We start from the raw sequence: 112,534 nt of genomic DNA on the forward strand, positions 1-112,534 counted from the left end.
CATCGGTTCACTTTCAGGGTGATTGATGTTATTTGGAATAATAGCTCTTCCGGCAGCAATCTCCTCTCTTACAAACTCGGGAGTGATCTTACTTTTCGGAGTATTAGCTCCAAAACTGTTTCCAATATGCTGGCACGCCATTTCTTTTGGAACAGACTGCAATTGTTCTATTCTTTGGTTCTCTCTGATGGCAATATATTCCATTTCCGGAGTAATAATGCCTTGTTTTGCATAATAAAGCTGAGTAAGTTCTTTTCCTTCCTGAGCCACTTTAGGCTTATGGTCGTATGAAAAGCGTAATGCATCAAGTTTAGGATCAGCCAAACGTGCTTTTCCGTATTCTGAGGTGATTCCATCAAGTATAACAACATCTTCTCTATCCAGAATCCATTGTTCTCTTATTCTCGGAAGCCCTTTCTGAATATCGATTACAGCATTTTCATCTGTGTAAGGCCCCGAAGTATCATAGATTGTTACCGGAGCATTTTCTTCAAAATTTCCATTAGTCAGCTTAGTAGGACTAAGCTGTATTTCACGCATTGCTACATTGATAGGATGAATTTTTCCTTCAATATAAATTTTCTTTGAGTTCGGAAATGGCGAACATGTAATTGAATGAGCCATAAATATGGGTATTAAGTATGAGAATTATCCGCCCTGAGTGGCAGTAATGATTAAAATTGAATCCAGGTTGTTAAGGGAAGTTTCCGCCCAGGCAGACAGCGGAACTATGCGATTGTTAAGGGCTACAGCAATACCTTTCTTTTTTCCGGGTAATTCCATAGCCAGTAATGCTTCCAGGTTTTCAGGAAGTATATCAAATGTTTTTCGGGTGTGGTTGATTATAAGTTCCATTCCTAATAATTTAAATATACTTTAGGAATGGCTATTATTGTACAATAGAATGTACAGCAAAAGTCATCTACTTTTCCCTACGCTGGTATAATCCAGATCAGGTTCAAAGGGTAAAGTCTCAGTCTGTAAGAACAGACACCCCTAAAGTGTGGGACGAAGTTAGTTATTTTTTCAGAATGGGCAAAATTGAATTTTCCAGAAACAAAAAATCCCACTTAACAGCAGGATTTTCTTCTTTTATTCTTCACAAGCTCTCCAGATCGCATCATTCTGCGGAACAGGGGCTATAATTTCAATTTTCTCCTTAGTAACAGGATGAATAAATTCCAGTTTCCTTGCATGAAGGTTGATTCCTCCATCCGGATTGGAACGTGGAGAACCATATTTTAAATCTCCTTTAATCGGAACTCCAGTTTTAGATAGCTGAGCTCTAATCTGGTGGTGCCTTCCGGTTTCAAGATCTATTTCAAGAAGCAGATAATTATCTAAAGTTTTGATAACATTGTAGGTTAAAATCGCTTCCTTCGCTCCTTCTGTAACTTTTGGAAAGACAATCGCCTTATTATTCTTTTCGTTTTTCTTTAAATAATGAACCAGGCGCTGACTTTGTGGAATCATTTCTTTGCCCACTACCGCCCAATAAGTCTTTTTAACCTCCCGGTTTTTCACCATCTGAGTGAGACGGGAAAGTGCTTTCGAGGTTTTAGCATAAATTACAAGCCCGGAAGTAGGACGATCTATACGATGAACCAAGCCAAGAAAAACATTTCCCGGCTTAGCATCTCTTATTTTTATAAAATTCTTGATGGATTCCAATAGTGATTCATCACCGGTTTTATCGCCCTGTACAAGCTGACCGACTTTTTTATTCACTACCAGAAGATGGTTATCTTCATATACAATCTGCTCCTTCATCCAGTTTATCTGTTTCTGTTTCTATTTGACATTGAAAGAATAATCCCAGCCAAAAGACCAATTGTTTTAAGCCCTGAAATCATTGAACTATCTGGCAATAAAGCTCCAACCACACAAACTGCTGCTGCTGCATACATAGCATACATGAAGTTTTTATTGGTCAGCATCGGTGCCTGAATAAAGAAACTTGCCCCTATCAGCACATAGAAAACTTTTCTTGAAAGTAAATGATTGATCTCAGGTGAAAATAAATTGAACCAGCCTACAGCAAGACAGATTAATGCTGCAATAGATAAAATCCCCTGAATAGATTGTTGTTGATTTTGCATGAATTAATAACTTTCGTTTTGGTTAGGGAACTCTACGTTCTTTACATCTTTTACATATTGAGATACAGCTCCAGTAATTTCTGTGTAAAGATCAAGGTATCTTCTTAAAAATTTTGGACTGAAACCTTTGTTCATTCCAACCATATCATGGTACACCAAAACCTGACCGTCACAGTCTGCTCCGGCACCAATTCCAATCGTTGGGATAGAAATGCTCTCAGTAACTTTTTTAGCTAAGTCAGCAGGAATTTTTTCCAATACTACAGAAAAACATCCTAACTCTTCTAAAAGTTGAGCATCAGCAATCAGCTTTTCTGCTTCTGCCTCTTCTTTTGCTCTTACTTTATATGTTCCGAATTTATAAATAGACTGTGGCGTTAATCCTAAGTGTCCCATTACAGGAATTCCTGCATTGATGATTTTTTTAATAGATTTTGAAATTTCTTTTCCTCCTTCAATCTTCACAGCATGAGCACCACCTTCTTTCATCATTCTTACCGCAGACTCTAATGCTTTTTCAGGATTACTCTGATACGTTCCGAATGGCAAATCTGCCACCACTAAAGCCCTGTCAGTTCCTCTTACCACACTTTGTGCATGGTAGATCATTTGGTCTAATGTAATAGGTAAAGTAGTTTCAAAACCTGCCATTACATTGGCTGCAGAGTCTCCAATCAAAATAGCATCTACTCCGCCTGCATCTACCATCTTTGCCGTGGTAAAATCGTAGGCAGTAAGCATTGTTATTTTTTCCTTGTCGAATTTCATTTTACGCAAGGTTTCAGTCGTAACTTTTTTAATTTCAGAGTGAACAGACATAATTTATCTATTTTTTAAAAGTTAAAAAGTCGGCTATTTAGCCGACTTAAGTTTTTATGATTTTTATAAAACTACGTGACCGAGTTTCATGAGTTTATCGTGATTCAGAATCTTGATGTTTCGTCCATCAACTTCAATCAGATTATCCTGTTTGAATTCTGAGATAAGACGAATGGCACTTTCAGTAGCAGTACCAATAATGTTGGCAATTTCTTCTCTGGTTAAAGAGATTTTAATGAAACCTTCCGGATCTACCCCTAATTTTTGTTCCAAAAGCAGCAATATTTCAGCCAGCCTTTCTCTTACCGTTTTCTGGGCAAGGAACGTTATGGTATTGGAAGATTCTCCTAATTCGTAAGAAATTTTCTGAAGCATTACGAAAGACAGTTGCGGATCTACTTCCAGAAGATACATAAAGATATCTGCTGGTAAGAAGACACATTCAATGTCTGTCATGGCTTCTGCTTTGGCCTGGAAATTTTCCCCGCAAAGCAAAGAACGATAGCCGATAATATCCCCTTCTTTGATAAATCTTAAAATCTGATCTTTCCCAAATGCTCCGGATTTTGAAAGTTTAGCGGCTCCTTTTTCAAGCACAAACACTCCTTTCGGAGTCTCTCCATCCTCGAAAATAGTATCGTGTTTCTGAAAACTCAATCTTTTTTTACCGTTAATATATTTTTCAAAATCTGCGCTAGAAAGTCTTTCCTTAAAAGATTTATCATTAAAAACTCTGGCGAACCTCTCTTCAATTGCTATCTGTTGTTCCTGCGGCATTTTATATGATATTTATCACAAAAATAGAACTTTTTAACTCGATAAACAAAAAAAATTGTTATAATTTTGTAGTTCAATAATTTAGGGAGGTGAGCGAGAACTGTTTTCATTGTGGTCAAGGGATAGAAAAAGAGAGAATTTTGTTTGATGAAAGGACTTTCTGTTGCAATGGCTGTAAGTCTGTTTATGAAATTCTGAATACGAATAATTTAAGTAATTTCTATGAACTTAATAAAGGGGCAGGAATTCGTCCGAGTGATGAAAGTTCTACCCAATTCGCTTATTTAGACACTCCTGAAATTTTTGATAAAATTACCGATTTTTCTGAAGGAAATACCAGTCTTGTTACCTTCAAAATCCCTGTAATTCACTGTTCTTCCTGTATCTGGCTACTAGAGAGTCTTCATACCCTGAATCCTTATATTAAATATTCTCAGGTTAACTTTACAAGGAAGACCTTACAGATCTCATTCAACCATAATGATCTAAAATTAAGCAAACTAGCTAATTTCTTAACGAATTTAGGATATAAACCTGTTATCAGCCTAGAAACCGCTGAAAAAAACGTTGACCATCTTGACAAATCACTTCTTGTAAAATTTGCCATCGCAGGTTTTGCTTTCGGAAACGGGATGTTTTTGGCATTCCCGGAATATGTAGGGGGTGAAGATTACTGGATGGAACATTATAAAGGGCTTTTCAGGGTTCTTATGTTCTTATTAGCCTGCCCGGTTGTATTTTATTCCGCTTCAGATTATTATAAGTCTGCCTGGTATGGACTAAAAAATAAAATTATCAACATTGATGTTCCTATTGTACTAGGAATATTAGTTCTCTTTGGAAGAAGTATTTACGAAATTGCAACAGGATATGGTCCCGGATATTTTGACACCCTTTGTGGACTTCTTTTCTTCATGCTAATGGGTAAACTGTTCCAGAAAAGAACTTACAGTGCACTTTCTTATGACAGAGATTACAAATCATTCTATCCTATTGCTGTAACAAAAGTAGATTTTGAAGGAAAGCAGGAAAATATTCTTCTTTCTGAAATAAAAGTTGGAGACAGAATTTTAGTTAGAAACCAGGAAATCATTCCGGTAGACGCTATTTTAATTAACGGGGAAGGAAACATTGACAACAGTTTTATTACCGGAGAAAGTGAAAGTATCAGTAAACAACCGGGAGACAAAATTTTTGCCGGAGGAAAACAGATAGGATCTTCTCTTGAGCTGGAAGTCATCAAAGATGTAGATCAGAGTTACCTTACCCAGCTTTGGAATAAAGAAGCTTTTAAGAAACATGAGACCGGTCTTGACACATTGACCAACAACATCAGTAAATATTTCACCTTCATTATTTTAGGTATTGCATTGATTTCCGGAATTTACTGGGCATTCATCGATTTGGAGAAAATGTTCCAGGTAATTTCAGCAATTCTGATTATTGCATGCCCATGTGCGCTTGCATTGTCTGCACCGTTCACTTTCGGACACATTATGAGGATCTTAGGCCGAAATAAGTTTTACGTAAAAGATACTTTAACGATTGAAAAAATTGCAAAATTAGATACCATCGTTTTTGACAAAACAGGAACCATTACCCACAGAAAAAAATCCAACATCAAGTATGAAGGATCTGAGATGAATGAATTCGATCAACTTAACATCAAAACGTTATTAAAGAATTCCAACCACCCTCTTTCTAAATCTCTCTATGAATTTATAGAGCTGAATGATAATTATTTCCCTGTTGAAGATTTCCAGGAAATTTCAGGAAAAGGCTATGTAGCCAATGTAAGAGGAAACGTTTATAAAATTGGTTCTGCGCGTTACAACAATCAGGAACCAAAAAATCTGGAAACCGCTGTTTATATCAGCAAAAATGACGAATTCTTAGGAAAATTCATCTTTAAGAACGAGTACAGACCAAAACTTAAAGACCTGTTTAAAAAACTCACCAACTACAAAATATTTATTCTGAGTGGAGATAATTCTTCAGAAGAAAACCAACTTAAAGAACTTATTCCAAATTACAAAGGAATGGCTTTCAACCAAAGCCCTGAAGACAAATTAAATTACATTAAAAACCTTCAGGATCAGCACATGAAAGTAGCCATGCTTGGGGATGGACTGAATGATGCAGGAGCGCTAAAACAGAGTAATGTAGGAATTGCTATTGCTGATGATACCAACAGCTTTACACCATCTTCTGATGTGATTATGAACGGTGAAAAAGTAGTTACTTTAGACAACTACCTGAATGTCTGTAAAGGCTCGATTACTATTGTGAAAATGACATTTATAATCAGTTTTCTTTATAACATTGTTGGGTTAAGTTACGCAGTTACAGGCCACATGCATCCGCTTTTTGCAGCAATTATCATGCCTGTAAGTTCCATTACCGTAGTTACCTTTACTACAGTTTCAACTTGGATACTAGGTCGAAAATACTTCAAAAACCGGGCTTAAACCCGCTTATTTAGACTGATTTTAAATTAGCTGAAATCGGCATTTCGTGATGAATGTCATTATTTTTCACTAAATTTGAACCCCGAAAATAGGTTAATTTTGTTGTCCAATGGATATTCTATATTTAATGATCGTCTGCAGTGTTTCTTTAGCTGCGATCTTCCTGGTCGTATTTATAGTGTATGCCAAAAAAGGGCAGTTTGAAGATGATGAATCTCCGGCTGTCAGAATCCTTTTCGATGACGAAGTCAAAGAAAAAAAGGAAAATGGCGACAAAGATAAAGACGATAAAGAAATAGGAGAAAATAATAAAAATTGAGAAAAATAGTGAATAGTTGATATGGAAACACAAAAGTTTAGTTATGACAATAGTATTGTCCGTGCGTTCCTCTATGCAACCATAATCTTTGGTTTCATAGGATTTACGTTCGGGCTTACGGCGGCATTAATGCTTTTCTACCCTGAATTACCAGAATTCTTATTCGGTACAGATGATACAACCATTAAAAGTTTAGCATCGGGTAACATTCAAGGGTTAATAAACACTCATGGAGCGTTTGGTTTTGGTAGAATCAGGATGTTGCACACCAATACCGTGATCTTTGCGTTCGTGTGTAATATTGTTTATGTAGGGGTATACTACTCTACGCAAAGATTATTGAAGACAAGAATGTACAGTGATACATTATCTTGGATTCACTTCTGGACATGGCAATTTATGATTGTTGCTACGTTCATTACGTTCTTTATGGGTATTAATACTTCAAAAGAATATGCTGAACATGAGTGGCCAATCGATATTCTGATTGCATTCTCATGGATCATTTTTGGAGCAAACATGATTCTCACTATTTCAAAGAGAAGAGTAAGACACCTTTATGTTGCTATTTGGTTCTATCTTGGAACTTGGGTAGCAGTAGCAATGCTTCACATCTTCAACAACCTTGAAGTTCCATTATCTTTCTCTGGCTGGAAGTCTTATTCTGCATATGCAGGAGCAAAAGATGCCATCGTACAATGGTGGTATGGTCACAATGCGGTAGCATTCGTATTGACGACTCCGGTTCTAGGTTTAATGTATTACTTCTTACCAAAAGCAGCAGACAGACCTGTATTCTCATATAAACTGTCTATTATTCACTTTTGGTCACTAATCTTCGTATATATCTGGGCTGGTCCTCACCACCTTCAGTATACCGCTCTACCAGCATGGGCACAAGCAGTAGGAACTGGTTTCTCTATCATGCTTATTGCGCCATCTTGGGGAGGAATGTTAAATGGTCTTCTTACGTTAAGAGGAGCTTGGGATAAAGTAAGAGAAAATCCTATCCTTAAGTTCTTCGTAGTTGCAGTTACTTGTTATGGTATGGCAACGTTTGAAGGACCGCTTTTAGCAACTAAAAACATCAACAAAATTGGTCACTTTACAGACTGGGTTATCGGTCACGTACACTTAGGAGCTCTTGGATGGAATGGTTTCATGGCATTCGGGGTTATCTATTACCTGGTACCAATTATGTGGAGAACAAAAATTTGGTCTGTAAAATTAGCTAACTGGCATTTCTGGTTAGGGACATTAGGAATCATTTTCTATGCAGTACCAATGTATATTTCTGGATTCACACAAGGATTAATGTGGAAACAATTCAACCCGGACGGAACATTATTATGGAAAAACTGGTTGGATACAGTAACTGCGATTATTCCTTACTTTAAAATGAGATTCTTAGGAGGTTTATTCTATATTTCTGGAGCTATCCTAATGATCGTTAACGTAATTGCTACAGTAAGAAAAGGATCATTCCAAAAAGAAGTTCCTGCTGAAGCACCTGCATTAGCAAACATCGGAAACAAACGTAAAGAAGGAGAAGGATTCCACCTTTGGTTAGAAAGAATGCCATTACTTTTAACAGTATTGTCATTGTGTACTATTTCCATCGGAAGTATGGTAGAAATCATCCCTACTCTATCTCTTAAGAAAAGTGTACCTACTATTTCAGCAGTGAAACCTTATTCTCCGCTTGAACTTGAAGGTAGAGATATTTATATCCGTGAAGGATGTAATGCTTGTCACTCTCAGATGATCAGACCGTTCAGAGATGAGATTACAAGATTTAACGGTAAAAACGGACAGTACTCTAAAGCTGGGGAATTCGTATACGACAGACCTTTCCTTTGGGGATCTAAAAGAACAGGACCGGATTTACATAGAGAAGGTGGTAAAAACCCAAGTTCTTGGCACTACAAGCACATGTATAACCCAAGATCTACATCTGCAGGTTCTATCATGCCTCGTTACCCTTGGTTAATTGCTACTGACTTAGACAGATCTAAAATGGTAGACAAAATTAAGCTGATGAAGAATACATTTGATGTACCTTATACAAAAGCTCAAATTGACTCTGCTAATACATGGGCAGATAACCAGGCTAAGAAAATTGTAAAAGATATCTTCTCTGAAGCAAATGACTTGAAAGAGGCTTATGCTAAGAAACCTCAGGGAGAATTAGAGAAAAAAGAAATTGTAGCTCTTATTTCTTACCTACAGAGATTAGGGACAGATATCAAAACAACTGAAATTAAAACAGCAAGTAATAACTAAAAACATTAAAAGGTTAGTATGATTCCTCAGAACTTTAAAGATATATTATCCAATACAGAAAATGCTGGCTTCTACCAGACACTGGCTCTGATTTTCTTTATGCTGTTCTTCGTAGCTCTGGTAATCTATGTTTTTAGCAAGCCTAAGAAATATTACAAAGAGGAAGAAGAAGCTCCCCTTGGAGAGGATGAAGACGACGATTTTAATTTAAAAAATTAAACTATTTTTTATGAAACAAAGAACACCTGTTGTTGTAAACATCTTGATAATAATCGGACTTTTAATAGTTTTTTATTATTTGTTTGTGCAGAGCTACGCGTTCCTAGCTTCGCCTTACTTCTGGGGAACTGTTGTTATTGGTAGTATCCTTGCCTTTATCCACAGTGCTATTGGAGATTTGATTGAAAACAACAAATTCAAAAAATTATCTCCGGAAGAGAAAGCAGCTTATTTAGCAGAAAAGAAAGTTCCTTTCTTCAAAAGAATGTATGCAGCTGCCTTTAAAAAGCAATCTGATACAGAAGAAAAAGATATCCTTATTGACCACGGTTTCGACGGAATCATGGAGTTGGATAACCAATTACCAAAATGGTGGGTAGGTTTATTCTATTTTGGGACTGCTTTTTGTATTGTATATATTGCAGCGTATTCATTTACAGATTTCGCTCACCCGTTAAGCGAGTATGAAAAAGAATACAAAGAGCAATTGGCAAGCATTGCAGCTTATGAAGCAAGCCAGCCTCCTGTAACAATTGAAACAGCTAAGTATTCAGCTGATAATATTGCAGAAGGTAAAGAATTATTCAAAACAAACTGTGCATCTTGTCACAAAGAAGACGGTAGTGGAGGTATCGGTCCAAACTTAACAGATAACCACTGGATTAACATGCCAGAGAAAACGTTATTCAAAAACGTATTCCACATGGACTGGAATGGTTCTCCTACTAACCCTGCGATGAGAGCATTTGGTAAAAATGGAGAAGTTTCTGGAGCTGAAATTGAAAAAATTGCAGCGTATGTATATCACATCAACCAGGAATTACCACCAGTAACTCCAGCTCAAGGAGGAGCAGCTCCTCAAGGAACTGAAGCACACTGGGAAAAAGAATAATCTAAAAAATTAGAAACATATGAAAAAAACATAATTTGTTATTACCTTAAAAATAGTAACGAATTATGTTTTTTCTTTTTTAAACACATTACAATATGTCAGACATAGAAGAAATAGAAGTACGAGGCGGACAGGGACAGGTTCTGGACCCTGAAACTTACAGAGATTCTATAGGGACAATGGAGCAATCCGGTAAAAGAAGATGGGTATTTCCTAGAAAGCCAAAAGGGAAATATACCAACTATAGAAACATTGTAAGTTATCTACTATTAATTATTTATTTTTCATTACCGTTCATCAAAATCAATGGTAACCCATTGCTGATGTTCAATGTGATAGACAGAGAATTTTTCATCCTTGGACAGCCTTTCTATCCACAAGATTTCTTTATCCTTACTTTAGGTGCTATCGCATCCTTAATCTTTATTATCGTTTTTACGATTGCATTCGGAAGAATTTTCTGCGGGTGGATTTGCCCTCAGACAATTTTTATGGAATCTATCTTCCGTAAAATCGAGTATCTGATTGAAGGTGACCGAAACAAGCAAATGAAGCTGGACAGACAGGAGTGGAACAGTGAAAAGATCTGGAAAAGAAGTCTGAAATGGTCTGTTTACGTTGTTATTTCACTTATCATTACTCACTTCATGTTCATGTATATTGTTGGGTATGAACAAGTATTCAAAATTGTTTCCGAAGGGCCATTTACCCATCCTACCAACTTTATTGTAATGATTCTTCTTACTGCTGCATTTTACTTTGTATTTGCATGGTTCAGAGAACAGGTATGTACATTGGTTTGTCCATATGGTAGACTTCAGGGTGTATTGATTGATAAAGATACCATCAATGTTTTCTATGACTTCAAAAGAGGGGAAGGAAGATCAAAATGGAGAAAAGGAGAAGACAGAAAAGCTGCTGGTAAAGGAGACTGTATCGATTGCCAACAATGTGTGGTAGTATGTCCTACCGGAATTGACATCAGAGACGGGCAACAGCTGGAATGTATCAACTGTACAGCATGTATTGATGCCTGCGATGAAGTAATGGAAAAAGTAGGCCTTCCAAAAGGATTGGTAAGATATGCTTCTGAAAATGAAATTGAGAAAGAAACTCAGTTCAAATTCACAGGAAGAATGAAAGGATTCAGTATTTTCTTATTCCTTCTGGTAGGATTCTTAGGATACCTTCTTTACAGCCGTGGAGAAATGGAAGCTAAATTCATTAAACCTGCGGGCAGTACATTCTTTGTGAAAGAAGGAAAAATTATCAATACTTATAATTATACCTTCCTGAACAAGACCAATGAGAAGAAAATGGTTACCATCAAGGTCATTGCACCTGCTCATGGTGAGATCACTTACAGTGCATCAAGCAAAATTCCTGTAGACAGGGATAAAATTTCTAAAGGAACAATCAATATCAGCTTCCCTGAAGATGAAATGAAACTTTCCAAACAGAACATTACAATCGGAGTTTACGATATGAAGGGTAAACTTATCGATTCTTATCAAACTTATTTTGAAGGACCATTCAAACTGCAATTTTAAAAAGAAAAAATGAAGAACTTTACTTGGGGACACGGTGTTGTAATTGCATTATTAGCATTTATCGTTTTTATATTATCCATGATGTTTCTTTTCCCGAACGGGCAAAAGAACTCTGAAATGGTAACCGATAATTATTATGAAGAAGAATTACAGTATCAGGATGTAATTGATTCTAAAAAAAGAGCGGATGAGCTGCAGGAAAAGCCTGTATACAGCCAGGATGTTCAAGGGATTAAAATCACTTTTCCAAAAGAATATAATCATTCAAACACTACGGTAAAATTTGTTTTAAACAGAACCGATGACCAGAATTTAGACATAAAAAAATCTGTAGATCTTGATGCCAATAAGTCATTTATAATACCTGCTCAGGTATTAAAAGTAGGAAACTATACTTTGAGACTAAGCTGGACAAAAGACAAAACAGACTATAGAATGGACTATGATGTGATATGGAAATAGGACTTATTGTATCGGCTATTGCTTTAGGCTTTGCTTCCGGTTTTCACTGTATCGGAATGTGTGGCCCTATTGCTCTATCGATGGGATTAACCAAAAAACAGGCAGCCAATTTTTATCTTCAGAATCTTACCTATCAGTTCGGAAGAATTTTCACCTATTCATTATTAGGTGCTCTTCTTGGAATTATAGGACAGGGATTTGAAATGGCTGGGTTTCAGAAATACCTGACAATTACTGCCGGCGTTCTGCTTATCATTATGGCTGTATTTTCATTTGGTGGAAAAGATTTTGCTTCAAAGATTCCTTTTCTGTCCAAGTTTTTATATTCTGTAAAATCTAATTTAGGACGTTTACTTCAAAAGGCAGATTACCGTTCAAGATTTACTACCGGAATTCTGAATGGTTTCTTACCATGCGGAATGGTATATATGGCTCTTACGGCAAGTCTTGCAGGAGGTGGAATATGGCAGGGAGCTTTATATATGGCCTTATTTGGTTTGGGAACCCTTCCGTTCATGTTTGCCATTGTTTTGGCCGGAAATCTCATGAATCAGGCCTTCAGAACAAAGGTTTTAAAGGCAGTTCCCATCATTATGATTATTTTGGGTGGACTTTTCATTCTTAGAGGCTTAGAACTTGGAATTCCTTATGTCTCTCCAAAAGCAGAATCTATGACTATTTCTAAAGACCCGAATGAAGCTGTTAACTGCCATTAATTAGAATTTACTATATATCATGAAGAAAACAATCGTCTTATTCTTAATAAGTCTGTTTACTCTACAATCTTGCAGCATCAATACTGAGGTAGTCTATCATAAAGATTCGGCTACATCTATGATTACTGATGTGGATACCCGGGAATTTATGGCAGAAATGCAAGCGATGACACCAGATTCATTAAAACAAGATAAGTTTAAAGAATTGGACAGGTTTCCAACAGCTTGGACAAGCATGTATGATCTTCTAAAAAAAGAAGGAAAACTGAAAACAGAAAATCAGGACACGATCAGGATCATAAAAAAGATTTTTGTAAAGTCAACAAAAGAAGACAATAAATCTGCCCCTATCGGATTTTCCTTTAAATTAGATCACATCACACCAAATGATTATGAAGTTGTTAAGAATTTCAATAAAGACGAAAAATTACCCTTTGATCAAAATATTCTCAATATCTGGGATGGAAAAACGTTAACCATTAACACGGATTTTTTCAATGTTAAAAATATTGAAGAAGTGCTTAAATCTCAAGGATCAAAAGAAGAAACGGAAAAAATGGATGGTATGATGATGATGTTTCTCAAAAATATAGGAACTACTTTAAAATTTGAAACCAAAATAAAATCCATCACCGGCAAACATGACTGGCTAAAACAGGTTGATGACTATTCCGTTAGAATAGAATACGATCTAAAAGCGATAAATGACAAGGATTCAAAATTGAAGAATGCTGATAAGAAAATCATCATTGTTACTGAATAAAATAACAAAACCCACCGGAGTCCGGTGGGTTTTTATTTAAAACTAAATTAATTAGTTAATTGTATCAAATCTCGCATATTCAGCAATCTTCTTAGGAAGCTTAATACCATCTGCTGTCTGATTGTTCTCCAATAATGCAGCCATAATTCTTGGCAATGCCATTGCAGATCCGTTCAATGTGTGAACTAACTGAGACTTACCGTCCGCTTTGTAACGACACTTCAGTCTGTTAGCCTGGAATGTTTCAAAATTGGACACAGAACTTACTTCTAACCACATTTCCTGAGCAGCGCTCCACACTTCAAAGTCATACGTCATTGCAGATGCAAAACCTGTATCTCCACCGCAAAGTCTTAAAACTCTGAATGGAAGTTCAAGATCTGTAAGGATCTCTTTAATATGCTCTACCATTTCTTCCAGAACGGCATAAGAATTTTCTGGTTTTTCAATTCTTACGATCTCAACTTTTTCAAATTGGTGAAGACGGTTTAATCCTCTTACGTGAGCACCGTAACTTCCTGCTTCTCTTCTATAGCACTGTGAGAAAGCTGTATTTTTAATCGGAAGATCTTTTTCGTCCAATAAAACATCACGATAAAGGTTTGTTACAGGGACTTCTGCAGTAGGAATCAGATATAAATTATCTTCGTTAATATAATACATCTGCCCTTCTTTATCAGGTAACTGTCCTGTTCCATACCCTGAAGCTTCATTCACAACGTGAGGCGGATTTACTTCTGTATACCCTTTTTCAACGTTCTTATCAAGGAAATACTGAACTAAAGCTCTTTGTAATCTTGCTCCTTTTCCTAAATAAACAGGAAAACCTGCCCCAGCGATTTTTACCCCTAGTTCAAAATCAATAAGGTTATATTTTTTAGCCAGTTCCCAGTGAGGAATAGCTCCTTCACCAAGACCTTCTACCGTATGAGACTGAAAAATATTTTCATTATCATCAGCAGAAGCACCGCTTTTTACCAATTCATTTGGAATGTTTGGAAGTTGGTACAAAATATTTAATAATTCTGTTTCTTTTACTTCCAGCTGAGATTTCAATTCTGAACTCGACTCTTTGTACTGTGCTGTTTTAGATTTTGCCGATTCCGCTTCTTCTTTCTTTCCTTCCTTCATTAAAAGTCCAATTTCCTTGGAAATTTTATTGATCTCGGAAAGCTGGGAATCTAATTCAAACTGGATTCTTTTTCTTTCGTCGTCAGTAGCAATAGCTTCGTCTACCAACCCAAGATTCTTGAATTGTCTTTTTTGAAGACCTTCTAAAACGCGTTCTTTATTGTCGCGTAAAAAATTGACTTGTAACATTTTATTTAGATGTTAAATATTAAATTTAGCCTAATATAAGCTAACCATTTTACAAATTTAAACTATTTTACGATAGTTACATTATTTATCGAATTGGGAGCTCCCAATTCTTTTGTAAATACCGATTTTGTATTATATAAAACCTCAGAAACCTGAAATAATTCCGGTGTCTTTTTATAATGGATTTCCAGAATATCCGTAACCGACTGCGTAGTATTATTAACAGTCTTGTTTAAAGTAAGTGCCATCCTGGAGTAATAATTGATGCCCGCAGAATCAAACTTCTTTCTTTTAGCCCCTGCAATATACTCTATATAAAAAACAGAATCCTGTCTCATTCTTAGAGAAATACTGGTAACAGGCGAGTTGTCTTTGTCTCCCAACATATCATTCACAGAAAAACTGGTAAAAGATCCGCTTTTTTTAGCATTCAATAGATCCGGACTGGTATCCGACTTCATATATATATTCATGATCTGATCAATTCTTTGCAAAGAATCGTCATCACTTCCACAACTGATAACCACACAGCTTAACAGTAAGATATAAAGAAAGATATTTTTCATTCTAACAAAGATAAAAAGATTTTATCATTAAGGCAGTTTCCTTAAGTAGGAAAAGAAAAAAAACAGAAATCCCAAACCAGAAGCAAGCAGTGTTGCCGTCATTGCAATTCCCATTCCAATGGCTCCATAAGCAGGAACCAATAGATAAGCAAGCACAGCCAGAAATATAAGTGATCCTGTACCTATCCATGCATTTATTTCTACTTTTCCTACTGCCGGTAAAAGGTTTCCGTAAAGGTTTCGGGTCAACATTCCCAATGTGAAACCTATTGATAAAATCATAAATAATGTGGTGTTTTCCACATAGCTCTCCCCAAAGAAGACAATGATAATATATTTTTTAAATACATAAAAGAAAATCAGGATTCCCAGACAGATCGGAATGAAAAATTTATTAAAATTCACCACATAAGACTGCAGGAAATTTTTATCCTTATAATTTTTTGAAAGTACCGGAAAGTCACTCTGCAGAAAACTGGTCGCCAGAAAAATAACATTAGAAGGAATCAGAATAGCAGTTCTGTAGTTGGCAACTGCATTTTCATTCATCATAAATCCAAGCAAAAGTATATCCAATGAGTATAAAGCATCTGAAGTAAGAGAGGTTAACGCTGTAAAAATCCCATATCGCCACATTTCTTTATAATTTCCGGGTCTTACTGTACGATGAGCATATATCTCTTTATTTAAGCAGAATAATGATAAATAAGGAGCAATACTTATGGCGATAAGATATCCATAAAATTTAAAAAAGTAGGTAAGCACCAAAACAAGTAACAACCCACCAATATTCACTACATTATTAATTCTCGCAAATGTCTGATTTTTACCGGTTATCCTATAAAAAACCTGAATGTGATTCAAAAAATAAAAACCTCCGAGTCTTACAGCACAGGCTATAAAAATAATAAAGATGTCTTCATACTTATGAAAATAAAAAACAGAAGTGCATAAAAACAAAAGGATAAGGATCAGTTCAAACAGAATTCCTTTGAAAAAAAAGTAAGATGAGATTTTTAATTTCTCTTCTTTATCCAATGACATGGAGCCAAACCTCATTAAGCTCTGGCTGCTCCCAAATCCTGTAAACGGAATAAAAATGGTTAAAACAGAAAGAACAATGCTTAAAATTCCAAACTCATTTTCCGGTAGCAATCTGATAATCAGCAAAGATCCCAGAAAACTGCTTATTTTGGCAATAAGGAATGAGAAGAAAACATGATGCCCACTATTGCTAAAAAAACTTCTTAAAAAATCTTTCAGACTTTTCACAAGATTCTATTTTTAGAAAGAACTTCGTCATACACTTTCACAAACTGCTGAGAAATAGCCTTTCGGGAATATCCTTCCACAGCAAAGTTCCTGATCTCGGATTCACTTTTAAAAGTATATTCCTTTCTGCATATTTTTTCCAACGTTTTATACAGTTGATCTGTATTATCTTTTTCAATTCCAATACCCAATCCATCTATAATAAACTCTGCAGCCCCGCCAACCTTTGTTGATATCACAGGTTTTCCACATGCATAAGACTCCAGAATTACACAACCCTGAGTTTCATTTTCACTGAATAGGATAAAATAGTCTGAGTTCTGCATTTTTTCAGCAACTTCAGCGTAACTTATGGCATCAAAAACGTTTATATACTCTTCAGCAGATAAGTTTTTAACCAAATCCATCAATGATTCAGAATCTCCATCTCCCCCTATTTCCAGTCTAACATGATATCCCTTTTCGTGTAACTGGTGCACTGCATTAATGATATCTTTAGGTCTTTTACGGGGAATGAGGCTTGATACATGAAGAAATTTCACATGTTCTGATGATTCCATTTTAGGTTTAACAGTAAAAACATCGGTATCTACAACATTGGAAATGACTTTCATTGGCGTTGTGATTCCTAACTCTTTCAGACTTTCTTTCAGGTTATAGCTTACAGGCAGGATATATCCGGCATGTTTTGCAATATATCTGGCAATACGTTTAATATTACCCGGTGTTTTGGATAAATTCTGTTTTTGTAAAACCGTCCAGTGTTCTGTAACTACAAATGGAATTTTATATTTTTTCTTCAGATAAACAGCAAAAAGCATATTGTTATGCAGAACATTAGCATGAACAAGATCTGGTCTGTTCAGTTTTTCAAACCCTTTTAAATAGGCTCTCATCCTTCTTAAGAAGTTATGAGCCGGATTTTTTGAGTTTTTATAATAAATGATTAAAGTTCTGATACCGTTTATGATTCTGTCATCATAGACATATAATTCCTTCTGTTCAAAATTACCAATAGCATGCAGTATTTCAACATCACAAGATAATGAAACGGCTTCCGCATGTCTTTGCACAAAATTACCGTTAGTAGGTTCTAACTGATTAGGAAACCATGATGAGATGAAGAGTATCTTTTTTCTTTTCAAAATGTTATTGAGTTGTATCTGTGTTTGAGCCTTTGTGCAAACCACACTGCAGCAAACAATGGATAAAGGTAATAAATTTCCATCTTTTATCCGAGCTCTTATGGGATTTCAGAGTTTCCAGATTTTTAAACACAAAAAAAGGACGATATACATCATCCTTACATTATTGCTGATCCAAAATACTTAGCTGATACCTGCCGCCCAGCTTTTCTCCAAAGGAAGAAGAAAGTGGCTTAAAAAGTCCAGATAGGTATTTTTAGAAAAATCAAAGACTTCAATGTCTCTTGATAGTTCTCCGTTTCTTAATTTGGTTTTGAAATCAAGAAGTTTTAATGTTTTCACTTCTCCATTTTCTACAAAACTTGCTTTCATTCTGTCAAATAATCCCAACTGATACTCTGCATCAATCTCTCTCATGACCTTACCTAAAGCATCAATACTGCAACCAGAAGCCATTTCTTTCTCTTCATCTACACATATGATGATGAATTGATTTTTTTCAATCTTAAATGACGATGAAAGTGGTTTTCCGTGTGCTGCCCAGGTTGCCAGGAAATCAAAAAGTTTTTCAGTGATTACCTTTGCCTCTTTGGTCTCAAATGGTCTTGATGCCGGATATATAATGACTCTGTAGTCGTTTGTTTCTACAACGTTTGATTCTTCAATTTTCATATCTAATCAATTTAGAGGATAAAATTACGATTTTTTCTTCAGACAGAATGTGACTTATATCCTGTAAAAATATTCTTCTTCACAAGAGGTATTCAAATACAGCATGATAAGAATTCTCATTTCAACTCAATACTGTTGTCTGGGAATAGCTTTATAAGCGAATAAACAGGTCAGCTCTTCTTCACTGTGGTCTGAGTACTTTAATACTATATTGTTTATTTCTATGATGATATAACCCAATAACATTCATATATAAAATTATACAATTTTAGAACTTTTAATATGGTTATATTTTTGACTCAATGCCAAAAGTATCATGATAAAAAGTGGAAAAATAAACGGAAAGAAAAGTCTTAGGTCCCCCGACTGTGGAAAGAAAAAGAATTTGATATAGACATTCACAAAGAAAAGAGCGGCAATCATTCTTATCCAGGTATCTTTCGATATCCAAAAAATCAATCCTGTCATAATAGAAACTGCCAGAGTTACTTTTTTAAAAGCTATTATTTTTGTGTAAATAATCTGTAAATAGATATCTAGGCTCACATGAGCCGGCTGCGATGAAATAATGGGTCTTCTATAAATAAATGAGTCATAAAAAAGATCCGTCCAACCAGGATAATTATACAGTTTCATGATAGATGCATATATGGATAACATTACAATGCCCTGTACTATAAGAATAATTTCCATTTTCTTTTCTGCAAAGTAGCTGTATAAAAAAATGGCACCTAAATAAGTTAAAGCAAATGTAATATAATCCGGACGTATAAAGATCATAACCAGAAGAAGTAAGAATATACTCCATTTGCTCCAGCTTTTTATGAGCCCTATCACAAAAATTAAGAGGAAAAGAAAAATAAACATATCCGGAGTAGACTCTCCTGACATATAAGTCATTGTTGGCATAAGCATAATCCCAGCTGTTAAAAGAGCAGCAAGTATATACTTTTCCGGAAACAGGATCTTAATCGTATAAAACAGTAATAATCCTGAAATAAAATAAGAAATAAGCCCCGTAAATAATACAGACATTGGTGGTGAAAGGCCAAGTTTACAAAAAAGAGTAATCACCAAGACATACCCTATTTTTATCTGAAAATAAGGTAGCTGTTCTGTAAAAGACTGTGTATTTTTCGCAAAGTATTGCCTCGTTGGAGCCCAGGGTTTCACCCCTATAAGATTGTTATATTGATCTGCAGAGGCTTCTTTTTTTATGGATGAGAATGTAAGTTCACGAACTTTCTCCGGTGAATCAGGAAATTCAGTTGTGAACATACTCCCCAGGTATCCTGGCATATCCCAATCATATGTTCTGTTGTTATAATTCCAATAGGTTAGAAACGTAAGAATGGATATTATAAACAAAAGGGAAATGCCCCATTTAACCTTCATACAGCAATATTACAGTCTGTGTGACCGGTAAGATTATAAATCGTCTGCTTCAGCAAGAAGCTCAACGATATCTTTTACTGCAACTTCAGTATTTTTATTGAAGTGTTTTACACCGTCTGTCATCATCGTATTACAGAATGGACATCCGGTTGCAATTACTTTAGGTTCAAAAGATAAAGCTTCTTCTGTTCTTTCGATATTGATGTCTTTATTTCCTTTTTCAGGCTCTTTAAACATCTGTGCACCACCAGCTCCACAACAAAGTCCGTTTGTTCTGCAACGCTTCATTTCTACAAGCTCTGCATCAAGCTTTTCCAATAATATTCTTGGTGCTTCATATTCATCGTTCGCACGTCCAAGGTAACAAGGATCGTGGAAAGTAATTTTTTTCCCTTTGAATGCTCCACCTTCAATTTTCAGTCTTCCTTCTTCCATTAAGGTTTTAAGGAATTGTGTGTGATGAACTACTTCAAAGTGCCCGCCAAGACTTGGATATTCATTTTTAAGGGTATTGAAACAGTGTGGACAAGCTGTTACAATTTTCTTTACTTCGTAAGCATTAAGAACTTCAATATTGGTAAGGGCCATCATCTGGAAAACAAATTCATTCCCAGCTCTTTTCGCAGGATCTCCGGTACAGCTTTCTTCCTGTCCTAAGACTGCAAATTCAACCCCTATTTTATTTAATATCTTGCAAAATGCTTTTGTAATTTTTTTGGCGCGGTCGTCAAAACTTCCTGCACATCCAACCCAAAATAAAACTTCCGGTGATTTTCCTTCGGCAGCATATTCTGCCATTGTTTTTATATTGAAATCCATTTCTTTTTCAATTTGAAAAGGTGAGGATTTGGAAATTTGAAAGTGAACTAGCGTTAATCAATTTTCAAATTTTCAAATCGATTAGTTTTTAATTTTCTGAAGCCCAGTTCAGACGGTCAGCCTGGTTATACTGCCAAGGAGCAGCGTTGTTTTCTACGTTCGTCATCATCAGATTCAATTCCTGTGGAGCAGCGGACTGTTCCATTACCAGGAATCTTCTCATTTCGAAGATAATAGAAAGTGGATCTAACAATACTGGACAGGCATCTGTACATGCATTACATGTAGTACAAGCCCAAAGTTCTTCCTTAGTGATATAGTCATTCAACAGCTTTTTGCCGTCGTCTACAAATTTTCCGTTTTTATCAATATTTTTTCCAACTTCCTCCAACCTGTCTCTTGTTTTCATTAAGATCAGTCTCGGAGATAGTTTTTTACCTGTAATGTTGGCAGGGCAAACAGAAGTACAACGTCCGCATTCTGTACAAGAATAAGCATTCAGTAGTTGTACCTGGTTAAGGTCAAATATATCTTCAGCTCCAAATTTAGAAGGAACATCTGCTTCAGCTCCTTCTGCCGGTGCAGCATAAGGATCTGCATTAGGATCCATCATCAATTTGATCTCTTTTGTTACAGAATCAAGGTTGTTGAATTTTCCTTTTTTATCAAGATTAGCATACCAAGTACTTGGGAACGCTAAAATAATGTGTAAATGCTTTGAATAATACAAGTAATTCATGAAGAACAGAATCCCTACAAAGTGGAACCACCAAGCTCCTTTTTCTGTAAAGTGTAGGAAACCGTCACCGAAATTGCTAAAAATAGGTCCCAGAATAGTAGAACTAATCGGGAAACTTCCCAGTGCAGGCATTACTCCTCTTTGTTGCAGTACCCAATCAGCTGCGTTCATTTTAAAGAAAGCCATCATTAAGGCAAACTCAATGATAAGAATCCAGTTGGCATCCTGTTTTGGCCATCCGAAAAGTTCTTTCATGGTTAATCTCTTAACTCCATAAAAGTTTCTTCTGATAAAGAATACCACCACTCCTATTACAACAAGAAGAGCAAGAATCTCCAATGTTGCTGTAAAGAAACTATAGAATCCATTTCCAAAAACTGAAGCTAGAAAACGGTGTGTTCCGAACAGTCCATCAACAATAATTTCAATAAGTTCTATATTGATAATCACAAAACCTACGTACACGAAAAGGTGTAAAATCCCGGCAACAGGACGTTTCACCATCTTGCTCTGTCCCATAGCCACTCTTGCCATGGTACTCCAGCGTTCAGATTTTCTGTCGTTTCTGTTGATCTCGTGACCAAGTCTGATATTTCTATAGATCTTCAGCAGGCTTTTGGCAAACAGTCCAAATCCGGCCACTAATAGAATCAGGAAAATAATGTTATCGATGTACTGCATAAGGCGTATTAGTCTTTATTGTTTTTACCGAAAACTGAGAAATTGATGTATCTCTTAGGGTTCGCTTTCATATCTTCAATCAATGAATTCAAATTAGAAGATGCTGAATTCAGGTTGTTGTATAATTTATCATCCTTCATCAGCTTACCTAAGCTTCCCTCTCCTTTATCTATTCCGCCAATCACCTGATTCAGTTTTCCTACGGTGGCATCCAGATTTGCAATAGTTGCATTTAACTGCTTGGTATCAATGCTTTGTGCAAGATTTCCGTATTTATCTAATGTTGTCTTTCCACTTTGCATTGTAAGACTTGCATCATCCAATACTTTCTGTAATTTAGGATCATTATGACCTACAAGGCTGTTTACACTTCCTGCAGTGGTTTCCAATGCTCCCACTGTCTTATTAAGGTTGGATAATAACGCTTTAATTTCTGCTCTGTTCTGAGCATCTACAAGCTGATTGGCATTCGCCATTAGAGAGTCTACTCTATGTAAAACAACCTGTAATTGATCTTTTACCGGGCCTACCTGAGAAGAAAGACTTCCCATCATTCCCAATTTGAAGGCTCCTTTCAAGGTATCTCCATCTTTTGCTGTAGCTCCGCCATATGCCAGATTTACTCTCATTTCCTTACCGGACATTAATCCCGGTTCAAAAATTTCCAGTGATGAGTTTTTTGAAAATTCAAATTTGTTATCAACTGTAATTTTTACAACAAAACTGATTTTACCATCCTTTCCTGTCTGAGGAATGATCTTATCTACCTGGCCTACTTTAAGACCATTAATAGAGACTGCTGAAGACTGCGCAAGGCCTTCTACATTGTCATATTTTGCGTAAAAGATATTGTCGGTAGTAAAAAGGCTCTTCCCTTTCATAAATTGAAACAACACCACAAAGCCTACGATAGCTAGAAGTGCAATCACACCAGCTTTTAATTCTTTACTGAACTTCACTTGCTAATTTTTTTCTAATAAGCAAATATAGTACATTTTAAATAAATCTTTTCCTTTATTGTTCTGCCATAAATACAAAAAAAGCGACAAAAAAATTGTCGCTTTTATATTGATAGATGTAAATCTTTTATTGTTGCTGATTTCCCAGCTTGTTCCAGATCTCGATTCTGTAGTCCTGGATATCTGCGTTATCCTGAAGACTCTTTAACCAAGCCTGTCCGAACATTCCTGCATTTCTCTGAGAAATAGACTCAGTAAATTGCTTAATATCACCAGGTTGTTTGTTTACTGTCTCTGATTTTTTAATCAATACATAAACACCTGTTCCACCTTCAACCGGCTTAGAAAGTTTACCTTTTGCAACTCCGAATGCTGCACCGGCAACTTTAGGTTCCATTGCTCCATTTACTGAAGGGTTCAATAGATTCACCTGAGCCGCTTGTTTTGTAGTAGCAAATAATGCAGCAATCTGATCTAAACCTGAAGCTTTTGCTCCTGCAATTTTATCAGAGATTTGTTTTGCAGCTAATTTATTCTTAACAATTACCTCAATCTGATCTCTTACAGATTCAGGATCAGCAAGACCAGCTTCTTGTTTTCCGTTTAAGTATACAACAATTTTGTCTCCTGTTCCGTCTACATTGAATAATTCTGTATCTCCTTTAGATCTTTTCTTATCAAAAGCCCAAGCAAGGATATCACCGTCTTTCTCAGTACCTAAGCCCTGAAGCTGTCCTTCGAATCTCTTCGCAGCTTTAGAATTAGTATACTGGAAGTTTCCTTTCTTAGCAATATTCACGAAATCGTTGAAAGACTTCCCTTGAACCTGCTGAATGAATTTTCTGGAATTTTTATCTGTTTCTGCTTCTGTAGCATCTGAAGGTTTGATCTCTTTTACAAGATTAGCCACCTTATACCCCATTGAACCAGATTTTTTATCTTCAATATTGATGATGTGGTACCCAAACTGAGTTTCTACAACACCTGTTGCTCCTTTAGGATTGTTTGCAAGATAAGTTAGGAACTCAGGAACAAAAGGTGTTTCCGGAGTTGTCCAACCAAGGCTACCACCTTGTGCAGCAGAACTTGGATCATTTGAAAGTTTAAGGAACTCAGTAAATTTAGCTGGTGTAGCTTTTACAATAGCTCCAATAGAGTCTGCTAATTTCTTAGCCTGCTCTTTAGATCTTGTTACTCCATCTCCTGCAGGGCTTCCTTTGAAAGCGATCAGGATATGTCTTGATAATGTAGAATCTGAAGTTTTCTTACCTACAAGTTTAGAAACTACATAGAAATTCTGTTCTTTGTACGGACCAAAAGTCTGTCCAACCGCAGCTGTTGCGATCTGACCTTGTATAGTAGCAGGCAATTGTGTAGGCTTCACATACTGAGGATTGAAAGGTGAATCTGAGTTTGCCATTACAAACATAGAGTCATTCTTTGTATTCTGGAAGTTTTCAGTTCCTCCGCTAGCATCTGTTCCTCCTGAGTATAATTTTGTAATTTCCTTTAAAGCGGCTGCATCATCTGCTGCACTTGGCTTAGAAGGGAAAAATACAATACCTAAGTTTCTGCTAGGTTCAGCTTTGAACATCACCGGGTGCTGCTTGATGTAGTTGGCAAGATCTTCTGTAGTAACATTGATCTTTGTTTTCTGAAGATAAGCTGCATAGTCTACCTTCACAAAGTCGATGTCAGCAAGCTGATCTCTTTCTTTCATCAATTCTTCAGCTTCTTTTTTACCAGTAGTAATTCCTGCTGAAATATTGGTAAACACCTGTCTCGCCATCAGTCTGTACTCAATTGATTTTCTGGTTTTCAACCATTGAGCATACCCCTGAGGGTTAGTGTTCTGTAATGTTTCAATTTCTTTTTTAAGCTCTTGAGTTTTAAAGTTCCCTTTCTCATCAAAGAACTGTTGATTTTGAGCGAACATCTGATCATACTGGATCTGATTCCAGAAATAATCATCAGTCATTTCAAAGCCCAATTTCTCAAACTGCTGCTTGATAAGCTTAGATTGAACAAGTAACTGCCAAGCCTGCTCTTCAAGTCCGTTTTTTGGACGACCTTGTTGTTCAGCCTGTTGCTGCAGCACGAAAAGCTGATCATTGAACTCTTCGCGGGTGATTTTCTCACCGTTTACTTTTCCTAAAACGTCAGGATTCTTACCAAAAACCTTGTCGATACTGTCTGGGTTCACCAAGAACGCCAAAAGCGCTAAGGCTATTACTCCCATTAAAAGCCAAGGCTTACTCCTAATCTGTCCTAAAATTGCCATTTTATAAATTATAGTTTTTTATCAGTTTGCGAAAATACACATTTTTAAGAAATTAGAGAAGCAGAAGTTCTTTATTTTAATTTTAAATGCTAAAGATTATCTAAAAAAGGAAATTTTGACCATATTTTTTAGCAAAAAACAAATGGCATAAGTATTGTGCAATCTAACACATTATAATATAGCACACGTTTTCAGGGCATATTATAAAAAATCCCTTTAACGACTAAAAACGAAAATGACAATTTGTCATTCGATCTATTATGACAGAGTTTGAAGATATAAGTTTAGAAGAAATGATCAGCGATGGTTTTGATATTGTCACTGAAGAAATCAATCTTTCCGATTTTGGAGAGACTGAAAAAATTCCGAACAGAAAATATTCCCAATACTTCCTGTAAGAAATATGGTTATGTTTCCAAATGTGGTAATCCCTATTACAGCTGGAAGAAAAACATCCATACAACTTCTTGAGGAAGCGCAAAAAAACGGAGATTTTATCGGAATTGTAAGCCAGAAGAATTCTGACCTTGAGCAACCTACCGAAAAGGACATCTATACAACCGGTACTTTAGCGAAGATTATTAAGATTATAAAACTTCCTGAAGGCAATATTACTGCAATTACCAAAGGTTTCCACAGATTTAAAATCAAAAAATCGTTGATAACCAACCTTATTTTAAAGCTGAAATAACCAAACTAAAGGATACTAAGCCTAAAAATCAGGAAGAATATGAAGCTTTACTGGAAAACATTAAAGATCTTGCTTTAAAAATTATTGAGCTGGATCCTAATATTCCTAATGCTGCCAATTTTGCGATCAAAAACATCAACAATAATGATGATTTACTGAACTTCATCTGCACTAATGCAAGCTTCCCATCTGTAGAAAAGCAAAAATTGCTTGAGGAAAAAAGCACCATGGAAAGAGCTAACAAATGCTATGAAATGATGCATGAAGATTTCAGAAAGCTGGAACTGAGAAATCAGATCCATCAGAAGACTTCAAAAGACCTTGATAAGCAACAAAGAGAATATTTCCTTAACCAACAGATCAGAACGATCCAGGAAGAATTGGGTGGTGGACCTGAAAGTGATGTGGCAGACCTTATTGCTAAAGCAAAAACAAAGAAATGGAGCCAGGAAGTTGAAGATCACTTCCAAAAAGAAATAGGAAGATTACAGAGACAGAATCCAAATTCTCCGGACTATAACGTACAAAGAAATTATCTGGATTTCTTTACAGATCTACCTTGGGAAACTTACACCAAAGATATTTTTGATATTGCAAAGGCTGAAAAAGTTTTAGACAAGGCTCATTTCGGACTTGAAGATATCAAGAAAAGAATTTTGGAACATATGGCTGTTTTGAAATTAAAAAATAATATGAAGTCTCCTATTCTATTGTTGGTAGGACCTCCGGGAGTGGGTAAAACTTCATTAGGAAAGTCTATTGCTGATGCTTTAGGCAGAAAATATGTAAGATTATCTTTGGGCGGACTTCACGACGAAAGTGAAATCCGTGGACACAGAAAGACTTATATTGGTGCAATGGCTGGAAGAATTCTTCAATCTATCAAAAAATCAGGAACTTCAAATCCTGTAATTGTTCTGGATGAGATTGATAAAATTGGACAGGGACTTCACGGAGATCCAAGCTCTGCACTTTTAGAAGTTCTTGATCCTGAACAAAATAAATCATTCTATGACAACTTCCTTGAAATGGGTTATGATTTGTCTAAAGTAATGTTTATTGCTACAGCGAATTCTCTTTCAACCATTCAGACTCCGCTATTGGACAGAACGGAAATTATTCAGATTGCAGGATATACTCTTGAAGAAAAGATTGAGATCGCTAAACGTCACTTAATCAAAAAGCAGCAGGAAGAAAATGGTTTGGATACGAAATCATTCAAGCTTGGAAATCCTGAACTTAAACATATTATTGAGGCTCACACTTCTGAAAGTGGGGTAAGAACATTAGAAAAAAGAATTGCTTCAGTTGCAAGATGGGTAGCTTTACAAACAGCTTTGGCAAAAGAATACGATCCAAAAATCTCTCTTGAAAAAGTAGATGAAATCCTTGGTGTTCCAAGACCAAAAAGTTTATCTGAAATTACAGATGCTCCCGGTGTGGTAACAGGTCTTGCATGGACCAGTGTAGGTGGAGACATTTTATATATTGAAAGCATTCTGAGCAATGGAAAAGGTGCTTTAACGATGACCGGAAATCTGGGAACCGTAATGAAAGAATCTGCTACTATTGCGTTGGAATACATTAAAGCTAAACATGATGAACTGGGAATTGCTCAGGAAGATTTGGATAAGAAAAATATCCACGTTCACGTTCCTGAAGGGGCTACTCCTAAAGATGGACCTTCTGCAGGTATTGCAATGCTGACTTCAATGGTTTCTTCTTTCAAAAACAAAAAGATTAAACCTCACCTTGCGATGACAGGGGAAATTACGTTAAGAGGAAAAGTTCTTCCTGTAGGTGGAATTAAAGAGAAGCTTCTTGCGGCTACCAGAGCTGGAGTAAAAGAGGTTATTCTTTGCGAAGCTAACAGAAAAGATGTAGAAGAAATTAAGAAAGATTATTTAAAGAATCTGAAAGTACACTATGTCAACAGAATGGAAGAAGTCATAGACATCGCCATTGATAAATAAAAAACAACTTATTTACATATTAACTTCTCAATAAGAAACACGTTCTGAATTTCAGAGCGTGTTTCTGCTTTTACAGAAGGTTTTAGGAATGGATTTTGATATGCAGAGAGAAAAATTCACACTGTTTGAATAAAAAATTCTTCAGTTCGATGGGTTTTTCTTATTTTTATTCCACACTGCATATTTTTAGATTATGAACTTTCTCAGACTTCCTTTTCTGGTTAAATTAACCCTTGTTGTTATTTCGGTTATTGGAATCGGATATCTTTTGGCATTGGGGCAAACTATTTTAGCACCTTTTTTCTTTGCATTCCTGATGGCCATGCTGTTTTTACCAGCCGCTACTTTTATGGAAAGAACACTAAGATTTCCGAGATCTGTATCAACAATGACTTCCGTGTTCATTATGCTGATGATTTTGGCAGGAATCATCTATTTCTTCACCAATCAGTTATCAGATTTCAGCAAGGATCTTCCCCACCTGAGAGAGCAGTTTACTACTGTTTTTAATAATGCTCAGCACTGGGTTTCCAAAACCTTCAATGTTAAGGTAGATGAGCAGGTAGATTATATCAACCAGGGATTGAATAAACTTCTATCTTCTTCCGGAGCTATTTTAGGATTTACATTTGGGATTTTTTCAACCGGATTTGGGTTTATCATATTCTTCACCCTGTTTTTCATCTTTATTTTAAATTATAGAAGGCTCTTAAACAACTTTATTGTTACTGTTTTCAAAGAAAGACATAAATCAAGTGTTCAAGCTGCGGTGAATGAAATTCGTGTAATGACCAAGAAGTACATCTTCGGACTTTGTCTTCAGGTTATCATCGTATCAATTCTAACCTCTATTGTTCTTACTGTTTTAGGAGTAAAATATGCTATTCTTTTAGCAGTGTTAACAGGATTATTAAATGTAATTCCTTATCTGGGTATTTTCATTTCACTTCTTATCTCCTGTTTTATTGCATTTGCTACTGGAAGTCCTTCAATCTGTATCTATGTGGCGATCGGTTATATCGGTATTCATGCTGTAGACGGAAATATTGTACTTCCATTTGTTGTAGGCTCCAGAGTAAAGATTAATGCTTTGTTTTCTTTTATAGGAATCCTTTTGGGTGAACATCTATGGGGAATTGCCGGAATGTTTCTTTGTATTCCTGCCATTGCCATTATTAAAATCATCTGTGAAAAAGTGGACGATTTAAAACCTTGGGGAAAATTGCTTGGAGAAGAAGAAAGACCAAACAAAAAGAAGAAAAGTTATAAGATCTCAAAGAATATTACGTTGAAAGAAATGGACTAAGCATCATTAGTAATAAATGATAAGTAATGAATAATAAATAAGGCTGCTTTAAAAAGCAGCCTTATTTTTATTTGTATACCCTTATACACTTGCAGCACAATAGGGGTGCATTCCATTTGGACAGGTTTCTGTACAAAGAATATTAGCCTGTATATCTGGACAGTATCCATAATCAGGTCCACCTCCACCACCAGGGCCTCCTAAACAAGGATCACCAGGTGGAATTTTACATGGACACCCTACAGGTCCGATATCACATTTCCCAATACCTGCTCCTCCCTGGATTTCTCTTAAGTTTGTTCGATTTAGTTTTTTAAGATTTTTCAACATAAAATTATTAGTTTAGTTTGTACTCAAATATAAATAATAAAATGAGGCAAAACACAACTTTAACTCATCATTAACATAGCCAATGTTTTATTTTATTAATAAAATCACAATATACTTATGTTTTTATTTTACATTTGATATAAAATATTTATTATGAAAATCATTAAACTCATCATCTGCATCTTATTCGGAGTTATGTTTATTAATGCAGGATTAGACAAATTCTTTCATTACAACCCGGTTCCCCCACTTACTGATGCGCAAATGAAACTGTATGCAGCATTTGGAGAAATAGGATGGTTATTACCATTGGTAGGAGCTGTAGAAGTAATTGGTGGTCTATTATTTATTTTTCCAAAAACAAGAGCTCTGGGCGCCATTATCATCCTACCGGTTTTAACAGGAATTTTGATCCATAATGTTTACAGAGATCCTTCAACAACAGGGATCTGTATTTCCGGAATACTATTTCTGATTAATCTCTGGATATTAATCGACAACAGAGAAAAGTATAAAAATCTGGTTGGATAATTCCTGAAAACTAATAGATAACTGAATCCAATCCGTTATCTTTCATTATATAAAAGCACTGAACCCCGTAATCGATCGTCCTACGATGAGCGAGTTAATTTCTTTTGTGCCTTCATAAGAATAAATAGCTTCAGCATCTGCTACGAAACGGGCAACATCATATTCAAGAAGAATACCATTTCCCCCCATCACTTCTCTTGCTCTGGACACAATATCCCGGGTTCTTAATGTACAGAAAACTTTAGCTAGTGAAGCATGTTCATCTTTTAAAATTCCTTCATCCTGCATTTCAGACAATCTGAAAACCATAGTCTGCATCGCGGTAAGATTGGATAACATTTCCACCAAGTGCCCCTGAATCATCTGAAAGGAAGCAATCGGTTTTCCGAACTGCTCTCTTGTTCTGGTATATGCTAAAGCACTTTCGTAAGCTCCTCTTGCACATCCTGTTGCCATCCAGGCCACTCCTGCTCTCGTCATTCTCAGAACTTTCCCTGTATCTTTGAATGAATTGGCATTCTGCAGACGATTTTCTTCTGCTACCAGGCAGTCTTTAAGAGTAATTAATCCATTCTGAACGATTCGTAAGGCCATTTTACCTTTGATTTTCTCCACAGAATATCCGGGATTATCTTTTTCAACAATAAATCCTTTCACTTCTCCGCTATCCAAATCTCTTGCCCAGATAATTACAAGATCTGCAAAAGTTGCGTTTCCTATCCATTTTTTCTGCCCATTTAAAATCCAGCCTTCCTCTGTTTTCTTACAAGTAACCGTAAGTCCGCCAGCTGCTCCGGAACCTACTTCCGGTTCTGTAAGCCCAAAAGCACCTATTTTCTCAAACTTCTGCATCTGCGGAAGCCATTTCTGTTTTTGTTCTTCTGAACCACAGATATAGATAGAACCCATTGCCAACCCAGACTGCACCCCAAAAAGGTAGCAATAGAAGCATCTATTCTTGCCATTTCCATAGCGATAACGCCTTCCATCAGAAAAGGCATTCCCGGGCAGCCATATCCTTCATAGGTTACTCCGCAGATATCCAGTTTTTGAAATTTTGGAATCAGTTCGAAAGGAAATTCGTCTCTAAGCCAGTAATGGTTTACCAAAGGCTTCACTTCTTTTTCCATAAAATCTCTTACTTTAAGCTGAATTTCCCGTTGTTCAGGGGTTAGAGTATGGTAGATATCGTAAAAATCACCATCAATGGGAGGAAGTTCTTTCTTTTTCTTATCGGGATCCAACATTTTCATAAGTCCCGAAAGCTGTTTATCATCCAACTTTGAAAAATTATGCATCAGTTTGGGAAGATCTACTTTTTGAGAAATAGCACTCAGCTGCTCAAAATCTATAGATGTAAATAGCCCAATGGCATTTCTGATTTTAGAAAAGGTATTTGACATAATGATATATTGTGATTTTGGTTTGTAAAAAGATAAGCAAAAATTACTCCGAAAACAAACTCCAAACTCACTTATCATTTACAAAACACTAATAATCAAAACATTAAAATACAATTTTCTCTTTACAAGTTTTTTGCTTCTCATTTTCAAACATTACAAAGAATCCTGACTGAACTTTGACTCAAGCAAAATCTCAAAAATCTTACGCTATGAAAACGAATTATATTACACTATCATTATCAACCCTTCTTTTACTGGGTATCTATTCATGTAAAAAGGGTGAAGCCACCAGCGGTGAACTTAAAAGTTATGAAGCTACAACGGATTCTGCAGCAGTTGTAGCAGACAGTGTTTCATCTGTTGCAAGTATGGAAGTAAAAGACAAACAGTTCATCAAGACTGCAGATGTGAATATGGAAGTGAAAGATGTTTACAATGCTACTATTTCTATTGAAAAGTCTGTTCAGGATCTTGGAGGTTTTGTTACCAAAAGCAATCTGCAAAGCAATGTAGCTTATGAAGACACTTACAACACTTCTGACACGGAAGCCATGCTCATCAAAAAATACAAGACTGAAAACACAATGCAGGTAAGAGTACCTACTGAAAAATTGGGAGAGCTTCTAACAGCGATCAACACCAGCAAATTATTTTTAAATTCAAGAACAATTAATGCAGAAGATGTTACAGCCAATATCAAATATTCGGAACTGGAAGCAAAAAGAAACCAGAAGACTTCAGAAAATATTGAGAAGATAAAAAACAATAAAGACAAAGTAACCCTGGATGACAATAACATGTCTGAAGGAAACCTTCAAAAACTGAATACCTTGAATATGGCCGACAACCTGAAATACAGCACTGTTGACATCTACATCAAAGAACCCAAACTACGCATTGCAGAAATTGCAGTTACCAATACAGACAGCATTGATAATAAATACAAATACAATTTTATCCATGATGCTAAAGATGGTTTCGTCTATGGATTTTATCTGATTCAAAGAATTATTGTTGGTCTTATCAACATCTGGCCCATCGTATTAATTGCAGGCGGACTGTTTTATTTCCTAAGAAAAAGAAAAGTAAAAAGATCTGAACTTTCTAAACCTTCAGAACAGAGCTCCTAACCTATAGGTTATCATCATAATTTTAGATTTTACAACCTCCTGTTTTCAGGAGGTTTTTATTTTTTTTAAAAAAATCTGTAACGATTGTAATACCCCTCTTACCTACTGTTTAAAAGAATAGAAAATCAAAAAAATATATACTATGAAAAATTTAATGAAACTTGGATTCGCTGCATTACTGTCAATACATTTCACTACAGCTACTGCACAGAATAAGAATACAGAAAATGAGAACAGCCTTTTATGGGAAATATCCGGAAACGGACTTTCTAAGCCTTCTTACATTGCCGGAACATTTCATATCTTATGCAACAAAGATTTTGAGATAAAACCTAAAACCTGGAACGCCCTTAATCAAGCTGAAAACTTTGTAATGGAAATTAATTACACGGATCAAAATGAAATGGCTGCCATGCAGAAAATGATGGCTGCAGATAAAAAGATTTCTGAGCAACTGACTCCTGAGGAAGCAAAGGAGCTGGATAAAATACTGGCTGATTACGGAACCAACCTGAAAAATGTTGATAATCAAAGCCCGCAAGCTCTTTATTCTCTTGTTGCTACAAAAGCCATCCCATGTCCCCCAAATGAAGTGAAGATGTATGAAATTGAATTGCTAAAAGCTGCCTTAAAAAATAAGAAAAACATCAGTGGACTGGAAAAGGTTGACGACCAAGTTAATGCCATTGGCCAATCATATGATCTGAAAGAGGTAATATCTCAGCTAAAATTAAGTAATGAATATACTATTGCTTCACAAAAAATGACGGAAGCATTTAAAATGAAAATTTAAAAAGCTTGGATCAGCTCATTAAAAACCCAAAATTCATGAATAAAAACAGGAAAAATTCATGCTGACCGACCGAAATGTAAAATGGGCAGAGAAAATGCCTGAAATAATGAAAAAACAAAGCTCTTTCTTTGCTGTAGGCGGTGGACATTTATGGGGTAATAACGGGCTCATCAACCTTCTTAAAGCAAAAGGATATACAGTAAAGCCTGTATCCAACTTATAATAATAACCAACCATGAAACTATTGTGAGTACTCCCACTGAAACAGCCTTTTTAAAGCTTGTCAATCAGCACAAAGGCATTTTATACAAAGCTTCCCGGATCTATGCAGATTCCATAGAAGACCGGGAAGATCTTCAGCAGGAAATCCTTATCCAGCTGTGGAAATCTTATCAAAACTTCAAAGGAAACAGTGAATTTTCTACCTGGATGTATCGGGTTGCCATCAACACTGCCATTACTTTTTTAAAGAAAGAAAAACAGAGAGCAAAAAATCATACAGACTCACCCCATCATTTTGAAGTACAACAGGAAGATTACAATCCTACAAAAGATAAACAGCTGGAGATTTTCTACCATGCCGTGCAGGAACTGAATTCTCTGGAAAAGGCTGTCATCTTCTATTTCATGGAAGGAATGTCACATAAAGAAATTGGAAGCAACCTCGGGCTTAGCGAAGGAAATGCCCGTGTAAAACTCAACAGAACAAAAGAAAAAATACAGCAAATCATAAAAAAATCAGGTTATGAATTTTGATCAATTAAAAGAACAGTGGAATAATGAAGACAGCAATGTTCATATTCCGGAAACTATAGAACAGTTAAAAGAGAGCAAACATCCTATTGAAAAAGTTCAGAAGAGCATGAAAAAAGAATTTCCGGCACAGGTAATAGCTATCATTCTTATAGGATTCTTTCCTTTACAGTTTAAATTCCCATCTTCTCAGTACCTTATTTATTATATATCCTATGTGATGATGGTCGTTATTTCAACCTATTACCTTTACGGATTCTATAAATTTTACAAGCAAACTGAGCTCTATACAGGAAACACTAAAAACAGTCTTTGGAAAATTTATCATGAACTTAAGCTGAATATGGAGAGATACCAGTCCTTTGGATTTTTACTGTTACCTCATTTCCTGCTTACTCTTGGCTTAGTAATCTACAATACTTTGGAAGAAAAAGGAAAAACATTATCTGAAATTACCAACACGAGTCAGACAGCTTTAATTGTAACGGTTTTATTGGGAACTATTTTTGTGGTGGCCAGTATTATTCTCTGGACAAAATACATCTACGGACGCCCTGCCAAACAATTGGAAAACATACTGAATGAAATAGAGGAATAATATTTTAAACCTCATAAAAAGACAACCTCAGATCATTTCTGAGGTTGTCTTTTTTAAAAAATCGTTATTTATCATCTTCAAATTTATTTGAGGTTTTATTTTTCCTTAAATTTGCAAATCAGAAATAAATCGTTATGGATTTCTACAAATCTTGATCCGGCGTATTATTTTTCTGAACTATAAATTCTCAACAATATGCTATCAAAAATAAATCCTATACAAACCAACAGCTGGAAAGCCCTTGATGAACATTTTGCATCCAACGATCTTGAACTAAGAAGTCTTTTTCAGTACAATCCGAATCGTTTTACAGAATTCTCTCTGCAAAAGGAGAACTATCTTTTTGATTATTCTAAAAATCTGATTGATTCAAGAACAAAAGAACTTTTACTAGACCTGGCAGAAGAATGTCAGTTAAAAGATGCTATTTCTAAAATGTTCTCCGGAGATAAAATCAATGAAACGGAAGGAAGAGCAGTTTTACATACTGCTTTGAGAGATTTTTCCGATCGTGAAATCCTTGTTGACGGTGAAAACATTAAACCACAGATCAAAAGAGTACTGAACCACATGAAAGCGTTTTCTGAAAAAATCATTTCAGGAGAACATAAAGGGTTCAGTGGAAAAGAGATCACAGATGTGGTAAATATCGGAATCGGAGGTTCAGATTTGGGGCCTGTAATGGTTTGTTCGGCTTTAAAGCACTTTAAAACAAGGCTGGACGTTCACTTTGTGTCCAATGTAGACGGAAATCATATTGCAGAGGTTGTTAAAAACCTGAATCCGGAAACTACTCTATTCATCATTGCTTCTAAGACATTTACCACTCAGGAAACAATGACGAATGCCAACTCAGCAAAAGACTGGTTCCTTAAGGCAGGGAAACAGGAAGATGTAGCAAAACATTTCGTGGCTTTATCTACTAATATTGAAGCTGTTAAACAGTTCGGAATTGCAGAAGAGAACATTTTCGAATTCTGGGATTGGGTAGGTGGAAGATACTCCCTTTGGAGTGCTATCGGATTAAGTATTGTATTGGCGGTTGGCTATGAAAACTTTGAGCAGCTTTTAAAAGGTGCTTTTGATACGGACCAACATTTCCAAACCGAAGATTTCGCAGAAAATGTTCCTGTATTAATGGGGCTTTTAGGAATCTGGTACCGTAATTTCTATGCAGCAACAAGCTATGCTATTCTTCCATATTCACAATATCTGGACAGATTTGCAGCTTATCTTCAGCAGGGAGATATGGAAAGTAACGGAAAATGTGTAGACAGAAATGGAGAATTCGTAGAATATGAAACAGGACCAATTATTTGGGGAGAACCTGGAACAAACGGACAACATGCATTCTATCAACTGATTCACCAAGGTACAGAATTAATTCCGGCAGACTTTATTGCTTATGCTAAGAGCTCTAATAAGGTTTCTGACCATCAGGATAAATTATTAGCAAACTTTTTCGCTCAGACTGAAGCACTTGCCTTCGGAAAAACGGAAGAAGAAGTAGAAGAAGAGCTTAGAAATGCGGGGAAATCCGATGAAGAAATTGATAAACTGTTAAACTTTAAGGTTTTCCACGGAAACACTCCAACTAACTCAATATTATTCAAGGAATTAACTCCATTTACACTAGGTCAGTTAATCGCTATGTACGAACATAAAATCTTCGTTCAGGGTGTTATATGGAATATTTTCAGTTTCGATCAGTTTGGAGTAGAACTAGGTAAAGTACTTGCTAACAAAATCTTACCAGAGCTTGAAAGCAAGGAGACCGTAACGTCACATGACAGTTCTACAAATGGTTTGATCAACTATTATAAAGAATTTAAGTAAAAAAGGAAAGTAAAAATAAATCTAAATAAAAGTAAAAAGTAAAAATGGCAGAAATTCTTGACGGACTTAAAGTATCCAAGGAAATCAAAGCAGAGATCAAAGCTGAAGTGGAAAAAATCCTTGCAAGCAAAAGAAGGGCCCCTCATTTGGTCGCAATTCTTGTAGGAAACAACGGAGCAAGCAAGGCTTATGTAAATGCAAAAGTAAAAGACTGTGAAGAAGTAGGATTTCAATCCAGCTTAATCAAATTCCCAAGCACAGTTTCAGAATCTGAATTATTGGAAACAATTGACGAACTTAATAAATCTAAAGCAGTTGACGGTTTCATTGTTCAGTTACCTTTACCGGATCAGGTTGATCAGGAAAAAATCATCAATGCTATTGATCCAAGAAAAGATGTGGACGGATTCCACCCTGAAAACTTCGGAAAAATGGCTCTTGAAATGGACACATTCTTACCGGCAACTCCTTTCGGGATCTTAACATTACTGGAAAGATATAATATTGAGACTAAAGGGAAAGACTGTGTAATCATCGGAAGAAGTAAAATTGTAGGAAGACCAATGAGTATCTTGATGGGAAGAAAAGATTTCCCTGGAAATTCAACCGTTACCCTTACACACTCATACACAAAAGACATTGAAGAATATACTAAGAAGGCAGACATCGTTATTACAGCTTTGGGAGATCCTCATTTCTTAAAAGGAGAAATGATTAAGCAAGGTGCCGTAATTGTTGACGTAGGTATCACAAGAGTAGACGATGATTCTCCAAAAGGATATTACCTTGCCGGTGATGTAGATTTTGACAGCTGTGCAGCAAAGGCAAGCTGGATTACACCGGTTCCTGGAGGAGTAGGCCCTATGACAAGAGCAATGTTGATGAAAAACACCATCATTGCTTATAAAACTTCGGTCTATAACGACTAATTTTAAAATGAATAAAGAACAAGATATTTTATTAAAAGAAGGTAAAATGCTCCCTGTAATGGAGCATTTTTACACTTTACAGGGAGAAGGAGCACACACCGGAAAAGCCGCTTATTTCATCAGATTAGGGGGTTGCGATGTGGGTTGCCACTGGTGTGATGTAAAGGAAAGCTGGGATCCGGAGCTTCATCCGTTGATGGATGCTGTGGAAATTGCAGAAACAGCCGCAAAACATTGTAAAACCATCGTTCTTACAGGAGGTGAACCTCTTACCTGGAATCTGGAAATTCTGACTTCCAAATTAAAGGAACTTGGATGCACTATTCACATTGAAACTTCAGGAGCATATCCTATGAGTGGACATTTGGATTGGATTACCCTATCCCCGAAGAAAACTGGATTACCCAAAGAAGAGATCTATCAAAAAGCCCATGAGCTTAAAGTTATCGTTTTCAACAATCATGACTTTGCATTTGCAGAGGAACAGGCAGCCAAAGTTTCTGAAAACTGTAAGCTTTATCTTCAGAGCGAATGGAGCAAGAGAGATGATATGTATCCTAAGATTACAGATTTTATTCTGGAACATCCGGAATGGCAGGCTTCAGTTCAGACCCATAAATATCTGAATATACCTTAAAAATACGTACATTAGCTGGCCCTTCCTGTTATAATACCGATAGATGCAGAGAATTCGATACTCTAGATACCTGAAATCGATCATTATTTTGCTTGACCTTATGGTTATTGCATCTATCTTCATATTCTTTTTTATAAGCAGAAACGAAAACCTGAAATATCATAAGGAAACCTGGTACCAGAACGCTTTTTCTCTGGTTTTGTTATTTTTGTTCTGGGTGCTTCTCAGCGGTAGGACAAAAATATACAATATACCAAGGAACCTTACGTATACGCTCTTTCTGGAAAGGCTTTTGATTCATTTCATATCCTTTATACTGGGTGTTCTGCTTATTGGGAAGGTCAGTAATAATGTATTCTTCAGCTCAGATATTTACTGGCTGTCATTTTATCTGCTCATATTTATCTTTTTAGCAAAATCACTCATCTATTTTTCTATTAAGTACCTGCGATCTTTAGGAGCTAACTATCGAAATATCATGTTTTTAGGAAACAGTGATTCTACGGAGATCCTGAAAAACATTTTTAAAGAACGTAAAGATTACGGATACAGGATATTTGAACATGAAAATGCAGATGCCAGTGCTGCTCAATTGGTAAGTTTCTGGAAAAAAAATGGGATCCATACCCTATTTCTTGCTACAGAAAATTCTTACAGTGAAAATGCTGAATCTGAAATATTCAGACTGGCTGAGGAAAATAAAGTTCATATTTCATTGATACCAAGTATCACTCAAAGTGATTTTTTCCTGTATGATCTGGCTTATATTCAAACCCAGCCCGTACTTAGCCAGGCAAGGTATCCATTAGATTATTATTCCAATTTTCTGATGAAAAGAACGTTTGATATTTTCTTTTCCATATTTGTTCTGGCTTTCATCTGTACATGGCTATTCCCAATCATTGCTATTTTAATAAGAACAAGCTCTAAAGGTCCTGTTTTTTTCTTGCAGAAAAGGTATGGGTTCCATGAGGAAGTGTTCAGTTGTATAAAATTCAGGACTATGGTGGTTAATGATGAGTCTACAACCAGTACAACCAAAGAAAATGACACAAGAATCACCAGGGTGGGTAAATTTTTGAGAAAAACCAGTCTTGATGAACTACCCCAGTTTATCAATGTATTAAAAGGTGAGATGTCTGTAGTAGGCCCTCGCCCTCATATGTTAGCCGTTGATAACTATTACAAACCAAAAATCGGAAGATATAGTTTAAGAAGTATGGTAAGCCCTGGTATTACAGGACTTGCACAGGTAAGCGGACTCCGTGGTGACTTTGGAGATGTGGAGGTAGAAATGAAAAAAAGAGTTCTTGCAGATGCCTTCTATGTAAGAAACTGGAGTTTTGTTCTGGATCTGGTTATTATATTAAAAACTATTTTGCTGGTTATTGGAGGGGATAAAAACGCAAAATAAAACAATTGCTAAGGTTAGGATAATTTTAACATTTTCCGGACTTCTGTCTTCATTTCAACCTTAGCCTAATTCAATAAAAAAGTCTAATTTAGCAGTATGTTAAAAAAGTTTTTCACAGCAGTAGGGGAATATATTATCCTTCTAGGAAAATCCCTGCAGAAACCCCAGAAAATGAGGGTTTTTTGGAAGCTGTTCATGAGAGAAATTAATGATTTGGGAGTAAATTCTTTCGGACTTGTAATCTTCACATCAATATTTGTGGGAGCTGTAGTGGCTATTCAAATGTTCAACAACTTTGATGCCTCTTCTTTCCCTATTCCACCTGCATTCGTAGGATATGCAACAAAAGCGGTACTTATTTTGGAGTTTGCTCCTACCATTATCAGTTTAATTTTAGCAGGTAAAGTAGGGTCATACATTGCATCCAGTATTGGTACAATGAGGGTTTCCGAACAGATTGATGCATTGGATATTATGGGAGTAAATTCACCCAACTTCTTGATATTTCCAAAAATCATCGCCTGTATGCTTTTTAACCCTCTTCTGATTGCCATCAGTATTGTATTTGGTATTGGGGGTGGTTATATTGCCGGGCTGTTAACAGGAAACTGGACACCAAACGACTATATCACTGGTATTCAAATGTATATGCCTAATTTATTTATCTATTATGCATTTACAAAAACCACTGTTTTTGCATTTATTATTGCAACAGTTCCTTCTTATTTCGGATACAATGTAAAAGGAGGATCTTTGGAAGTGGGTAGAGCCAGTACGCAGGCTGTGGTATGGACAATGGTATTCATTATCATCTCTGAATTAATTTTAACCCAATTAATATTAAGCTAATGATTGAGGTAAAAGATCTTAAGAAAAGTTTTGGCGATGTTGAAGTACTTAAGGGAATTTCGACTTCATTTGATAAAGGAAAGGTAAATCTTATCATTGGGCAAAGTGGTTCCGGAAAAACAGTTTTTCTGAAAAGTCTATTGAATGTTTATATGCCGTCATCAGGAGAAATATTATTTGATGGCCGGGATGTAAACACCATGAACCGGGAAGAAAAGCAGCATCTTCGTTCAGAAATTGGAACAGTATTCCAAGGGAGTGCTTTATTTGATTCCCTAACTGTAGAAGAAAATATTATGTTTCCTCTGGATATGTTTACGAACCTTACGTATAAAGAGAAAAAGAAAAGGGTTTTTGAAGTAATAGGAAGAGTACATCTTGATAAAGCTGATAAAAAATATCCTTCAGAAATCTCCGGAGGGATGCAGAAAAGAGTTGCCATTGCAAGAGCTATTGTGAACAATCCGAAGTATTTATTCTGTGATGAACCTAACTCGGGGCTGGATCCATATACATCAAAAATTATTGATGATCTTCTGTATGAAATCACGAAGGAATATAATACAACAACCATCATCAATACCCATGATATGAACTCTGTAATGACGATTGGCGAGAAAATTGTATACCTAAGACTTGGAATCAAGGAGTGGGAAGGGAATAAAGATATCCTGATTACAGCAGGCAATAAAAATCTGATCGACTTCGTTTATTCTTCAGAACTGTTTAAAGAACTGAGAGGATATTTACTTGAGAATAACAAAACAATTGAGAATACAAAATTAGACGATAATGAAAAAGGTACTTAGTATAGCGTTAATAGGGTTTTCAATGTGGGCTTCTGCACAGATCTCACTGGCGGCTAAAGCCAATTTAATATTTCCTACAGGCTCACCATCATGGTCCAACATTAAAGGAACAGTGAATGATGCCATAGAAGGAACAGGAAAAAACAATGTAGGTTTCAACGCGGGACTTTCATTAAAAGTAGCATTACCTACTTCACTTTTCTTAATGCCGGAGATATATTACACTCACTTTAAGAATGAATTTACAACAGAGAATACTACATTTGATGTAAAGAGCAACCGTATTGATGTTCCGGTTCTTTTAGGATATAACGTTTTAGGGAATATGCTGGGTGTTTTTGTAGGTCCGGTAGGAAGCTTTAACCTAAGCAAAGACAATACTTACAACGATTTTAAAGAAAATGCAAAAAATAACTTTACAGTAGGCTACCAGTTCGGAGCACAGCTTGAAATTAAAAAGCTTATTGTAAATGCAAAATACGAAGGAGCTTTCAGTAAAGATGAAAGAAATTTCATCAACAAAGTTTCCGGTTCGGAGATCAGATATGATAACAGGCCTAACCTGTTTATGCTTGGTTTAGGATATAAATTTTAATCCACAATCGAAAATAACAACTTTAAATCCTCAAATTTTAAATTTGAGGATTTTTATTTTGGGCTTCAAGCTCAGCCTGGCGCTTTGCAATTTCTGCTGCCTGCTTTTCTAAGTCTTCTTTTTCTTTCTGAAGCTGCTTGAATTCTTTTTTCTTCTGTTCAGCCTTTATAGCACTTCCTTTACTCAGATATCCAACCATTCCACCAATGATAAGCCCAATTCCTACCCCAGCCATGATACCCATGATGTGAGAAATTTTAATCTGCTCAACGGCAAAATCAGTGGTAAGATAAAATAGTAAGGCAGAAACTGCTAAGAGGATAAGTCCGGTAATTGATAAACTCTTCATAATATTGTGTTTAAGTAATTATGTTATAAAAGCTATACCAAATTTACTAAAAATTTAATAAGCTTTTATACAGGAATAGTATTTTATATGGTCTTTCCAATAATGAATACTACCATAATTATTCCAAATGATGTGAAAAGAAAAAGTATTATCAAATAAAAACCGGACTCATTTTAAAATAAGTCCGGTTTTTATAATAAGTGAATAGATTACATTTTTCCACCTGCTGCTTTATAATACTCTAAAGCTTTCGGTAAGTCTTTGTTAATATCTGAAATTCTTGTTTCCGGACTCGGGTGAGTAGATAAGAATTCCGGCTGTCTTGCTCCTGAAGAAGCGGCTTCCATTCTATTCCAGAAAGGAATGGCTGCTCTTGGATCATATCCAGCCATAGACATCAGATAAAGCCCCATTTCATCAGCTTCAGATTCTTGGCCTCTACCGTACTTTAATAAGGCTACTTGTGACCCAATTGGATATGCTTTCTCGAAAACACTTGCCCATTGCGCATTTGAAATAGCTCCGCCAAGAATAGCTCCACCATACTGAGCCATCATCGCCTGAGAAATTCTTTCATTTCCATGGCCTGCCAATGCGTGAGAAACTTCATGTCCCATTACTACTGCAAGTCCATTATCGTCTTTAGTTACCGGTAAAATTCCTGTATAAACGGCTACTTTACCTCCCGGCATACACCATGCATTCAGTTCATTACTTTGCAGAAGAGCAAACTCCCAACTATAATTGGCAAGATCTGCTGATCTTCCTATACTCTGATAATATCTCTCTGCTGCATTTTTGATTCTGTTTCCTACATTTACCACTCTCTTTGCATCTGCTGTTCCGGTAATAAGCTTACCTTTAGACAATGTCGTTTTGTATTCCTGTGCAGACATTGTTAAAATTTCTGAATTATTGGCCAGCTGTAAAGATGACCTTCCTGTAATTGGATTTGTAGTACAGGCAGCGACCAACAGAGCGAATGCTCCCATTCCTAATAGATGTGTAACTTTCATAGTTTGAGTGTTAATAATTCAACCTTAACAATTTTTATTCCAAAATATTTTGGATATAAATTTTTTGCATACATTTTGCTGTTTAAATTTAATAATTATCTCTATCATGAAAAAGTATATTTCTATTCTGATGATCTTTGGTTTCTTATTCGGCTTTCAAAGCTGTGCTTCACAGGGTTCATCAGATCCAGCAATAGTAAATGCGTTAGTAGATTCACAGGAATTTACTTTCTACGCACAGAGGGCTAATCCTACCAATTATGATGTTATTAATGTTATGAACTCCATGCCTAATTCTACTTCAAGCAGAATCCTGAATCTGAACAGTGGGGATTATACTATTGAAGTGAATAAGAACACGGTAGATGTAGTACTGCCCTATTTTGGAAGATTATTCAGTCCAAGTTATGGAAATACGGATAATAACGGATACAGATTTACTTCAAAAGATTTTGCAATTGATAAATCTCAGAATAAAAAAGGGACCTGGACTCTAAAAATTCAGCCTAAAGATGTGAACACTGTTCAAGAGATCAATATTGAGATCTTTAAAAATGGTAAGGCATTTGTTTCTATTAAAAGTAATGACAGACAACCCATTACCTATGACGGATATGTTTCTAAAACTGAGGTAAAACAGGAAAAGGAAAAACTTTAATCTCTTTTTTCACCCGATAAAAATTTTTCAACAAATAATTTTGCTTCAGTACTTGGATTGGAAACCATGTCTGAAGCATTTTTTTTGTGCATCTGATAAGCTTCTTCTACCACATTGCTTTTTTTCATTAAGGATAGGATGTATTCCTGAACCCAGTATTCGAACCGTTTTTCTGCCTGTTGGGTACGGATTTCTTCAAACCGTCCGGCTTTCTTTTTCAAATCGATAAACTCGGAAATTTTATCATATATTTCCTGAAGGCCTTCATTATGCAAAGCAGAACCTAATAAAACCGGAATTTTCCATTCCTTTTCTTTGGGTGGAATAAAATCCAGGGCTCTTTTCAGTTCTAATCTTGTATTCTTTGCTTTCTGAATATTATCCTGATCTACTTTATTGATGAAAATAACATCTACCATTTCCATGATACCGCGTTTTATCCCTTGCAGTTCATCGCCGCCGCCAATAATTTTAAGAAAGAGAAAAACATCTGTGATATCAGCTACTAAAACCTCAGATTGTCCTACACCAACAGTTTCAATTAAAATATAATCATAACCGGCTGCTTCACAGATCATCATAGTTTCAAAAGTAGTATTGGCCACTCCGCCTAAGAATCCCGAACTTGGGGAAGGCCGTATGAATGCATTCTCTTCTTTTGCGAGTTCTTCCATGCGGGTTTTATCTCCCAGAATACTTCCTTTATTGATTGAAGAACTGGGATCAATGGCAAGAACAGCTACTTTTTTACCCTGAGCAATGGCCAATCTCCCAAAACTTTCAATAAAAGTAGATTTTCCAGCTCCGGGTACTCCGGTTACTCCTACTCTTATTGAATTTCCTGTGAAAGGCATAATCTTTTTCAGAAGGTCTTCCGCCTGTACTCTATGTTCTGCTTTTTTACTTTCAACCAGAGTAATAGCCTTTGCAATCAGGCGTTTATTGCCTGACTGTATTCCCTCAATAAGTTCTTCTGTAGAAAATTTCATTGATTCAAAATTAATAATTAAAAAGCGAATGATCAATAGTACATTACCGATGACCGAACAAAAGGATGGCAAATGAGTTTTTTAAGTTGCATTATTCGCATCGATTCAATTTTTATTTCTTCTAAATTAAAACTACCACACACAGTATCAACAGGTTTGGGAATTTATTACATTTGTTATATATCAAAATAAGAAACATGAAAAAACTCATTGCTGCGGCATCATTCACTGCTATTCTATTAGTTTCCTGTACTCCTAAAGCTTCAACTTCTGCTACAACTGCAGGAACTTCAACTTCTACAGCTGAAGAAATCGCTCAGGGTAAAACTATTTTTGAAAACTCTTGTGGAAAGTGCCATAAACTCCCTGATCCTACATCCCATAATTCTGTACAATGGGTAGGGATTATGAATGCAATGGCTCCTAAAGCTAAACTTACGGACGAGCAGCACAAATGGGTTTATGATTATATTGTTTCTGCGAAAAAGTAATTCACCCAACAAAATAATAAAGGTATGAAAAAGTTAATCTTAAGTGGTATTGCAGCATCAGCATTCATAGTATCCTGCGGACCCAAAAGTACGGCTGTAACAGGCCCTAAGTATACCTCATCTGAGCAGTTAGCCCAGGGAAAAACAATTTTTGAAAATTCCTGTGCAAAATGCCATAAGCTTCCGGAACCTACCAAGCATGACAATCAGGGCTGGATTAATACCTTAAGCAGAATGGCTCCTAAAGCTAAACTTAGTGACGACCAACATCAAATGGTTTATGACTATCTGATCTCTGCAAACAAAAAATAAGCTTTCATTTGAAAGCTTATTTTTTTAATTATTACTCAAAGAAGACTTTATCTCACAATAAGTTTTTCTGTTTGCGTTTTATCTCCCTGCTGGATATGTACCATATAAACACCTTTCTGTAGCTGTTTTGTAGAAATTGCTTTTTTCGATACTGATTCTCTGGAATCTGAGAATACCAATTTTCCGGACATATCGAACATTTTAATTTTAACTTCCTTGGATGATTTATCTATATTACCTACAAAGAATTCATCATAAGTAGGATTAGGAAATACGATAAACTTACTGCCTGTTGCTTTAACTTCATCTGTTGCCAGTGCAGCATTACATTCTGCAGGTACAGTAAAGTCTTCTACCTGGTCATTAGCTACATTACTGGCTCCTGCAGAAGCGTTTACTCCAAGACCTCTTTTAGCAAAAGTATTCCAAATCATACATTTATCTGCACCTGCATTTCCTACCAAGTCTGCCCTAAGAATAGCATCCCTACCATCAATAAAGGAAGGATTACAGGATTGTAATTTCAGCCCATCCATTACAATTTGAAGCACTTTTGCATTCCCAGAAGTTGAGCTTGCCAACACATCACTGTTATAACCATATTTTTCAATATACTTCCAGGTAAGATCCCACAGCATGGTTGCCCAGATAAAGCCTATGGCATGAGGCCCAGAAACAGTATTGGTCTTCGCATACGTATAATTATTCACTTGAAAATCAGGAGAATATTTTGCAGGCCTGATTCCAACTCCTGTTGTAGGCTGATTGCTGGTATAAGTCCCTATTCCTCTTGCTAACGCTGATGTATCACCAGGTTTTGTGGTAAGCATTAATGCAAAAAATCAGACCACCCTTCACCCATTTGCTCAGCACTCTGAAGACAGTTATATCCCTGCCCTGTCAATCTGTTTGAAATACCATGGCCATATTCGTGGGCAACAATACCATTATCCAGACTTGAGTGCTTAAAGCCATTATAATCAAATTGCAAGGAAGCATTTATGGTTGTGCCTCCATTCATCTGATTCACCAGATATTCTCCTTCGGCCTTCCCCATCATGATAGAAGGAATATTGATACCGGTTACGTTATCATCTTTACCCATCGTAATTGGGTCTGCATTAACCGGATCATAGATAATAGCTCCTATTGCTCCGGCCACCTGCATATTTTTAACCTTAGTTGCAAAGCTGCAGGTTCCTCTTTGTGCCACTCCAATCTTTCCTGTAAGACTTCCCGCAGCCAGTCCTGAACAGGCAGCAATAGGATTAGCAATGGCAAGATCAGCCGTAACAGCCTGTCCACCCAACAATAACGCACCAAATCCTGCTCCTCCTGTCATTACTTTAGGACGACTGACAATCGAGGCCGGTGCATTATATTGATATCTCATAACAAAATCATCTGGAGTCTGTACTCTATCCCAAAGGTACATCTGCATTCTTGGTGCCGCAAGATAAGTCGTTCCGTTGATCACGGTTTCATAGCCCGGATTAAAGTTTGCATTGTTTAATCCGCTTCCGTCAAAAGCCTCTGCCCTTACTGCATCTCCGCCCATCCCGCCATTGCTGAAATTATTCGTCTGATAATTTCTGGCTGATTCTGTAAATCCGAATTTATAGAATATATCATGCATTTTATTATTCATATAAAACAGATTGGTAATCGCTGCATCTCTATATGTAAGCGGATTATCATATCTTCCGTCTGCAAAAGGGAAGTTAAACGAAAGTGTACTTCCTCCGTCTGGAGAATATCCCGGATTATTGGTATTGTCCTGATCTGAGTATGCATATACATTATTTCCTCTTGTATTGGTGTAATTATTGGTTCCATCAGAATGCCATCCTTCAGGAGAAGCCGCAAGATCCCATGGATTACTGACTATTGAACGGGAGCCAAATGTAGGTGCTTCTACCGGAAGTGGGAAAACATTATATGAGGCATTGCTAGGCACTAATAAATTGACAAACTGCTGTTGCTCATCCCCATTCCCAATCTGTTCAAAATCTACAGAATGTAAATGTTCATTGTGTTCAAAATTACAGCTCAGTGTTGTATTATTCTTACTAAGGATCTCCCCAGTACTTGCATCGGCGATTACATGCCATACTTCTGAAGAGATTTTATCGGTAACAAATAATTCTTTCGAAAGAACATAGACTCCATTTTTCTCAAAATATACATCCGGCAGATAGTTCACTTCAGAAATTTCGCTAAATCCAAGCCTTTGCTTCAATACATCCTCAGAAAGTCTTTCCTGTGCTTTTTTCTGATTGGCAACGACAACATTTCTACTGAAATCATTATTTTCAGAGATAATCTGATCTCCTTTAATAATTACCTTCCCTAATGCATTATACACTCTAAGACCGTCATAAGTCTGTTGTACATTAACAATATTAGCTCCTAAACTTTTTGAAAGATCTTCGTTCAAAATAACAACACCAATTTTTTCATTAGTATTATTTCTTTGATTCAATTTTCCACTTTTCTGATAATAGTCCTGAATAAGTTTAGCAGAATTCTGTCCATTCATTTTGCCAAAGCAAAAAAATACAGCCACAGATATTGGCAATAAAAATAATTTTCTATTCATATTTTACATTTAAGCAATGCAATTTATAAACTATTCGCATAAAATATCTAGAATAATTGAAAAATAAAAACAAATACTTCAATTCAATTGAATTCATTTTCTTTAAGTTTATTTTATTCTTGCTTTTGTAAATTTTGATTTATTAATTTCACTTAACCTCTTAAATAAAAAGAATAAAAAAGGAGACTTATTTAGTCTCCTTCTTTTTTTTAATTACTTTTTTCTTTGACTTTTTTGGCATTTTTGCTTTGACAAATTTTTCTCTGTTTTTCAGAAAATCAATCATACTCTGTCCGTAGGCAAAGCTTTTGGCTTTTTTCAATGGCTCTATTGCTTTCTTATAGTCTAACCTGATTTCGAAAAGCAAAGACTGTTGAATAAGAATTCTGCATTTATCAATTCCTTTTATTTTCATAGCATATTCAATCAGTTTTTCTGCTTCTTCGAGATCCTCATTATCCAGTAGGCATTTGATATAAAATTGAGGAACATTCAGATTGGCAATATTACACTGCATAGCTTCTTCAAAATAGAGTTTGGCTTTTTCATAGTCTGTTAGAATTTCACTATAAATCCTCCCCATCAGGCAAAGGCTGTCTGCGTCTTCGGGATCGTAAGACAAAGCATAATTCAATGCCTCCAGGCAATCTGGAAGGCTATATGGATAATTATCCAGAGCCTCAAAATAGTATTTATTTTTAGTTAAGGTCACTGCTGTAGTTTTTTAGGTTGTGTTTAAGGATATTCCTTTGTTTTTTGAAGGATTTATCCTGATAATTATTTTTAAAATCTGTTCCGGAAAATGTACGGACCGGATTTCCGCGTTCTACCTGAAGATGATGGTTCCAGGTTTCCTTCATTCGGTTTTCCAATTGCTGAATATAAGATCCCATAACCTTTTCTTTTAGTCTGGTAATGGATAGCTTTTTATTACTCAATTGCGATCGTGTATCCTGTACAAATACGGATTCATTGGTTGGAATATGGGTTGCCCGAACGGCCGTATTTACTTTATTAACGTTCTGCCCACCGCTTCCCTGACTCCTGGAGGTCTGAAACCTGATATCTTTTTCATTGAAATTAACTGTTTCCAGATTTTCCAATTCAAAGATTCCGATAAACCACTTACTTCTTTTATGCAGTTTTCTAAACGTACTCTTCCCTTCCCAGCAGATGGTTCCCAACCATGTTTTTAAAAATTCGTTGGTATTCTTTCCTTTTAAAAGCACGGTTACTGATTTCACAGTCATATTGACATCTCCGTTTTCACGGTGGATAATCTCGTAATCTATATTATTTTGGTTGAGTTCTTCGAGAAAGGTTTTTAATACCTTGGATACTACCCATTGGCATTCTAAGGGACCTCTTCCTGAAGTGATCTGTATTAATTTTTCCATTGTTATTTTGGCATTTTGCTTAATAAGGGATGTCCAACAGGATCTGTTCCCTTCTGTAATAATTCTTTTGCAGCCATTACTGCCCAGCATTTATCGCTGGAATGAATATTTCTGTAGAATGAAAGTAAAAGATCAGGTTTTACCACCGTAAATCCATTAACTTCAACTGTTTCAAGATCGTTTTTCTCAAAGAAATCGATGGTGATTCTGTGATACTTTTCATTTTCTAATTCTACTGTTTTTTCATAGCGTCTGAAGTTCTCTTCGCTTGGAAGATGGTCATAACGGGTCCAGACTTTCTGAAACCCTTCCTGTTGAAGGATGATGATTACTTCAGCTACGTTTTCTTTCTTTACAAAGACATCAATATCCTTGTGGTCATGGGCGTGTTTGTATTCTGTATGCCCTGTTTCTGACATGAAATGCCATGCCCATCCGCCGGACATGATGACTTTATCTTTTAATTTTTTCAATATTTCAAGTCCTAACCGGATTCTGAATTCCGGCCAGAGTTCTCCATATCTTTTTATATTATGAGGTGCTCCCATTTTTTTGTTTTTTGTGGTTTGTATCCGTCTCCTGCAAATTTCTGAAGAAGGAAGAATCTCCTTTTATATAGCAAGATTCTTCGCTTCGTTTTGAAACTGTATTCAGAATGACCGAGTTTTATTATTAGCCCCGATTGCAGCAATTGTCTGAGCTCATTTTTCTTTTCCAAAAAGAAAAATAGCGAGTGCGGAAAGCGGGATTAAGCTCCTAAAAATGAACTGGCTATCGGTCCATCCTCACAATTCTCGGCTGGAATGTTCCCAGAATATCCACCAGTTCGCTTTGTGCATTCATAACTTCATGAATATCTTTATACGCCATTGGTGCTTCTTCTGTATTTCCACCCATCAGCGTAACATCTTTAAGCTTTAATTCTTTTTTAATATCATTCTGAGTGAAAAGGCTTCTGCATTCTCCTCTTGAGTGTGCTCTTCCTGCGCCGTGAGAAGCTGAGTTCAGTGAATCCGGATTTCCTTTACCGCGAACGATAAATCCTTTAGCAGTCATAGATCCCGGAATCATTCCCAATTCGTTTTCATTGGCAGGAGTAGCTCCTTTTCTGTGGACAATTACTTCTTTTCCGTTGTGAATTTCTTTCCACGCGAAATTGTGATGGTTCTCAATTCTTGCTTTCACTCTTCCGCCTACTGCTTTTACCAGTCTTCTGTGAATATCATCATGACAGACTGAAGCATAATCGCCCGCAAGGTTCATTGCAGTCCAATATTCCAAACCAAGATGAGTACTCAAATCCAACCAGGCGAATTGTTGCGCTTCTTTAGGCAATGGACATTGTTCTACTGCTACTCTTGAATAATATTGAGCGATTTCAGCTCCTAATCCTCTTGAGCCGCTGTGTGACAGAATCCCAAGGTATTTTCCTTTTGGTAAGCCGATTTGTTCATCTTCTTCAGTGATTTCTACTTCTCCAAATTCTACAAAGTGATTTCCACCTCCTGAAGACCCCATTTGTTTGATGGCTTTTCCTTTTAATCTTCTTAAAATAGGAATCAGATCAAAGGTATCTCTCTCGAAGATTTCGTGATCTACATGAGATTTATGAGTCTCATACATTCCAAATTTTGTATGTTCAGCAAGGGCTTTTTCATATTTATCCCTTGCTCCGTTCAGATATGAAACGGGTGTATCCAAAATACTCAGGCTCATTCTACAGCCGATATCCATTCCTACTCCGTAAGGAATTACTGCGTTTTCTACAGCCAACACTCCTCGATCGGAAGACCATAGCCGCTATGAGCGTCTGGCATTAATGCACCCTGAACAGAAACCGGAAGTTTCAATGCCGTGTACAACTGATTTTTCGCTTCTTCTGAGATATTATTTCCGAAGATCTGAAAGTCTGCACGCTGCGAATTCAGCATCCTTTTTTCTGTTTTTTTGGATGAAAGTAAAGTTTCTGCAATCTGTCCGAAGGTCAAATCTTTCTCGAATTGCTCCGGGTTAATCAGAATTTCTTTTAAAAGAGATTTCACATAATGGATATTTTTAGTTGCGAAATTTCTCTTCATTACTTCCAAGGCTACGTTTACGCTTTGATTATTTGGATAGCCCAGTTTTAATATATCTTTTCCTTTTAGTTTTAAATTTCCCATTGTTTTTGTTTTTAAATAAAGGACGCATCGTCCAAAAAACTTTCTGCAATCTCTGTTGCAGACATTGCGCAGGTAACATATTTCCTGCTTTTGATAAGATCTGTTTCGTATTCCATTTTCCATGGATTAGATTTTCCGTGTATTTTCTTCTGAAGAATTCCTACTATTTTATGCTGTCCCAAATATGCATCCAACTCAGCCTGTTCTTTCTCAAGTTCAGCATCTATTGGTTTGTGATGGGTAATCATATGCGGTCTTGTCCTCAGGGTAAATCTCCACGGTTCAGTAAATTCGTAGTAAGTTTCATTGCATTTCCGGAAGGGACAGTATTCTTCCTTTTTCAGGAAATATTGTCTTTCTCTTGGAGTAAGCCCAAATTTCGGACTGCTCCAGGAGTATGAAGAAACACGATTGAGTTTTTGTTCTCTTTCTACGTATATCCTTCGGCCAAATTTTCTTTTCTTTTTTAAAAACTGGCGGCTTCCTGAATACATATACGTATTGATTTTCTTCAAAATTCCTTCAAAGAATTCTCCATCACTGCTCCGCATCACATCATCCCTTACGACAAAGAATCTTACGAATCCTAATTGATAGGGATTTTCAAGGGGTATTAATGGAAGGTTTCTTAAGATATCCGAAACTTCTTTACTACGTTTATACTTTTTTCTTATCTGTTTTTCTACATCTTTTTTTATTGTTCTTTTTCTGCTTCTCAGGCTTCTCAGCCGATAAAACAGAAGGTTATCATTTTCCATGTAAGACACAAGATATCAGATACAAAACCTGTAATACAGGATTTGCATTTAATCTATTTTCTTATTCAACTAAAATATTAGTTGATTGAATTAATAATGATGAACAGGTATAGTTTTTGGGTATAAAACCTCAACTATTTTGTTCCTAAAAACACTTAAAAAGATTCCGGGGAAACGTGAGTTTGAAATATTGCGCAATAAAAACCCGAAATCTCTACGACTTCGGGTTTTGATATTGTATTGTACTATTATTCTAAGAGTGTACCAAACCGCGAAGCCTTACCACCATAAGGGGTAATCCAACTGTAGAATTCTGATTAGTTCTGAACATTGCTTCGTTGTTTTTAAATGGTTAAACTTGATTTTCAGGTGCAAATATAGAATTATTTTTTTAATCATCAATTATTTAAATCTTATTTTTGTGAAAAAAGAGTTTTATGCATAGATTTTTATTGGCCTTAGTTCCATTACTTTTCATAAGTTGTAAGAAAGAGGAACCTGTAAAAAAAGAAGAGGTAAAAGTAGTAGAGAAAGGCTGTTTTTCTTCTCATTTCATGGAAAAAATTCTGGATTTGGAAGAAATGAAAGAACAGGCTAAGTTTCTCGAATCAGTGACCAAAGAGAAAGGTAGGATCGGTTTTCTTGTAGACAGTACGAAAGTAAATAATGGCTGGGATTATTCTATTTCTGCAGGCTATAATGGTCCGGATCGTTTTGAAACCTATCATATTTTTCATGCTTCAAGTAATCAGTGTAATACTTTGACCATTTTAGATCCTCCGTCGGGAGAATATATTTCTCTGGAGGAATGGAGAAAAAATAAAGATACCCCCGCCCCAATGGAATCGTTATTAAAAATTGGGCTTTATAGCTTACCTATTGAAAGCCTTCCTCAGGTAGATGTAAAGTTTATAGAAACAGATTTTACGGTGGAAGGTTCAGAAAAGTACAGCTGTGGAGAACCCACATTCCGATATTTTCCTTTAGCACGCTATAAGAATGTTGAACTGATTCTTGTCCCTATGGATTGTGGAGATTTTGATTACCGATATTATCTGCTTACCGTAGTGAATAACAGCATCATTGGTGAAGCCTATGTAGAAGGCATTTGGTTTGATCCCGGAAAGGATGATAAAAAGGAGGAATTCAGCAGTTATGAAATCAATAAAGCAGGAGAAATCACCGTGACAACAGATTATAAGATTGATGGAAATAGTCAAAAGATAATGAAAACACATTATCAGATTATGGATGATGGTAAAATCGTTCAGAAAAAATAAAATAAAAGCTGTTTCAATTTTTGAAACAGCTTTTATTTTTTTCACTTGAGGTGAATAATGCTTAGAAAAATAGCATCAATAACTTTTGTCATCCGTTTGATATCCAATGTTTCTAAAGTATCTGTAGTTTTGTGATAATTTTTGTTTCTAAAGAAAGAAGTATCTGTAATCATGAGTGCTGGAAAATCGAACTTCCAATAATTCAAATGATCGGAATAGTCTACACCGCCAACAAATTTCGGGGCTGGAAATGTTTCTGCTTTTATCTGATTTGAATCTTTGAAATGATCTATAAAGTTTCCTACGAACGGCCCTGCTCCACTAAACTTTTTCACCAGAGTAATGAAATCACCTTTGTCCCCGTAAATCCATGAAAGAGCACCTACAGGAAAATCCTGGGATCCTTTTTCATCTTTAAAATAACCAATCATTTCTACACTGGCCATTCCATAGACGTTAATATTGTTATCTTTTAAATATTTTGCATGAACATAGCTGCCCATATTTTCTGTTCTGAAATAGGGTGGTTCTTCTAATGTATAGGCCACAAGATCTACTCTATACTTAAGTTTTTGATTTTGAAGCATTCTTGCCAGTTCTAAAAGTGCTGTGACTCCGGTTGCATTATCATCTGCACCCTGTTGATCTCCACAAACATCATAATGAGCTCCTATGATGATTCTTTTGCTGTTTCCCGTACCAAAGGAACATATTACATTCTTATAGACCTGTCCATTTACTGTATATTCCTGAAACGCTGTACTGTCGGCATAAGTCAAGAAAGTTTGGTGAATATAGTCTGCAACAGTATTTAATTGATCTATATTTTTATGATTCCGGAATTGTGGAGTTTGGGTAAGTATTACCAGATGTTTCTTAACCTGTGAGCTGTCTGCAGGGACAGGAGAAACTTGTGCTGTCTGCTCCTTTTTCCCTCCTGAAAAGAGTAATATCGTACCTATAAAGAGAAAGCCTACCAAGAAAATCAGCTTTTTCTTGGTAGGCTTTACTATATTTTTTAAACCCATAGATGTGCTTTTAATTTCTATATGAAAATTAAAGCTTTTTGGGATTAGTTTTCTAAAAATCTTTCCAGGATTTCCACTGCGCATTTTGGAAGATTGGTTCCAGGGCCGAAAATGAAATCAGCCCCATTTGCATAAAGGAATTCATAATCCTGTTGTGGAATAACTCCTCCTACTACAATAGTAATATCATCTGCACCCAGCTTTTTTAATTCTCCGACTACCTGAGGCACTAATGTTTTGTGCCCTGCAGCTAATGAAGAAACTCCCAAAATATGAATATCATTTTCTACAGCCTGTTTTGCTACTTCTTCCGGTGTTTGGAATAATGGAGCAACGTCAACGTCAAATCCCATATCTGCAAATGCTGTTGCTACTACCTTTGCACCTCTGTCGTGTCCATCCTGCCCCATTTTAGCCACCATAATCCTTGGGCGGCGACCTTCTTCTTCTTCAAATTTCTGAGTCAGATTAAGGGCTTTTTCAAAATATTCATTTTTACCGGCATTCATAGCGTATACTCCAGAGATTGTTTTGATGTTTGCTTTATATCTTCCAAAGGTTTCTTCCATGGCATCACTCATTTCACCAAGGGTAACTCTTCTTCTTGCGGCTTCAATACAAAGTGCCAACAGGTTTCCTTTTCCTGTTTTCGCACTTTCACGGATTTCATTCAGGATTTCCGTTACGGCTTCAGCGCTTCTTTCTGCTTTGATGGTATTTAATCGTTCAATCTGTTTTCTTCGAACTTCTGTGTTATCAATATCAAGAATTTCAATGGCATCTTGTTTTAATGAGGATTTGAAAGAGTTTACTCCAATGATGAATTCTTCACCACTATCGATCTTCGCCTGTTTTTTAGCAGCTGCTTCTTCAATTCTCATTTTTGGAATACCAGCTTCAATGGCTTTGGTCATTCCGCCTTCCTGTTCTACCTCATCAATATACTTCATCGCTTCTTCAATCATTTGCTGAGTAAGGCTTTCTACAAGGTTACTTCCACCCATAGGATCTACCACATCGCATATTCCGCTTTCCTGCTGAAGAATAATCTGTGTATTTCTTGCAATCTTAGCTGAATAATCGGTAGGAAGAGCAATGGCTTCATCTAATGCATTAGTGTGTAACGATTGTGTTCCGCCTAATGCTGAAGATAATGCTTCAATAGCAGTTCTTGTGATATTATTGAAAGGCTCCTGTTCTGTTAATGACCATCCTGAAGTTTGGGAATGGGTTCTTAATGCTAAAGATTTTGGATTCTTAGGATCAAACTGTTTTAAAAGATTGGCCCAGATATATCTTGCAGCACGCATTTTAGCAATTTCCATGAAGTGATTCATCCCGATTGCCCAGAAGAATGATAAACGAGGTGCAAAATCGTCTACGTTCATTCCTGCTTTGATTCCTGTTCTAACATATTCAAGACCGTCTGCAAGGGTATAAGCCATTTCCAGTACCGGAGTGGCTCCTGCTTCCTGCATATGATATCCTGAAATGGAAATAGAGTTGAATTTCGGAATGTTCTGTGATGTATATTCAAAAATATCTGCAATAATCTTCATGGAAGGTGCAGGTGGATAGATATAAGTATTTCTTACCATGAATTCTTTCAAGATATCATTCTGGATGGTACCCGAAAGAAGTTCCTGTTTTACGCCCTGCTCTTCTGCTGCTACAATATAGAAAGACAGGATTGGAAGTACAGCCCCATTCATTGTCATGGAAACGGAGATCTGGTCTAACGGAATTTCATTAAAAAGGATCTTCATATCTTCCACAGAGTCGATGGCTACCCCTGCTTTTCCTACGTCTCCTACTACTCTTGCATGGTCAGAGTCATATCCTCTGTGTGTAGCAAGATCAAAAGCTACAGAAAGTCCTTTCTGCCCTGCAGCAAGGTTTCGTCTGTAAAAGGCATTGGATTCTTCTGCTGTGGAGAAACCGGCATACTGACGGATAGTCCATGGCTTTTGAACATACATTGTAGAATATGGTCCTCTTAAGTAAGGAGCAATCCCTGGAGAGGTTTCCGTTAAAGATTCATTTTTAATATCATCTTTTTTATAGGAAGATTTCAACTGTAATCCATCTTTTTCAAAAGGATAGATCTCAGTTATTTTTTCAGTTATATTAAATTGAGGAGTTTTATTTTGAACTTCCCTTCTCATATTTACGGATTTATTAGATGGCTAAATTTAAGCATTTTTAAAATAATAGATAAGTGTTGATAATCTAATGATTACATGAGTTTTAAATTATCATCTCCCTCATATTAAATCCTGTTTAAAAACTTCATCAAAAGATAATTCATGAGTATTAAATCGTCTTTTCAATATAAATTTCAATAACTTTGGCAGTTCAAATTTTAAATTAAAACCATGAAAAAATTATTATTTTCTGCCATAGCTTTAATGGCTGCCAATGTTGCTTTTGGGCAATTAACTCTTGAACATTCGTTCACTAATGAAGATACTTTCGTTTATTCAACCTCTACAGAAACATTTTATATTTCAAAGACCACTGACAATAAACTAAAAATTTATAATTCAAACTATGCGCTTTATAAAACAGTGAACGTTCCAATGCCAGCCAATTTTAATAGATTAGATTTTTTGGGTGAAGAATTTTCAATATCCAAAAACATCTTTAATAATGATGGTAAATTTGAATTTATGGTAGGAGTTTTTAATGACACCCAAACTTACTATAAACTATTATTAATTAACGAAGACGGAACATTAATAAAAGACTTTCATACAGATCCCAATACACTCTACGGTGGCGAATTTCATGTTTTTCATGATGCTACAACAAATACCAATAAGTTAACTGTTCATAGTGGGACAACTTTCAATAATAGTAGTACTCCATTAACCGAAGTTTATGCCTTACCAACTACAGTTTTAGCAGCAAAAGAAATTCAGGCTGGAAGTAAGTTATCTGCATTCCCAATTCCAACTAATAAAATACTGAATGTTATGAATCCCGGAAACGGAGCAAATAAGATTGAGATTTTTGATATAACCGGAAAACTGGTTGTCAACAAATCTTTCTCAGTTTCGGAAGGTAAGATTTCAATTGACGTAGAAAATCTTCCTAAGGGAGCGTATATTTATAAGATTGGAAATTTGAGTTCTAAGTTTATGAAGAATTAATTATTTCCACATAAGTAAACAAAACCCCGGATGAACGTCATCCGGGGTTTTTATATTATAGTTGTTTATATACTACTATTTTTTAATAAGCTTAGTATTGTAAGTGTTTTTATCATCTTTGATTGTAACAACATACATACCTTTGATTAATGAAGCAACATTAATTCTCTGACCGTCAATCTGACCTTGTTGAACTAATCTTCCGTCTGCAGAGTAGATTTTGTAATCTGCTTTACCTTTAAGGTTTTTCACTTCTACGAAAGTATCTGCCGGGTTAGGATAGATAGAAATTTCTGAAGATGCTTTTGCTCCTTTTACTTCATCTGTTCCTAATGTTCCTGTAATTTTTACAGAAAAGTCCATGATACCTCCACCACCAGAAGCAATTTCACCACATGGGCTTCCTAATGCTGATGTACCGTATTTAGTCATTACTCTCATTCTTAACAATTTATCTCCACTATAGCTAGTAGCAGGAACAACAAAGTTTTGAGCTCCAAAACTAACGCTTCCCGGAGGAACTCCTCCAGACACGGAAATTACTCTCTCAGATATTTCAAATTGTCCATTTCTATTATAATCAATCCATACTGAAAGATTTAGAGGTAAATTATTACTACTAGCTTGCTGAAGAACAAGTGGTGTAAGTGCATATGAAGTTCCCTGTACCAGGTTTATAATCTGTGCAGGGTTTTCTGATACGTCTTTATAAGATCTTAATGTAGGATCATCATAAGCAATATTAGCAACAGTTACTTTTCTAATAGCACCTACATAGGATGTACCTGTATTTATGATACAATAATCAATACCTGTTTTCAGGCCTTTAGTTTTAAATGCATAATTATTAGAGAATGTACCTGCTACGTTATTTACAACTGCAGCAACCTGTACTTCATAGTTCGTTTCATCTTCAAGTCCTGCTAAAGCCACAGAATTTGTTGTACTTGTTACATTTGTCCAGCTTGGAGCATTCACTTTTCTATAGTTAACAGAATAAGTAGCACCAGGAACGCTATTCCAAGATACTCTTGCTGTTGTTTTGAATACTTCTGAATCTATTGTTGAAACTCCTGTTGGAGCAGCTGTTGTAGAAGTAGGTGCATCAGCAACAGTAACCTGTGGAGAAACAGCATAGAAAATATTTCCAATGGCTGATATTCTCAATTTAATAGGCGCTGTGATATTACTTGGCATCTGAAGCGTATAGCTACCCGTGTTAGGAGTAGAAGCTACAAGTTCTGTCCATGATCCTCCATCTAAAACATCTGTTGTATATTCAATCTTTACGTTGGCTACGTTATATGGTGCATTGTTTGTATTTGCAACATCCCATTGAATAACATTGTTTGCATTTTTATATAATACAGCTCCTGTTGTTATTCCATTAAATTTGAAAGGTCCATCATTTTTAACCACTACTGTTGTTTCAGCAGAAACCAGCATTGGTGTAGCGTTCCCATCTCTAACTGTTACCGCATACTTAAGTGTTCTTGGGATATAAGAAACAGTTTCCCACTTCGCTTTATCTGTTAGGTTTCCTTTCATTACATTAGGCAGAGAAGGGAAATATCTTCTTCCTCCTGGTGTACCGAAATATGATCTTGTTAATGCTCCCTGAGGGTTATATCCCCAACCGCTATCTCCAGAAATTGACCCAAATTGGGTTACACTGTCATACTGTTCCCATGTATAATTCAAGGCATCAGTGTCTGTAGCACTTGCATCCAGATAATACGGTGTTCCTTTTGGAACATTATATGATACAAGTGGAGAGATTACCGGTGCTGTATTGGTTGTAATTGTTGTTGATACTCCACAATTAGGTTTGTCATCCAGATTATTTAGAATCTGATTTACAGATGCATAATGGAAATAAGCATCTGATTTCATGGCAACATTATCCGGAGTAATTCCTGCATATCCCATAATAGTTGTACCACCACCTGGCTCAACATTTACTCCAGAACCTTCTGAACGGTTTGAGAAAGTGTGGTTTCCTCCTAATTGGTGCCCCATTTCGTGAGCTACATAGTCTATATCAAATGAATCTCCCCATGGCTTACCATCAGCTGGAGATGTATAACCTGATCCTTTGTATGCTACCGGTGATCCATATTGATCTAAGCTTATATCATCACTACATACACATCCAATACATCCTGCATTACCACCGCCACCATCTCGTCCAAATAAATGGCCTATATCAAATGCTGCTTCTCCTACGTTTGCGTGAAGATCATTCATAAGTTCAACATTCCATTCTCCGTCAGATCCAACATCAGAATTAGAATAAGGATCTGCAGTAGGATCTGTATACACGATATTAGGAAGATTCTGTACAAGTAATTTAATTGCAAAATCTTTTTGGAATACCCCATTTACACGAGTCATCGTATTATTTATCGCAACTATCGCCGGTGCTTTCTTTTCATCTTCAGTTGCTGTAGCTGGTACTCCTGCCTGAGTCATGAAATATTGTGTATATTCCCCAGTAACAGCCATTGCCAGTTTATACGTTCTAAATTTTGTACTTGCTGGCCTGCTTGTAATTCCTAAACTAGAAAGATTTTTTTTTCCGTTGGCTTCTAAAGATTTTATGTCATTAAGATTTTTTTCATCTGAAGTACATTCAAATCCATGCTCACCCTGTGTTCTATTTGTTTTATAGAAAACACCATATGTCTGTTTATCTGTAGTAATTGGCTCTATAAACTGAAATACGCCATCTTTAATAATCATAGACTGCAATTCCTTTGGAGAGGTACTGAATCTTAAATATTTAGAAGGATCATCTACACCAACTCCTACATAAGAACCTAACTGATATCTTTCTGCAAGAGATTTTTCCATTACAGGATCACTGTATACAGCAAATTTTTCAATTTTCCCTTCTGCTGTAGGTAAAGAAATAATAACAGCCTGAGCTCCTTTTCCTGTTTCTACTGCATCTTTTAAGCTATTTCTAAGAGACTGCAGGTCTAGTCTGTAAGAATACTGAACTTCTACTTCTTTTCTTACTTCAGACGTTTTTTGTGAGGCTGGCGTCCACCTCTGTGCATTAAAGCTAGACAGTCCTGCTGCCAATGCACAAACTAGTAAAATTCTTTTTTTCATAATTACTTAATCAATCTAAGATTAATAAACTTTAAATATCCGCGATAAAAATAAGAATTATAAACATAACTATACATAAAAAAACGACTAACTTTTAATAAATTAGTCGTTACATTAAATATTTTACTTTTTAAATGCTATTTATTTATTCCCATCTCATATAATGCAAATGATATCAAATCTGCATTTTCACCAATTACCTGATCGGTTGATCTTCCGGCACCGTGTCCTGCATTCTTCTCAATTCTTAGCAAAATAGGGTTTTTACAAGCCTGCTTTTCCTGAAGTTCTGCTCCAAATTTGAAAGAGTGAGCCGGAACTACTCTGTCATCATGATCACTAGTAATAATCATTGTAGATGGATAACATGTCTTTGATTTCACATTATGTACAGGAGAGTATGATTTCAGATATTCAAACATTTCTTTACTGTCTTCTGCTGTTCCGTAATCGTAAGCCCAGCCTGCTCCTGCTGTAAATTTGTTATATCTTAACATATCCAATACTCCAACTCCAGGGAATGCTACTCTTGCTAAGTCCGGACGTAGAGTCATTGTTGCTCCTACCAATAAACCACCATTTGATCTTCCTGAAAGCGCCATATATTCTTTTGAAGTATAACCTTTGCTCTGTAAGTATTCTCCTGCGGCAATAAAGTCTTCAAAAACGTTTCTTTTCTGCATTTTTGTTCCTGCATCATGCCATTTTTTTCCATATTCACCACCACCACGGATGTTTGGAACAGCATAGATCCCACCATTTTCCATCCAGATAGCATTAACTACTGAGAAAGATGGCTGTAAGCTGATATTGAATCCTCCGTAAGAATATAGAATGGTAGGGTTTTTACCATCAAGCTTGGTTCCTTTCTTATAGTTGATCATCATAGGAACTTTTGTTCCATCTTTGGATGTGTAGAATACCTGCTCAGAAACGTAATCATCCGGATTGAACTTCACCTTCGGTTTTTGATATACTTCAGATTTCCCTGAATCTACATTGAATTTATAGGTAGTTCCCGGTGTAATATAGTTACTGAATGAATAATATAGATCTTTCTCTTTTTCTTTTCCACCAAAACCTGAAACATTTCCTTTGCCAGGAAGTGTAATTTCTCTGATTAGTTTCCCTGTTTTATCATATTGCTTTACCTGATCTATGGCATCTACCATGTAAGTAGCAAAGAAATATCCACCTCCAGTAGAGATTCCCAATACGTTTTCCGTTTGTGGAATGACATCTTTCCATGTTTCCGGAGCCGGATTAGCTATTGTTGTTTTTACAAGACGCATATTAGGAGCATCTTTATCTGTAGAAATAAAAAGCTCATCACCCTGAGTGTCTACAATGTGAGCGTTAATATCAAATCCTTTGTTAATCTGTACAAAGTCACCTCCTTTTTCAAATCTTTGATAAACAATTCATTTCCATTGGTTGCATTGGCTGCTGAAATGATTAAATATCTCTGATCGTCTGAAACGCTTGCTCCCAGATATCTTCTTGGTGTTTTTTCTCCACCGAAAATCAGTTTATCTTCAGACTGTTTTGTTCCAAGTTTGTGAAAATATACTTTATGCTTATCAGTCATTCCGGAAAGAACGGTTCCTTCTTTCGGCTTGTCATAGCTAGAATAATAGAAACCTTCATCTCCCTGCCATGAAATTCCACTGAATTTTACATCTACTAAGGTCTCATCAATCTGTTTTTTGGTAACAGCATCAATGATGATGATCTTATTCCAGTCACTTCCACCTTCTGAAATAGAGTAAGCAGCAAGGGTTCCTTTTTTGTTGAAAGAAAGGTTAGATAATGAAGTGGTTCCTTTTTCTGAGAATTTATTCGGATCCAAAAATACTTCTGTAGCTTTGGCTTTATTATTGGTTCTGTACAAAACAGACTGTGCCTGTAGACCATCATTTTTAGAATAGTAAGTATATTCTCCTTCTTTGAAAGGGGCTGAAATTTTCTCATAATTCCAGATCTCCTTTAACTGGTTTTTAATTTTATCCCTGAATGGAATTTTTGAAAGATAATTCTGGCTGTACGCGACTTCTTCATCTACCCATTTTTTGGTGGCATCAGAATCATTTTCCAGATCTCTGTACGGATCAGAAACGGCTGTTCCAAAATAAGTATCGGTTTGAGCACCCTTTAATGCTTTTGGATAATTCATTGTTTGAGAATAAAAAGATGCTGAAAACAGAACTCCAGCAGTTAATAACATAGGTTTAAAATTCATACTGAACGGTTTTCTCAAAAATACATAAAGTAAGTGAAATAAAAAAAGCCCCGATTTTCGGGACTTTTAATTGTTCAAAGATGTATTAATCAGCGAAGAACTGATTAAAGGCTATCAAAATAGAAATCAGTAAGATTGGTAACAATTTGATCTGGACTTCCGTTCCAGTAGTATATTTTATCACCTTCTTTTAATTCATATAAACTGAATTCCTGGTCTGTAGTGATTGTTTTATCAGCATTGCTAATATTCTGGGTCATCTGAAGTAAATATTTCTTCAGATCATCAGCTTTTATCTTTTTAGGCTCTACATTTGGCTCAGGCGTTGGAGTAGTTGGCACCTTAAAACTTACCGTATATTTCACCTCAGCAATTTTCTGATCTTCCACATATTCATTTGGAACTACATTTACTTCCTTAATTGTAAGTTTAGCTTTTCTGAAATTGTCAAATACAATTCTGAAATAGTCTTCTGCTTCTTTTTTACACCCTGAAGCGGCTGCCTTAGGAAATACTGAAAGGAAATTTTCTGCACTTGATTTTACCATTTCATCTGTATTCTCCTTAAAGTTGATGTCAAAAGCATCTTTCCCTTCAACGGTAGGTCTCAGATAGTCATTCAGTTTAAGACGCGTAGGTTCATCGTTACTCAGGAAAGACCCGAAGAAAAGTTCAAATACTTCTTTTGGTTTCTTTACTTCTGTCTGTGCTGTAAGCTGCTGTCCCATCATCGTAAGTAACAGCAAAAAGATAATTTTGTAGTTTTTCATAGTTAATATTTTGAATGTATTGTATGTTTAAAAGAAAAGCCCCTGAAGAAATCAGAGGCTTTATTTTATGTTTTTGAAACTCTTAGTAGTTTTCTTCTTCTCCCTTCATCTTTTCTGCATTCTCAGCCATAATTACGGCATCAATCATTTCAGAAATATCTCCATTCATGTAAGCATCCAGATTATACATCGATTTGTTGATTCTGTGATCTGTTACTCTTCCCTGTGGATAGTTGTATGTTTTGATCTTTGCAGAACGGTCTCCTGTAGAAACCATAGATTTACGCTGTGCTGCAATATCTCCCTGTACTTTCTGTAATTCGATATCGTATAGCTTAGTTCTTAGCATTTCCATTGCCAATTCACGGTTTGCCAACTGAGAACGGGCCTGTTGACAAACTACTACCAATCCTGAAGGTTTGTGAGTCAACTGTACTTTTGTTTCAACCTTGTTTACGTTCTGACCTCCGGCACCTCCTGAACGGGAAGTCTGCATTTCGATATCAGCAGGATTCAGCTCGAAATCTACTTCTTCTGCTTCCGGTAAAACTGCAATGGTAATAGCAGATGTGTGAACTCTACCCTGAGATTCTGTTTCCGGTACACGCTGCACACGGTGAACTCCGGATTCGAACTTCATAATTCCGTATACACCTTCTCCTTCCACCTTCATGATCAATTCCTTGTATCCTTTTGCGGCTTCATTGGAATCTGTTACTTCATGTCTCCATCCTTTCGTTTTGAAATACATGGTATACATTCTGTACACATCCTCCACGAAGATTGCTGCTTCATCACCTCCGGTTCCTGCACGTAATTCTACGATAACGTTTTTGTCATCTGCAGGATCTTTAGGAATCAAAAGAACCTTAAGCTCTTCTTCTAATGCTGGAAGTTTGGATTGTGCCTCTAACTTTTCTTCTTTTGCAAGATCTACAAGATCTCTGTCTGAGCCATCTGCAATAATTTCATCAGATTCTTCGATGCTGTCTAAAGCACCTTTATACTGATCGTAAACTCTTACAATTTTTCCCAAATCACTATATTCTTTGTTCAAAGAAGAATATCTTTTTTGGTCTGAAATGACATCAGGCTGTATAATAAGGTCTGCAACCTCATTATATCTTTGTTTTATAGCTTCTAATTTTGGAATTAATGATTTAGACATTGTCGAATTTTTGTGGGTGCAAAGATAAGGATTATTAATTCAAAATTAAAGTATAAATTTTTGAGCATTAGGGATCAAGGAAACAAATCTGTAAAAAGATGCATTTATAAATTGTCTTATCTGCTTTTTTAGGTCTTCAAGATTTCTTTTAAACACCTTTGGAAAGTCTTCTGTCTATCCAGTATAAAATGAGTCCTACGACAATAATCCCTAATCCTATTAAACTTTCTTTAGGGTTATGGATAAAGGTAAAGTACAGAATATAAATACTGAACAGTAAGAAAACCGTCGGGAAAATATAAAAAGCATTGGATTTAAATATTTTTCTATCCTTCTTTTTAAGGAAATACACCGTTGAAATTGCTAAACTGGCAAATAGCTGAAGAATAAAGGCTGTATACACAAAGATTTCTTTGAAACTTCCTGTTAAAATAATGATTGTAGCAATGATGGCATGAGCAAAGATAGCTCTTACCGGAATTCCTTTTTTATTCCCAACAGAAAGCGGTTTCCAGATGCGGGTATCTTTGCAAAAGCCTGTGTAAGCCTTGATCCTACCCAAAGATATCCACTGATGGTGGCTATAAGTTGTAATGCAATAAAAATATTTACAATTTTTCCGAAGGAAAGTCCCAGCATATTAACAGCAGCTTCGCCCATTACATCCTCTTTTCCTGCCAATTGACTTACGGGAGCATGTTTCAGCATAATATAGTTCACAAGAATATAGCTTACCGTGACAAAAACGGTTCCTATAATCAGGGATTTAGGAAGATTCTTCTGAACATCTTTTATTTCTCCTGCAATATAAGATGCAGAGTTCCATCCGGTATAGGAATAGGTAACAAAAACCAATGAAGTAGCAAAGGCAGGAAGCATGATTTCATTCTGCCAGCTGTCACTGAAGTTTAAACTGTTTCCAATTTCCGGAGAGTCTGATAGCCCAACACCCAGAATCACCAGTACAATGATAAAAGCGATCTTGATGAATGTGAAAAAGTTATGAAAACGGCTCGAGGTCTTTAAACTGAATGATAGCGTTATCGCCACCAAAAATATAGCTATAATCGCAAAACCATTTCCAAATGAATAATCAAATACAGAAAGGTATTTCGACATCGCCAGTGCGGCCAATGCTACAGGAGAAGAAAATCCGATAATCAGAGATACCCAGCTTATCAGATAACCGAACAAAGGATGATAGGTTTCTTTAAGATAGATAAAATCACCACCGTTTCCTTTAAAGTGGGATCCTAATTCTGCATAACAGAAGGCACCAAACAGTGCCAGAATCCCTCCTATTACCCACAACAGGAAAATACTGTAGGTATTGGTAATATCGGATAACTGGAATCCCAGGGTTGTGAAAATCCCAGTTCCTATCATATTGGAAACTACAATAGCGGCCGCTGTTTTCCAGCCGATCTGATGTGAAGCAGTACTCATTTATTCATTAAAAATTAAAATTAAGCCTTCCGAAGAAATAGCTTCCCAATGTTCCCATCTGAACCGGCGCATATTTAAATACTCCATAATATGAGTTTTTATAAATCTGAAGATCCGGGAAAACATCAAATACGTTGTTGGCTCCTACTGTAAAGTTGATATTTTTTGTAATATCATACCCTACACTAATATCTGTAACCACTTTTGGAGCAAACTCCTGAACCTCTCCGAAAGGATAACCGTCTCTAATTACTTTACCAAAATAGGTATTTCTCACGAGAAAATTAAATTTTCCTATTCCATAAGTTAGTCCCAATGATGCTTTTGTTTTAGGTGAAAGGGTTTCTATAATATTGATCTGATCCGGGCCGAAGAATTCATTTTGAGGGGTTCCCAGGTTTTCTGGGAAGTGAAAATCTGTAATTTTTGTTTCAGTATAATTTCCTGCAAGGTTAATATTTAAGTTTCCTCCTGCAAGCTTCCAATCATAAGAAACTACTACATCTACTCCTTTCGTTTCTGTATCAATGGCGTTGGCAAAGAATCTTCCGCTTTCCACTGCATTTCCTTCTCCTACCACTTTAGGGTCAGATAATCTGGGATCTGTGATATTGCTGGTAATAACAATTCTGTCTTTTACTTTAATAATATATCCGTCTACCGTAATGAATAGTCCTTTAACAGGCTGTAAGGTAAATCCTGCACTTCCGTTAACGGATGTTTCCTGCTTTAATTTATCAAATCCAAGAACCTGTGCGGCCTGGCTGTCATTATTAAAGATTCCTTTTCTTACAATTCCCTCTCCGGAAGTAGAAATATCTGCAAAAGAGTTATTAAAATACTGCTGCTGAAGCGATGGTGCCCTGAATCCAGTCCCAACCGCTGCTCTTACTGCATAATTTTTTACAAACTCATATCTGATGGCTAGTTTTCCATTAAGAGTGCTTCCAAAATCTGAGTAGTTTTCAAATCTGGCAGCGGCATCTATGTTCAGTTTTTTATCCAAATCATAGGAAAGGTCAGCATACACCGCAGTTGAATGTCTGTCTTTTTTTAAAGCGTTATCCAGTGAGAAACCAATAAAGGATTGCGAACCTCCCGCTCCGATTACTTTAGACCCTTTCGTTGCTACATTTCCATTCTCATCATATTGGGTATAAGAAGCCTCATCTCCTGCTTTGATCTGGTATTGTTCAAATCTGAATTCCCCACCGAATGCAATATTGAAGTTTTTTATTTTTTTTGAAACATCAAGATTAACGGTATTTTGCAAGAAACTGTGAGCTCCTGCATAAAAACGGGTTGGCGATTTAATCCCCAGAGAAGCGTTATTGGTATTGCTTACATTGTAATTGAAAGTATTGTTTCCGAACGTATTGCTCAGGTCTATCAACCAATCGTTTACATTATATTTTGCTCCTACAGCATAGGAAATATCATAAATCTGAGAATTCAAAACTGCCTGAAAACCGTTGGGATAAATTTCTTTCACAATATTAAAGTCCTCATTGGGAAGTCTTCTGAAGCCATATCCTTTTCCTTCTTTAATACTGAAACCTCCAAAAGAATAGAATTTAAAGTTATCATTCAAAGGATATTCTGAATTGAAGAATAACTGTCCCTGTCTGATCTGTGCATCTCCAATCTGGAAATTGAAATCATCTCTTGTTAATCCTCGTTCTTTGATCTTCGCATCATCTGCAGCTCTGGCAGCTTTTACAGCCTCAGCATCACCAGCAAATTCATAAGCGAAATTATTCCCGAAAATATCAAGATCATGATTTTGGGTTCTCGTTGTCTTTCCTCTGTGGCTTAACTGCAATGAAAGATTAATAAATCCGTCATTTTTACCAAGAGAAGTTCCATAGTTTACTCCTGCCTGGTAAGTGTCGCCATCATTTCTTCCACTTAATCCATAGGTTAAACTTGCAGAAGCTCCTGCATTCTTTTTTAAAATAATATTGATAACCCCAGCAATAGCATCGGAACCATATTGGGCAGCAGCACCATCTCTTAACACTTCAATCTTTTCAATGGCAATGACAGGGATGGTACTTAAATCTGTTCCTACGGATCCATTTCCTACGGTATTCTGATAATTGACAAGAGAGGTTGTATGTCTTCTTTTTCCGTTAAGTAATACTAAAACCTGATCAGGACCCATTCCTCTTAATGTTACAGGATCAATATGCTCCGTTCCGTCAGAAGCGGATTGTCTTACGGAATTAAATGAAGGAATAACATAGTTCAGGAGATCCTGAGCCGTCATTTGCGGAGAGGATCTCTGAACTTTATCGATATTAATAACATCTACAGGAACCGGAGTTTCCAGTTTTGTCCTTTTAACATTACGGTTTCCGACAATAATAATGTCTTCGATTTGTTTTCCTTTTTCTTCCTGCTCCTGAGCAGCTACTAAAATTGTCCCAAGCAGCAATACAGCTGTACTTAATTTTTTCATCTTTGTTCTTGCCAATTAATACTATTCTTCCGCAGACCATACTGCAGATACACAAGACTTCAAGAAATGGAATTCATATAAGAAATATTGACTTCACTTATCTCCCCCATCGGGTTGGAATTAGCACCTTTACACTTGTGGAATTGTGTTGGTTGCTAAGGTTTCTTTGGGCCAAATCCCTCCACCTTTCTTGATAAATCTAGTGCAAAAGTAGACTATTTTTTCAAATCTGCAAAAAAGTACATCACCGTTCAAAAGAAAAAGGCAAATCTGCTGAGCTGCAAATTTGCCTTTATTTTTATTTTACGATCATCTTTTGAATCGCTATTCCGGTTTCGGATTTCAGGTGAACCAGATAAGTTCCCGGTGGGTAATTAACCTTCAGTTCATTGCTTCCACTTTCTCTATCCAGTTTAAATGAGTCCAGCTTTTTACCACTCATATCAAAAATAGTGATTTCTCCATTTTTAGCTTTATTAAAAATCAATTTTGCAAAACCATTTCTGATCGGGTTATCTGCAATCTGAAGGGATAATTTACTGGCAGCATTCACATCTGAAACAGATAAAGCCCCGGCATAGTTTCCAAAAATCCTGAATTCTCCGGGCTGTAAAGTAATTGGTGCTATTGTAGAATTTATATTTGAAATGGAATCATCCATCAAGTTTTTCCATTGACCAACATAAGGGAAATATGGCACAACATTTTGCACAGAAGTGGAGTAATTTGCAAGAACTACCACATTTTTCATTCCGTTAATTGTATTGTCATACACATAAATTCTTGTAATCAAACCATCCGGATCATTCGCAAGGTTGTTTGATTCTATGCTATAAGTCTTTGATTTGAATACTGGATTGGTATTTCTGATATCGATAATCTTCGCCCAGGTATCATATACAGCCTTTCTGTTGGCATCAGTATCATAGCCTAATGTAAATGCGATAGGTTTTTCATCAGTTCTGCAACCACTGTTGATACTTCCATCCGCACATCTGTTGATACTGAATTCATACCCCAGTTCTCCAAACTGCCAGATCATTTTCGGTCCAGGAATGGTAAAGAATGTTGCTCCAAATGTTTTCATTCTTTCTAAAGCTGTATTCAGGTTCTTTACACTGTACCCTCCGTTCACAGCTCCATAAGTCAGGTTTTTAAACATCAGTCTTTCTTCATCATGACTTTCTCCATAGCCTACAGCGCGCATACCGGCAAATCCATGAAGGTTATGGTGCATACGGTCATAATTACTGTTTTCCTTATAACCCATTGTATTCTGATTGTAAGGCTCCGTCTGTTTGTTCCAAAGCATCACTCCCTTTCCTTCTGCTACTCTGTAATTTGCCCATTGCTGCTCTTCCTGATCTGTTCCCAGGTGTTCAAATATCATATACGAATTAGGATCAAGTGCCCATTGCTTATCCGCATAGTTCTTCATAATATCCACTCTGTCCTGTTGATAGGCATTGGTACAGTTTTCATCATTCTCAGAACAGTTTTGAGTGAAACCTTTCGTTAAATCCCAACGGAAACCATCAATATGATATTCTTTCAACCATTGTTCAAGACATCTTTCAACGTAATATTGAGTTGAAGGATTGGAATGGTTAAAATCATTAAATACATTGTATGAATGTTTCGGAACCTGATTGAAATAAGGGTTATTCGGAGCTACATCACCATAACCGTCTCCATCAGGATCTATATTCCAAAGTCTTACCAAAGGAGAGCGTCCTGTAGCATGATTAAAAGCCACATCCAGAATCACAGCAATGCCATTCTGATGACATAGATCCACAAACTCTTTGAATTTTTCCGGAGTTCCATAAGCTTTGTCTAAGGCATAATGGAATGAAGTATTGTAGCCCCAGGAAAGATTTCCGTCAAATTCCATGATAGGAAGCAGTTCAATAGCATTGATCTTTAGGTCTTTTAAATAGGAAATTTTATTAATCAAAGACTGCCAGTTTTTTTCCTGTGTAAAGTCTCTCAGCAGGAGCTCATACACTACAAGATCTTCTTTTGCAGGTCTCTGAAAATTGGTGATCTGCCAGTTGTAAGAAACTTGTCCGGTTTTAAATGTTGAAACCTCAAAGCCCTGTCCTGCCGGAAACGCTGGAAGATTAGGATAAGTAGAAGAGGAAATCCATGGATCATCATAAGAAGATAAAATCTGAGGAGAATAAGGATCTGCCACTTTTTTCAAATCATTAGTTCTATACTGGAAGGTATACAGCTGTTGTGGAGTTAATCCGTTCAGCTCAATCCAGTAAAGATCAGGATTGGCAGTATCTTTTTTCATCAGATAAGTGTCATTCACTGCCCAGTTATTGAAACTTCCGATAACGTGAATAAAGTTTTTGTGGGGAGCATATAAAGCCAGTCCAATTTTTGTCGGGTCTGTTGGATCATAATTGATTCCTTGCTTAATCCAATTCGGAATCGCTTCAGAAATTACATTTCGAGGAACCTGTAAAATAAATGTTGTACTTTTTGAGCTGCTTCCCTCTGTAGCAATAAGCTCCATATTGGCATCTTGTGAAACCGTATAGCTATAGGAATAAGATTGGGATGGTGCAGAAGTAGAATGTACTACTGTTCCATTCGCTTTAAGCTGAAAAGTAGCATTTACATTAGTTGTTGCTGTAATATTAATTGAATTTCCCGCTGGAACTGTGGTAAGACTGTTCGCCGCAGGATTGGTCAAGTTTAAATTCAGAATTCCTACATTCACGAAAATATCCGGTGAGGTCTGATGTGATCCGGTCTTATCCTTTAATAAAAATCCGAACCTTCCTATTCCGGTTCTTCCAAAAAAGGTCGTTGGTGTAAATGTAAGTGAGTATGTATCTGTTCCAGCGTTGTAATTAAGTTTATTTACATCATTGGAATTGTTCCAGCTCCCGTTGGTAGGACAATTCTGACTGTTCTGATAATTGGTATCAAAAGACCAGGACCAGATGTATATTGAATGATCCGTTAATCCCCAGGCTGATTCATCAATCTGATCTCCGGGAACTGTAAGGGTAATGGCGTCTGTTTCATTAAATGGATTGGGCGAAATTGTATAGTTAATCTGCCCAAAAACAACCATTGTAATGAATAGCAAAACAACAGTATAGAATTTTTTCATGTCTTTATTTTTATCGAATATAATATTATTTTTTTTTCATATAACTGATTTTACTCGATTTAACTTCAAAAGCTGATATATGATCACCAAAAAGGCCCATGATAAAAATTTCATGAGCCTTTCAATAAAAGTAATTGTAATGAACTATACCGTATGTAACGGAAATCTACCGGATATATTGATTCAAATGTTAAAAAATTAATTTTTTATAATTTTCTTTACCACAGATTCTCCGTTCTTTAATTTTAATTCTATCATATACAAGCCTGAAGGAAGACTATTCATATTGATCTTATTACCTGAAAATGAAGCTTCTACACTTTGACCAATGGCATTAATAATCTTCACACCTTCAATCATTGAATCGCTTTTCAGCATTAGAATTCCTTTAACAGGATTTGGATATACATCAATATGATTTTTCTTCAGACGAATATCTGCTGTACCTAATTGTTCCTGTGGCTTCATACATCTTACTGATGCTCCTTGCCCTCTTGGCGCTCCTGCAGAGGCATTGGCTACTGTTGCTCCTATATACAGATATTTCCCCCCGATTCCTGTAGCTGTAGAGCTCCAGAAGTATCCTCTCTTACCAACAAAAGTAAATCCACCATCAGAACCACTGCGATAACCTCCCATCGGAAGTTTTAAATTTCCACCATAAGCCTTCACAGGAGAAACAATATTCTCAGCCTGAGTAATATTTTCCCAGTCTGCAAGAGAAGGCAGTTTCCATCCCGAACCAATTGCCTTGCAAGGGTCAACCCCCACTGTTTCTGTAACATCTGTCAGTCCTGAACCTGTCCATTTATCGTCTGCTCCGTTAGAAGCCCACCATGTTGGCGAGCCAGTGATAAAAGAAGCTGATCCCTGCAATCCTTCAGGAGTATTATCAGCAGGAGAAGATACTACAGAAGAGTTTCTCAGCTGGTGCCCATCATCCCATCTTCCCCACTGGAACATACCTCCATAAGCCTGTTCATCATCCAAAGATTCTGCTACTCTTTCACTTCCAAGATTTTGCTGAAGCCAGATATTTCCATCCGCAGCTCTTACTGTTGTATAAACAACCGGCTGTCCCATGTAAGTAAAGCTCACACATCCCAAATCTCCAGTATTACTCCCCGGAGTTGTATTATTGCAGCTCTGCTGGGCATTCAAGCCACTTCCCATCATCAGCAATATTCCCAATCCAAGGTTTCGTACTGCAAAATATAAATCTCCAACCATAAATATTATTTTTAATTATTCTAAATTTAATTTAATTTTGCGCAAAAGTACCTTACGAAATTAAATCCGGGTTATCATTTCCCAACTTTTAGTTATCCTATTAAGGTGCTTTAAGAGGTACTATGGCTGTAAAAATGTGTTGTATGGGGAATCAACAGGAAAATGAGGTCGTTTTTAAATCGGAGAATATTGAAATTATCGTGCAGGATTCATCAGCTTTTGAAGGATCTTCAACCTTTTGTTTTCTGGAATCCTCATCAAGTTTCAATCTTCTTTTCTTATTAAGTCCGGATATTCATCTGAAGGCTCATGATTGTGAAACAGAGTTTTTATTTAAGAAAAATCAATATATCCTTCATTATTCACCACAGAAAAACAAGGCAGAACTATGGACAGACAGTGAAGAAAATCTAAAATATATCCATATTCAGCTTAATTATGGATACATTTCAAATCTGATAAATCCTGAGTCTAACCAGGAAGGAACAGAAATTCTAGAAAGCATGATCCATAATAATTTCATCTTTTTTCAAAAAGCTACTCCGCCTAACATGACGGTCGAAATGCATATTATTTTAAAAGAGATTTTAAGTTATTCTAAAAAAGGAGTGATGCAGAAGCTATTTATTGAAGCAAAGATCATCAAACTACTTATTCTCATTTTTGAGCAGTTTAATGAAAAAAACAATTTTGAAACGGCTTCAAAAACTCCTGAACTGATTAAAAAGTTCATTGATGAAAATTATCACCGGAATATTAAAGCGGAAGAAATCGGGAAATTAATCGGGATAAATCAAAACCTCATCAGAAAGGAGTTTAAAGCTGAATATCATATGACAATCAGCCATTATATTGCTGAGCTCAGAATGCTAAAAGCCAGAAAACTTATTACAGACAAAGATATTATGATTAAAGAAATCGCTATTGAATGCGGCTATGAATATCTTCAGAATTTCACCCGGGCCTTTAAAAAGAAGTTTGGCGTATCGCCGGAACATCTAAGGAATAATAAATAGAAAAACCGCTTAAAAAATTAAGCGGTTTATATATGTTGTTTTGCTTTGATATTACTTTTTCAGAATTCAGGTGAAAAAGCAATGACAATCAATTAATGATGATGTCCGTGATCGTGAAGGAAAGGTCCGTTTCCTTTAGGTTGGTTGTAGATTGTTTCTACACCTTCCTGCTCAGTAATAAGCTTTCTTCTGATATCTTCAGGATCGAAAGGCTTCACTTTTCCGAAGTACTCTTTCAAACCTTCAGTTAGCCACATTGGGATTACTAATCCGAAGAACATAAAAATACACCAGAATCCTACTAAGAACATAGTAATGAAAAATACAGTCCAAAGGAACTGGTAGAACGGCCAAAATGCTGATAAAATAGTTATCATTCTCTTAAAGATTTTAGGCAAAAATAAAGCTTTTTTCCTTTTTACACAAAAGATACAGGCTCTATTTTTTAATTTATTTTAATTCTATATAGATTTTAAGGCGATGAGACAGGAGATTTGAGACTTATACAATGAACTCATATCTCCACTCTCAAAGTATTTTTTATCTGATTAATGAGCAAGATCTGCGAAGAAATCATTTCCTTTATCATCAGTAATGATGAAGGCAGGGAAATCTTTCACTTCAATTTTTCTTACCGCTTCCATTCCTAATTCCGGGAAATCTACTACATCTACAGATACAATATTATCCTTTGCTAAAATAGCTGCAGGTCCACCAATAGATCCAAGGTAGAATCCTCCGTATTTATTACAGGCATTGGTAACATCTTTACTTCTGTTTCCTTTTGCCAGCATAATCATACTTCCGCCATGGCTCTGGAATTCATCTACATACACATCCATTCTTCCTGCTGTTGTAGGACCAAAACTTCCTGAAGCCATTCCTTCCGGAGTTTTTGCAGGTCCTGCATAGTAGATTGGGTGATTTTTGAAATATTCAGGCATCGGTTTTCCGCTGTCGATGATTTCTTTGATCTTTGCGTGAGCAATATCTCTTGCTACGATCAATGTTCCGTTCAATTTTAATCTGGTTTTGATCGGATATTTTGAAAGCTCAGCCAGAATTTCAGGCATTGGCTTATTCAAATTAACTTCAACAGCTTCTTCCAGATGTGGTGGCGTAGCTGGCAAGAATCTTTTCGGATCCTGTTCTAGTTGCTCAAGGAAAATACCGTCTTTTGTAATTTTTCCTTTGATGTTTCTGTCAGCTGAACATGAAACTCCCATTCCTACCGGGCAAGAAGCCGCATGTCTTGGAAGTCTGATTACTCTTACGTCATGGGTAAGGTATTTTCCACCAAACTGTGCTCCAATTGCACTTTCCTGACAGATTTTCTGAACCTTAGCTTCCCATTCAAGGTCTCTGAAAGCCTGACCAGCTTCATTTCCTTCTGTTGGAAGGTTGTCAAAATATTTTGCAGATGCTTTTTTCACAGCAGCAAGGTTAGCTTCAGCAGATGTTCCCCCAATTACCAATGCTAAGTGATATGGCGGGCAGGCAGCTGTACCAAGATCAGAAATCTTTTCTTTAACGAATTCTTCAAGAGATTTTTCGTTCAATAAGGATTTCGTTTTTTGATAAAGAAAGGTTTTGTTAGCAGAACCTCCTCCTTTTGTTAGGAATAAAAATTCATAATAGTCTCCTTTTTTAGCATAGATATCAATCTGTGCAGGTAGGTTTGATCCTGAGTTTTTCTCATCAAACATCGTTAAAGGAACAACCTGAGAATATCTTAAGTTTCTTTTTTGATAAGTATTGTAGATTCCACGGCTTAAGAATTCACCGTCGTCCACTCCTGTGTATACGTTTTCTCCTTTTTTACCCATTACGATTGCCGTTCCTGTATCCTGGCAAGAAGGAAGAGCTCCCTCAACCGCCACAGCTGCATTTTGCAATAAGTTGTAAGCAACGAATCTGTCATTGTCGGTAGCTTCAGGATCATCAATGATTCTTTTAAGGCTTTCAAGGTGTGAAGAACGCAACATGAAAGAAACGTCTGCCATTGCTTCTTCAGCTAATAGCTCCAGCCCTTTTGGATCTACTGTTAATATTTCTCTGTCACCCAGTTTTTCAACCTTTACATAATCTGATGTAAGCTTCTTGTACACCGTATCATCTTTCTGAATAGGATACGGATCCTGATATCTAAAATCCATTCAATTTTTGTTTGTACAAAAGTACGCCTCCTTTAAAAAAATATGAGTAAAATCAGTCATTTATATTGATATTTATAATGATTATAAATTGGAGGTTTCTGAGTTTATAAGTACCTTTATACTAATCAAATAATGAAGCAGCAAAAGGTAAAATGGGCTTCATAATTTAAAATACTATAAAATTTCAACCACAATGAATTACAGAATTGAAAAAGACACCATGGGAGAAGTGCAGGTACCTGCAGATAAACTTTGGGGTGCACAGACCGAACGTTCAAGAAATAATTTCAAAATTGGTCCTGAAGGATCCATGCCTCACGAAATTATAGAGGCTTTTGCTTACTTAAAGAAGGCTGCAGCCTATACTAATACCGATTTAGGAGTACTTTCAGGGGAAAAAAGAGATATGATCGCCAGAGTTTGTGATGAGATCCTGGAAGGTAAACTAAATGATCAGTTTCCTTTGGTAATCTGGCAAACCGGTTCGGGAACACAATCGAACATGAATGTGAATGAAGTGGTTTCTAACCGTGCTCATGTGAATAACGGTGGAACTTTGGGTGAAAAATCTGAAATTCATCCAAATGATGATGTAAATAAATCCCAGTCATCCAACGATACTTATCCAACAGCGATGCACATCGCAGCCTATAAAAAAGTAGTGGAAGTGACCATTCCTGCTGTTGAAAAATTAAAAAATACTCTTTCTGAAAAAGCCAACTCTTTCAAAGATGTAGTAAAAATCGGAAGAACTCACCTGATGGATGCTACTCCATTAACTTTAGGACAGGAGTTTTCCGGTTATGTGGCTCAACTGGAATTCGGATTAAGAGCTTTAAAAAATACTTTACCTCACCTTTCTGAACTTGCTTTAGGTGGTACTGCAGTAGGAACAGGCCTAAATACTCCTAATGGCTATGATGTAAAAGTAGCTGAATATATTGCTAAGTTTACCAACCATCCGTTTATCACTGCTGAAAATAAATTTGAAGCATTAGCTGCTCATGATGCGATTGTTGAGAGCCACGGCGCTTTAAAACAGCTGGCAGTATCTCTGTATAAAATTGCTCAGGACATCAGATTGCTGGCTTCAGGACCACGTTCCGGAATCGGGGAAATCTATATTCCTGAAAATGAACCAGGATCATCCATCATGCCAGGAAAAGTAAATCCTACTCAAAATGAGGCTCTGACAATGGTTTGCGCACAAGTTTTAGGAAATGATACCACGATTTCATTTGCCGGAACTCAAGGTAATTATGAATTGAATGTTTTCAAACCTGTAATGGCTTATAATTTCCTTCAGTCTGCGCAATTAATTGCCGATGCATGTATTTCATTCAATGACCACTGTGCTGTAGGTATTGAGCCTAACCATGAAAGAATTAAAGAGCTTGTAGATAAATCCTTAATGCTTGTTACCGCTTTAAATACTCATATCGGGTATGAAAATGCAGCAAAAATTGCTAAAACCGCTCATAAAAACGGAACAACATTAAAAGAGGAAGCTATCAATCTTGGTCTATTAACTGCTGAGCAGTTTGACGAATGGGTAAAACCTGAAGATATGGTAGGCAGTTTGAAATAATTTTAGAAACATAGATTAAATTGCAAAAAGCCATGGAGTTTTCCGTGGCTTTTTCTATATTTTTTATTCATTATTAGACTCTCTATCCTATCAATTCTTTTGCCTGAGCAAGTGCAGCTTCTGTTATTTTACTTCCTGAAAGCAACTGGGCAATTTCATTCAGTTTTTCTTCATTACTTAAAGGGATGATGGTAGATTGGGTTTTCCCTGCAATATCCTGTTTTACCACTTTATAATTATCATTTCCTTTGGCTGCAACCTGTGCAAGGTGAGAAATAACAATTAACTGCATATCTTCAGACATTTCACGCATAAGATTTCCAATTTCTTCAGCTACTTTCCCTGAAACTCCGGTATCAATTTCGTCTAAAATCAATGTTGGCAACTCATCACTTTCTGCAATAATCTTTTTCACAGCAAGCATTACCCTTGATCTTTCTCCACCGGAAATAGCTGTTTGAATTGGCTTAAGAGGGAATCCTGAATTGGCCTGGAATAAAAGCTGTATATTTTCTTTTCCGAATTGATTAAATTCTTCTGAATCCTGTAATTCTATATCTACTCTGGCTTTTTCAAGACCCAGTTTTTTAAGAAGTCCTTCTGCCTTTTTGATGAAAACAGGAATATTCTTTTTTCTGTTTTTAGAAAGCTTTTCAGCAAGAATCTGAAGCATTTTTTCTTTTTCAGCAATATTTTCTTCTGTTTCAATGATCTGTGCTTCTAATTCTGAAGCTCCTTTCTGATCTCCAGCCAGTTCATTTCTGATCTCAATTAATTCATTAAGATCCGAAACATTGTGTTTAAGAAATAAAGCGTTAATCTTGTTATTCAGCTCTGTAAGAACAAGAAGATTTTCAGGGTTAATCTCCAATTTTTCAGCTTCATGTTCAAGCTCAGAAATAATGTCTTTCAGCTCTACAAAAGAGATCTCAAGTCTCTGGTCCAGATCTGCAAAATTGGTTGAAATACCCGCAATTCTGGAAAGCTTAGCTTTTGCTTCGTTAAAGAATGAAAGAATTCCAATTTCTTCCTGATGGAATCTGGATAGGATCTGCCCTACATTCTCAGAGATCATGCCCGCATTTTCCTGAACAGATAATTGGTTTTGAATATCTTCGTAGTCTACATCATCCAATTTTAATTCTTCAAGCTCATTAAGTAAGAATTCTTTATAGTCACTTTCTTTATTGGTTTCTGAAAGTTGTGTTTTCAGTTTTTTAAGCAGTGCTTTAAGGTTCTGAAATGCTGAAAACTCCAGTTGATAGTCTTCAATGATCTTTTTATTTTCAGAAAGTCCGTCTATAATTTTAAACTGATATTCTGAGGTAAAAAGATTGGATGTTTCAAATTGGGAGTGGATATCAATTAACTGAGAAGAAAGTTCTTTCAGGATATCCAAAGTTACCGGAACATCATTAATGAATGCTCTTGATTTTCCGGATGGCAATATTTCTCTTCTGATAATGGTATGCAGTTCATAATCCAGATCATTTTCAATAAAGAATTTTTTAAATTGATTATTCAATGCAAATTCTGTTTCTACAACACTCTTTTCTTCTGCTTTTGAAATGGATTTTACATCTGCTCTTTCTCCCAGGATAAGACGCAATGCACCCAAAATAATGGATTTTCCTGCTCCCGTTTCTCCGGTAATTACCTGAAGACCGTTATTCAATGATACTTCAAGAGTATCAATCAGGGCAAAATTCTTAATGTAAATTCTTGAAAGCATGGATGATCCGTGTTTTTATCAGATATTAATATTGATTGTAAAAATAAGTTTTTTTAATGAAAACAGAAATGACAGATAGCGATTAAAATAGGAAGATTTACGCTTTTGAAATTTCTGTCAGCAGTTTATAAAAGGTTGGATATTGAAACTCAAAAGAATTTTCGTCTTCATGATCCCAGAGAACCACAGCGTTATTGTTATGAGTATCAAAACAAAGCAGTCCCCAGTCACTGTATAGAGCAAAAGGAACATAACCTTTATCAAAAAGAAATTCTCTTGGGTAAGTTTCGAACATCATTTCGCGAAGAGAAAATTTCCATGAACTGACGGGAAGTGAACAAAATGAAACTTCTGAAATTTGTAGTTCGTAAAAATGCTTATGTTTCAGGAAAACTTTGAAATCTTCTGGGAAAGCAAAGCCTGTTTCTGATTCAAACTCTTTAAGTTCAGTGTCTGTAATTGTACTTGTAACGGGAATCCAGAATTTCCATTCTTCATCTGGATGATCCGGGGCAAGCATTTCTTTGTCGATATCGCAAGGAAGCTGGTTGAGTTCATTATCAACCCAAAAGGTAAGCGTTCTGTCAACTATTTCTTTAATATTCTCTTCATCATGCTTTAGTTCTTCCATTTATTCCACTTATTATCAATGTTTTTGGGAGAAAGAATAATCATAGTCTGCTTCAGATCATTAAGGATAAGTCCGCCATTATTCCCAGAATTGAAGACATTAAAGATCTCGTCACTCTTAGTATCCATAAAAAGGTTAAAGAAAAAACCTTGCTGGAAAGAGTTTTCATACATTTTAAGCTGCATCAAAGCATCAAAAATCACTTTTTTGCCCGGGGTCTGATCCTGATTAAAAAGATTATCCATACCGGATCTGTGATAGGTATATATAGTAGATCTCAACTGACTCCAGTTTGGATTCATGATTTCGTTAATCAATATAGTACGGCTTCGAGGTTCGTTGATTGTATTCCAGCCGTCATAATTCCTGTTCTGAGAGTTTTGAGCAATCTGCTGCGCTTTTGTAAACCATTGGGTTCCCCCCATAGACTGAAAGCTATCTGCATCATATCCTAAAATAAGATAAATATAGAAACTGATCACGTCCGTAAGGTTTTTCCCGGAAAACTGTCTCTCGTTGAAAATAAGGTTTTCGTTCTCAATATATTCAAAACTAAATCTCTGATCCTGAAGATTTAACAAGGGAGACTCATATGTAGTGTTATAAACAGGACGTACTGCCTGAACAACAATGGTTCCTTTGAATTTATTAACATCTCTCTCTGCAATAACAATGGAAAAACCACATTTGATCTTTTCAAAATTCTGTAATTTTTTCCCGGTCCAGCTGGTATTGTTGATAAAATCTCTAAGACTTTTCTCCAAAGCTTTAAAAGCCTGCTGGTTACTTCCCCCTATCTGCTGAGAGTTTACCTGTACAGTTGCCAGCAACTCCTGGGAGAAACCAAGATTAAAGATAAATAACAGAAAAAATAAACTTATAATTTTTTTCATTGTCTACTAAAAATTGAGAACGGAAATTTATTAAAATTATTTTAAAAGCTGAAATTCAACAAAATTGAGAATATCTTTTGCCACATCATCTTTGGACTTCAGATCAAATTCTCTTTTCTCTGTTTTGGTGAATATCTTGATCTTATTGGTGTCATTTTTAAATCCTGCACCTTCATCACGTAAAGAATTCAAAACAATCATATCAAGATTTTTCTTTTCCAGCTTTCCTTTGGCATTTTCTTCTTCATTCTGAGTTTCCAAAGCAAAACCTACCAGAAACTGATGGGTTTTCTTTTCCCCCATCGTTTTAAGAATATCAGGATTCTTCACCAGCTCAATGGTAAGGTTTTCATCATTCTTCTTGATCTTTTCTTTAGCCACATCCTTTGGCGCATAATCTGCCACTGCAGCACTTGCAATTCCAATATCTATTTTGTCATAAAACTCAAAAACTTTAGCCAGCATTTCTTTTGCTGAAGTTACTTTATGCAGTTCTACATTTTTATCGGTAAGGGTTTGAGAGCTTGGTCCTGAAATTAGAATCACTTTTGCCCCTCTTTTTGACGCTTCTTCAGCTAAAGAAAATCCCATTTTTCCGGAAGAATGATTTCCTATAAATCTTACAGGATCAATGGCTTCATAAGTAGGCCCTGCCGTAATTAAAACAGTTTTCCCTTCCAAACTTTTTTCAGTGGAATGGTTTGAAAAATATGAATCAACAGTATTGAAAATAGTTGTTGGCTCACTCATTCTTCCCTGCCCTATCAATCCACTGGCCAATTCCCCGTTTTCAGCAGGAATGATAATATGTCCATAGCTTTCTGCCAGTTCGAGATTTCTTTTAGTGGAAGGGTGTACATACATATCCAAGTCCATTGCCGGAGCAATAAATACCGGGCATTTTGCGGACATATAGGTTGCAATCACAAGATTATCACACATCCCGTGGATCATTTTAGACAAAGTATTGGCGGTACACGGAGCTACAATCATCACGTCTGCCCATAAGGCAAGCTCCACATGGCTGTTCCAGGTTCCGTTACTATCATAAAAATCAGAATAAACTGGTTTCTTCGATAATGTAGCCAGACTTAATTTGGTTACAAAATGTTCTGCATCAGGGGTCATAATTACCTGTACTTCGGCTCCCTGTTTTACAAAGTCTCTTATCAGAAAGTGAACTTTATAGGCTGCAATTCCACCAGAAACCGCAATAAGGATCTTTTTACCGGAAACACTCATTTAGCTTTAATTTTTTTGAAATACTAAAATACTTATTTTTTCCCACAATCAGGGTTTAAAACAGCAAAGGTCATAAAAGAACTGAGTTCCTTTATGACCTTTGTTTATAAAAAACACAGACGAGATTATTTTCTCTCTTCTGTTTTTCTAAAATATACGTCTTCATTTAACCATTCTTCAATAGCAATTGAAGTTGGTTTTGGAAGTTTTTCGTAATGTTTAGAGATCTCAATCTGTTCTCTGTTTCGAAACTTCTTCTAATGTAGAATTGTGAACGGCAAATTCATCCAATTTGTTGTGAAGTTCCGTACGGATCTCCGCATTGATTTGCTCTGCTCTCTTTCCCATGATAACAATAGCTTCGTAGATTGAACCTACTTTATCTTCAATCTTATCTTTGTCGTAAGTAATAGTATTTACTTCTGCTTTTGTATCTTTTACACTCATTTTGAGAAAATTATTTTTATTTTAAGATGGCAAATTTACGAATTATCTTTTAATTTTGAAAGTCGCTGCAGGTGGAGGGGTCTGAAGTGCTGCACTATCCCTCTGCATCTGCTTTGCCTGCTTTTCGTTGCTGATCTGATCTTTAACCTGCTGCTCTTTTTTATCCTGATTGGCAAGCTTTTCAGCTTCTTTTTTCTGTCTGGCTGTTAAAGCAGCAATTTTTGCTTCTGTTTCTTTTTTAACAATAACAAAATTTTGCTTTTCTTTTTCCAATTTTACTCTCAGATCAGATGCTGTTTTAGAATACTCTGTATTAGGAAGTTCTTTTTCAACCATTTTCACATAGGTTAAAGCACTTTCCATACGTTCTTCTTTAAGAGTATAAACAGACTTTGCAGCCAATTCATAGCGGGATTTCATGATATAATCATAAATTTTCGGACGAAGTTTTGTACTTGGAAAATCTTCCAGTACATTTTCCAATGCTACGTTAGCAGCCTTGTATTCACCCATTTTAAAGTACTGTCTTCCGTTTTCGTACGCTTTAAATTCAAGTTTATAAGAAAGCTCGTCAATAAGCTGAGTGATATTTTTTGATCTTTCTGAATTCGGATAATTAGTCAGGAAGTCCTGAAGCTCGTTGATCGCTAATTCTGTACTTGACTGATCCAGATTGTAATCCATAGATCCTTCATAGTAACATAACGCAGACATATAAGCAGCTTCTTCAGCTCTTGGGTCTTTTGGAAAGTTTACTGCAAAGTTTTTAAACTGGTGTCCTGCCAGTTTATAACTTTTGTCGTAGTAATTGGCATAAGCTGTATTGAAACCTACGTTAGGGAAATCATCTGTTCCTGCTACAAGGTTCGCAAGTCTGTCATAAAGAGCCAACGCATTTTTCCACTTTTTCTTAGCGAAGTTTTCATTGGCAGCTTTTAAGATAAAATCTTTATCAGCACTCTTCATTGCTCTTTCTTGCTGGCTAACACATGATGCCATCACTGCTACAGCAAAAAGACCTAAAATATATTTTTTCATATAAAAAATTCAACAGTTTTCGGATTATACAGCCGATTTACTAATTTGCAAAAATATAACTTTTTTGTCAATAGATTTTTTTTTATGAATATTTAACGTAATTTTAGTCTGCAGCGTATCCTAAAATTGCAAAAACACTTAATAAAAGATTCATTCTCACTTTCTTTTCAGCCTCTTTTGCGTAGGCTTCTTCGTTTTTACTTGGTACGTAAAGTTCATAAAAGTTTTTGTTCCGGATCACAAATAAGGTAGAACCGATAATCATTGTAAGAATATCTTCCGGTTTTGGGGTAAAGGTAAATACTCCTGAAGCAACTCCTTTTTTGATGACTTCATCCAGTTTTTTTACAAACAACTGGTAAAAATCCAGCAATTCGTCCTTTAAATTCTCCGTATGACGGAGTTCCTGGGTCACAAACCCATGAAAATAATTATACTTGAACAGCTGGGAAACGATATATTTTATCATTTCACGCATCTGCATTTCCGGCTTTCCTTCCTTGATGGTATCAGCAAATTCTGAAAAGTTTTCTCTGGTCTTTAATACTCTGTACTGATAAAGATAAGACATCATCTTCTCCTTAGACCCGAAGTAATAGGAGATCATAGCGACATTGATATTGGCTTTAGAGCAAATATCCCTCACAGAGGTTCCTTCGTACCCTTTTTTGCAATTAATTCTTCTGCAATATCCAGTATGTGAATCTGTTTTTCTGTAAATTTTTTTTCATGAAGTGCACTTTGAGTAAAGTTAAGAAATTTTTAACACATTTATAAACGATCGTTTAATAATTTTATATTAATTCCAAATAGTAGTATTTTTGAATATGGAATTTTTTGATTTTCATCATCATAAAACATACATTACAGACGGAATTTATAATTTGGATATTGAGCAGATTCCGCCGGATTTCCCCTATTCAATAGGAATACATCCTCATGATATTGATATTAATGATATGGATCGTCAGTTGAATTGGGTAAAAAACATGATGTTTCAGAATTGTTTTGCTATTGGAGAATGTGGTCTGGATTCCCTTGTACCTATTGATCAGAAAATACAGGAGGAAGTATTTTTAAAACAGATCAATATTTCCAATGAGGTAAAAAAGCCTGTTATTATACACTGTGTAAGAAAATTTTATGAGGTGATTTCTTTTAAAAAAAAGGCTGAGCAGCCCATGATTATTCATGGTTTTAATAAAAAACAGAAAATTGCAGAAGATCTTCTTGCTAATAATTTTTACCTGAGTTTTGGAAAAGCTGTTTTGTATAATTTATCTTTGCAGGATATTTTAAAAAACACTCCCATAGATAAATTCTTTTTAGAAACTGACAATGAAGACTTTAAGATCGAAGAATTGTACCTAAAGGTTTCAGAAATAAAAAAAATCTCTCTGGAAGATCTCAACGAACAAATTTTAGAAAATTTACACACGATAAGAAATGGATAAAAACTGGTTGGAAAGAACGGAACTTTTGGTAAAAGAAGAAGGTTTGGAAAAATTGAATAAAGCCACCGTTCTGGTTGTGGGCTTAGGTGGTGTAGGTTCTTTTGCTGCTGAATTTCTGGCAAGAGCCGGAGTAGGAAATATGACGATTGTGGATGGTGACACAGTGGACATCACCAATGTCAACAGACAGTTGCCTGCTTTACGTTCTACTGTTGGAAAACATAAAGTAGAAGTTGTTGCAGAAAGACTTTTAGATATTAATCCCGATCTTAATCTAACCAAAATCAATGAGTTTCTAAATCCTGAAAGAATGGATGAAGTTTTAGATTCTGCAAAATTTGATTATGTTTTGGACTGCATAGACAGTGTTACTCCAAAACTTAGTTTGATTATTGCTGCCAAAAGAAGGAGGATAAAGGTGGTAAGTTCAATGGGAGCCGGCGGGAAAACCGACCCAAGCAAGGTATTGGTTAGAGACATTAGCAAAACCGAACATTGCCACCTTGCAAGACAAGTAAGAAAAAGACTGAAAAAAGTAAAAATTGATAAAGGGGTTCGTTGTGTTTTTGCGAATGATATTCAGGATGAAGAAAGCTTGAAAATGACTGACGGGACTAACTATAAAAGATCTTTTTACGGAACCATAAGCTATATGCCTGCAATTTTCGGTTTGTATGCTGCTGCTGAAGTCATCAACTCTCTACTGAAACAAGATTAATGCAGAATTCCAAATATCCCAGAGCGGAAAAGCTCAAAAAAAATACAGAAATCAGTTTACTTTTGAAAGGGTAAATGGAAGACATCTGGAAATCTGAGAATCATTATTCTGAAAGACAAGCCCACAGCTTCTATTGAAAGCGGAAAGTTTGGGGTTTCCGTTTCTAAAAGATACTTTAAGAGAGCGGTTCACAGAAACCGTATTAAGAGGCTGCTAAGGGAGTGCTATAGATTAAATAAAGAGTTATTTAAAGCAGCTTTTGGAGAAAAAACTATGGCTATGCTATTTTGGGTTTCTTCAGAAATGCCGCCAAAATTCCAGGATGTGGAAGCTCAGTTTATTAAGCTTTGTGAGACTCAGAAAAAATAATTTCTGATGGGAAAGGTTATTAACGAGTGCTTATTTTGATCCTACTAATGTTTTTTCCCGCAAATCTTACTGATTATGTAGATTTCTTATTTTTTTCCCTCAGATGCAACAGATAAGCACAGATCAAACTGTAAAAATATCCATTTAGCATCTGTGAAAATCTGTGGGAAATGTTTCTTCACTGATTCTATTTTTCATTAGTTATATTTTTTTGCCCACAGATAACGCAAATGGGCACAGATAGCTCTCTATAAAATTATGTTTTACTGGTTTAAACCCTAAATCATGTATTTCGTACCCCGAATTCCAAATCTCGCATACTTTTTGTAATTTTATAGGAAACAATAAATCTGAAAATTAATATGTTGGATCAAGTTCCCTATCTTTCATACGTCATCAGTGCCTTTATTGGCATTGGGCTCTCTGCTGCTACAGGCTTCAGGGTATTTCTTCCTATGTTTGCCGTAAGTCTTGCTTCTTATTTTCACTGGATTCCGATGAATGAAAGTTTTGAATGGCTGGCGGGTTTGCCTACGCTTATCACAACAGGAATTGCAACAGTTGTTGAGATCCTGGCCTACTATATTCCATTTGTAGATCACTTACTGGATACCGTTTCTGTTCCTTTGGCTACTGTTGCCGGCTCTGTCTTATTTGCCAGTCAATTTGCCGATTTGGGAACATTCCCACAGTGGGCACTGGCTTTAATTGCAGGAGGTGGAACAGCAGCCACCATAAGTTCCGGTTTTGCAGGAATACGGGCAGCTTCTACAGCAACCACAGGTGGATTGGGAAATTCTGTAGTAGGAACTACTGAGACGGCAGGAGCCGGCATTATGACTGTTCTTGCAATGGTAGCTCCCATTATTGCAGCTATTCTGGCGATTATCTTATTGGTTCTGGTAGTTGTCTACGGACGAAAAGCATGGAGGAAAATTCGGGGTAAAAAAATGTCTTCCACAGAATAAAAAACAAAAGGTACAGTCTCTTTGAGCTGTACCTTTTATATTATATTTTAGTTTTTACTTCTAAAATCTTTGATCTCTTTAATTCTGGTTTCGAAGTATTCTTTCTTTTCCGGATGCTTTTTAACCAATATTTCAAATGCTTTAATCGCTTTAGAATATAATTTCTGCTCAAAATAAAGATTAGCCAGAGTTTCGGTCATCAAGTGGGAAATATCACTATTCTTTTCTTTAACAACATAGGTACTTTCCTCTTTTAGCTGACTGATCCTAGGATTGTTTTCGATAAAGGTTTCAATTGCTTTTTCTTTGATCACCTCTTTCTCTTTTTCAATCTCATCTGTTCTGTCGATTTTCAACCAGCTCTGCCATGTATTGATAAATCCAGGGACATTGCTGTTGACTGGAGCCTGAGGAATATGCTCTTCCTTCATTGAATCTTCTTTTACAGGCTCTTCTTTATTTTCCTTCGACTCACCAACTTTTAGACTTGAAATATCTGTACTAAAGAATGAAACATTCATTACCGGAACTTCTTCGTCCTTCTGAGGAGCTTCTTCCGGAGCTTCATCTAATTCTACAGCCAATTCAGGCTGGTCTTCTACAGCAATCTTTTCAGCAGAGACTTCTACTATTGCTTCAGGCTGCTCAACAATTTCTATGTTTTCAGCTTTTGTCTCTGTAGAAGGTATTACTGGCATTACAGGAGTAACGGCTTCTATCGGTTTATTAATTAGAGAATCAGGTACATTGGATTCAAGACTCATAGGTTTCCATGCTGTCTGAGTTTCAGCAACGGTATCTGCTGCTACAATTTCTTCTTGAATCGTTTCTATTACAGACTCAGTTGATTCGGTATTTTCTTCCTGTACAGGTTCTTCTATTACTTCTTCTGTCTGTGCTGAATTTTCCTGATCGGTTGACCAGAAGTGGAAACTCTGAGTTTCTGCAAAGCTTATCTCATGATCTTCAGATGCTTCCGGTTCCATCTGCTGTTCTTCCTGAATAACAGATTTAGTCTCCTTCATCTTTTTTTCAACTTCTTCAATCAGACGTCTCATTTCCTCCTCATGCTTATTTACATTGAGTACAGGTATTTCAACGGCTTCAGTAACCTCATCATTATTACCTTGAATTTTCACATCCGGTAAGAATGCTTCTGTTCCATGAAAACTTAATTCAGCATCAGTCTCTTCTGCAATTTCAGCAACAGAAATTTCTTCATCAACAATAGCTTCAGCATCTTCTGTTGAACTTTCAACACCATTTTCCTCGAATTTTACTTCCGGCATTAGAGATTCTGTTTCTTCAAAACTCAGATTTTTCTCTTCTTCAACTTTTTCTTCTACAGTTTCTGAAGTAATCTGATCTTCATCAATAACGGTTTCCTTTGTAAATTCCTCACCTACATTTTCTTCTTTCTCCTGCTGATTCTGTTCTACAGGCTCTGATTCAGACTTTTGAATTACAAGCATTCCTGATTCCAGTGTGGATTCAAGATCTATTGTTTCAGGGTTTTCTTCATCCAGGAAGTTTTCTTCACCCTCAAATAAGATTCTATTACGTTCTCCATTTACATAGAGGTGTTTAACTTCCTGCGCTTCCTGTAAAATACATGTTTCCTTTTCTTCTGCTTCTTCTTTTTCAGGAGCCGGAACAGTTTCTTCTCTTTTTATCGGGAAACCTTTGACATTATAATTGTATCTGACTGGCTTTTCAGCAGCTATTACAGATGGTTTATCTTCAGTTACTTCCGATTTTACTTCCTGCTGAATTTTCCCGTTTATCAGTTGATAAAGAATTTTTTTATCAGTGGTGTATGCCGCCGTTATGGAAAGTTCTTTCTGATAATTCTCTTTTTCATACAGGTGTACTCCATATAAATGAAGCGCCCTGATATTTTGAATATAGGGAAATGCGTGAATCTCTTCCTTCAAAAGCCCAAGGTCTTCTGACTGAATATTTTTCGGATTTTTTATTAATTCTAAAACTCTGGGATTCATCTTACCAATTCGCTACAATGTCGTTAAAAATCTTATTAATAATTCTCTCAGTCACAATTTTAACCTGTTGAGTTTCAATTTCATTCTGTGACAGGCTGCTGTTAAAGGCAGCTTCATCCGTATAGGTTCTGTCAAAACTGGAATCCGCGTGTACTTTATTCTCATAATGTACTTTTACGGTAATTGTAAGTTTATTCTGAGCCTGCTGCACTATTCCACCAGATGGGTTTGTCTGTGTATTGGAGCTGATGGTAGTTGGCGTAATGGCATAGTCTGTAATTTCTCCTTCTATCAGGATATCAGGATTTGATTTTGTTCCTTTCAGAGTAGTTCTCTGTAAAAATCTGTTCTGAATATCTGTTGAGAATTGTTGTGATAATGCCGGGTTTACAAGAGAGGCATTGTTTGGGAACTCATTGATCTGAACCGTTTTTTCATCTGTAAGAGATGATCCGGTAAAACTGTAGCATGAATTCAACACTCCCAGCAAGGCAAAGAGAGCCATCATTAGTAACGGCTGTTTCAGACTGATATTTTTAATTTTAAAATTCATTTTTAGATCCAATTTCTGTGATTTCATCAAATTCAATTTGTTGAATAGCATCTTCGTAAGCAAAATAATTAGCAGTATATACAAATGGAATGGTAAGAAAAACTCCAATTCCGCATGCCAGAAACCCAATTTGAGCTAAAAGACCTACTACAAATGAGAAAAGAAGAATTGATATAAGATTTCCCTGAGTCATTACTTTGGAAATGTTCCAGGCTGTTTTAATATCCTTAATCCCTTTAAGGCTGATTAGAGGGGTAATATAAAACGCTTTTAATACAAAGTAATAGATTCCTATCATTACGACCAGCATATAAGGAAACATAAAGAGTCCTGCCAATGGATTAGGATCATCACTACCGGATAATGATCCCGTTAGTGCTAAAACTATAATCAATGGAATGTAAATAGCTAAAACAGCTCCAAAAATAATAAGTTGTAAAATAAAATAAGGTTTAAAGTCTTTAAAGTCGAAAATATCTCCTGGACTTGCAGGCTGATTTCTATTTAATTTTTGAAGGTATTTATACATGTTACCCATTGCCAGCATTCCACAAAAAGGAATGATTGACATGATAAAACACACTAAAAATGCAACAAAAATATTTCCGAAATCTTTCTTTAAAAATTCGAATCCTTTATTAATATACTCCCCGAGTTTAAAATTGACCGGCTTAGGTTTTAAATTTACATTCATACTTATTGTGCTTTATTAATCTTCCAGATTATACTGTTTTATTTTTCTATATAAAGTCCTTTGTGAAATTCCAAGTTCATCCGCTGCTCTGTTCCTTCTTCCTTTATGCTTCTCCAAAGCTTTGATAATCAAATCTTTTTCGTTATTCTGAAGTGAAAGTGATTCTGGTCTGTTTTCTTCTACTTCAATATCCTCAATATCCTCGTAGCTGTCATCCGGATTTGAAATAATGGTAGGAGTCTGTACTGCCGGTGCATCATTATTTTCAAAATACAGTAGAGAACCGGAGTTTATCTGTGGCTGAGCTTCGGGAGTATAAATTCTGTTGATCAGATTTTTCTCGTGATTACTCAGATCTGCTGTTCCTCTGTTCTTTATTAATTCCGAAGTTAAGGATTTTAAATCATTAATATCGTTTCGCATATCGAAAAGAATCTTATACATAATTTCCCTTTCACTTCCAAAATCATTAGGTTTCGGAGTACTCTGGTTATTCACCACCATCGGAAGGTGAGTTTCCATCGGAATGTATTCTGCAAGCTTTTCTGCAGTGATATTTCTGTTTCTTTCCACAACGGTCATCTGTTCAACAAGATTTCTTAATTGACGGACATTTCCCGGGAAAGAATAATTTTCTATATAATGAACGGCACTTTGTTCCAGCTCCAGCTCAGGCATTCTGTATTTCTCTGCAAAATCTATAGCAAACTTCCTGAACAGCAAATGGATATCTCCTTTTCTTTCTCTTAAAGGCGGCATATCAATCTGAACGGTATTTAAACGGTAATACAGATCCTCACGGAATCTACCGTCATGAATGGCCTTCATCATGTTAACGTTGGTAGCCGCTACGATTCTTACATTGGTCTTCTGTACCTGGGAAGATCCTACTTTCATAAACTCACCGCTTTCCAGTACTCGTAAAAGACGAACCTGCGTCTGTAAAGGAAGCTCTCCTACCTCATCCAGGAAGATGGTTCCGCCGTCTGCTACTTCAAAATATCCTTTTCTGGTAGCTGTAGCTCCTGTAAAAGCTCCTTTCTCGTGCCCAAATAATTCTGAATCTATAGTTCCTTCCGGAATTGCTCCACAGTTTACTACAATATAAGGCTGATGTTTTCTTCTGGATTCTGAATGGATGATCTTCGGAATAAATTCTTTCCCTACTCCACTTTCTCCGATAACAAGGACGGAGATGTCTGTAGGGGCAACCTGTATCGATTTTTCCAGGGCCCTGTTGAGTGCCGGAAAATTCCCGATAATTCCGAAGCGGTTTTTTATGTTCTGTAACTCGTTGCTCATAAGTAAATTTTTGATTATTGATTGAATGTTACTGTTCTACAGCTCTTCTATCTGCTGTCTGTAGACTTTGTTAAAATGATGGGTATAGACATCTTTCATTGTCTTTCCTTCATCGTACGTTTTTAAGGCTAACATTTTCAAATCCAAATAATCTTTGTTTCTGATCTTAGAAACTTTACTTTTAAAGTATATATTCTCAGCAAAGTTGTATTCTTTGCTTTGTTTTTCAAAATTCTCAAGGGCTTTATCATATCTTCCCAGCTCAAAGTAGGTAACGCCAAGTTGGTAATGATCAAACATTCCTTTTACATACCCTCTTGTTACCAACAGCCTTTCAATAATTCCGGCTGCTTTTTCTTTCTGCCCTAAAGCACTATAGGACATAGCTTTCACTACATCCAGATTGTAATCTCCGTTCTGCGACCTTCCTAAGTCTTCCGGATAATATTTTTTAAGCTCTTCCAGATCCAGAATAGCTCCCTTATAATCTCTTAAAAACTGAAATTTGCACCAGCCTCTGTAGCCAAGGTGCATTTTAGGATCTAAAGCAACCGCTTTATCAATCAGAATTTTCCAGGTTACAAAATCTCCGTTTTTGAGATAAGGTACTGCTTTCTCCATATAAGCACTGGAGAAATCCGGGCACAGTTCTATCGCTTTATCAAAGCCTTCCTGAGATGCCTGGAAACCCTGTAAGTCTGAAGCTGTGTTATAAAGTTCACAGGCTTTTTTGCAGTCCTCACCCTCTATTGCGTTACAGTTAACCTGTGCAATAGTATTGGTGTACACTATTAGTAACAAAAAGCTAAGGTAATACCTCTGAAACTTTTCCATCTTCAATTTTATAGGTTAAATACTGATAGTAATCTACTTTTAAACCTTCTATCTCTTTCGGCATCCAGCCATTTAATGATTTTGTGAATTCCAACAGCTTATTTTCCAGTTCTTCGTCCAAAGAAACATCTTTCAAATCTGAATTCATGTGCTTTAGCCTGAACAGTCCTGTTTTTCCTTCACAATTTACTAAAAATCTAACGGTAATATACCCGCTGACCTTCTTTTCTGAATATATATTTTCTTTTTTAAGCTTTTCAACGACAGCTATTTTTTCTCCTTTATACCCGAACATTTTTGGTCCATGATAATACTGGAAACTAAAAGGTCTGTCTTTTCCGGCTCCACACTTCTTAAACCCTGCTTCATCCAGCTTTTCATCAAAAGCGATATCACCCACGGTATCCGGATATTTACTCGTTTTTTTCTCTGCCTGGCATGAAAACAACGCAAAGGAAAATAAGGTAAAGAGGTAAACCGCTTTCAAAACTATTCTGTGATTTTCCCTAAAAGTGTGCCTTGGGTGTTATCATATACAAAAACGTCCACAATGTCACCTATTTGCTGCCCTTCAAGCTTATCGAAGACACACACGGCATTTTGGGAGTTTCTTCCTTTCCATTGGTTTTCATTTTTCTTGGAAGTTCCTTCAATCAAAATCTGATGAACTCTTCCCACATAAGACTGCATTCTCATTCTGGAAAGTTCCCCCTGAAGTGCAATTACCTCAGCAAGACGTCTTTGCTTTACATCAGCCGGAATATTGTCTTCCATTTTTTTGTGAGCTGGAGTTCCCGGTCTTTCTGAATAAGCAAACATATAACCGTAGTCATATTCTACTTCTCTCATCAAGCTTAATGTATCCTGGTGATCTTCTTCACTTTCATTACAGAATCCTACAATCATATCCTGAGAGAATGCTACTTCAGGAACAATTTCCTTAGCTTTTCTAATCAGTTCAAGATATTCTTCACGGGTATGCTGTCTGTTCATGGCTTCAAGCATATTGTTGCTACCACTCTGAACAGGAAGGTGTACATATTTACAGATATTATCATGCTTCGCCATCATTCTGAATACATCAAGACTCATATCCTGAGGGTTTGATGTAGAGAATCTGATTCTCATTTCCGGAACTGCCTTGGCAACCAAATCTAACAACTGAGCAAAGTTAACAGCTGTTGCTTTCTGCATTTCAGATGCTTTGGCAAAATCTTTTTTAGGACCGCCTCCATACCATAAATAAGAGTCTACGTTCTGTCCTAAAAGGGTAATTTCTTTATATCCGCTATTTGCAAGATCTTTACATTCTTCGATAATAGAATGTGGATCACGGCTCCTTTCTCTTCCTCTGGTAAATGGAACTACACAGAATGTACACATGTTATCACAACCTCTCGTAATGGTAACGAAAGCTGTAACTCCGTTTCCGCCTAAACGAACCGGATTGATATCTGCATAAGTTTCTTCTTTGGAAAGAATTACATTGATGGCATCTCTACCATCGTCTGTTTCTTTCAACAGGTTAGGTAAGTCTCTATACGCATCTGGTCCTACTACAAGATCCACCAATTGCTCTTCTTCTAAGAATTTGGTTTTTAATCTTTCGGCCATACATCCCAGAACACCTACCGTCATGTTCGGTTTTTCTTTCTTAAGATTTTTGAACTGGGAAAGACGCATTCTTACTGTCTGTTCAGCTTTTTCACGGATAGAACATGTATTTAACAGGATCAGATCAGCTTCTTCCACTTTCATTGTTGTATTATATCCCTGTTCGTTAAGAATGGAGGCAACAATTTCGGAGTCTGAGAAGTTCATCTGACAACCATAGCTTTCTAAAAACAGTTTTTTAGAATTTTCAGGTCTTTCGGCAATAGCAAATGCTTCGCCCTGTTTTGTTTCGTCTATATATTTTTCCTGCACGATAATCAATTTAAGGTTCTCATTTAAAAACATGGGAAATTACTCCGTGAATTTTAAATTACGAACAAATGAGTCTGCAAAGATACAAAATATTGTGACAGAATGGCAGGAGGATTATTACGATCTGTTAAACTCATGAAGAGCTCACATTTTCCCCAATCAAATAAGCATTAATCTCCGTGATCGAAATGATCCGAAGTGAAGTTAATTCTGATGATTTTTTTAGAAACTACAGGCTGCCCATCTTTCGTTGCGGGCTTCCATTTCTTTTTTACTTTTTTAATGGCAAACTTCATATCATCAATAAACATCTCACTGTTTTTTACTTTGGGTAATACATCAAGATTTTCTACTTTTCCGTCTGTATTTACATCAAAGACAAAAACAAACTTTCCGTTTACTGCATATTTCTTTAAATCAATATAAGAATGAATCATTTGCAGAAATTCTTTTGTAAAGGCTTCATCACCACCCGGAAATTGTGCATTCTGTGAAGTTGTAATTTCTTCTTTTGGAGATTGCGTCTGTTGTGAATATCCTAAAAAACCTAATAAAAGGAACAGGATTAAAATATTTTTTTTCATAGTTATTTAGTTGGTAAATGCGTTTAATAATCAGAAAATTTGAGATTTACCCGGGTATTTACTTTTACTGGAATTCCTTTTTTTGTAGCAGGAATCCACTTTTGTTTTACTTTTTTAAATCCGTATTTTATATCTTCAATCAATCCTTCGCTATTAGGAACCTTAGGCTCAACATCAATGACATTTGTGGAGCCATCTGTATCAATTGTAAAGAAAACAGTAAATATTCCATTCACTTTATAAAGATCATAATCTAAGGATGAGCGTACATTTTTTCTTACTTCTTCCCTGAATGAAAGCATTCCGTTGGGAGGGAAAGAAGGTTTGGTGATGAAGTTTCGGGTATCATAGTTCTCCTTATAGTTTTCAAAAAAATCTGAGGGGATAAATGGAAAATCAGTATATGCTGTAATATTTTTATCTTCCACTTTAGCCGCTTGCCAATCTTTAAGCGCCCCCAAAGCTTTTACAATCAAATCATAAGCACATTTGTTTTTTTCTGCATTTTCAATATCGTTTTTTTTTCTTACTAGTGCAGGTTTAGCATTTTCATCAATTCTTAGGGTTACCCAATACATTTCTTTTATGCTTTTATTTTCACATCCTGAAAGTTTATTTTTAATAAAATAATCCTGAATGTCTTTAAACATCTGAACATTACCACCTCTATAGGCATCCTGTCCGGGGGGATAATCAGTCATCCTCGGCTTTTGCGCCAGTGCAGTAAGAAACGGAAAAGTAAGTAAGAAAATGGTTAGTAGTTTTTGATTCATGATTTTGGCTTACATATCTACTGATAAAGAAGAGAAGTTCATTTTTACTTTCATTTCTGATTTTACCGGCTGCCCGTTACAGGTTGCAGGTTTCCAGTTTCTTTTGATTCTTCTCACTACATACTGCATATCATCAAAGAAAGCTTCACTGTGCAATACTTTTGGAGCTCCTACTGCATCTATTACCTTTCCTGATTCATCTATTATCAAAGTAAATGTAAAATCCCCGCTTAATGTATAGAAATCTGCGTTCAGATAGGTATACATATATTTGCTTAAAATATCTTTGTATGCTGAAGCACCTCCATTAAAAGCAGCAGGTTTAAAATCATTACATTTTGCAGCAATCTGTAAAAAGGGTTCTTTAATATCTATTTTAAAAAGATTTTTATTGTTTTCTACAATGAAGGAATCATCTCTGTCTTCAAGCTCCTGTGCAAAGGAAAAGTTTGCAAAACATAAGGCAAAAAATAAAAGTATCGTTCTCATAGCTTGATCTGTTCATTAAATTAATAAACAAAGGTAAATATTTAGAGGTCTTACAGAAAAGAAAAACTTCACACAATGTATGAAGTTTTCTAAAACAGGGGTCAGCTTATAGGCATTGAAATATTAAAAATGGCCGTTACAACAGCCCTTTGATATGCTTATAATTACTTTTAACGGTTTCAAGTACCTCATCCATTTTTCCACCCAACATCAGTTGGGCCATAGATTTGGTCATTCCCAGAACCTGATCCAGCTCAATCTTTGGGGGAAGAGCCAGAGCATTAGGATTGGTAAAGATATTGAGAAGATAGGGTCCGTTATGATCCAGACATTCCTTAATAGCATTTTCTACCTCTTCAGGCTTGTGAACATTTTTTCCAGGATATCCCATTGCCTGGGCAACCAGTGCAAAATCCGGGTTAATCATATCTGTTTCGTTATCCGGCATTCCGCCAACTTCCATTTCCAATTTTACCATTCCCAGAGTTCTGTTATTGAAAACAATCAATTTTACAGGAAGTTTATATTGAAAGATAGTTGCCATATCACCTAGCAGCATTGATAAGCCGCCATCTCCACACATGGCAATGATCTGTTTATCCGGATGTGACAAAGAAGCTCCGATAGCCATTGGCATTGCATTAGCCATTGAGCCGTGATTAAAGGAGCCCAGCATCTTTCTGGCTCCGGTTCCTGTAATAAATCTGGCTCCCCAGACACAACACATTCCTGTATCTACTGTGAAAATTGCATCTTTTTTAGCTAATCGGTCCAATGTATGTGCTACATATTCCGGCTGAATAGCATCTTCTTTTCCTGAATCTTTTACATATTCAAGTTGATTTTCTTTAACTTTATCATAAAAAGCTAACTGTTCATTGAGAAAATGAACATCAGTTTTCTCTTTTAATAAGGGTAGTAAAGCTAAAATAGTTTGTTTAACATCCCCAGTAAGACCTAGTTCAAGCTTTGCTCTTCTTCCCAGTCTTTCCGGGCTTTCATCAATCTGAACGATTTTATTTTTTACAGGCATAAACTTCTGATAAGGGAAATCGGTACCGAGAAGAAGAACAAGATCAGCCTCGTGCATTGCATGATAAGCAGAAGGAAAACCCAGCAAACCTGTAAGACCTATTTCATTAGGATTATTAGGCTGAATAGCCATTTTACCCCGGAACGAATAGCCAACGGGAGCTTTTAACAGATTTGATAATTCTATAACCTCAGCACTGCCCTCTGCAGCACCTATCCCACAGTAAAGGGTTATTTTTTTGCTTTCATTGATTAATGCTGCAAGATTTTTCAATTCATCATCTGATGGCCTTATGACAGGATTGGTTTTAAAGATTTGCGCCGATGTGGTTGCTTCCTGTGCATCCAACTCGGAAACGTCTCCTGGAAGACCAATTACGGCTACTCCTTTTTTAGAAATTGCATGCTGAATTGCGGTTTGAACGGTTCGTTGCACCTGTTCAGGACGTGTAATCATTTGATTATAATAACTGCAATCATCAAACAACTTGATGGTATTGGTTTCCTGAAAGTAATCCATCCCCATTTCATCACTTGGAATGGTAGACGCAATCACTAGCATCGGAACATGAGATTTATGTGCCTCATACACTCCATTAATCAAATGAACATGCCCAGGGCCGCAACTCCCTGCGCAAACAGCAAATCCATCAAGCTCGGCTTCAGCAGCAGCAGCGTAAGCTCCTACTTCTTCATGGCGGACATGTATCCATTGAATGCTGCTTTTCTTCACCGCAATATTTAGGTGATTGAGACTATCTCCTGTTACTGCATAAATTCTTTTCACATTGGCATTTTCGAGCATTTCAACAATTTGCTCTGCTATATTTTTAGCCATAATTAATAGATTTGGTGGTTGTTTTTTTTCAATAGCCAGGATAAAAACATCCTAAGTCTATCAAATTTAACTAATTAATAGGAAAATAGAAGAGGATTCAGTATTAAAAAACTTGTAAACTTTTCTTAAAGTCTGTAGCTTCAGAAGCCCCATCTTAATTTTAAGTTTAAAAAGCTCTAAACAGTTATTAAAAGTAAAAAAGGCCACCAAAAAGGCAGCCGTTCATCTATTTATTATTTCTATTGACTAGATAACTACTTCAATCTGGTTTCTTAGTAAGTCTTCAAATTCGTCTCTTTTACGGATCAGGTGAGCTTTTCCATCAAGGAATAGGACCTCAGCAGGCTTTAATCTTGAATTGAAGTTTGAGCTCATTTCAAAACCATATGCTCCAGCGTTGTGGAACGCCAGAATATCGCCTTCTCTTACTTCGTTTAATTTTCTATCCCATGCAAAAGTATCCGTCTCACAGATATTTCCTACAACGGTATAAATTCTTTCTGCTCCTTTTGGATTGGATAGGTTTTCAATTCTATGGTAAGAATCGTAGAACATTGGACGGATCAGGTGATTAAATCCTGAATTCACCCCAACAAATACAGTAGCAGTAGTTTGCTTGATAACATTAGCTTTTACCAACAGATATCCGCTTTTTCCTACTAAGAATTTTCCTGGCTCAAACCATAGTTCAAATTTTCTGCCTGTTGTTTTTGCAAAATCGCCCAGAACTTTTTCTACTTTTCTTCCTAATGTTTTAACGTCAGTTTCTTCTTCACTATCCTGATAAGGAATTTTGAAACCGCTTCCCATATCCAGATATTTCAGATTAGGGAAATGCTCAGAAAGTTCAAGCATGATATCCAGGGCCTGAAGGAAAACTTCAGGGTCTTTGATCTCACTTCCTGTGTGCATGTGAAGTCCTTCAACATTAAGGTTCGTGCTCTTCATCACTCTTTCAATGTGACGAAGCTGGTGAATAGAAATACCAAACTTACTATCTATATGACCTGTTGAAATTTTGTAGTTTCCTCCGGCAAAGATATGTGGGTTGATTCTAACAAAAATAGGATAAGAATTTCCGTATTTATTCCCGAACTGCTCAAGAATAGAAATGTTATCAATGTTAATATGAACTCCGAATGACATTGCTTCCTCTATTTCAGCTAAGTCAACACAATTGGGAGTAAATAATATTTTTTCTTTTGGAAATCCTGCCTTTAATCCTAATTTGACTTCATTAATAGATACACAATCCAAAGATGCACCCAGCTTCTTGACATACTTAAGGATATTGATGTTTGTCAACGCCTTTGCTGCATAGAAGAACTTAGTATGTTTTAAAAAAGAAGATGTAAGTTTTTCGTATTGAACTTTGATGGATTCAGCATCGTAAACGTACACTGGTGTGCCAAACTCATTGGCGATCTTTAATAATTCTTGTGAATTCATAATTTCATTTTAACATAAAAAAAGGCAGATTCTTAGTAAAAGAGCCTGCCACATTGATTATTTTTTATGCAAGACAAGTCTTTTAAATATTCCAAACCTTAGAGAACTTAATAGCCCCCTTTTTTCCAGTTTTTATTTGTTTAAAAATTTGCATTGCTTCTACTTATTTTTGCAAAAATACTATTTATTTTTTATTCTGAGAAAATTGATTTTAAAAGTATCTTCTTTCTAATCAAAATTTAAGACATCAATTTCTCTATTATTTTGGCAGTGGTAGTGTCTCAAAATCCCCACGCAGGAGAGCTAACTGCAGTTCATTATTCAAATCTGCTGAAGACAACTGAAGATCAATTTTTAATTTGCCAAGTTTACTCATCGTCTGTATCTGCGTAAACAGTTCATAAAAACCAAAGGACATTACCTTTCCGTTTTCAATAATTAAAAATAATTTCTCTCCTAATTTTCTTCCGGTACCCAACCAAAGTTCATTTCTTTTCCTGAACTCTATTTTCTGTTTTAATACAGCAGCATCACTATATTCTTCCTGAGCGCCAATAAACTGAACGGCTTTTGTACCCTGAGTAAATGATCTGAATTTCAGAATTGGCTTTTCCGTTTTATTCAGTTTATTTTTTTCAACAACGTATTTATTGTTTCTGAAATAAAGTCCGAAAGGCAACATCTCTTTCTTCTTAACATTTTTGGAATTCAGGATCAGTTTAGCAATAATATCTGTTCCGGTAAGCTCAAAATTAATCTGTTCAGCATCTTTTTGAACCTGTTCCCATTTTTTTGACTTGGAGTTGAATACTTTTTTTGAAAATTTATTGATATCCTGAACGTAATCTGAAAAAATAATTCTCCCTGCTTCATCCTGAAAATACACAAAACCTTTATCATTTGGAAGATCCTGTGTCAATTCCTTAATCTTATTGATATAGGTTTTCGCATTGGTTTCGTCGTGCTGCTTCTGGATAATTTCGTTCTCTGTATCTTTTGATATTAAAAGCTTGAATAACTCCAGTGTAGCCCTTGCGTCTCCATCGGCTCTGTGGTGATTAGTCAAAGGAATTCCCAATGACTTTACCAGTTTGCCCAACGAATAACTTACTTCATCAGGAATCAGTTTTTTAGCTAAAGGAATAGTATCTAAAGTATTGATTTTAAAATCATAACCCAGCCTTTTAAATGATTGACGAAGCATTCTGTAATCAAAATCAATATTATGTCCTACCAATGTGGTATTTTGGGTAATCTCAATAACTCTTTTAGCAATTTCATGGAACTTCGGGGCAGTTTTCACCATCTTTGGTGTAATACTGGTTAACTTCTGAACAAATGGTGTGATATCACCCTCCGGATTGACAAGAGATATAAACTGATCTGTAATTTTCTGCCCGTCATATCTGTAGATAGCGATATCTATAATGCACTCATTTCTATAACCTGCACCATTACTTTCTATGTCTATAATTGAATACATTGATTTCTGTTAACTGCTGTGTTTATTATTAAAAGTTTTAGCTCTTTAATCCGATATTATTTTCCCATCAGTTAAAGATAACCTGCTAAAGTAACAAAAAATATGTCAAAATATAGCAGGTTACAGTATATTTAGCTACAGATTACCTTCTTCTACCTCCAAGACCAAACATTCCGAGAATAGCTTTTGCTCCCTCTCGCATTAATGTATTGGTAAAAGTTCTTCCTGCCTGGCTTTGCAATACCTGTTCAAACATTCCCGGTTCTTCTTTTACCGGTTTTGTTCTTTGGTTAGGCACCGGATTCTGGGCAGCCTGTTCCATTCTGTTGGTTAACATTTCATAAGCAGATTCTCTATCTATTGCCTGCTCATATTTAGCTACCATAGCTGAGCTGGACGTTAATTCTGTAACTTCTGCATCACTTAAAACATCCATTCTTGACTCAGGAGAGATCAGGTAAGTATGTACCAACGGTGTTGGAATTCCTTTCTCATCCAAAGCCGTTACAAACGCTTCACCAATTCCTAAATTCTGAATCAGATTGGAAGCATTATAAAACTCTGTCGTTGGATAGTTTTCAACGGCTTTGGAGATTTCTTTTTTATCTTTTGCTGTAAACCCTCTCAGGGCATGCTGTATTTTTAATCCTAATTGAGACAAAACGCTTTCCGGTACATCTCCAGGAATCTGGGTAATAAAATAAATTCCCACTCCTTTTGAACGGATAAGTTTCACCATGGTTTCAATCTGAGAAAGGAGTGTTTTTGAAGCTTCATCAAAAGTAAGTGCGCCTCATCTATAAACAGTACCAATTTTGGTTTACCACTATCTCCTTCTTCCGGGAACGTCATATAGATTTCCGCAAAAAGAGAAAGCATGAAGGTAGAAAACAACTGTGGCTTATTCTGGATGTCTGATACTCTCAAAATATTAACCACTCCTTTTCCATCTCTGGTTTCCAGTAAATCCTGAACATCAAAACTCAACTCTCCAAAGAAGTCTCCTGCCCCCTGTTGTTCCAAAGCCACAATAGATCTTAAAATAGCTCCCAAAGATGCCGGTGCTATTGAACCATAGTTAGCAGCAAGCTCCGCTTTTCCCTGTGCGTTATCTGTTACATACTGAAGAACCTTCTTCAGGTCTTTAAGATCAATTAAAGGAAGCCCTTTATCATCACAATATTTAAAGACGATAGACATGATGCTTTGCTGGGTATCATTAAGCTCAAGAATTTTACTTAATAAAACAGGACCGAATTCTGTTACGGTCGCTCTTAGCTTTATGCCTTTTCCCCCGGAAATGCTCATTAATTCTACAGGAAATCCTTGTGGAGTATAAGGAAGCTGGGTTTTTGCATACCTTTCCTCAATAATGGAATTCATCTGTCCTGCTTCTGCAATTCCGGAAAAGTCGCCTTTAATATCCAGTACAAGTGACGGAATTCCCTGATGAGAAAGCTGCTCTGCAAATACCTGCAGTGTTTTGGTCTTACCTGTTCCCGTGGCTCCGGCAATAAGGCCATGACGGTTGATTGTTTTTAAAGGAATGGTTACATTCACTTCAGTAACTACTTCCCCATCCAGCATTCCTTTTCCTAATATAATATGTTCTCCTTTTGGAGTGTATCTAGCATTTAATTCTTCAATAAATTGTGCTTTGTCTGCCATTTGATTGCTTTTTTAACTTATAAATATAAAATTTTCTATAAAATATTTTATACTATTTCCTCTCTAACTTTCATTAATAGCCTAAGGAAACAGTTTTGACACTGTTTAAGCAAAATTCAAACCATGGTATCCGGAACAGGAAACCGGTATGGCTAAAAGATTGTCTGCCAGCGGGCAAACATGATAAAAAACAGCATTCGCCTATTAAAATTATGTAAGGCATCCTTTTTGCTGAAAAAAACAGTGCATTAAACATCCGTTTAACATAAGTATTGAAAGAAACTATCAATTGAATTTAACATTTGATTTAGAATTTATCTAATACTTTGTATCTTTAACTTTTAAAAAAATACCCAATGAAAATTGAACAAATATATACGGGCTGTCTGGCTCAGGGTGCCTATTATATTGTATCAGAAAACGAAGCTGTCATTATTGATCCTTTAAGAGAGGTAAAACCTTACCTGGATCGTCTGGAAAAAGACAATGTCACTTTAAAATATATTTTTGAAACCCATTTCCATGCTGATTTTGTTTCAGGACACTTAGATTTAAGTAAAAAACCGGGGCTCCGATTGTATATGGACCTACGGCTGCCCCTGAATTTGAAGCAATTATTGCAGAAGACAATCAGATTTTTGAAATTGGAAAAATAAAAATAAAGGTACTTCACACTCCAGGACATACAATGGAGAGTACCACTTATCTTTTAATGGATGAAAATGGTAAGGAAACAGCCATCTTCACTGGAGATACTCTGTTTTTAGGAGATGTAGGAAGACCTGACCTTGCTCAGAAGGCCACAAACCTTACTCAGGAAGATCTTGCAGGGATTCTGTATGAAAGTCTTCAGAACAAAATTATGCCTTTGGATGACAGTATCACCGTTTATCCCGCTCACGGAGCAGGTTCTGCATGTGGAAAAAATATGCAGAAAGAAACAGTAGACATTCTGGGTAACCAAAAAAGGACAAACTACGCATTAAATCAGCCGGATAAAGCTTCTTTCATCAGAGAAGTTCTGGATGGCCTTACTGCTCCCCCAAAATATTTCGGAATGAACGTGGCTATGAATAAAGGTGGCTACGAGAGTCTGGATGTGGTTATGGATAAAGGATTGCAACCTGTATCTCCTGAAGATTTTGAAGCAATGGCAGAAGAAACCGGAGCTTTAATTCTTGACACAAGAGGTGCTGCAGACTTCCATAAAGGCTTTGTTCCTAATTCCGTTAATATTGGATTAAAAGGTGATTTTGCTCCTTGGGTAGGAACGTTGATCGTAGATGTAAAACATCCATTGCTATTAATAACTGATGAAGGCACTGAAGAAGAAGTGATCATCAGATTAAGCCGTGTAGGTTTTGATAATGTGGTAGGATACCTGCAAGGAGGTTTTGAAGCATGGAAAAATGCAGGCAAAGAAATTGATGAAGTAAAAAGAATCACTCCTGCTGAGTTTGCAGAACAGTTTACAGCTGATGCAAAAGTAATTGATGTTAGAAAACTGACAGAATATTCTGCAGAACATATTGATAATGCTTATAACAGGCCTTTAGATTCTATCAGTGACTGGGCCCGTAATCTTGATGACTCTGAACATTTCTTCCTACACTGTGCAGGCGGATACAGAAGTATGATTGCAGCAAGCATTCTTAATTCACACGGAATCAGAAACTTTACTGAAATAGAAGGTGGTTTTAATGGTATTAAAAAGACAGAAAAACTTCCTACAACGGACTTTGTATGCCAATCCAAAACATCATAACCTCATGAAACTTAGTTTTTTTGGAATAGCTTTAATTTCTGTTTCAGCATTAATCAGCTGTAAAACAACTCATTCTGCAGACCCTCCTAAGGCTAACATAAAGGAAGTCGTTACCAACGCAGAAGTAACTTTGGTGGATGTAAGAATCCCTGAACAATATGCGGCAGGAACGGCTAAAACTGCCATCAATATTCCTTTAGCAGAAATTCAAAACAATATTGAAACGCTAAAGGGTAAAAAAGTGGTTGTTTTCTGTAATAAAGGAGTACAGGCAGACCAGGCTATGGAAATTTTAAAGAAAAACGGAGTGGAGGCCTATGACGGAACAAGCTGGAAAAATGTAAAAGGCATCCAGGACGAAGCAGATAAAAAATAAACTAATAAAACCCAAACTATGTCACAAAAATTTCAGGAAATCATCAACTCCGAAAGACCGGTACTTATTGACTTTTTTGCCACTTGGTGCCAACCTTGCAAGGTTCAGTCTTCGGTATTGAATTCTGTAAAAGAAAATATAGGCGAAGGAGCCAGAATCATCAAAGTAGATGTAGACCAATACCCTGCTCTTGCAGCACAATATGGAGTAAGAGGGGTACCTACATTAGCAGTATTCAAAAATGGTGAACTTCTTTGGAAGGAAAGCGGAGTACATGATGTGAATACATTAACGCAACTTCTGCAACAATATATATAAGATAAAAAATAAGGCTGAGTTTAGATGAACTCAGCCTTATTTTTTATAAATCAATTGAAAAATGATCGCGGTCATTTAAAAACTGGAAATGTGTTCTGAAGTCTTTCAGTTCATCCATATCAAGTTCTGCTGATACAATATTTCCGTTTTTATCTGAAATTTCTCTTCCGTCTGCAAAGAAGCAGTGAGAACTTTCCTGATAAAACAGATTATTTCCATCTGTCCCGATTCTGTTGAGGCCAAATACAAAAGAAAGGTTTTCAATAGCCCTTGCTTTTAAAAGATGTTCCCAGGCTGCAACCCTCTTCTCAGGCCAGTTTGCAACGTATAAAACAGCATCATAATCATCATTATTCCTTGCAAATACAGGAAAGCGGAGATCATAGCAGACCTGAAGTAAAAAACGGATTCCTTTATATTCTACAACAACCCTGTTCTTTCCCGGAGTATATACCTTATCTTCTCCTGAGAAGGAAAACAAATGTCTTTTATCATAAAAAGAAACGTCTCCATCCGGCTTTACAAAATACATTCTGTTGTAAAAATCACCCTTTTCTTCTACCGGAGCACTTCCACAAAATGCTGCGTTTTTTTCTTTTGAGATCTTCTTTAAAAACTCCAGAGATTCTTCATTTCTGTCTGAAACTTCTGACGCATCCATACAGAAGCCTGTTGAAAACATTTCAGGAAGTAAAAACAGATCTGCTTCAAGATTTTGAAGTTCGTTCTCTATGATTTTAAAATTTTCAGCTTTATTTTTCCAGATGATATCCAAATTGAGCCCTACAATCTTCATCTTTTATATTATTTAAAATTATTCTATATGTGAAGTATAAAAATACGGCTTTTATGTTGAATAAGAAAAAGAGAGTTATAATTCTTAATATTTATTAAAGTCTGCTATTTTTGTAGTATTCAGTCTCTTTCGGTTTCATTTTTGATACAGGTAATTTTTATTAATATCATTAAAAATTATAAAATTTATGAAGAAATTGGTTTTTATGGTGCTGATGTTCTTTTTTGGAATCACGGCGAATGCTCAAGCGTGGACCGGAAAAGGAGATCAAAAAGTTCAACTGGGTCTCAGTGCCTGGGGATATGGAACCGGTATAACGGGAACTTACGACTACGGACTGAATAAACTCATATCTGTTGGGGCCGGTCTTAATGGATACTTCAGTAATTACAAGAACAATGATAAGGATAACCGCGTTTTTGTTTTCGGAAGACTTAATTTTCACCTGCAGGAAGCCTTAAATCTTCCACCAAAGTTAGATATCTACCCCGGAGTTGACGTAGGAGTAGTTGGAAAAGACTTTGGAATTGGTGCTCACATTGGTGCCCGCTACTTCTTTACAGAAAGAATTGGGGTATTTGCAGAGGTAGGAAATAACGGGAGTCTTGGAGTTTCATTCAATTTATAATCAAATAGTCCTGAAATATGACAAAGCTTCTCGTTTCGAGGGGCTTTTTTATTTGGCATAGTTTTGATAATTGTTACCTTTGCAAATTAAAATCTAAAATTTATTAATGGAAATAGCAATCAAACTCTTCCAGTTCATTCTGAGTATCTCTATACTTGTAGTTCTTCATGAGCTTGGGCACTTCTTACCGGCAAAATGGTTCAAGACCAGAGCAGAAAAATTCTTCCTGTTTTTTGATCCGTACTTCTCCATATTCTCTATGAAGAAAGTGAACGGGAAATGGAAGTACAAATTCTTCTCTCAGAACCTACCTGATACTGAAGTGATAGAGGTAAACGGAAAAAAGGAAGAAGTTCCTATCGATATATCAAAACTTTCTGACGACGATTGGAGAAAATATCCGGAACAAACCAAATACGGAATCGGATGGCTTCCTTTCGGTGGTTATGTGAAAATTGCCGGAATGGTAGACGAAAGTATGGATACAGCCCAAATGAAAAAACCGGCAGAATCCTGGGAATTCAGATCTAAACCAGCTTGGCAGAGACTGATCATCATGTTGGGAGGAGTTACTGTAAACTTCTTCTTAGCGTGGATCATATTCTCAGCTTTAGTGGGAAAAAACGGAGAAACAATTTTTGATGCAGATAAAATCAATACACCACTTCATTATACTGCTGCTGCCAAGAAAATGGGCTTCCAGGATGGTGATAAAATATTGAAAGTAGACGGAAAGGTTCAGAAAGACTTTAAAAAACTGGCATTAGACGTTTTATTAAGTGATGAAATAACAGTTTCCAGAAACGGAAAAGAAGTTACTTTCCCAACCAGTGATGATGGAAAGGTAATGGCATTTCATGATCCGGAGCCAAGATCATTCTTAACACCAAGGATGTCTCCTGTTATTGACACTATTGTTTCTAAATCTACAATGGATGCAGGTTTAAAACTAGGTGATAAAATTGTGGCGATCAACGGAAAACCTGTTTCTTACTATGACGAAGTAAAACCTTTAGTAGTTCCTAATGCTGGGAAAGTAGTAGATTTCCAGGTATCAAGAAACAACCAGATTGAAGATCTTAAAATCCCGGTATCTAAAGAAGGAACGATTGGTATTCTTTCTTTCAAAGAAGCTGAGAAATTTATGGTTCATAATGAATATGGTTTCTTTGGTTCTATAAAAAGAGGATTTACGCTTACAATTGAGAGCTTAACATATCAGATCAAGCAGTTTAAACTGATCTTTAATAAAAAAATTCAAGGGTATAAAAAAGTAGGCGGACCGCTTGCTATTGTAAAGAATATGCCGGTAAGCAAAGATGCACAAGGTGGTGTTTCTATTGACTGGACAGCATTCTGGGGCTTTACAGCAATGTTCTCCGTATGGTTGGCATTCCTGAATCTTATTCCTATTCCGGGACTTGATGGTGGGCATGTTATCTTTACACTATACGAGATGATTGTAGGCAAACCGGTTCCTCAAAAAGTTTTGGAAAACGCTCAGATGGTGGGAGTTATATTCCTATTAGGATTAATGGCTCTTATTTTTGGAAGCGATATTATTAAAGCCATTACAGGAACTTTATAATTTTTTTGAATTTTTTCCTAAAAATATTTGCAGGGTATAAATATTCGTCCTATATTTGCACCACTTAAAACAAAGGACATTCCTCCTTAGCTCAGTTGGTTAGAGCATCTGACTGTTAATCAGAGGGTCGCTGGTTCGAGCCCAGCAGGAGGAGCAAAAAAAGACTTACATTTCTGTAAGTCTTTTTTTATTTACTCTATTTTCCTTTAATGAGAAATGATATAAGTTTTGCATTCATTGGATATCAGATCTTCTGCAAGGATATAAAAATGGTTTCCCATTGAATTACTGATCATGCTTATTTTAATCTGAGAACCGTCATATTCTAAAAACTTATGCCAGGATTTTCCAAAATTCTCCGAATACATCAGTAAACTTTTATTGGGATGCAGGTGATTATACAATCCCGCCCAAATAGTCTGGTTATCTAAATAGACCATTCTGAATATTGCTGATCTTCTATATGGATCAGGAACCATTGCAAAATCAAAGGTTTTAAGATCGGTTGTAGATACGATAAAGTTTGTACCATGATAATAGTCTGTCCCTAATACTATATTTTCCGGAGTCTCAACAAAACCGGTATACCCACCTTTTTGGATATGGAATCTATTCAGTCTGAACCACCCGGAACTTTCATTGATACTTTGGGATAAATAATTATTTGATTTATTGACCCATATTCCCTTCTTATCATCTCCTTCAGTAAGAATTAAACATTTTAACTGTTTAACCCATTTTATGATGTGAATATGCTTGTTTATTTTTTGCTTTAAAAAATCAGATTTCTGCCAAGTCTCTCCTTCATCATTTGATATATAAAGATATCCAACAAAAACCCATTTTCCATCATTTTTAATGTTTGCATATTCTCCTATTAATATTTCATTATTTTCCGTTTCAGTTACTGTTTCAAATAGAAATAGACTTTCATCTGAAGAAAATTTCAAAACTTCCCTGAAATTCAGCCCAGAATCATCGGATTTAAATACTATTCCATTACTACAGACAAAAATATTATTTTTTTATCCTTGAAAATGCATTTGATAGTGGTTCCGAAATCAAAGCGTTCTACAATATTTCCATATAGGTCCTGGGAGAAGAGTCTTGTAGGGTAACTAACCCTGGAGCCCAGTACCCTATTTTCTTCATCAAAAATTGCAAGATTAAAATCTACTGAACACTCATGAAGTTTTGTATTTGAAACCGGCTCTAAGGTCTTAATATTCCCCTCAATGATTATATCAGGAAGAATATTATCAAATTTAATCTGGCTTGTGGTCCTGCTAAGCAAACGCCTTGAAATCTCCCATATCATAAATGACAAAAGCTCTTCTCCTTTATTCGATTTCAATATGTCATAAACAAACGGAATGAGATTAAAAACATTTATTTTAGAGTATTTTCTTGTGATCATTTTTTACCAATAATTAAAGCCAGCCAGGAAATATGTTTTGTAAAATTAAAATTCATCAAAATCTTATCAGTCTTTTGTAAAACAGATTTAAGAAATCTAAATCTGGATATATAGAATAAAGGGCCAAAAATATGATAAGTCCTCACTGTAATCAGATTAAAAAATCTCTTCATTCCCTCAATCTCCTTTAATGTTAAATGATTCCAGGGATATGATTGATAATCATATTTTTTTAGCTTCAAGTATGCTCTTCCAATCCGTGTAATTGGATTATTTTTTAGATTTTCAAGAAAAATAACGCAGCCCCCTTTTTTCAAAACCCTAAGACATTCTTCAAAAAAAATATCATGGTCTATATATTGCAGAACACTGCTGGAAAAAATCACATCAAACGAACCATTATCAAAAGGAAGTGAATCTGTATAGCTGTAATTCAAAAAATTAATACCAGGATACTTTGTTTGTGCTTCTTTTATTCTATCTGAATCCGAATCCATTCCTATCACTTCAAAACCTGTCTGAAAGAAAACATCTGACAGTTCACCAAACCCACACCCAAAATCCAGAACGCTGTAGTAATCCTTATTTTTGTTTAAAAAATCAGAAATTTCATCAATAAAGGGTGTTATATAATAAAGTTTATGTTCATCGTCAATGTGTTCATAAAATTTCTCTTTAAATGAAGATTTCATAAATTTAAGATAAGATTAAGGATTACACCAAATATAACAAAAAATGATACATCCCTTCAAAATAAACTAAAATCCAGAAAACCTTTTAATAAATTAAGAAAGTAAAATAATTCACTGATAGGAAAATATTCTTTTGCCAAACTTCATAAACCAGGCATTAAGACCCTATAAATTCATTGAAAAAAAGAATTTATAGATTTAACTACCCATCAATCATGAAAAACACCTCTGATTAAGCCTGTACTAGGCTAATTTCAAACATAAAATAAAAACAGTATCTTAGGATAGTTGTGAAAGAATTAAATGGTAGATTGAAGAACCTCAGATCTCTCATCATTTTTATTTAAGTAAAAGACTTCCTGTATCTACAAAACGGCCCATTAGAAGTAGATTTTCTTACCTATTTTTAAAATCATAACTATTTAATGAAAATTTAATTTATTGAAAAATAAAGCAATAGCAATTTTTGTTAAATATTAAAGGCCAAAAACTTGCTTGGTACCGATATTCCTACTATATTTGCACCACTTAAAACAAAGGACATTCCTCCTTAGCTCAGTTGGTTAGAGCATCTGACTGTTAATCAGAGGGTCGCTGGTTCGAGCCCAGCAGGAGGAGCAAAAAGACTTACAGAAATGTAGGTCTTTTTTTATTTCTATTCATTTGGAAAGCTATGGTTTTAAAATCATTAAGCCTATTCAAGATTACTAATTGGTAAATTCAATCTACTTTTCTTTATACACTAATCAGCGCTTTATCATATAAGCATTCTGAAAAAATATTGATTCAAAATCAAAATTCACAGAAACCATCATTTACTGTTATTACATATACTTATTTTTTAAATTTCTCACCAACATAAAATGAACTAGTATTCATTACATCAAATAAACGTCATTTTCGACGTTAATTCAAAATTAGATGCACAGGGTCAGAATCTATATAATCAGTTATTTTTAAGCCTAAAAAAAGCATGAGCTGATTAATAAAATAATCCGGTAATTAATTTTTAAATAATCAAATATCTATCGAATAGTTATCCTAAATATAATGCGAAGTATTATATAAATTTGTAGCTCTTACTTCCCGTTCAATAATTTGTTTAGCTCCTTCCAGGATGACAAAATCAGATGGTTTATCAGAAGTAATGATACCAGGAAATAGATCCATAATACAAGTAAGAATAGATCATAAATCTGGAATAGCGATACAGCAATAAAGAATATACGGTAAAGAAAAGAATGAATGAGTGAGTGAAAGGATGAGGATAAGACATTATATACTATAGATTGTAACAAGTCCTGTTTTGAGAACACCCTGCATTACTCATTGCTTATTATTCATATGTTGAGTTAGTGGTAGTGATTGTTATAGTGATATGATTTGCTTGGGTATAGTAAGTATAGAACAAAAAAAAGTCTCACACATTACTGTATGAGACTTTTAAAAATAAAATAAAAACTGGCGGCGGCCTACTCTCCCGCGTTAGCAGTACCATCGGCGCTGGTGGGCTTAACTTCTGTGTTCGG

97 protein-coding genes, 2 tRNA genes, 9 pseudogenes and 2 riboswitches (1 of these 110 running past the window's edge) are annotated in these 112,534 nt (G+C 36.1%); of the genes and pseudogenes, 42 read left to right on the forward strand and 66 right to left on the reverse strand.

What is annotated here, in order from left to right; genetic code table 11:
• The 6 genes from thiC to BOQ64_RS15600 form a co-directional block, all read right to left on the reverse strand.
• Positions 1–624 carry the 5' portion of a phosphomethylpyrimidine synthase ThiC gene (gene thiC / locus BOQ64_RS15575; RefSeq protein ID WP_129059113.1) on the reverse strand. Its footprint begins 1,188 nt before the window's first position, so 624 of the gene's 1,812 nt are visible here — the first part of the coding sequence; it begins with the start codon at positions 622–624; its stop codon lies beyond the left edge, outside the window.
• Positions 625–648: 24 nt separating this feature from the next.
• A complete protein-coding gene (gene thiS / locus BOQ64_RS15580) occupies positions 649–855 on the reverse strand; it encodes a sulfur carrier protein ThiS (protein ID WP_129059114.1) in 207 nt (68 codons plus the stop codon).
• Between the two features lie 57 nt (positions 856–912).
• Positions 913–1,008: riboswitch (TPP riboswitch) on the reverse strand.
• 84 nt (positions 1,009–1,092) lie between these two features.
• Complete coding sequence (locus BOQ64_RS15585) at positions 1,093–1,770, reverse strand: RluA family pseudouridine synthase (RefSeq protein WP_129059115.1); 678 nt, start codon at positions 1,768–1,770, stop codon at positions 1,093–1,095.
• A gap of 5 nt (positions 1,771–1,775) precedes the next feature.
• Positions 1,776–2,099, reverse strand: coding sequence for a hypothetical protein (locus BOQ64_RS15590; RefSeq protein ID WP_129059116.1), 324 nt, complete (start codon positions 2,097–2,099; stop codon positions 1,776–1,778).
• 3 nt (positions 2,100–2,102) lie between these two features.
• Positions 2,103–2,918, reverse strand: a complete 816-nt coding sequence (panB, locus tag BOQ64_RS15595; protein ID WP_129059117.1) for a 3-methyl-2-oxobutanoate hydroxymethyltransferase — start codon at positions 2,916–2,918, stop codon at positions 2,103–2,105.
• A gap of 63 nt (positions 2,919–2,981) precedes the next feature.
• A complete protein-coding gene (locus BOQ64_RS15600; protein ID WP_045501403.1) occupies positions 2,982–3,695 on the reverse strand; it encodes a Crp/Fnr family transcriptional regulator in 714 nt (237 codons plus the stop codon).
• Positions 3,696–3,784: 89 nt separating this feature from the next.
• Here BOQ64_RS15600 and BOQ64_RS15605 point away from each other — a divergent pair, with 89 nt between their 5' ends.
• The 9 genes from BOQ64_RS15605 to BOQ64_RS15645 all read left to right on the forward strand — a co-directional run bounded on the left by BOQ64_RS15605 (position 3,785) and on the right by BOQ64_RS15645 (position 13,367).
• A complete protein-coding gene (locus BOQ64_RS15605) occupies positions 3,785–6,163 on the forward strand; it encodes a heavy metal translocating P-type ATPase (protein WP_129059118.1) in 2,379 nt (792 codons plus the stop codon).
• Between the two features lie 109 nt (positions 6,164–6,272).
• Complete coding sequence (ccoS, locus tag BOQ64_RS15610) at positions 6,273–6,482, forward strand: cbb3-type cytochrome oxidase assembly protein CcoS (protein WP_066695691.1); 210 nt, start codon at positions 6,273–6,275, stop codon at positions 6,480–6,482.
• Between the two features lie 21 nt (positions 6,483–6,503).
• The gene (ccoN, locus tag BOQ64_RS15615; protein WP_089739057.1) at positions 6,504–8,765 is read left to right on the forward strand and encodes a cytochrome-c oxidase, cbb3-type subunit I; all 2,262 of its coding nucleotides are present in this window, start codon (positions 6,504–6,506) and stop codon (positions 8,763–8,765) included.
• 18 nt (positions 8,766–8,783) lie between these two features.
• Positions 8,784–8,984, forward strand: a complete 201-nt coding sequence (locus tag BOQ64_RS15620) for a cbb3-type cytochrome oxidase subunit 3 (protein ID WP_045501410.1) — start codon at positions 8,784–8,786, stop codon at positions 8,982–8,984.
• A 10-nt stretch (positions 8,985–8,994) separates the two neighbouring features.
• Positions 8,995–9,876 carry a cbb3-type cytochrome c oxidase N-terminal domain-containing protein gene (locus BOQ64_RS15625; RefSeq protein ID WP_129059119.1) on the forward strand — a complete coding sequence of 294 codons (882 nt, stop codon included), beginning with the start codon at positions 8,995–8,997 and terminating at the stop codon, positions 9,874–9,876.
• 95 nt (positions 9,877–9,971) lie between these two features.
• On the forward strand, positions 9,972–11,426 hold the full coding sequence (gene ccoG, locus BOQ64_RS15630) for a cytochrome c oxidase accessory protein CcoG (RefSeq protein WP_129059120.1): 1,455 nt from the start codon (positions 9,972–9,974) through the stop codon (positions 11,424–11,426).
• A 9-nt stretch (positions 11,427–11,435) separates the two neighbouring features.
• Positions 11,436–11,888 (forward strand): FixH family protein, encoded by a 453-nt coding sequence (locus BOQ64_RS15635; RefSeq protein WP_129059121.1) that lies wholly within the window; start codon positions 11,436–11,438, stop codon positions 11,886–11,888.
• Positions 11,879–12,604 carry a sulfite exporter TauE/SafE family protein gene (locus BOQ64_RS15640; protein WP_129059122.1) on the forward strand — a complete coding sequence of 242 codons (726 nt, stop codon included), beginning with the start codon at positions 11,879–11,881 and terminating at the stop codon, positions 12,602–12,604. Before BOQ64_RS15635 ends, BOQ64_RS15640 begins: the two co-directional genes overlap by 10 nt.
• A 19-nt stretch (positions 12,605–12,623) precedes the next feature.
• Positions 12,624–13,367, forward strand: a complete 744-nt coding sequence (locus BOQ64_RS15645) for a hypothetical protein (RefSeq protein ID WP_129059123.1) — start codon at positions 12,624–12,626, stop codon at positions 13,365–13,367.
• 51 nt (positions 13,368–13,418) lie between these two features.
• Here BOQ64_RS15645 and serS read toward each other — a convergent pair whose 3' ends face one another.
• The 10 genes from serS to BOQ64_RS15695 form a co-directional block, all read right to left on the reverse strand.
• Positions 13,419–14,687, reverse strand: coding sequence for a serine--tRNA ligase (serS, locus tag BOQ64_RS15650; RefSeq protein ID WP_129059124.1), 1,269 nt, complete (start codon positions 14,685–14,687; stop codon positions 13,419–13,421).
• Positions 14,688–14,749: 62 nt separating this feature from the next.
• Positions 14,750–15,253, reverse strand: coding sequence for a hypothetical protein (locus tag BOQ64_RS15655; protein ID WP_129059125.1), 504 nt, complete (start codon positions 15,251–15,253; stop codon positions 14,750–14,752).
• Between the two features lie 27 nt (positions 15,254–15,280).
• Positions 15,281–16,525 carry an oligosaccharide flippase family protein gene (locus BOQ64_RS15660; RefSeq protein ID WP_129059126.1) on the reverse strand — a complete coding sequence of 415 codons (1,245 nt, stop codon included), beginning with the start codon at positions 16,523–16,525 and terminating at the stop codon, positions 15,281–15,283.
• Positions 16,522–17,670: a glycosyltransferase gene (locus tag BOQ64_RS15665; RefSeq protein ID WP_129059127.1), complete on the reverse strand. Its 1,149-nt coding sequence runs from the start codon at positions 17,668–17,670 to the stop codon at positions 16,522–16,524. The genes BOQ64_RS15660 and BOQ64_RS15665 overlap by 4 nt, the downstream gene beginning before the upstream one ends.
• Positions 17,671–17,853: 183 nt before the next feature.
• Entirely contained in the window at positions 17,854–18,342 is a 489-nt protein-coding gene (locus tag BOQ64_RS15670) for a hypothetical protein (RefSeq protein WP_129059128.1), read from the reverse strand.
• Between the two features lie 258 nt (positions 18,343–18,600).
• Positions 18,601–19,737 carry a hypothetical protein gene (locus BOQ64_RS15675; RefSeq protein ID WP_129059129.1) on the reverse strand — a complete coding sequence of 379 codons (1,137 nt, stop codon included), beginning with the start codon at positions 19,735–19,737 and terminating at the stop codon, positions 18,601–18,603.
• Positions 19,738–19,770: 33 nt separating this feature from the next.
• Positions 19,771–20,556, reverse strand: coding sequence for a (Fe-S)-binding protein (locus tag BOQ64_RS15680; RefSeq protein ID WP_045501437.1), 786 nt, complete (start codon positions 20,554–20,556; stop codon positions 19,771–19,773).
• A gap of 88 nt (positions 20,557–20,644) precedes the next feature.
• Positions 20,645–21,976, reverse strand: coding sequence for a (Fe-S)-binding protein (locus BOQ64_RS15685; RefSeq protein ID WP_129059130.1), 1,332 nt, complete (start codon positions 21,974–21,976; stop codon positions 20,645–20,647).
• An 8-nt stretch (positions 21,977–21,984) separates the two neighbouring features.
• Positions 21,985–22,935 carry an MlaD family protein gene (locus tag BOQ64_RS15690; protein ID WP_129059131.1) on the reverse strand — a complete coding sequence of 317 codons (951 nt, stop codon included), beginning with the start codon at positions 22,933–22,935 and terminating at the stop codon, positions 21,985–21,987.
• A gap of 127 nt (positions 22,936–23,062) precedes the next feature.
• Entirely contained in the window at positions 23,063–25,216 is a 2,154-nt protein-coding gene (locus tag BOQ64_RS15695; RefSeq protein ID WP_129059132.1) for a peptidylprolyl isomerase, read from the reverse strand.
• Positions 25,217–25,476: 260 nt separating this feature from the next.
• On the opposite strand from BOQ64_RS15695, the pseudogene lon reads away from it, so the two are divergent.
• Together lon and BOQ64_RS15705 are read left to right on the forward strand one after the other, a co-directional pair.
• Positions 25,477–27,880: pseudogene (gene lon / locus BOQ64_RS15700) on the forward strand (endopeptidase La).
• Positions 27,881–28,073: 193 nt separating this feature from the next.
• Positions 28,074–29,186, forward strand: coding sequence for an AI-2E family transporter (locus BOQ64_RS15705; RefSeq protein WP_129059133.1), 1,113 nt, complete (start codon positions 28,074–28,076; stop codon positions 29,184–29,186).
• Between the two features lie 81 nt (positions 29,187–29,267).
• Here the strand turns inward: BOQ64_RS15705 and BOQ64_RS15710 are convergent, their stop codons facing one another.
• Complete coding sequence (locus tag BOQ64_RS15710; protein WP_129059134.1) at positions 29,268–29,516, reverse strand: bacteriocin-like protein; 249 nt, start codon at positions 29,514–29,516, stop codon at positions 29,268–29,270.
• A gap of 153 nt (positions 29,517–29,669) precedes the next feature.
• Between BOQ64_RS15710 and BOQ64_RS15715 the strand changes: the two genes are divergently transcribed.
• Complete coding sequence (locus tag BOQ64_RS15715) at positions 29,670–30,047, forward strand: MauE/DoxX family redox-associated membrane protein (RefSeq protein WP_129059135.1); 378 nt, start codon at positions 29,670–29,672, stop codon at positions 30,045–30,047.
• A gap of 45 nt (positions 30,048–30,092) precedes the next feature.
• Here BOQ64_RS15715 and BOQ64_RS15720 read toward each other — a convergent pair.
• Positions 30,093–31,450, reverse strand: a pseudogene (locus BOQ64_RS15720) (acyl-CoA dehydrogenase family protein).
• Between the two features lie 209 nt (positions 31,451–31,659).
• On the opposite strand from BOQ64_RS15720, the gene BOQ64_RS15725 reads away from it, so the two are divergent.
• The 12 genes from BOQ64_RS15725 (at position 31,660) to BOQ64_RS15780 (ending at position 41,793) form a co-directional block, all read left to right on the forward strand.
• Positions 31,660–32,580, forward strand: coding sequence for a DUF4349 domain-containing protein (locus tag BOQ64_RS15725; protein WP_129059136.1), 921 nt, complete (start codon positions 31,660–31,662; stop codon positions 32,578–32,580).
• A 142-nt stretch (positions 32,581–32,722) separates the two neighbouring features.
• Positions 32,723–33,373, forward strand: coding sequence for a TraB/GumN family protein (locus BOQ64_RS15730; RefSeq protein ID WP_129059137.1), 651 nt, complete (start codon positions 32,723–32,725; stop codon positions 33,371–33,373).
• A 58-nt stretch (positions 33,374–33,431) separates the two neighbouring features.
• Positions 33,432–33,596 carry a TraB/GumN family protein gene (locus BOQ64_RS24595; RefSeq protein WP_129059138.1) on the forward strand — a complete coding sequence of 55 codons (165 nt, stop codon included), beginning with the start codon at positions 33,432–33,434 and terminating at the stop codon, positions 33,594–33,596.
• Between the two features lie 23 nt (positions 33,597–33,619).
• Positions 33,620–34,129, forward strand: a complete 510-nt coding sequence (locus BOQ64_RS15740; RefSeq protein WP_129059139.1) for an RNA polymerase sigma factor — start codon at positions 33,620–33,622, stop codon at positions 34,127–34,129.
• Positions 34,119–34,724 (forward strand): hypothetical protein, encoded by a 606-nt coding sequence (locus BOQ64_RS15745; RefSeq protein WP_129059140.1) that lies wholly within the window; start codon positions 34,119–34,121, stop codon positions 34,722–34,724. The genes BOQ64_RS15740 and BOQ64_RS15745 overlap by 11 nt, the downstream gene beginning before the upstream one ends.
• A gap of 195 nt (positions 34,725–34,919) precedes the next feature.
• Positions 34,920–36,560: a glucose-6-phosphate isomerase gene (gene pgi / locus BOQ64_RS15750; protein ID WP_129059141.1), complete on the forward strand. Its 1,641-nt coding sequence runs from the start codon at positions 34,920–34,922 to the stop codon at positions 36,558–36,560.
• 44 nt (positions 36,561–36,604) lie between these two features.
• Entirely contained in the window at positions 36,605–37,489 is an 885-nt protein-coding gene (locus BOQ64_RS15755) for a bifunctional 5,10-methylenetetrahydrofolate dehydrogenase/5,10-methenyltetrahydrofolate cyclohydrolase (RefSeq protein WP_129059142.1), read from the forward strand.
• 7 nt (positions 37,490–37,496) lie between these two features.
• Positions 37,497–38,126 carry a 7-carboxy-7-deazaguanine synthase QueE gene (locus BOQ64_RS15760; RefSeq protein WP_129059143.1) on the forward strand — a complete coding sequence of 210 codons (630 nt, stop codon included), beginning with the start codon at positions 37,497–37,499 and terminating at the stop codon, positions 38,124–38,126.
• A gap of 100 nt (positions 38,127–38,226) precedes the next feature.
• Complete coding sequence (locus tag BOQ64_RS15765; RefSeq protein WP_228448418.1) at positions 38,227–39,540, forward strand: exopolysaccharide biosynthesis polyprenyl glycosylphosphotransferase; 1,314 nt, start codon at positions 38,227–38,229, stop codon at positions 39,538–39,540.
• A gap of 96 nt (positions 39,541–39,636) precedes the next feature.
• Positions 39,637–40,389 (forward strand): MlaE family ABC transporter permease, encoded by a 753-nt coding sequence (locus BOQ64_RS15770; protein ID WP_129059144.1) that lies wholly within the window; start codon positions 39,637–39,639, stop codon positions 40,387–40,389.
• Positions 40,389–41,198: an ABC transporter ATP-binding protein gene (locus BOQ64_RS15775; RefSeq protein WP_129059145.1), complete on the forward strand. Its 810-nt coding sequence runs from the start codon at positions 40,389–40,391 to the stop codon at positions 41,196–41,198. The genes BOQ64_RS15770 and BOQ64_RS15775 overlap by 1 nt, the downstream gene beginning before the upstream one ends.
• Positions 41,182–41,793 carry an outer membrane beta-barrel protein gene (locus BOQ64_RS15780; protein ID WP_129059146.1) on the forward strand — a complete coding sequence of 204 codons (612 nt, stop codon included), beginning with the start codon at positions 41,182–41,184 and terminating at the stop codon, positions 41,791–41,793. Before BOQ64_RS15775 ends, BOQ64_RS15780 begins: the two co-directional genes overlap by 17 nt.
• A 37-nt stretch (positions 41,794–41,830) precedes the next feature.
• Here BOQ64_RS15780 and BOQ64_RS15785 read toward each other — a convergent pair whose 3' ends face one another.
• Both BOQ64_RS15785 and BOQ64_RS15790 read right to left on the reverse strand, forming a co-directional pair.
• Positions 41,831–42,142, reverse strand: a complete 312-nt coding sequence (locus BOQ64_RS15785) for a hypothetical protein (RefSeq protein ID WP_129059147.1) — start codon at positions 42,140–42,142, stop codon at positions 41,831–41,833.
• Between the two features lie 209 nt (positions 42,143–42,351).
• On the reverse strand, positions 42,352–43,158 hold the full coding sequence (locus BOQ64_RS15790) for a M48 family metallopeptidase (RefSeq protein WP_129059148.1): 807 nt from the start codon (positions 43,156–43,158) through the stop codon (positions 42,352–42,354).
• Positions 43,159–43,264: 106 nt separating this feature from the next.
• Between BOQ64_RS15790 and BOQ64_RS15795 the strand changes: the two genes are divergently transcribed.
• Entirely contained in the window at positions 43,265–43,816 is a 552-nt protein-coding gene (locus tag BOQ64_RS15795; protein ID WP_129059149.1) for a DUF4251 domain-containing protein, read from the forward strand.
• On the opposite strand, the gene meaB is transcribed toward BOQ64_RS15795, so the two are convergent.
• On the reverse strand, positions 43,813–44,805 hold the full coding sequence (gene meaB, locus BOQ64_RS15800) for a methylmalonyl Co-A mutase-associated GTPase MeaB (RefSeq protein WP_129059150.1): 993 nt from the start codon (positions 44,803–44,805) through the stop codon (positions 43,813–43,815). The genes BOQ64_RS15795 and meaB overlap by 4 nt on opposite strands.
• A 197-nt stretch (positions 44,806–45,002) precedes the next feature.
• Here meaB and BOQ64_RS15805 point away from each other — a divergent pair, with 197 nt between their 5' ends.
• Together BOQ64_RS15805 and BOQ64_RS15810 are read left to right on the forward strand one after the other, a co-directional pair.
• A complete protein-coding gene (locus BOQ64_RS15805; protein WP_129059151.1) occupies positions 45,003–45,296 on the forward strand; it encodes a c-type cytochrome in 294 nt (97 codons plus the stop codon).
• 24 nt (positions 45,297–45,320) lie between these two features.
• On the forward strand, positions 45,321–45,608 hold the full coding sequence (locus tag BOQ64_RS15810) for a c-type cytochrome (RefSeq protein WP_129059152.1): 288 nt from the start codon (positions 45,321–45,323) through the stop codon (positions 45,606–45,608).
• A gap of 47 nt (positions 45,609–45,655) precedes the next feature.
• On the opposite strand, the gene BOQ64_RS24895 is transcribed toward BOQ64_RS15810, so the two are convergent.
• From BOQ64_RS24895 to BOQ64_RS15845, 7 genes and pseudogenes are all read right to left on the reverse strand, one after another.
• Positions 45,656–46,042: a T9SS type A sorting domain-containing protein gene (locus tag BOQ64_RS24895; RefSeq protein WP_410494488.1), complete on the reverse strand. Its 387-nt coding sequence runs from the start codon at positions 46,040–46,042 to the stop codon at positions 45,656–45,658.
• A gap of 15 nt (positions 46,043–46,057) precedes the next feature.
• Positions 46,058–48,207 (reverse strand): annotated as a pseudogene (locus BOQ64_RS15820) (T9SS-dependent M36 family metallopeptidase); the annotation flags it as partial.
• A gap of 187 nt (positions 48,208–48,394) precedes the next feature.
• A complete protein-coding gene (locus BOQ64_RS15825) occupies positions 48,395–48,919 on the reverse strand; it encodes a tetratricopeptide repeat protein (protein WP_129059155.1) in 525 nt (174 codons plus the stop codon).
• Positions 48,906–49,604: a peptide chain release factor H gene (gene prfH / locus BOQ64_RS15830; RefSeq protein WP_129059156.1), complete on the reverse strand. Its 699-nt coding sequence runs from the start codon at positions 49,602–49,604 to the stop codon at positions 48,906–48,908. Before prfH ends, BOQ64_RS15825 begins: the two co-directional genes overlap by 14 nt.
• A 2-nt stretch (positions 49,605–49,606) precedes the next feature.
• Positions 49,607–50,152 carry a hypothetical protein gene (locus tag BOQ64_RS15835; RefSeq protein WP_129059157.1) on the reverse strand — a complete coding sequence of 182 codons (546 nt, stop codon included), beginning with the start codon at positions 50,150–50,152 and terminating at the stop codon, positions 49,607–49,609.
• 223 nt (positions 50,153–50,375) lie between these two features.
• Positions 50,376–51,766 (reverse strand): annotated as a pseudogene (locus BOQ64_RS15840) (RtcB family protein).
• An 11-nt stretch (positions 51,767–51,777) separates the two neighbouring features.
• A complete protein-coding gene (locus BOQ64_RS15845) occupies positions 51,778–52,524 on the reverse strand; it encodes a hypothetical protein (protein ID WP_129059158.1) in 747 nt (248 codons plus the stop codon).
• A 437-nt stretch (positions 52,525–52,961) separates the two neighbouring features.
• Between BOQ64_RS15845 and BOQ64_RS15850 the strand changes: the two genes are divergently transcribed.
• A complete protein-coding gene (locus tag BOQ64_RS15850) occupies positions 52,962–53,804 on the forward strand; it encodes a hypothetical protein (RefSeq protein ID WP_129059159.1) in 843 nt (280 codons plus the stop codon).
• Positions 53,805–53,845: 41 nt separating this feature from the next.
• Here BOQ64_RS15850 and BOQ64_RS15855 read toward each other — a convergent pair whose 3' ends face one another.
• Complete coding sequence (locus tag BOQ64_RS15855; protein ID WP_129059160.1) at positions 53,846–54,832, reverse strand: M28 family peptidase; 987 nt, start codon at positions 54,830–54,832, stop codon at positions 53,846–53,848.
• A gap of 44 nt (positions 54,833–54,876) precedes the next feature.
• Entirely contained in the window at positions 54,877–56,997 is a 2,121-nt protein-coding gene (scpA, locus tag BOQ64_RS15860; protein WP_129059161.1) for a methylmalonyl-CoA mutase, read from the reverse strand.
• Positions 56,998–57,207: 210 nt separating this feature from the next.
• Here scpA and BOQ64_RS15865 point away from each other — a divergent pair, with 210 nt between their 5' ends.
• Positions 57,208–57,984 (forward strand): T9SS type A sorting domain-containing protein, encoded by a 777-nt coding sequence (locus BOQ64_RS15865; RefSeq protein WP_129059162.1) that lies wholly within the window; start codon positions 57,208–57,210, stop codon positions 57,982–57,984.
• Positions 57,985–58,059: 75 nt separating this feature from the next.
• Here BOQ64_RS15865 and BOQ64_RS15870 read toward each other — a convergent pair whose 3' ends face one another.
• The 9 genes and pseudogenes from BOQ64_RS15870 to BOQ64_RS15905 form a co-directional block, all read right to left on the reverse strand.
• On the reverse strand, positions 58,060–61,101 hold the full coding sequence (locus BOQ64_RS15870) for a zinc-dependent metalloprotease (RefSeq protein WP_129059163.1): 3,042 nt from the start codon (positions 61,099–61,101) through the stop codon (positions 58,060–58,062).
• 137 nt (positions 61,102–61,238) lie between these two features.
• Positions 61,239–63,340 (reverse strand): annotated as a pseudogene (locus BOQ64_RS15875) (prolyl oligopeptidase family serine peptidase).
• A gap of 104 nt (positions 63,341–63,444) precedes the next feature.
• The gene (locus BOQ64_RS15880; protein WP_129059164.1) at positions 63,445–64,110 is read right to left on the reverse strand and encodes a hypothetical protein; all 666 of its coding nucleotides are present in this window, start codon (positions 64,108–64,110) and stop codon (positions 63,445–63,447) included.
• 82 nt (positions 64,111–64,192) lie between these two features.
• A complete protein-coding gene (gene prfA, locus BOQ64_RS15885) occupies positions 64,193–65,278 on the reverse strand; it encodes a peptide chain release factor 1 (RefSeq protein ID WP_129059165.1) in 1,086 nt (361 codons plus the stop codon).
• Positions 65,279–65,426: 148 nt separating this feature from the next.
• Positions 65,427–65,840: an amino acid permease gene (locus BOQ64_RS24060; RefSeq protein ID WP_228448421.1), complete on the reverse strand. Its 414-nt coding sequence runs from the start codon at positions 65,838–65,840 to the stop codon at positions 65,427–65,429.
• A complete protein-coding gene (locus BOQ64_RS15890; RefSeq protein WP_228448416.1) occupies positions 65,750–66,724 on the reverse strand; it encodes an APC family permease in 975 nt (324 codons plus the stop codon). The genes BOQ64_RS24060 and BOQ64_RS15890 overlap by 91 nt, the downstream gene beginning before the upstream one ends.
• A 7-nt stretch (positions 66,725–66,731) precedes the next feature.
• A complete protein-coding gene (locus BOQ64_RS15895; protein ID WP_129059166.1) occupies positions 66,732–69,185 on the reverse strand; it encodes a TonB-dependent receptor plug domain-containing protein in 2,454 nt (817 codons plus the stop codon).
• Positions 69,186–69,279: 94 nt separating this feature from the next.
• Positions 69,280–69,385: riboswitch (SAM riboswitch) on the reverse strand.
• A gap of 98 nt (positions 69,386–69,483) precedes the next feature.
• Positions 69,484–72,318, reverse strand: coding sequence for an alpha-amylase family glycosyl hydrolase (locus tag BOQ64_RS15900; protein WP_129059167.1), 2,835 nt, complete (start codon positions 72,316–72,318; stop codon positions 69,484–69,486).
• Positions 72,319–72,516: 198 nt separating this feature from the next.
• Positions 72,517–73,548, reverse strand: a complete 1,032-nt coding sequence (locus BOQ64_RS15905) for a T9SS type A sorting domain-containing protein (RefSeq protein ID WP_129059168.1) — start codon at positions 73,546–73,548, stop codon at positions 72,517–72,519.
• A gap of 143 nt (positions 73,549–73,691) precedes the next feature.
• On the opposite strand from BOQ64_RS15905, the gene BOQ64_RS15910 reads away from it, so the two are divergent.
• Positions 73,692–74,564 carry a helix-turn-helix transcriptional regulator gene (locus tag BOQ64_RS15910; RefSeq protein WP_164975818.1) on the forward strand — a complete coding sequence of 291 codons (873 nt, stop codon included), beginning with the start codon at positions 73,692–73,694 and terminating at the stop codon, positions 74,562–74,564.
• Between the two features lie 92 nt (positions 74,565–74,656).
• On the opposite strand, the gene BOQ64_RS15915 is transcribed toward BOQ64_RS15910, so the two are convergent.
• On the reverse strand, positions 74,657–74,941 hold the full coding sequence (locus BOQ64_RS15915; protein ID WP_185147082.1) for a hypothetical protein: 285 nt from the start codon (positions 74,939–74,941) through the stop codon (positions 74,657–74,659).
• A gap of 171 nt (positions 74,942–75,112) precedes the next feature.
• The gene (locus BOQ64_RS15920; protein WP_129059170.1) at positions 75,113–76,720 is read right to left on the reverse strand and encodes a fumarate hydratase; all 1,608 of its coding nucleotides are present in this window, start codon (positions 76,718–76,720) and stop codon (positions 75,113–75,115) included.
• Between the two features lie 193 nt (positions 76,721–76,913).
• Here BOQ64_RS15920 and fumC point away from each other — a divergent pair, with 193 nt between their 5' ends.
• Positions 76,914–78,308 (forward strand): class II fumarate hydratase, encoded by a 1,395-nt coding sequence (fumC, locus tag BOQ64_RS15925; RefSeq protein WP_129059171.1) that lies wholly within the window; start codon positions 76,914–76,916, stop codon positions 78,306–78,308.
• Positions 78,309–78,390: 82 nt separating this feature from the next.
• Here fumC and BOQ64_RS15930 read toward each other — a convergent pair whose 3' ends face one another.
• The 7 genes and pseudogenes from BOQ64_RS15930 to BOQ64_RS15960 form a co-directional block, all read right to left on the reverse strand.
• The gene (locus BOQ64_RS15930) at positions 78,391–80,040 is read right to left on the reverse strand and encodes a DNA repair protein RecN (RefSeq protein ID WP_129059172.1); all 1,650 of its coding nucleotides are present in this window, start codon (positions 80,038–80,040) and stop codon (positions 78,391–78,393) included.
• Positions 80,041–80,137: 97 nt separating this feature from the next.
• Positions 80,138–80,671: an SMI1/KNR4 family protein gene (locus tag BOQ64_RS15935; protein ID WP_129059173.1), complete on the reverse strand. Its 534-nt coding sequence runs from the start codon at positions 80,669–80,671 to the stop codon at positions 80,138–80,140.
• Positions 80,659–81,564, reverse strand: a complete 906-nt coding sequence (locus tag BOQ64_RS15940) for a DUF4835 family protein (protein ID WP_129059174.1) — start codon at positions 81,562–81,564, stop codon at positions 80,659–80,661. Before BOQ64_RS15940 ends, BOQ64_RS15935 begins: the two co-directional genes overlap by 13 nt.
• A 36-nt stretch (positions 81,565–81,600) precedes the next feature.
• Positions 81,601–82,806, reverse strand: a complete 1,206-nt coding sequence (gene coaBC / locus BOQ64_RS15945) for a bifunctional phosphopantothenoylcysteine decarboxylase/phosphopantothenate--cysteine ligase CoaBC (RefSeq protein WP_129059175.1) — start codon at positions 82,804–82,806, stop codon at positions 81,601–81,603.
• 125 nt (positions 82,807–82,931) lie between these two features.
• Positions 82,932–83,253, reverse strand: a pseudogene (locus tag BOQ64_RS15950) (DNA-directed RNA polymerase subunit omega).
• Between the two features lie 42 nt (positions 83,254–83,295).
• On the reverse strand, positions 83,296–84,291 hold the full coding sequence (locus tag BOQ64_RS15955; protein ID WP_129059176.1) for an outer membrane protein assembly factor BamD: 996 nt from the start codon (positions 84,289–84,291) through the stop codon (positions 83,296–83,298).
• Between the two features lie 103 nt (positions 84,292–84,394).
• Positions 84,395–84,937 carry a TetR/AcrR family transcriptional regulator gene (locus tag BOQ64_RS15960; protein ID WP_317127616.1) on the reverse strand — a complete coding sequence of 181 codons (543 nt, stop codon included), beginning with the start codon at positions 84,935–84,937 and terminating at the stop codon, positions 84,395–84,397.
• Between the two features lie 181 nt (positions 84,938–85,118).
• On the opposite strand from BOQ64_RS15960, the gene BOQ64_RS15965 reads away from it, so the two are divergent.
• The 4 genes and pseudogenes from BOQ64_RS15965 to BOQ64_RS15980 all read left to right on the forward strand — a co-directional run bounded on the left by BOQ64_RS15965 (position 85,119) and on the right by BOQ64_RS15980 (position 87,800).
• Positions 85,119–85,745, forward strand: coding sequence for a TatD family hydrolase (locus tag BOQ64_RS15965; protein ID WP_129059177.1), 627 nt, complete (start codon positions 85,119–85,121; stop codon positions 85,743–85,745).
• A complete protein-coding gene (locus tag BOQ64_RS15970) occupies positions 85,738–86,463 on the forward strand; it encodes a ThiF family adenylyltransferase (RefSeq protein WP_129059178.1) in 726 nt (241 codons plus the stop codon). Before BOQ64_RS15965 ends, BOQ64_RS15970 begins: the two co-directional genes overlap by 8 nt.
• A pseudogene (rnpA, locus tag BOQ64_RS15975) lies at positions 86,463–86,832 on the forward strand (ribonuclease P protein component). Before BOQ64_RS15970 ends, rnpA begins: the two are co-directional and overlap by 1 nt.
• Before the next feature lie 362 nt (positions 86,833–87,194).
• Positions 87,195–87,800, forward strand: coding sequence for a DUF4126 domain-containing protein (locus BOQ64_RS15980; RefSeq protein ID WP_129059180.1), 606 nt, complete (start codon positions 87,195–87,197; stop codon positions 87,798–87,800).
• Positions 87,801–87,847: 47 nt separating this feature from the next.
• On the opposite strand, the gene BOQ64_RS15985 is transcribed toward BOQ64_RS15980, so the two are convergent.
• From BOQ64_RS15985 to BOQ64_RS16050, 14 genes and pseudogenes are all read right to left on the reverse strand, one after another.
• A complete protein-coding gene (locus tag BOQ64_RS15985) occupies positions 87,848–89,800 on the reverse strand; it encodes a tetratricopeptide repeat protein (RefSeq protein ID WP_129059181.1) in 1,953 nt (650 codons plus the stop codon).
• A 1-nt stretch (position 89,801) separates the two neighbouring features.
• Positions 89,802–90,353: an LptE family protein gene (locus BOQ64_RS15990; protein WP_129059182.1), complete on the reverse strand. Its 552-nt coding sequence runs from the start codon at positions 90,351–90,353 to the stop codon at positions 89,802–89,804.
• Positions 90,343–91,047: a hypothetical protein gene (locus tag BOQ64_RS15995; protein WP_129059183.1), complete on the reverse strand. Its 705-nt coding sequence runs from the start codon at positions 91,045–91,047 to the stop codon at positions 90,343–90,345. Before BOQ64_RS15995 ends, BOQ64_RS15990 begins: the two co-directional genes overlap by 11 nt.
• 15 nt (positions 91,048–91,062) lie before the next feature.
• The gene (locus tag BOQ64_RS16000) at positions 91,063–92,349 is read right to left on the reverse strand and encodes a sigma-54 interaction domain-containing protein (RefSeq protein ID WP_129059184.1); all 1,287 of its coding nucleotides are present in this window, start codon (positions 92,347–92,349) and stop codon (positions 91,063–91,065) included.
• Positions 92,350–92,385: 36 nt separating this feature from the next.
• The gene (locus BOQ64_RS16005) at positions 92,386–93,183 is read right to left on the reverse strand and encodes a tetratricopeptide repeat protein (protein ID WP_129059185.1); all 798 of its coding nucleotides are present in this window, start codon (positions 93,181–93,183) and stop codon (positions 92,386–92,388) included.
• A complete protein-coding gene (locus BOQ64_RS16010) occupies positions 93,155–93,670 on the reverse strand; it encodes a hypothetical protein (protein ID WP_129059186.1) in 516 nt (171 codons plus the stop codon). Before BOQ64_RS16010 ends, BOQ64_RS16005 begins: the two co-directional genes overlap by 29 nt.
• Positions 93,671–93,672: 2 nt before the next feature.
• Complete coding sequence (miaB, locus tag BOQ64_RS16015) at positions 93,673–95,109, reverse strand: tRNA (N6-isopentenyl adenosine(37)-C2)-methylthiotransferase MiaB (protein ID WP_129059187.1); 1,437 nt, start codon at positions 95,107–95,109, stop codon at positions 93,673–93,675.
• A gap of 170 nt (positions 95,110–95,279) precedes the next feature.
• Positions 95,280–95,693, reverse strand: coding sequence for an energy transducer TonB (locus BOQ64_RS16020; RefSeq protein WP_129059188.1), 414 nt, complete (start codon positions 95,691–95,693; stop codon positions 95,280–95,282).
• Positions 95,694–95,716: 23 nt separating this feature from the next.
• Positions 95,717–96,466 carry a hypothetical protein gene (locus BOQ64_RS16025; protein WP_129059189.1) on the reverse strand — a complete coding sequence of 250 codons (750 nt, stop codon included), beginning with the start codon at positions 96,464–96,466 and terminating at the stop codon, positions 95,717–95,719.
• A 9-nt stretch (positions 96,467–96,475) separates the two neighbouring features.
• Positions 96,476–96,955 carry an energy transducer TonB gene (locus BOQ64_RS16030; protein WP_129059190.1) on the reverse strand — a complete coding sequence of 160 codons (480 nt, stop codon included), beginning with the start codon at positions 96,953–96,955 and terminating at the stop codon, positions 96,476–96,478.
• A 136-nt stretch (positions 96,956–97,091) separates the two neighbouring features.
• Positions 97,092–98,825 carry a thiamine pyrophosphate-dependent enzyme gene (locus tag BOQ64_RS16035; protein WP_129059191.1) on the reverse strand — a complete coding sequence of 578 codons (1,734 nt, stop codon included), beginning with the start codon at positions 98,823–98,825 and terminating at the stop codon, positions 97,092–97,094.
• 246 nt (positions 98,826–99,071) lie between these two features.
• A complete protein-coding gene (lysA, locus tag BOQ64_RS16040; protein ID WP_185147083.1) occupies positions 99,072–100,274 on the reverse strand; it encodes a diaminopimelate decarboxylase in 1,203 nt (400 codons plus the stop codon).
• A 259-nt stretch (positions 100,275–100,533) separates the two neighbouring features.
• Positions 100,534–101,757, reverse strand: coding sequence for a PolC-type DNA polymerase III (locus BOQ64_RS16045; RefSeq protein ID WP_129059193.1), 1,224 nt, complete (start codon positions 101,755–101,757; stop codon positions 100,534–100,536).
• Between the two features lie 142 nt (positions 101,758–101,899).
• A pseudogene (locus BOQ64_RS16050) lies at positions 101,900–103,425 on the reverse strand (helicase HerA-like domain-containing protein).
• A 356-nt stretch (positions 103,426–103,781) separates the two neighbouring features.
• Here BOQ64_RS16050 and BOQ64_RS16055 point away from each other — a divergent pair.
• The 3 genes and pseudogenes from BOQ64_RS16055 to BOQ64_RS16065 all read left to right on the forward strand — a co-directional run bounded on the left by BOQ64_RS16055 (position 103,782) and on the right by BOQ64_RS16065 (position 105,884).
• Positions 103,782–105,190: pseudogene (locus tag BOQ64_RS16055) on the forward strand (MBL fold metallo-hydrolase).
• Positions 105,191–105,194: 4 nt separating this feature from the next.
• The gene (locus BOQ64_RS16060; RefSeq protein ID WP_164975819.1) at positions 105,195–105,566 is read left to right on the forward strand and encodes a rhodanese-like domain-containing protein; all 372 of its coding nucleotides are present in this window, start codon (positions 105,195–105,197) and stop codon (positions 105,564–105,566) included.
• Between the two features lie 18 nt (positions 105,567–105,584).
• Positions 105,585–105,884: a thioredoxin family protein gene (locus tag BOQ64_RS16065; protein ID WP_129059195.1), complete on the forward strand. Its 300-nt coding sequence runs from the start codon at positions 105,585–105,587 to the stop codon at positions 105,882–105,884.
• A gap of 43 nt (positions 105,885–105,927) precedes the next feature.
• Here the strand turns inward: BOQ64_RS16065 and BOQ64_RS16070 are convergent, their stop codons facing one another.
• Positions 105,928–106,680 (reverse strand): nitrilase-related carbon-nitrogen hydrolase, encoded by a 753-nt coding sequence (locus BOQ64_RS16070; RefSeq protein ID WP_129059196.1) that lies wholly within the window; start codon positions 106,678–106,680, stop codon positions 105,928–105,930.
• Positions 106,681–106,867: 187 nt separating this feature from the next.
• On the opposite strand from BOQ64_RS16070, the gene BOQ64_RS16075 reads away from it, so the two are divergent.
• The 3 genes from BOQ64_RS16075 (at position 106,868) to BOQ64_RS16085 (ending at position 109,050) form a co-directional block, all read left to right on the forward strand.
• The gene (locus BOQ64_RS16075; protein ID WP_129059197.1) at positions 106,868–107,308 is read left to right on the forward strand and encodes a DUF6646 family protein; all 441 of its coding nucleotides are present in this window, start codon (positions 106,868–106,870) and stop codon (positions 107,306–107,308) included.
• A gap of 106 nt (positions 107,309–107,414) precedes the next feature.
• On the forward strand, positions 107,415–108,896 hold the full coding sequence (gene rseP, locus BOQ64_RS16080) for an RIP metalloprotease RseP (RefSeq protein ID WP_129059198.1): 1,482 nt from the start codon (positions 107,415–107,417) through the stop codon (positions 108,894–108,896).
• Positions 108,897–108,976: 80 nt separating this feature from the next.
• A tRNA-Asn gene (locus BOQ64_RS16085) sits at positions 108,977–109,050 on the forward strand.
• A gap of 52 nt (positions 109,051–109,102) precedes the next feature.
• Here BOQ64_RS16085 and BOQ64_RS16090 read toward each other — a convergent pair.
• Genes BOQ64_RS16090 through BOQ64_RS16100 form a run of 3 tightly spaced genes read right to left on the reverse strand, consistent with a single transcriptional unit; the run spans position 109,103 to position 111,005 of the window.
• Positions 109,103–109,846 carry a hypothetical protein gene (locus BOQ64_RS16090; RefSeq protein WP_164975820.1) on the reverse strand — a complete coding sequence of 248 codons (744 nt, stop codon included), beginning with the start codon at positions 109,844–109,846 and terminating at the stop codon, positions 109,103–109,105.
• Between the two features lie 41 nt (positions 109,847–109,887).
• Positions 109,888–110,313: a hypothetical protein gene (locus BOQ64_RS16095; protein ID WP_129059200.1), complete on the reverse strand. Its 426-nt coding sequence runs from the start codon at positions 110,311–110,313 to the stop codon at positions 109,888–109,890.
• A complete protein-coding gene (locus BOQ64_RS16100) occupies positions 110,310–111,005 on the reverse strand; it encodes a class I SAM-dependent methyltransferase (RefSeq protein WP_129059201.1) in 696 nt (231 codons plus the stop codon). Before BOQ64_RS16100 ends, BOQ64_RS16095 begins: the two co-directional genes overlap by 4 nt.
• Before the next feature lie 544 nt (positions 111,006–111,549).
• Between BOQ64_RS16100 and BOQ64_RS16105 the strand changes: the two genes are divergently transcribed.
• Positions 111,550–111,623: transfer RNA gene (locus tag BOQ64_RS16105), tRNA-Asn, on the forward strand.
• The last annotated feature ends 911 nt before the right edge of the window (positions 111,624–112,534 follow it).

The sequence above is a fragment of the Chryseobacterium sp. CH25 genome (genome assembly GCF_004119455.1).
Taxonomy (GTDB): Bacteria; Bacteroidota; Bacteroidia; order Flavobacteriales; family Weeksellaceae; genus Chryseobacterium.

What these genes read in the sequence shown, in the direction of transcription:
- prfA (WP_129059165.1), bottom strand. Translation starts at nt 65,278, where the DNA reads ATGTCTAAATCATTAATTCCAAAATTAGAAGCTATAAAACAAAGATAT.
- BOQ64_RS16070 (WP_129059196.1), bottom strand. Translation starts at nt 106,680, where the DNA reads ATGAAGATTGTAGGGCTCAATTTGGATATCATCTGGAAAAATAAAGCT.
- BOQ64_RS15870 (WP_129059163.1), bottom strand. Translation starts at nt 61,101, where the DNA reads ATGAAAAAAAGAATTTTACTAGTTTGTGCATTGGCAGCAGGACTGTCT.
- fumC (WP_129059171.1), top strand. Translation starts at nt 76,914, where the DNA reads ATGAATTACAGAATTGAAAAAGACACCATGGGAGAAGTGCAGGTACCT.
- panB (WP_129059117.1), bottom strand. Translation starts at nt 2,918, where the DNA reads ATGTCTGTTCACTCTGAAATTAAAAAAGTTACGACTGAAACCTTGCGT.
- meaB (WP_129059150.1), bottom strand. Translation starts at nt 44,805, where the DNA reads ATGAAATTTTCTACAGAAGAACTTATTGAGGGAATACAGTCAGGCAAT.
- BOQ64_RS15810 (WP_129059152.1), top strand. Translation starts at nt 45,321, where the DNA reads ATGAAAAAGTTAATCTTAAGTGGTATTGCAGCATCAGCATTCATAGTA.
- BOQ64_RS15675 (WP_129059129.1), bottom strand. Translation starts at nt 19,737, where the DNA reads ATGAAGGTTAAATGGGGCATTTCCCTTTTGTTTATAATATCCATTCTT.
- serS (WP_129059124.1), bottom strand. Translation starts at nt 14,687, where the DNA reads ATGTTACAAGTCAATTTTTTACGCGACAATAAAGAACGCGTTTTAGAA.
- BOQ64_RS15695 (WP_129059132.1), bottom strand. Translation starts at nt 25,216, where the DNA reads ATGGCAATTTTAGGACAGATTAGGAGTAAGCCTTGGCTTTTAATGGGA.
- BOQ64_RS15670 (WP_129059128.1), bottom strand. Translation starts at nt 18,342, where the DNA reads ATGAAAATTGAAGAATCAAACGTTGTAGAAACAAACGACTACAGAGTC.
- BOQ64_RS24895 (WP_410494488.1), bottom strand. Translation starts at nt 46,042, where the DNA reads ATGATTTGGAATACTTTTGCTAAAAGAGGTCTTGGAGTAAACGCTTCT.
- BOQ64_RS16065 (WP_129059195.1), top strand. Translation starts at nt 105,585, where the DNA reads ATGTCACAAAAATTTCAGGAAATCATCAACTCCGAAAGACCGGTACTT.
- pgi (WP_129059141.1), top strand. Translation starts at nt 34,920, where the DNA reads ATGCTATCAAAAATAAATCCTATACAAACCAACAGCTGGAAAGCCCTT.
- BOQ64_RS15685 (WP_129059130.1), bottom strand. Translation starts at nt 21,976, where the DNA reads ATGCAGTACATCGATAACATTATTTTCCTGATTCTATTAGTGGCCGGA.
- BOQ64_RS16075 (WP_129059197.1), top strand. Translation starts at nt 106,868, where the DNA reads ATGAAGAAATTGGTTTTTATGGTGCTGATGTTCTTTTTTGGAATCACG.
- BOQ64_RS16030 (WP_129059190.1), bottom strand. Translation starts at nt 96,955, where the DNA reads ATGAGAACGATACTTTTATTTTTTGCCTTATGTTTTGCAAACTTTTCC.
- BOQ64_RS15895 (WP_129059166.1), bottom strand. Translation starts at nt 69,185, where the DNA reads ATGAAAAAATTAAGTACAGCTGTATTGCTGCTTGGGACAATTTTAGTA.
- BOQ64_RS24595 (WP_129059138.1), top strand. Translation starts at nt 33,432, where the DNA reads ATGCTGACCGACCGAAATGTAAAATGGGCAGAGAAAATGCCTGAAATA.
- BOQ64_RS15710 (WP_129059134.1), bottom strand. Translation starts at nt 29,516, where the DNA reads ATGTTGAAAAATCTTAAAAAACTAAATCGAACAAACTTAAGAGAAATC.
- BOQ64_RS16020 (WP_129059188.1), bottom strand. Translation starts at nt 95,693, where the DNA reads ATGAAAAAAAATATTTTAATCCTGTTCCTTTTATTAGGTTTTTTAGGA.
- BOQ64_RS15775 (WP_129059145.1), top strand. Translation starts at nt 40,389, where the DNA reads ATGATTGAGGTAAAAGATCTTAAGAAAAGTTTTGGCGATGTTGAAGTA.
- BOQ64_RS15760 (WP_129059143.1), top strand. Translation starts at nt 37,497, where the DNA reads ATGAATAAAGAACAAGATATTTTATTAAAAGAAGGTAAAATGCTCCCT.
- BOQ64_RS15930 (WP_129059172.1), bottom strand. Translation starts at nt 80,040, where the DNA reads ATGCTTTCAAGAATTTACATTAAGAATTTTGCCCTGATTGATACTCTT.
- BOQ64_RS16005 (WP_129059185.1), bottom strand. Translation starts at nt 93,183, where the DNA reads ATGGAAAAGTTTCAGAGGTATTACCTTAGCTTTTTGTTACTAATAGTG.
- BOQ64_RS15970 (WP_129059178.1), top strand. Translation starts at nt 85,738, where the DNA reads ATGGATAAAAACTGGTTGGAAAGAACGGAACTTTTGGTAAAAGAAGAA.
- lysA (WP_185147083.1), bottom strand. Translation starts at nt 100,274, where the DNA reads ATGAATTCACAAGAATTATTAAAGATCGCCAATGAGTTTGGCACACCA.
- BOQ64_RS15770 (WP_129059144.1), top strand. Translation starts at nt 39,637, where the DNA reads ATGTTAAAAAAGTTTTTCACAGCAGTAGGGGAATATATTATCCTTCTA.
- BOQ64_RS15725 (WP_129059136.1), top strand. Translation starts at nt 31,660, where the DNA reads ATGAAAACGAATTATATTACACTATCATTATCAACCCTTCTTTTACTG.
- coaBC (WP_129059175.1), bottom strand. Translation starts at nt 82,806, where the DNA reads ATGAGTGTTTCCGGTAAAAAGATCCTTATTGCGGTTTCTGGTGGAATT.
- BOQ64_RS16100 (WP_129059201.1), bottom strand. Translation starts at nt 111,005, where the DNA reads ATGAAATCTTCATTTAAAGAGAAATTTTATGAACACATTGACGATGAA.
- BOQ64_RS15655 (WP_129059125.1), bottom strand. Translation starts at nt 15,253, where the DNA reads ATGAAAAATATCTTTCTTTATATCTTACTGTTAAGCTGTGTGGTTATC.
- BOQ64_RS15780 (WP_129059146.1), top strand. Translation starts at nt 41,182, where the DNA reads ATGAAAAAGGTACTTAGTATAGCGTTAATAGGGTTTTCAATGTGGGCT.
- scpA (WP_129059161.1), bottom strand. Translation starts at nt 56,997, where the DNA reads ATGAGAAGGGAAGTTCAAAATAAAACTCCTCAATTTAATATAACTGAA.
- BOQ64_RS15995 (WP_129059183.1), bottom strand. Translation starts at nt 91,047, where the DNA reads ATGAATGTAAATTTAAAACCTAAGCCGGTCAATTTTAAACTCGGGGAG.
- ccoN (WP_089739057.1), top strand. Translation starts at nt 6,504, where the DNA reads ATGGAAACACAAAAGTTTAGTTATGACAATAGTATTGTCCGTGCGTTC.
- BOQ64_RS15900 (WP_129059167.1), bottom strand. Translation starts at nt 72,318, where the DNA reads ATGAAAAAATTCTATACTGTTGTTTTGCTATTCATTACAATGGTTGTT.
- BOQ64_RS15955 (WP_129059176.1), bottom strand. Translation starts at nt 84,291, where the DNA reads ATGAAAAAATATATTTTAGGTCTTTTTGCTGTAGCAGTGATGGCATCA.
- BOQ64_RS15620 (WP_045501410.1), top strand. Translation starts at nt 8,784, where the DNA reads ATGATTCCTCAGAACTTTAAAGATATATTATCCAATACAGAAAATGCT.
- BOQ64_RS16045 (WP_129059193.1), bottom strand. Translation starts at nt 101,757, where the DNA reads ATGTATTCAATTATAGACATAGAAAGTAATGGTGCAGGTTATAGAAAT.
- BOQ64_RS16025 (WP_129059189.1), bottom strand. Translation starts at nt 96,466, where the DNA reads ATGAATCAAAAACTACTAACCATTTTCTTACTTACTTTTCCGTTTCTT.
- BOQ64_RS15590 (WP_129059116.1), bottom strand. Translation starts at nt 2,099, where the DNA reads ATGCAAAATCAACAACAATCTATTCAGGGGATTTTATCTATTGCAGCA.
- BOQ64_RS15785 (WP_129059147.1), bottom strand. Translation starts at nt 42,142, where the DNA reads ATGAAGAGTTTATCAATTACCGGACTTATCCTCTTAGCAGTTTCTGCC.
- BOQ64_RS15935 (WP_129059173.1), bottom strand. Translation starts at nt 80,671, where the DNA reads ATGGAAGAACTAAAGCATGATGAAGAGAATATTAAAGAAATAGTTGAC.
- BOQ64_RS15990 (WP_129059182.1), bottom strand. Translation starts at nt 90,353, where the DNA reads ATGAATTTTAAAATTAAAAATATCAGTCTGAAACAGCCGTTACTAATG.
- BOQ64_RS15635 (WP_129059121.1), top strand. Translation starts at nt 11,436, where the DNA reads ATGAAGAACTTTACTTGGGGACACGGTGTTGTAATTGCATTATTAGCA.
- BOQ64_RS15715 (WP_129059135.1), top strand. Translation starts at nt 29,670, where the DNA reads ATGAAAATCATTAAACTCATCATCTGCATCTTATTCGGAGTTATGTTT.
- BOQ64_RS15680 (WP_045501437.1), bottom strand. Translation starts at nt 20,556, where the DNA reads ATGGATTTCAATATAAAAACAATGGCAGAATATGCTGCCGAAGGAAAA.
- BOQ64_RS15985 (WP_129059181.1), bottom strand. Translation starts at nt 89,800, where the DNA reads ATGAATCCCAGAGTTTTAGAATTAATAAAAAATCCGAAAAATATTCAG.
- BOQ64_RS16060 (WP_164975819.1), top strand. Translation starts at nt 105,195, where the DNA reads ATGAAACTTAGTTTTTTTGGAATAGCTTTAATTTCTGTTTCAGCATTA.
- BOQ64_RS15855 (WP_129059160.1), bottom strand. Translation starts at nt 54,832, where the DNA reads ATGGGTTTAAAAAATATAGTAAAGCCTACCAAGAAAAAGCTGATTTTC.
- BOQ64_RS15915 (WP_185147082.1), bottom strand. Translation starts at nt 74,941, where the DNA reads ATGATAACTATTTTATCAGCATTTTGGCCGTTCTACCAGTTCCTTTGG.
- BOQ64_RS15910 (WP_164975818.1), top strand. Translation starts at nt 73,692, where the DNA reads ATGGGGAATCAACAGGAAAATGAGGTCGTTTTTAAATCGGAGAATATT.
- BOQ64_RS15730 (WP_129059137.1), top strand. Translation starts at nt 32,723, where the DNA reads ATGAAAAATTTAATGAAACTTGGATTCGCTGCATTACTGTCAATACAT.
- BOQ64_RS15905 (WP_129059168.1), bottom strand. Translation starts at nt 73,548, where the DNA reads ATGGTTGGAGATTTATATTTTGCAGTACGAAACCTTGGATTGGGAATA.
- BOQ64_RS15890 (WP_228448416.1), bottom strand. Translation starts at nt 66,724, where the DNA reads ATGAGTACTGCTTCACATCAGATCGGCTGGAAAACAGCGGCCGCTATT.
- rseP (WP_129059198.1), top strand. Translation starts at nt 107,415, where the DNA reads ATGGAAATAGCAATCAAACTCTTCCAGTTCATTCTGAGTATCTCTATA.
- BOQ64_RS15625 (WP_129059119.1), top strand. Translation starts at nt 8,995, where the DNA reads ATGAAACAAAGAACACCTGTTGTTGTAAACATCTTGATAATAATCGGA.
- BOQ64_RS15835 (WP_129059157.1), bottom strand. Translation starts at nt 50,152, where the DNA reads ATGGGAGCACCTCATAATATAAAAAGATATGGAGAACTCTGGCCGGAA.
- BOQ64_RS15940 (WP_129059174.1), bottom strand. Translation starts at nt 81,564, where the DNA reads ATGAAAAAAATTATAAGTTTATTTTTTCTGTTATTTATCTTTAATCTT.
- thiS (WP_129059114.1), bottom strand. Translation starts at nt 855, where the DNA reads ATGGAACTTATAATCAACCACACCCGAAAAACATTTGATATACTTCCT.
- BOQ64_RS15765 (WP_228448418.1), top strand. Translation starts at nt 38,227, where the DNA reads ATGGTTATTGCATCTATCTTCATATTCTTTTTTATAAGCAGAAACGAA.
- BOQ64_RS15880 (WP_129059164.1), bottom strand. Translation starts at nt 64,110, where the DNA reads ATGAAAAACTACAAAATTATCTTTTTGCTGTTACTTACGATGATGGGA.
- BOQ64_RS15640 (WP_129059122.1), top strand. Translation starts at nt 11,879, where the DNA reads ATGGAAATAGGACTTATTGTATCGGCTATTGCTTTAGGCTTTGCTTCC.
- BOQ64_RS15965 (WP_129059177.1), top strand. Translation starts at nt 85,119, where the DNA reads ATGGAATTTTTTGATTTTCATCATCATAAAACATACATTACAGACGGA.
- BOQ64_RS15795 (WP_129059149.1), top strand. Translation starts at nt 43,265, where the DNA reads ATGAAAAAGTATATTTCTATTCTGATGATCTTTGGTTTCTTATTCGGC.
- BOQ64_RS15705 (WP_129059133.1), top strand. Translation starts at nt 28,074, where the DNA reads ATGAACTTTCTCAGACTTCCTTTTCTGGTTAAATTAACCCTTGTTGTT.
- BOQ64_RS16035 (WP_129059191.1), bottom strand. Translation starts at nt 98,825, where the DNA reads ATGGCTAAAAATATAGCAGAGCAAATTGTTGAAATGCTCGAAAATGCC.
- BOQ64_RS15850 (WP_129059159.1), top strand. Translation starts at nt 52,962, where the DNA reads ATGCATAGATTTTTATTGGCCTTAGTTCCATTACTTTTCATAAGTTGT.
- ccoS (WP_066695691.1), top strand. Translation starts at nt 6,273, where the DNA reads ATGGATATTCTATATTTAATGATCGTCTGCAGTGTTTCTTTAGCTGCG.
- BOQ64_RS16000 (WP_129059184.1), bottom strand. Translation starts at nt 92,349, where the DNA reads ATGAGCAACGAGTTACAGAACATAAAAAACCGCTTCGGAATTATCGGG.
- BOQ64_RS15980 (WP_129059180.1), top strand. Translation starts at nt 87,195, where the DNA reads ATGTTGGATCAAGTTCCCTATCTTTCATACGTCATCAGTGCCTTTATT.
- BOQ64_RS15845 (WP_129059158.1), bottom strand. Translation starts at nt 52,524, where the DNA reads ATGGAAAATGATAACCTTCTGTTTTATCGGCTGAGAAGCCTGAGAAGC.
- BOQ64_RS15645 (WP_129059123.1), top strand. Translation starts at nt 12,624, where the DNA reads ATGAAGAAAACAATCGTCTTATTCTTAATAAGTCTGTTTACTCTACAA.
- BOQ64_RS15600 (WP_045501403.1), bottom strand. Translation starts at nt 3,695, where the DNA reads ATGCCGCAGGAACAACAGATAGCAATTGAAGAGAGGTTCGCCAGAGTT.
- ccoG (WP_129059120.1), top strand. Translation starts at nt 9,972, where the DNA reads ATGTCAGACATAGAAGAAATAGAAGTACGAGGCGGACAGGGACAGGTT.
- BOQ64_RS15790 (WP_129059148.1), bottom strand. Translation starts at nt 43,158, where the DNA reads ATGAAAGTTACACATCTATTAGGAATGGGAGCATTCGCTCTGTTGGTC.
- prfH (WP_129059156.1), bottom strand. Translation starts at nt 49,604, where the DNA reads ATGGAAAAATTAATACAGATCACTTCAGGAAGAGGTCCCTTAGAATGC.
- BOQ64_RS15585 (WP_129059115.1), bottom strand. Translation starts at nt 1,770, where the DNA reads ATGAAGGAGCAGATTGTATATGAAGATAACCATCTTCTGGTAGTGAAT.
- BOQ64_RS15745 (WP_129059140.1), top strand. Translation starts at nt 34,119, where the DNA reads ATGAATTTTGATCAATTAAAAGAACAGTGGAATAATGAAGACAGCAAT.
- BOQ64_RS15920 (WP_129059170.1), bottom strand. Translation starts at nt 76,720, where the DNA reads ATGGATTTTAGATATCAGGATCCGTATCCTATTCAGAAAGATGATACG.
- BOQ64_RS15755 (WP_129059142.1), top strand. Translation starts at nt 36,605, where the DNA reads ATGGCAGAAATTCTTGACGGACTTAAAGTATCCAAGGAAATCAAAGCA.
- BOQ64_RS15805 (WP_129059151.1), top strand. Translation starts at nt 45,003, where the DNA reads ATGAAAAAACTCATTGCTGCGGCATCATTCACTGCTATTCTATTAGTT.
- BOQ64_RS16095 (WP_129059200.1), bottom strand. Translation starts at nt 110,313, where the DNA reads ATGATCACAAGAAAATACTCTAAAATAAATGTTTTTAATCTCATTCCG.
- BOQ64_RS15865 (WP_129059162.1), top strand. Translation starts at nt 57,208, where the DNA reads ATGAAAAAATTATTATTTTCTGCCATAGCTTTAATGGCTGCCAATGTT.